Genomic DNA, 113,835 nt, shown 5'->3' with positions numbered 1-113,835 from the left:
GGCAACTCCGGCTTCATGATCGCAGCCGCACGGCGATCCGAACAGACGTACTGTCCGCGACGCCCCGCTCAGGGCTCTTCCGCGGTCACCGCGCTCTTCTCCCGCCCGCCGGGGTGCCGGTGCCGCCACACCCAGAAGACGGTGCAGGACAGCAATGCCCACCCGCCCAGTACCAGGAAGGGGAACACGTGCTGGTGACCCTGGAAGTACACCGCCGTGTGCTGGGCGTTGACCGAGCCACCGGGCGGCAGCCACCGGCCGATCAGCCCCAGCGGGGACGGCAGCAGCGGCCAGGAGACCGCGCCGCCGGACGAGGGGTTGCCGATGATGACCATCAGGCCCCAGGTCGGCAGCATCGCCCAGCGGCCGAACAGGGTGTTGAACATGGTGAAGACCATGCCGGACACGAACATGGTGAGCGCCAGGATCGACCACGACTCGGCGAAGGGCAGGTCCAGCGCGCCCAGCAGCCAGTCCACGGTGGCGGCGATGGCGAACCCGCCGAGCAGCGCGTAGGCCGCCGTGAACAGGATGCGTTCGACCGGGGTGAGCGACCGCGCGTGCACGCTCAGCTGGATCGCCCCGACGAAGCCGATGATCACCGCGGCCAGCGAGACGTAGAAGATCGCCAGCCCGCGCGGGTCGCCCTCCTGCAACGGGTTGACGTCGTGGACCGTGACGTGGACGCCGAGCTTCTCGCCCACGGCCGGTGCCGTCTTGGTGAGCAGCTCGGCGACCGAGGCCCCCGAGGCACCGGACACGTCCAGAACGGCGTTCCGCCCGTCGTCGCGCAGCTCGAAGACCGCGAAGACCTCCTGCTGTTCGATCGCCTCGTGCGCCGCGGTCCGGGTCCGGTAGGGGTGCACCCTCACCGACGTGTCCAGCGCCTTCTCAAGACCGGCGAGGAAGGCCCGGCCGCGGTCCTGCTCGTACTGGCCGACCACGGCCGTGGGGATCAGCCGGGGCGTCGGATTCGCCATCGAGTAGGTGTACGAGCCCGCGAAGAGCCCCGCCGCGGCGGCGAGGATCAGCATCAGGACGGTGGCCGGCCAGAACGGCGTCTGCCGGAAGGCCGCCCACCGGTGCCCGCGGGGCGGAGGGCCCGCTCCGGCGTCGTCCTCGGACAGGTGAGCCATGTCCGACGGGTCAGGCGTGCACGAGCGGAGTGTCCACCAGGTGCTCCGCCACGAACCAGGCCTGCAGCTCGTTGGTCCGCACGACCTCCGAGACCAGCAGGTCGTTGGTGCCGTCGTCACCGAGTTCCTGGGTGCGGGCCGCGGCGTCGTGGCACTCGGTGAGGATCAGCTCGTGCGCCTCCAGCAGCCGCGAGAGCATGGACGGCACCTCCTCCACCCCGTCCGGCGGACGCGGCACGGTGGTGATCTCGGCGACGTGCCGGGGGTCGCCGACCGCGACACCGCCCAGCGTCTGGACGCGCTCGGCGATGGTGTCGATCAGCTCCAGCTGTTCGCCCGCGTGCTTGTCGAGCAGCAGGTGCAGTTGGTAGAACGTCGCTCCGCGCATGAGCCAGTGGTACTTCTTGTACAGGTCGTGCAGGATGCGGGTGTCCGCCAGGACCTTGTTGAGCCGCTGTCCGGAGTAGAGACGGGTCTCCATGGACAGCGCCACGGGGAACTGCTTGACCGTGCCGAACTCCTGGATGATCCGGCCCTGCTGGTGCAGCCAGGGCTGGCTGCCGTCGGAGCTGTGCTGCGCGGACGAGGACGACTTCGGGGAACTCACGCCGGGACTCCTTCCGGAGGGGTCGAGAAGAGTGGGCCGGCGCGATGCCACCGGCTTCGGCTCCCCCCGCGACAGTCGACCAGCCGCGAGCCGGGCCCGCAAACGCTGGCGGGTGTCCGGGCGACCGGACCCGAGAAGACCGCAGCCGCGCTGCCGGGGACGGTACGGGGGTGTACTGCGGGGCCGCGCGCGGGCCGGCAGTGCACCCGGTGCCGCGCACGCGGGCCGGCAGCGCACCCGGGTGCCGCTATCCGCGTCGCTTCACCCCGCGTGCCGCTGAGGGCGGCGTCCCGGCCGCCGCGTACACCGAGCGCACGCCCGGCACCGGAGCGGCCGCCGCTGCCGCCAGCGCGGCGGCCGCACTGGCGATGCCCAGGACGGCGCCGGCGGCCACGTCGCCCGGATAGTGCACGCCGGTGTGGACCCGGGCGTAGCCCACGGCGCCCGCCAGCGCGCCGAGCGGGACGGCGGTGGCGGGCAGGACGACGCCGACGGCCGTGGCGAAGGCGACCGCCGAGGCCGTGTGCCCCGACGGGAAGGAGGCCGACGTGGGCATGGGCACCAACCGGCCCACCGTCACCCGTGCCGCCTCCCGGTCCGGCCGCGCCCGGCGCACCAGCCGCTTGGCCAGCAGGTTCGCCGAGGCCGAGGCCACGGCGGCCGCGCCGAGACCGGCGAGGGCCGCCCGGCGGGCCCGGGCGCCGCCGAGGGCGAGGACGCCGGCGACGCCGAACGAGATCTTGGAATGGTCCGCGGCACGGGACAGGCGCCGCAGCGCCCGGTCGAGCGTCGGTGTGGAGGTGGCGGCCACCGCGGCGTACAACGCGCCGTCCACGGCGCGCAGCTCACCGAGCACGGTGCCACCGGACCGCTCCCGCGCACGTCGCGGGCCGTCGGTGTCCGGGGCGGGCTCGGGAGCCGCGTCGGTCGGTTCGGTCATCGGCCCCTGCTCGGTCATCGGCCCCTGCTCGGTCGACGTGGCGGACGCTGACGGGTGCCGGGCGCGATCGCGCCGTGCGCCCCGGCGCCGCACCATTCTGGTCCGGCCCGGCGGGCACGGCGCGTCGGCGGGACCGTACGGAGGACGGGCGCGCGGGAGGCACGCCGGGGTCCGCTCGGGCCGGTGCCCGACAGCCACGGATACGGGCGGTGGCGACGAGGCGTGTTCGTGGTCCGCGCGGGACCTTCGTGGTCCGCGCGGGATCGGGGGCTTCACGGGGACGGGGCTTTACGCGGACGGGTCGTGGGGCCCGGCGCCCCGGAGCTCGACCCGGCCGGGTGCCCCGCCGGCCACGGTTCCGGGTGGCGGCGGCAGCCGGTCGCACCGACGGCGCCGTGGCGGACGTACGCGTCCTGCTGCCCGCCGTCAGGCCGTGACGACCCGGACCCCCGCCTCCTCGAACCGCTCCACCAGCTCCGGATCGACCGCAGTGTCCGTGACCAGCGTGTCCACCGACGCGGTCGCGCAGATGCGGGCGAAGGCCCGCCGGCCGAGCTTGCTGGAGTCCGCGGCCACGACCACCCGCTCGGCGCGCTCGCACAGCACCCGGTTGATCGCGGCCTCGGCCTCGTCGTGGGCCGCCGCTCCGTGTTCCGCGTCGAAGGCGACGACGCCCAGCACCGCCACGTCCAGCGTCACCTGGCCGAGCACACCGTCCGCGAGGGGCCCGATCAGCTCGTAGGACTGCGCCCGGGCCACCCCGCCGGTCACCACGATCTTGAACTGCGGCCGGACGGCCAGCTCGTTGGCGATGTTGAGCGCGTTGGTGACCACGGTCAGCGCGGGCGTTCCGGAGGCCAGGTCGGCGCGCACGGCCAGCGCGCGCGCCACTTCCGTGGTCGTCGTGCCCCCGGTCAGCCCCACCGCCTCGCCGGGCGCCACCAGGGCGGCGACCGCGTGGGCGACCCGCTGCTTCTCCGAGACGCGGCGGGCCGTCTTGTAACGCAGCGGCAGTTCGTAGGACACCCCGTGGACGACCGCGCCACCGCGCGTCCGCACGAGCATCTGCTGTTCGGCGAGCCGGTCGAAGTCGCGGCGGATGGTCGCGGCCGAGACCTCCAGCTCGGTCGCCGCCTCCTCGACGTCCAGCCGGCCGCGCTCCACGAGCAGCTCCAGCAGCGCCTTCCAGCGGGCGTCGCGCGACATCCGCGCCTCCGTTCCTCGATCTTCGCCGACCCTAGCGCACCGTACTGTTCACCTGATTGCTTGATTGTGCTCGAAAGCTCGCTATATCTTGCAGGAACAATCAGATCGGTTGGCCGGCGGAACACGTCCGACGGCTGGCCGACACGGCCCAGTGACCGGGAGAACGCGGCATGACCCACGTCCAGGACGAACTCAAGAGCCAGCCCGAGTGCTGGAACCGCGCCGCCGTCGAGGCGGCGGGGCACAAGGCGGCGCTTCCGGCGGCGGGGGAGCGGGTGGCGATCGTCGGATGCGGCACCTCCTACTTCATGGCCCAGTCGGCGGCGGCGCTGCGCGAGGGAGCGGGCCTGGGCGAGACGGACGCGTTCGCCGCCTCCGAGTTCCCGCGGAACCGCGCCTACGACCGGGTCGTCGCCCTCACCCGCTCCGGCACCACCACCGAGGTACTGGAGCTGCTCACGGAGCTGAAGGGCCGGGTCCGCACCGTCGCGCTCACCGCCGACCCCGAGACGCCGGTCATGGCCGCCGCCGACGACATGGTCGTCCTCGACTACGCCGACGAACGGTCCGTCGTGCAGACGCGGTTCGCGACCACCGCGCTCACCCTGCTCCGCGCCCACCTGGGCCTGCACACCGACGCGGTCGTCGCCGACGCCCGCACCGCACTCTCCACCGAGCTGCCCGACGGACTGGTGGAGCGCACCCAGTTCACCTTCCTCGGCCGCGGCTGGACCGTCGGCCTGGCCAACGAGGCCGGCCTGAAGATGCGCGAGGCCTCCCTGTCCTGGACCGAGGCCTACCCGGCGATGGAGTACAGGCACGGCCCCATCAGCATCAGCACCGGGGGCACGGCCACCTGGATGTTCGGCGAGGCCCCCGAAGGGCTGGCCGAGCAGGTCCGCGAGACCGGCGCCATGTGGGTGCCCGGCGGTCTCGACCCGCTTGCCGAACTGGTCCGCGCCCAGCGGCTCGCCGTCGCCGTCGCGGCCGCCCGCGGCCTCGACCCGGACCGCCCCCGCCACCTCACCCGCTCGGTGATCCTCGCCCCCTGACGCCCGCCCTCAGACGCCCGGGAAGGAAGAGACCTTGCCCCTCGCCACCACCGGCGACCTGGTCGGCCGCGCCGCGGCCGACCGCTCCGCCGTCGCCGCCTTCAACGTCATCACCCTGGAACACGTCGAGGCGGTGATCGCGGGCGCCGAGTCCGTGCACGCACCCGTCGTCCTCCAGATCAGCGAGAACGCCGTGAAGTACCGCCGCGGCCGCCTGCTGCCCCTCGCCCGCGCGGCCGTCGCCGCCGCCGAGGAGGCGGCCGTGCCCGTCGCCCTGCACCTGGACCACGTCCAGAGCGACGGCCTGCTGCGCCGGGCCGCGGACGCCGGGTTCAGCTCCGTGATGTACGACGCCGCGCGGCTGCCGTACGCCGACAACCTCGCGGCGACCCGGGCCGCCGCCGACTGGGCGCACGCCCAGGGCCTGTGGATCGAGGCCGAGCTGGGCGAGGTCGGCGGCAAGGACGGCGCGCCGCCGCTCGACGCCCACGCGCCCGGAGCGCGCACCGACCCGGCCGAGGCCCGCGCCTATGTCGCCGACTCCGGCGTGGACGCCCTCGCCGTCGCCGTCGGCAGCTCCCACGCCATGACCACGCGCACCGCCGCCCTCGACCACGACCTGCTCAGGGAACTGTCCGGAGCGCTGGGCGTGCCCCTCGTCCTGCACGGCTCCTCGGGCGTCCCGGACAGCGAACTCGCCGCCGCGGTCGCGGGCGGCATCGCCAAGGTCAACGTCGGCACCGCGCTCAACATCGCCATGACCGGCGCGATCAGGGAGCACCTCACCGCCCGCCCCGAGGCGGTGGACGCCCGCGGCTACCTCGCCGCCGGCCGGGACGCCATGGCCGCGACGGTGGCGACGGTCCTGCGGGTGGTCGCCCGGAGCGCGCAGGCCGTTCCGCCTGCTACTTCCTGACCGCCTTCAGCACCACGAACTTCCGGTCGCCCGCCACCACCCGGCTGTTGCCGAACAGGCGCCGCAGCTTCACGTGGTACTCCAGGTGCCGGTTGCCCACGACCCACAGCTCACCACCGGGGCGCAGCACGCGCCGCGCCCCGGTGAACATCCGCCACGCCGTGGCATCGGTCGTCGCCTGGTGGGAGTGGAAGGGCGGGTTGTTGAGCACCAGGTCGACACTGGCGTCCGGTACCCCGGCCAGCCCGTCACCGACCCGGAACTCGGCGTGCCCCGCCGCCCCGTTGACCCGGTACGTCTCCTGCGCCGAGGCCACCGCCTGGAACGACTCGTCGGTGAACAGCACCTCGGCACCGGGGTCGGCCAGTGCCACCGCCGTGCCGACCACACCGTTGCCGCACCCCAGGTCCACCACCCGCCGGGCGCCGGCGTCCGGCAGGTGCCCGAGGAAGAACCGGGTGCCCACGTCGAGCCGGTCGGCGCAGAACACACCGGCGTGATTGACGACCGTACGGCCGGACAGCCGACCCACGTCGTCGGGGAGCCGGTAGGCCAGCGGCCAGGGACTGGCGGGCCGCCGCAGCGCGAGGTCGGGCTCCGCGAAGATCAACCGGGCCTTCTTCACGGCCAGTGAGGTCCGCGTCGGGCCCACGATCCGCTCGAACAGCCGCAGCGTCGAGGTGTGGATCTCCTTCACCATCCCGGTGCCGACGACGACCGTGCCCTCGTGCAGCGCCGGCGCCAGCCGCAGCAGCTGGTCCTCCAGCAGCGCCAGGCTCTTGGGCACCCGTACCAGCAGCACGTCGACCCGCTCCGGCGGCTGGTCCTGCGTGGTGAGCAGCCGCACCGAGCCGGGCTCGACGCCGGCGCGTTCCAGGTTGGCGCGCGTCGCCTCCTGCGCGAGGTGGGAGTCGGTGATCTGCACCGGCCGGTGCGCCGCCAGCGCCGTCACCAGCGCTCCCCAGCGGTCGCCGACGACCACGACCGTGCCGGACAGCGGGATCTCCCGCTCCGCAAGGTGGCCGAGGAGGTACTCGTCGGAGGCGTCCCAGGCCCGGAGCCGGTCGCGCGGGTCCTCGGGGAAGCGGGTCAGTACGTGCTCGCCCCAGGGGGTCTTCATGCGGTCGTCGCGGTCGTTCATCGTGTGCCCAGGCTAGCCGAGCGGCGACCCGCCCCCGGCCGCGCGAAGCGGGGCACGGTCCGGGGCGGTATCCGGGGGGCGGGAGACCCGGCGCGGGGGAGACGGGAGACGGGGAGGGCTGAGCCGGGAAGAGGCGCGACGGGGAGAGGCGAGACGGGGAGAGGGAGGATGGGGGCATGGACGCCGAGCTGTTCCCCAGGAGCCGTGGCGAGACCGCGCCCGGTGCCGTCCACGTGCCCGACTGGCTGGAGCCCGCACGCCAGAGTGAGCTGCTGCACGCCTGCCGTGAGTGGGCCCGCCCGCCGGCCGGACTGCGCACGGTCCGCACCCCCGGCGGCGGCACCATGACCGCCCGGCAGGTCTGCCTCGGCCGGCACTGGTACCCGTACGGCTACGCGCCCACCGCCGTCGACGGCGACGGCGCCCCGGTGAAGCCCTTCCCGGCCCGGCTCGGGCACCTCGCCCGCCGCGCGGTGACCGACGCGCTCGGCGCGGAGGCGGTGCCGGCGGAGCCCTACGACATCGCGCTGATCAACTTCTACGACGCCGACGCCCGCATGGGCATGCACCGCGACGCCGACGAGCGTTCCGACGCGCCCGTGGTCTCCCTGAGCCTCGGCGACACCTGCCTCTTCCGCTTCGGCAACCCCCGCACCCGCACCCGCCCCCACACCGACGTCGAGCTGCGCAGCGGCGACCTGTTCGTCTTCGGCGGGCCGTCGCGCCTCGCGTACCACGGGGTGCCGAAGGTCCACCCGGGCACCGCACCGCCGGAGTTGGGGCTCGCCGGACGGCTGAACATCACGCTCCGGGTCAGCGGCCTCTAGCCGCCCGCCGTGCACGGACCATGGGAGACTCCCCCTCATGAGTGGCAAGGCGGACCCCCGGGCGGCGGGGGAAGGGACCACCTCGAGGACGCGGCTGGACCGGGGGCGCGGTGCGCTCGGACCCGCGTTGGAGCTCGTGCACACCGGACGCGCCCCCACCCGGGCCGTCCTCACCGCGGAACTCGGCGTCACCCGGGCCACGGCCGGCGCGGTCGCCGCCGAACTGGAGGCGCTCGGCCTGATCCGGGTGGACGCCCGGCCGGGTGCCGCGGCCGGCTCCCAGGGCCGCCCCTCGCACCGCCTCGCCGTCGCCGAGGACGGACCCGTCGCCCTCGCCGCCCAGATCCACGCCGACGGCTTCCGCGCGGCCCTGGTGGGACTCGGCGGCCGGATCGTCGCCACCGCGCCCGGCTGCGAGGTCGTCGACGAGGACCCGGCGAAGGTGCTCGGCTCCGTCGTCGAGGCGGGCGCGGCGCTCCTCGCCGAGACGGGCCGGCGCTGCGTCGGCGCGGGACTCGCCGTGCCGTCCGCCGTCGCGGAGCCCGAGGGCCTGGCCCTGAACCCGCTGCACCTGGCCTGGCCCGCCGGTGCTCCCGTGCGGCGGATCTTCGCGGAGCAGGTGCGTGCCGCGGGCATCGAGGGACCCGCGTTCGCCGCGAACGACATCAACCTCGCGGCCCTGGCCGAGCACCGGCACGGCGCCGGCCGCGGCGCGCGGGACCTGCTGTGCGTGGCCACCGGCCATCGCGGCGTCGGCGGCGCCCTGGTCCTCGACGGCCGCCTGCACACGGGCAGTTCGGGCCTCGCCCTGGAGGTCGGCCACCTCGCCGTCAACCCCGACGGCCGCCCCTGCCACTGCGGGGGCCGCGGCTGTCTGGACGTGGAGACCGACCCGCTGGCCTTCCTCACCGCGGCCGGACGCGAGCAGGGTCCCGAGGCACCCCCGCTCCAGCAGTCCTACGACCTCATCCGCGACCACTACGGCGACCCGGCCGTCCGCACCGCCACCGAGACCCTCGTCGACCGCCTGGGCCTCGGCCTCGCCGGACTGGTGAACATCCTCAACCCGGACCGCATCATCCTCGGCGGCCTCCACCGCGCGCTGCTGGAGGCCGCCCCGGAACGGCTGCGCGCGGTCGTCGCCGGGCGCAGCCTGTGGGGCCAGAGCGGCGGCGTCCCCATCCTGGCGTGCGGCCTGGACCACAACAGCCTGGTGGGCGCCGCCGAACTGGCCTGGCAGCCGGTCCTGGACGACCCGCTGGGCGTACCGGCGTAGGGACGTCGTCGTCCCGTTCCGGCCGGCTCAGGCCCCCGGCGTGTCCCCGCCTCCGCTCGGTGCGTGGCTGAGATCGACGACGCAGAAGATGTTGCCGTCCGGGTCCGCCAGCACGACGAAGTCCGGGTCGGGCGGGTAGAGGTCCCACTCGACGGCCCGCGCCCCCAGCCCGGTCAGCCGCCGCACCTCCGCCCGCTGCTCCTCGGCGGAGTCCGTGAAGAGGTCCAGGTGCAGACGGGGACGGGGCTCGGGCGGCGACTCGCTGCGCAGCAGCCCGAGGGCGCGCCCGGAGCCGTCGGCGTGGGACAGGGTGCGCCACGTGTCGCTCGCCCACTCGCCGGTGTCGACCAGATCGAGCGCCGCCGTCCAGAACGCCACCGCGCGGGGCACGTCCGTCACACCGATGACCGGAATACCAAGTCTCAACATTCGCCCGACCCTACGCACCGGGTGCCCCCGCCGCCCAGCGACCGGTCGGCGGAGAGCAGTTCAGGTGACGGTGCGCGTGGAGAGCGGGCGGGAGCGGCCCGCGTACTCCGCGAGGGGTACGCGGGGTGCCGCCGGCCGTACGACGACCGGGACCCGCCTCGGGAGCGAGGCTCGGAAGCGAGACATCCGGACATCGCGACCGAGGAGTTGGACGACATGCAGACCCTGGCACACTTCGCCGACGGCGGACCCGGCCCCTGGATCCTGCTCTTCCCGCTGGTCTGGGCCCTGGTGATCGGCGCGGGCGTCGCGCTGCTGCGCCGCACCGTGTGGCGAGGACGCGTCGGCCCCGGCCGGCCGCGCACCGTCGACGGGAACTCGCCCATCGCCGTACTCGGCCACCGTTTCGCCTCCGGCGAGATCGACGAGGACGAGTACTGGCGCCGGCTGTCCGTGCTGGACGACCAGTTCGGCCGGGCGGGCAGGGGCGGCCCGGCATGACCGCGACGGCCGTGCCCCGGCGCGCCGCCGGCGCCGTCGACGCACGTCTGTCGTACGGGTGCGTCGCGCACGCCCCCGCGCACCGCGCACCGCGCACCGCGCCCCACGGCCCGGGGCCGGCCGGTTTCGGGGCCGGCCGAAGCACCGCCGCCGTGGGGCGGCGCGGGCTCAGGGGCTCACCCGGTCCGCCCGGTCCGCTCGGCTCGCCCGGTCCGCCTGGCCCGGCGCCGCCGACACGAGCCCGGGGCACGGGCCCCGCACGCGTGCGCCGTCGCGCGGCGCGCCACCTCCCGGCGCGCCACCTCCCGGTGCGCCACCGCGCGGTGCGGCACCTCGCCCCGCCGCCCGGCCGTCGCACCACCGCCCGCGGCGGCGACGGGTCACCGCCCGGTCAGCCGGCAACGGCCGACCGGGCGGGAGCGGGTTGCGGGCTGCCCAGGTCGACCCCGTTCCCGACCTCCGCGAAGGCGGCGGCCGGCACCTCCTCGACCAGACGGCGCGGCGGCCGGGTGGCGAGGGGAGGTGCGGTGGGCGGGGCGGCCGAGAGTGTCGTCGGGAGCGTGAACCAGACGACCTTGCCGGACTCGTCGTCCGGCCGGACGCCCCAGCTCTCGCTCATCGCCGCCACCATGGCGAGCCCCCGCCCGCACGTGGCGAGCGGCGCGGCGTCGTCCACCACGGGCAGCCGCGGATCGCGGTCGTGCACCGAGACCGTGAGCCGGTCCAGGAGCAGTTCCATCGCCACGGTGCACGTCTTGTCGCGCCGGGCATGCAGGTGGACATTGGTCAGCAACTCCGTCACGCCGAGCGCCGCCCGGTCGATCAGGAGATCCATATGCCAGTAGCGCAATTGCGCAGATACGATTCTGCGGACCTGGCCGATCCGCGACGGCAGGGCTTGCAGCTCCACCGTGCAATGTCTGCTTGGGTGACTGATCACGGCTGCGACTCCCCGACATAGAGGTCCGGAAGAACACGGAGTTCGGATCCAGCGGGACGCACGTGGCACGCGCCGCCCGCTGTCATGGCCGGCGGGCTGGTTCGCAGCGTTATCGCCGGTAAACCCAGAGTGACGTGAGACCAGCGTGACGCAAGGGGTTCGGCACCGCAACTTACGGACATCTCACGCGTGCTGCCCGGCCGCCCTGCGCACCGCCTCGATGAAACGACGGGCCGCCGGCGGCCCAGGTTCGCCCGGGGCGGGGTCCCGCTCGCCGAGGGTCAGCAGGTACCGCGTGCCGTTGAGGTCGGCCAGCGCCCGGTCCTGCGGGCCGAACCACGGACGGGAGGCGCGCACCGCCTGCACCGGCGCGCTGTCTATCTCGCTGCCGTAGCTGGTGAGCAACTCGACCCTGCCGCCGCTGATCCGCACCGTGCCGGCCCGGGTGAGTGAGCGCAGCCGCCTGCCGATCCGCACCCCCGTGGCCCTGAACTCCGGCTCCGCCATGCCGTCGCCCCCTCGCGCGCCTCGGTTCCCGGACCGTGCACCGCGGAGTGCCCGGTACCGGCGTGTGCCGTGCTCCCGTGTGCGCCCGCGGCGGGAACCGGTCCCGTCCGCTGGCAGTCTGCCCGCACCGCGCGCGGAGCACCAGTGCGCGCCGGTCCTTTCCGGGGGCGGCCGGAGCACTCGGGCGAGTGCGCCCCCACCGTGCCGCATTCCGCGACCCAGGGGTGCCTTTGAGGCTCTCAAAGGTGTGTTTATGCAGGTGAGAAGCGTGTGGAAGGTGTCTATGATCGAGGCGTCGGCCGCACGACACGCCGTCGGCGCGCAGCGTAAGGAGCCCCGTCGTGAGCACCATCCGGCAGTCCCGCACCGGCGCCACCCTCGACGTCGACCACAGTGACACCGCGTACCGCGCCTGGCTGAAAGAGGCCGTCCGCAAGGTCCAGGCCGACGCCAACCGCTCGGCCGACACCCACCTGCTCCTGTTCCCGCTCCCGGAACACTGGGGCATCGACCTGTACCTCAAGGACGAGTCGACCCACCCGACGGGCAGCCTCAAGCACCGGCTCGCCCGCTCCCTCTTCCTCTACGGTCTGTGCAACGGCTGGATCCGGCCGGACCGCCCGGTGATCGAGGCGTCCAGCGGCTCGACGGCCGTCTCCGAGGCGTACTTCGCCAAGCTCGTCGGCGTACCGTTCATCGCCGTCATGCCCCGCACCACCAGCACCGAGAAGATCCGGCTCATCGAGTTCCACGGCGGACGGTGCCACTTCGTGGACGACTCCCGGCGGATGTACGAGGAGTCGGCCCGCCTCGCGGCGGAGACCGGCGGCCACTACATGGACCAGTTCACCTACGCCGAACGCGCCACCGACTGGCGCGGCAACAACAACATCGCCGAGTCGATCTTCCGCCAGCTGCGGCTGGAGCGGTACCCCGAGCCGTCCTGGATCGTCGCCACCGCCGGTACCGGCGGCACCTCGGCGACCCTCGCGCGCTACGTGCACTACATGCAGTACGACACCCGGGTCTGCGTGGCCGACCCGGAGAACTCCTGCTTCTTCGAGGGCTGGACGACCGGCGACCCCGGCGTGGCCTGCGAGCGCGGTTCCCGGATCGAGGGCATCGGCCGGCCCCGGATGGAGCCGAGCTTCGTGCCCGGCGCGATCGACCGCATGATGAAGGTGCCCGACGCGGCGAGCGTCGCGGCCGTCCGCTCGCTGGAGCGGGTCATCGGCCGCAAGGCGGGCGGCTCCACCGGTACCGGGCTGTGGAGCGCGCTGAAGATCGTCGCCGAGATGGTGGCCGCGGGGGAGCGGGGCAGCGTCGTGACGATGCTGTGCGACCCGGGGGACCGGTACCTCGACAAGTACTACTCGGACGCCTGGCTCGCCGAACAGGGCCTCGACATCGAGCCGTACACGGCGGCCATCGACTCCCTGCTGCACACGGGCGCCTGGCCCGGCTGACCGGCCCCGGGCCGCGGTCCTACGCGTGCGCCAGGCGCCGGTCCAGCGACGTGACCGAGGTGCGGAAGGTCCGGCCGAAACCCGGACGCGCCCGGTCGAGCACGAAGCGGAACGGCGCCGTGCCGTCGGCCGCGAAGGTCCACCGCAGCCGCGTGCCGGTCGCGGTCGGCGTCAGCCGCCACTCCTCCAGCAGGGCCCGCGCACCCGGCGCGTTGGTGACGTCGACGCGATAGGCGTACACCTCGGGACGCTCGGCCGCCAGCACCGTCTCCACGAAGCGCGTACCGCCCCGGAGCCGGATCTCGCGGCCGGCGCCGTCACCGATGGGGCGGGCGGACGTCACCGCCGAGAACCACGCGGTCCACCCCGGCACATCTTCGGCGAGCGCGCGGAAGACCGCGTCCGGCGGCGCGGCCAGCTCCCGCGCGAAGACGAGGCGCACCGGAGCCGTCTCGACGAAGTCGAGACCGACCGGACGCAGACGGCGAGCCATGGACAACCCCCTCGCGGGCAGCCGCGCGCACGGACGGCGCGCGGACGATCGGCCGGGTGGCGCCACGATAGCCCGGGGCGCGTCGGGTGTCAGCGGGGCACGGGGCGAAGACGACCCGGTGCCGTGGCGGTCGCGGCGCACACCGGCCCACCGGGTCAGTCGGAGGCCGCCTCCGGCTCGCCCGCCACGACCAGCCCGAGGTGTTCGGCGACCTCCGCACGGGCCCCGGCCGGCAGGCCCGCGTCGGTCACCAGCGTGTCCACCTGCTCCAGCCCGGCGAACGAACTCAGCCCCACGACGCCCCACTTGGTGTGGTCCGCGACCACCACGACACGCCGCGCCGACTGCACGAGACGCCGGTTCGTCTCCGCCTCCGCGAGGTTCGGCGTGGACAGGCCGGCCTCGGCCGATATCCCGTGCACACCGAGGAACAGCATGTCGAAGTGGAGCGTCGCGATCGACTGGTCGGCGACCGGGCCCACCAGGGAGTCGGAAGGCGTGCGCACGCCTCCGGTGAGCACCACCGTCGCCGTGCCCTGCCGCGCCCCGGAGGTGCGCTGGGCCACATGGAACACGTCGGCCACCCGCACCGAGTTGGTGACCACGGTCAGGTCCGCCACGTCCACCAGCCGGTGCGCCAGCGCGTACGTCGTCGTACCGCCCGACAGCGCGATCGCGGCGCCCGGCGCGACCAGCTCCGCGGCGGCCCGGGCGATGTCCTCCTTGGCGGTCGGCTCCAGACCCGACTTGGCCTCGAACCCCGGCTCGTGCGTGCTGGCCTCGGCCACCGGAACCGCTCCGCCGTGCACCTTCTCCAGCACGCCCTGCCGGGACAGCGCGTCGAGGTCGCGGCGGACCGTCATGTCCGACACACCGAGCTTGCGGGTCAGCTCGTTGACCCGGACCCCGCCCCGGCGGCGCACCTCGTCGAGGATCAGGGCGCGTCGCTGCTCCGCGAGGAGGTTCGGATTCTCACTCACGTACGCTCCGGTCCTTTCGCCGCACACCGTCCGACACGCCGCCGCACTCGCTCCGATGAGGACTTCTCCCCGCACCCGTGCGCGGACGTCCATCCTCCCACGCCCCGCCGTCGCCCGCGCCACCGCTCCCCGCGCCCCTCCGGCGGCCTCCCGCCCGCCCTCACCGGTCACCCGGTTCGGGGAGATTCCGTGCCGAGGGGTGCACGACCGGCGCCGAACGGAGATCCTTGTGCCCGCACGGACAGAGCCGACGGGGCGTCACGGGGGAGTGCGGACACGTGGAGCAGGAGCAGAAGCAAGACCGGGAGCGGACCGGAGCGGGCGGACGGAAGACCCCGGGACCACGAGAGGGAACGGACGGGCGGACCGGTACCGCACTGGAACTCCTGGTGCACGGAGTCGGCGGCACCACGCCCGCGGAGATGCTGGACGACCCGCGCACCGTACGGATCACCGGCGACCACGTCGCGGCCGTCTACCGGCGCACCGAGGACGCCGACGCCGAGTCGCGCCCCGAGGACTACCGGGGCCGGCCGGTGCCCGAGGCCTACGTCTGGTGCAACCTCACGTCCGGCAACGGCACGCGCGCCCTGTGGCTGCTGCTCCTGCCCTTCATGGTGGTCAACCTCGCCCACTGGATGCGGCCCTCGGTCGACGGCCGGATCCGCACGGTCCGGCTCTACGGGCTGCTGCTGCGGCTCGCGGGCCTCAGCCTGACGGTGCTGCTGGTCGCCGCGGCCTGCGAGGTCGCGCTCGACCTCGTCGCCTGGCAGTGCGCGGGCACGCGTGCGTGCGCCGAGCGGCACTCCTGGCTGGGCTTCCTGTCGCCGGCCGGTCCGGACGGCGGCTGGTGGAGCCCGCCCGGCCGCAGACTCGCCCTCGCGGCCGCGGTGCCGGCCGCGCTCACCGGCCTGCTGTGGTACCTGTCGCTGCGCACCTGGCGGGCGTACGAGTCCCAGCAGCCGATGGGCCGCGAGCGCGACACCGAGGTGGACTCCGGCCGCACCGCGGCCCTCGGCCGGCCCGGATTCTGGTACGGGCGCCGACTGGTGGCCCGGCTGCGCGCGGCGCACACCGCAGCGGGCCTGCTGACCGTCGCCGCGGCCGTCGGCGTCCCCGCCGCCCGCTTCGACCGGCGGCCGGGCGGACCCGCGCCGCTCGACACGCTCGGCTGGGTCCTGCAGGGCGCGCTCGTCGCTGGGGCCGTCGCCGTGGTGGCTGTGACCTGCCGCCGGGGGCGCAGCGAGAACCGCCTCGACCGGGAACTCGACGAGCGCCTCGTACGACGGCTGCCGCTGGCCGCCCTCCTGCTGTTCGTCCTCGCCCTGCTGTACGGCGGCTGGACCCGTCCGGGCTGGACCTCGGCCGGGCGGCTGACCGGGGACACGACCTTCGGCGCCCTCGCCCTGGCGCAGGGCCTGCTGGTCGTCGTGCTCGCCGTGGTCGCCCACCTGCTCCACCGCAGCCGTCCCGACTCCCGCGCCGCGATCCGCGGCCTCGGCGGCCCGGCCGTCGCCCTGCTGGCCTGCGCCCTCGGCGGGGTGATGTCCGGCGGCGTCGCCCAGCGCGTGGGGGACTGGATGGACGGCACCGGCGCCCTCATCGACGGTCCGCCCGTCCTGCTCACCTGGCAGGCATCCGTCATCCCGCCGCTGCTCGTCGTCGTCCTGCTGCTGTGCGCCGCGCTCACCCGGCACACCCTGCGCCTGGCCCGCGCCGAACGGGACACCGTGGAGCGCGACCACCCCGGGGAGACCGGCGACACCGGACGCACCCGCCGCATCGCGTTCACCCGCGCCATGGCCACCCTCACCGACCGCGTGCCCGTCCTCGTCGCCATCGTCTCCGCCGCCACCCTGCTTCTCGGCGCCGGCGCCCTCGTGGGCGCCCTGACGACCGGTCAGGTCCCTGCCGAGGCCGCGCGCGGGACGTACGCCGTCGTCCACGGCGCCGCGCAGACCGCCCAGGCGCTGGGCTCCTGGCTGATCGGCCTCGGCTTCATACTGTTCGTCACGTGGGGCAGGCGCGCCTACAAGGACCCCTCCGCGCGGCGCAGCATCGGCATCCTGTGGGACGTCGGCACCTTCTGGCCGCGGGCCGCCCACCCCTTCGCGCCGCCCTGCTACGCCGAGCGCGCGGTGCCGGACCTCACCTGGCGGATGGCGACGTGGACCCGCGCCACCGGTGGGCGGCTGGTCATCTCCGGGCACTCGCAGGGCAGCGTCCTCGCCGCCGCGGCGTCCTGGCAGCTGGAGCCGGCGGCCCGCAAGAGAGTCGCCCTGCTCACCTACGGCTCCCCGCTGGAGCGGCTGTACGGCCGCTGGTTCCCGGCCCACTTCGGGCCCGAGGCGCTCGCCTCGCTGCACGAGGAGGTCGACTGCTGGCGCAACCTCCACCGGCGCACCGACCCCATCGGCGGCCCGATGCGGCTGCCGGGCGACGCGGGCCCCGCCGTGGACCGCACACCCCTCAAGGACCCGCTGACGTACGGCCGCACCGAACTCCACCCGCTGCCGGCGCCCATCCTCGGCCACTCCGACTACCAGGCCGACCCGGTCTTCGCCGAGGAACGCGCGCGCCTGCTGGCCCGGCTGCGCCCCGAGGTCCCGGCGCCCCGCCACACCGACGGCGCGACGCCACCCGTCCCGGCGGCGGACGACACGGTCGGGGACTGCTGACGGCCCGGGAGCGCCGGGGCGGTCACGGCAGTTCGGGCAGGTCGTCCGGGTACAGCAGGGTCAGGTCGTCCGTGCTGGAGTCGGCCAGCTGGGCGACCCGGCTCGCGTGGCGCTCGACCATCGCCTCGAAGGTCTGGCGGGCCGTGCGGCCGTTGCCGAAGGCCGGGCCCTTGGGGAGCGCGGTGAAGTACTCGGCCAGCGCCCCGGCCGTGCCCGGCGCCAGCCGGTACTCGTGTTCGTCGGCCTGCTGCTCCACGATCCGCAGCAGCTCCTCCGGGCCGTAGTCGCCGAAGGTGATGGTCCGGGAGAACCGGGACGCCACCCCCGGGTTGACGGACAGGAAGCGCTCCATCTCGGCGGTGTAGCCCGCGACGATCACGACGACCGCGTCCCGCTGGTCCTCCATCAGCTTGACCAGCGTGTCGATGGCCTCCTTGCCGAAGTCGCGGCCCGCGTCCTCGGGGGAGAGAGCGTACGCCTCGTCGATGAACAGCACGCCGCCGTGCGCCCGTTGGAACGCCTCCTGGGTGCGGATGGCCGTGGAGCCGATGTGCTCGCCCACCAGGTCCACCCGGGAGACCTCGACGAGGTGCCCCTTGTCCAGCACCCCGAGGGAGGCGAGTATCTCGCCGTACAGCCGGGCGACCGTCGTCTTGCCGGTGCCGGGGGAGCCGGTGAAGACCAGGTGCCGCTTGACCGAAGCGGCCTTCAGGCCCGCCTGCTGCCGGCGCCGGCCCACCTCGATCATGTCCGTCAGGGCCCGCACCTCGCGCTTGACGCTGTCCAGGCCGACCAGCGCGTCCAGTTCGCCGAGCACGGCCTTCGAGTCGCGCGCCGGCTGCGGCGGTGCGGCGGCCGCGACGAGGGGTTCCTGCTCGGTGGTGCGCTGCCCGGGGATGGAGCCGAGCAGGCCGGGGGAGTGCGCCAGCGTCTGCACCACCGGCTCCGGCGCGGACGGCGCCGTCAGGCCGGTGCTCTCGTCGCCGGTGCAGTCCTCGACGAGCGGACCGGAGTCGTGCGTCGTGTCCGGGCCGCCGTCCGCGAACTCGTAACCGCCGCGCGCGCACCGCTCCGTGCGGCACTTCCTGAGCGTCGTGCGGCAGCCGTCGATCACGTGGAAGCCGTAGCCGGCGCTGCCGGTCACCCGGCAGTTCAGGAAGCTGCCGCGGCCGCCCGCCGACACGTAGACACCCGCTTCGGAGGGCGAGTCGACCGTGCAGCGCTCGATGGTGGGGTCGGCGCCCTTGGTGACGATCACGCCGGTGCGGTTCCCGTCCAGGGTGCAGTTGTTCAGGGTGCCGCCGCTGCCGTGGTCGCGGAACCACGCGCCGGTGGCGGCGTCCCGGATGCGGCAGTCGTCGAGCTGCGCGGTGGCGCCGTCGCTCACCGACACGGCGGTGTTGCGGACCTGGGAGAGGTCGCTGTCGACGACGTCCGCGCGCGATCCGCGGTCCAGGACGAACAGGGCGTCCGGCACGTCGTGCACCCGGCAGGAGTCGAGCACGGCGGTGGCGCCGTCGCTGACCCAGACGGCCGGGTAGTCGCCGGTGCTGTCGAAGATCTCGCACTGGTTGGCGTCCACCCGGGTGCCCGGGTCCCACACCGACAGGCCGTTGCGCCCGAACTGGCGCACGCTGGTGCGGGTCAGGGTGAGGACCGAACGGGAACGCAGGTCGACCGCGTTCTCCGGGATGTCGTGGATGCGGCAGTCCGCGAGGGTGAGCACCGCGTCCGTGTCCAGGGTGACCCCGTCGCCGGTGGTGCGGTGCACGTCGCAGTCGGTCAGGTGCGCGGTGGCCCGGCCGGTCACGTGCACCCCGCTGCCCCGCACTTCGTAGACCTCGCAGCCGACGGCCTCCAGCGCGGAGCCCTCGCCCGTCGCCGTCAGTCCGGACCCCGCGGCGTGGTGGACGCGGCAGCGTTCGAGACGGGGGTGCGCGCCGGAGCGCACCGCGACGCCCGCCTGGCCGGCCGAGACGACCTCGCACTCCTCGAACACGCCGCCCCCGCCGTCCAGGACCGCGATGCCGACACCGGCCGGATTGTCGACGACGCAGCGCCGCACGGTCGGCCGCGCGCCGCCGCGCACCTCTATCCCGGACGCGGAACGCGCCACCACTCTCAGACCCAGCAGTTCCGGCGTGCCGTCCTCGACGAGCACCGCGGGCGCCGCCGCGTCCTGCGCCTCCACGTGCAGGTCCTGGACCACGGCCGAGGCGCGCACGGTCAGCGGGACCCCGTCGGCGGGCGCGATCCGTACCGAGCCCTGGGCCCCCTCGGGGCCGCGCAGGGTCACCGCCCGGCGGACGACGAGGTTCTCCCGGTAGGTCCCGGCGGCGACGGTGAGGACGTCCCCGTCCGCCGCGGCCTCCAGGGCTGCGGCGAGCGATGCGTACTCACCCGTGCGGCGCCGCCACCGCGAGGTGCCGGTGTGCGTCACCTGGACCGTGCCCTGTGCCATGGTGTTGCTCTGCCCCCACCTCGTCGTACGCGGGTCGTCGCCGATCGGTGTTCGGCCGGTCCACCGTAGCGTGCGCACAGGTGGTGGGTTGACCGGAGGCGGAAGCCGGTCAGCTGCCCGCGCCGGTCCTGCCCCAGTCCGGGCCCGCCCGCTCCCACTCCCGTTCCCAACGGGCGTACCGGCGGCGGACCATGCGCCACAGCGCGATCCGCCGGCCTGCCTCGACCAGGAGCGCCGTTGTGGCCGCGGTGCCGAAACCGGCCAGAACCGCGTGCGCGGTCGCGGTCTCGGGGTCGAGCGGACGGGCCACCGCACGGCCCTGCTCGTCCGTCCAGATCGCGAACCGGTCCCCGGCGCCCGGGTCGTCGAGCCCCACCAGCAACGGCCCTTCGTGCCGCGTGCCGTCCGGCGCGGTCCAGTCGGCGAGGACCCGGCTGCGCGGGTCACCGCCCGCGGCGCCCTCCGGGTCGGCCACGACCGGCGAACGGTCCAGGAGACGGACGACGGAGGCCGTCACCCGGTGCCGGGACTCGTGCTGAGCGCGCACCGACTGCTGCAGCGCGTCCTGCGCGACACCGCCCACGAGGACACCGGCCAGCGGCGCCACGGAGAGGATCAGCAGCAGACCGGCCAGCGCCGCCCACGCCTCGGCCAGATCGGTCGCACGGCACAGCGGGTTGCGCCGCCAGCGCCAGAGCCCCGCGATCGCCCGCACGTCCGCACCCCCTCCCGCTTCCCGCCACCCCCGGTCGGTTCCTCACGCATCCCCCACGAACCGCCCAACGAGCGGACCACCCACCGAATTCCCGGCCGCCGACCGGTGTCCGGAAATGATCGCAGGGCCGGTGGTGCCGGCCCTTTCGAGCCGTTGGGGGCACGTCGTCTGCGTTGTTCCAGTCAGTCGAGTCAGGCGGGTCGGTCGAGTCAGGCGGGTCAGGCGGGTCGTTCAGTCAGTCGGGCCGGTCGAGGATCCGCACCGGGTCGCCCACCCGGACGGTGCCGCGGCCGAGCGGGACCAGGTTCTGTCCGAAGACCAGCCCGCCGTCGACGCGCCGGTGACGCCCGAGGCTGTGCAGCGGCTCCGCGCCGCGCCGGGCGGTGTCGCGGTCGGTGGTCGTCACGACGCAGCGCCCGCACGGTTTGGCGACGCGGAAGGAGACCTCCCCGACGGCGACGCGCGACCAGCCGTCCTCCGCCCACGGCTCGGTGCCGGAGACGACCAGGTTCGGCCGGAACCTGTTCATCGGCACGGGACCCTCGTCCGCGTGGCCACCCCGCGCGATCAGGGAGTTGAGGGCGTCGAGCGACGCCGTAGTCGTGAGCAGCAGCGGGAAGCCGTCGGCGAGGGAAACGGTTTCGCCCGGCCGCCCGTACCGCGGGTCCACGGGCCGGCGCGTGGCGGGATCGTCCAGGTGCGCCAGCCGTACGTCCGCCCCGAGCAGGGCGCTGCACCAGGCGTGGGCCGCCTCGTCGTCCGCGGGGACCACCTCGACCTTGTCCCGGAAGAGCCGGACCGCAACCGTGCCCACCCCGCGCGGCACCGGCACCGTGAGCGGCCGCGTCCCGGGCGCGGACAGCCGGACGCCGCCGCCGGGCAGCAACTCGGCGGTGGCCAGGGCGAGGTGTGGCCGGCCGCGTTGTGTGACGACCTTTCCCCCGTCGTCGACCAGCATCCAGCGTCGGTCTCCGGCCGGCCCCCAGGGCTCCACCACGACCTCCCGGAGTGGCAGACTCCGGAACGCCTTGACCGGATGGATGTGAACCGACTGAAGCCGAGCGTTCCCCATGGGGTCATGGTGCCAGGCGGCACCGACGACTCCGGGGAGGGCTCAGTAACCCCGGTACTGCTGCTGGCCGTACGGGTCCTGGTACGGCGCGGGGGCCGGACGGGGAGCCGCCGGGCGCATCGCCTCGTACCCCGCGGGGCCGGGCGGGGCCGGCCGGGCCTGCTGCGGCTGCTGGGGCCCGGGGTAGCCGCGCGGCACGCCCGCCTGCTGCGGGATGTACGCGGCGGGGGCCTGCTGCAGCGGGGCGGGCTGCGGGGCCTGCTGCGGATAGCCGTAGGAGGGCTGCGAGGGGCCCGCCGGGAGCGCGGGCAGGGCGGACGGCAGCGCGGGCAGGTGGCTGCTGCTCGGCATGTCGTACGCGGCGGGGACCCGGATCGGGGCGATCTGCGGTGTGCCCCGTTCGGCCACGAGCGAGTCGTAGATCGGGGTGTCCGGGAAGGAGGCGGAGTAGTAGCCGCCGCCATAAGTGGAGCGGGGGGAGGTCATGGCCATAAGTTAAGCCCACGATGTGCTGGTTGGGGAGACCGATAAGAAGGTTGTTTTCCGTGTCCTCGGTGACCTGGAGCCCTCAATGCGAGCGAACTTGGGAAAATAGGGCGTCACATCGTGCATTTTTGAGGTAAAGGCCGAGTTCCGGGCGGGTTACCGGCGGTTGACCGCGCGTTCCGGGGTGCTCCTCGCGAGAGACGGGCGCCCGGGGGAATAGGTTGGGTGGCAGGAACTCGACGACGCGCCGGGACGCGGCCCGGCCAGGTGACACGTGATGGGGGCGGACATGTCAATGTCGAAAGGATCGAACACCCCGGTGCCCACGACGGCGCTGCGGGTGGAACTGGGCTGGCGGTCCGGCCCCGGCGTGCCCGACGCGGACGCCTCCGCCCTCCTCCTGGTGAACGGAAAAGTCCGTTCCGACGGGGACTTCGTCTTCTACAACCAGCCCTCGCACTCCTCCGGCGCGGTCCGGCACGAGGGGAAGCAGGACGCGGGCGGGCGGGTGACCGACAGCCTGCTCGTCGACCTCGCGCGCGTGGAGCCCGCGATCGAGACCGTGATCCTCGCCGCGTCCTCGGACGGCGGGCGGTTCGGGCAGGTGCCCGATCTCTGCATCGAGGTCCGCGACGCGGCGCAGAACACCGTGGTGGCCCGCTTCGACAACCCGGGAGCGACCGTCGAGACGGCCTTCGTGCTCGGCGAGTTCTACCGCCGCCAGGGTGCCTGGAAGTTCCGCGCCGTCGGCCAGGGGTACGACACCGGACTCGAGGGTCTGGCCACGGACTACGGCATCTCCGTGGACGAGCCGCAGCAGGCGGCCCCGGCCGCAGCTCCGCCGGCGACCCCACCCGCACCGGCACCCCCGCCCGCGCCGCCGGTCGCGCCGCCGCCCCCGCCGGCAGCCGCAGCACCCGCGGCCCCGCCCGCCCACTCCGCTCCGCCCGCCTCTCCCGCTCCGCCCGTCGGACAGCCGGCCGCCGCGCCGGTCCGGCTGACCAAGGTCACGCTCACCAAGGCGGCGCCGTCCGTCTCGCTGACCAAGCAGGGCGGCACCTCCGGCGCCATGCGCGTCAACCTCAACTGGCAGACGCGCAAGCAGTTCTCCGGCTGGGCCCGCAAGCTGGGCCGCTCGGTCGCCACGCACGACGACCTCGACCTCGACCTGTGCTGCCTGTACGAACTGAGCGACGGCAGCAAAGGCGTCGTCCAGGCGCTCGGCAACGCCTTCGGCGCCCTGCACCAGCCGCCGTTCATCCACCTCGACGGCGACGACCGCACCGGCGCCGTGGCGGCCGGCGAGAACCTCACCATCAGCCTCGACCACCAGCGGTACTTCCGGCGCATCCTCGTCTTCGTGACCATCTACCAGGGCGCCCGCTCCTTCGCCGACCTGCACGCCACCGTCACCCTCGAGCCGCAGTACGGCGCGCCGGTCGACTTCTCGCTGGACGAGTGCACCGTGCCCTCGACGGTGTGCGCCCTCGCCCTGATCACCAACACCGGGAGCGACCTCGTGGTCCAGCGCGAGGCCCGCTACCTGGTGCCCGAACGCGGGGTGAGCCCGCAGCGCACCGTCGACCACGCCTACGGCTGGGGCATGAACTGGACCCCCGGCCGGAAGTGACCGGCGGCGCCCCGCCCGGTGCTCAGCCCTCCTCGGGGACGACGCCGGGACGCGCGTAGGTGCGGCCCTTCCAGGCCGCGCCGCGTCCCCGGTAGTGCCGCACCGCCGAGTCGACCGTCATCAGCAGGTACAGGAACGCGGTGAACGGCAGCAGCGGAGCCAGCCACAGCGGCTGCCGGTAGTAGCGCAGCATCGGCGTGTACGTGCCCGCCATCACCAGCCAGGCGGCGGCCCCGGACACGCCGGTCGCCGCACTCGCCGTCACCGCGCCCACCACCACCGACACCGGCGGCACCAGGTACACCAGCGCGAGACCGACGACCGTCCCGGCCAGCACCAGAGGGTTGTGCCGCAGCTGGGCGTACGCGCTGCGCGCGACCATCCCCCACAGGTCGTGCAGCCGGGGATACGGACGCACGCTGTCCACCCCGTCCGCCAGCCCCAGCCAGACCCGGCCGCCCACGCCCCTGACCGCCCGGGCCAGGGCCACGTCGTCGATGACCGCGTCCCGGATCGCGTCGGGGATCCGGGCCCGCTCGGCGGCCTCCGCGCGCAGGAGCACGCAGCCGCCCGCGGCCGCCGCCGTCCGCGTCGCCCGCTTCGCGGCGCGCCCACCGCCGATCCACCGGAACGGATACAGCTGGGCGAAGAAGTACACGAAGGCCGGCACCACCAGCCGCTCCCACCCGCTCTCCACCCGGAGCCGGGCCATCTGGGACACGACGTCGAAACCGCCCGCCCCGGCCGCCGACACCAGCGAGCGCAGACTGTCCGGGGCGTGCGCGATGTCCGCGTCCGTCAGCAGCAGGTACTCGGGCCCACGCGCGCGTGCCAGACCCATCCCGTGCCGCACCGCCCACAGCTTGCCCGTCCAGCCGGCGGGCGGTTCCCCGGGCGAGGCCACGGTCAGCGGCAGCCCCGCGTGCCGCCGGGCCAGCTCGCAGGCCAGCGCTCCCGTGCCGTCCGTACTGCCGTCGTCGATCAGGAACACCTCGGCCCGCCCCGGATAGTCCTGCGCCAGCAGCGAGGGCAGGCTCGCGGGCAGGACCGCCGCCTCGTCGCGCGCGGGGACGACGACGCACACCGGGGGCCAGGCACCGGGCTCCTCCCGCGCGGGGAGTCTGACGTCCGTGCGCCAGAAGAACCCCCGGGCGAACAGCAGCCACAGCCAGGCGGCGAGGGAGAGGGCGGATACGACGGTCACGACGGAGGTCCACACATCGGCGCTCACGAGCGCAGTCTGCCCCACGACCCCGGTCCGCGGCGGCTCATCGACTATGGTTGCCGGGTGAAGATCGCGCTCATGGACTCCGGAATCGGTCTGCTCGCGGCCACCGCCGCGGTACGGCGCCTGCGGCCGGACGCCGATCTCATCCTCTCCCTGGACCCCGACGGCATGCCCTGGGGCCCGCGCACCCCCGAGGACCTGACCCGGCGGGCCCTCGCCGTGGCCGAGGCCGCCGCCGCGCACCGCCCGGACGCGCTCATCGTCGGCTGCAACACCGCCACCGTCCACGCGCTGCCCGCGCTGCGCGCCCGGTTCGAACCGGTGCTGCCCGTCATCGGCACCGTACCGGCGATCAAGCCCGCCGCGGCCGGGGGCGGGCCCGTGGCCATCTGGGCGACACCCGCCACCACGGGCAGCGCCTACCAGCGCGGGCTCATCGAGGAGTTCGGCGGCGACGCCGGCGTCACGGAGGTCCCGTGCCCGGGGCTCGCCGACGCCGTCGAGCACGCGGACGAGGCGGCGATCGACGCCGCGGTCGACGCCGCGGCGGAGCTCACCCCCGACGGGGTGACGACCGTGGTCCTGGGCTGCACCCACTACGAGCTGGTCGCCGAGCGCATCCGCGCGGCCGTGCAGCGCCCCGGCGCCCCGCGCCTCGTCCTGCACGGCTCCGCCGGTGCGGTCGCCGCCCAGGCGCTGCGCCGCATCGGGGCCCGGCCCGACCCCGGCGCCCCGGCGCAGGGCACCCTCACCGTGCTGCTCAGCGGACGTGCGGGGGTGCTGCCCGCGCCCGCGTCGGCCTACGAGGAGGGCCGGCTCCTGCGCGCGGTCGCGCCGGCCCGCTGACCGGCGGGTCCGCCCGGTCGGCCCAGTCACGCTGCGCGACGAGGTACCGGCGCAGCGAATTCTGAGTAACCTCATATCCATGAGGCATCGCCACGGCGAGACCACCCCCCAGTCGAACGTCTGGACCGGACGTGCCACCAGCCGGGTCCAGTGGTTCCTCGCACTCATCGGCGCCGCCTGCCTGGCGTTCGGCATCGCTCTGGCCGTCGAGTCGGCCTGGGAGTCCGGTGTCGCCCCGCTGGCCATGGCGGTCGTCGGCTGCATCGCGGCGGGGCTGCTGGCCCTCTTCGGCACCCTCGCGTTCGTGCACGTCGCGCTGAGAGTCGACGAGGACTGCCTGGAGGTGCGCTGCGGCCACATCGGTCTGCCGAGGCGCCGCATCCCCCTCTCGCACGTCGCGGGCGCCGAGTTCGCCCCGCACGTCACCCCGCGCCACTGGGGCGGCTGGGGCTACCGCTGGCGGCCGGAGATGGGCACGGCCGTGGTCGTGCGGCGCGGGGAGGGCCTGGTCCTGCGGCTGTGGGACGGCCACACCTTCACGGTCACCGTGGACGACGCGGAAGCGGCCGTCCAGGTCATCAAGGGCCGCCTCCGCCCGAAGGCACCGGGCCCCGCCCACTGACACGCCCCGCCCACCGACACGCCCCGCCCACTGACACGCCCCGCCCACCGACCGCCGGACGCCGGGGCCGCGTGCCGACGCGGCAGCACCGGGCCCGCCCCATCGGACGGAGCGGCCGCACGGGCCGGACACGGTCGGCACGGACGCGCCGGACCCGGCCGCGCCGCCCGGCCCTGCGGGTGCCGCGGACCGTCCTGTCCGCCGCGCCGGCACCCGCCGTACACTCCGGTGGGTGACAGCCACCGCAACCTCCGTCGGCGAGCCGGACCGGACAGAGCCGCAGACCAGCCCCGCCTCCCGGGCCGCCGAGCGGCTCACGCGTCTGGCCCCGGCCGCGGCCGCCGCGCTCTCGGGGGTGCTGCTCTACGTCAGCTTCCCGCCCCGCACCCTGTGGTGGCTGGCCGTGCCCGCCTTCGCCGTCCTCGGGTGGGTGCTGCGCGGCCGCGGCTGGAGGGCGGGGCTCGGCCTCGGCTACCTCTTCGGCCTCGGCTTCCTGCTGCCCCTGCTGGTGTGGACCGGCGTGGAGGTCGGCCCCGGCCCGTGGCTCGCCCTGGCCGCGATCGAGGCGCTCTTCGTCGCGGCGGCCGGCGTGGGCGTCGCCGCGGTGTCGCGCCTGCCGGGGGCGCCGGTCTGGGCCGCGGCGATCTGGGTCGCGGGGGAGGCCGCACGCGCGCGGGTGCCGTTCGAGGGCTTCCCCTGGGGCAAGGTCGCGTTCGGCCAGGCGGACGGCGTGTTCCTGCCGCTCGCCGCGGTCGGCGGCACACCGGTACTCGGCTTCGCGGTCGTCCTGTGCGGGTTCGGCCTCCACGAGGCCGTGCGCCTGGCCGTCCGGGCCCGCCGCGGCGGCGGGGTACGGCGCGGAGCCGCCGCGGTCGCCCTGCTCGGCGTGGCCGTGCCCGTCGGCGGCGCCGTGGCCGCCCGGCCGCTGGTCAGCGACGCGGCGGAGGAGGGGACCGCGACCGTCGCGGTGGTCCAGGGCAACGTGCCGCGCGCGGGCCTCGGTTTCAACGCGCAGCGCCGGGCCGTACTCGACTACCACGCGCGGGAGACGGAACGCCTGGCCGCCGAGGTGAAGGAGGGGAAGGCGGAGCGCCCCGACTTCGTCCTCTGGCCGGAGAACTCCTCGGACATCGACCCCTTCGCCAACGCCGACGCCCGCGCGGTCATCGACCGGGCCGCCGACGCGATCGGCGTGCCCATCTCGGTCGGCGGCGTCGTCGACCGCGACGGCAGGCTGCTCAACGAGCAGATCCTGTGGGACCCGGACAAGGGCCCCGTCGACACCTACGACAAGCGGCAGATCCAGCCCTTCGGCGAGTACCTGCCGCTGCGCTCGCTGATCGGGGCGATCAACGACACCTGGACCACCATGGTCGCCCGGGACTTCAGCCGGGGCAGCGAGCCCGGCGTGTTCACCATGGCCGGCACCGAGGTCGGCCTGGTCACCTGCTACGAGGCGGCCTTCGACTGGGCCGTGCGCTCCGAGGTCACCGACGGCGCGCAGATGATCTCCGTGCCCAGCAACAACGCGACCTTCGACCGCAGCGAGATGACCTACCAGCAGCTCGCCATGTCCCGGGTCCGCGCGGTGGAGCACAGCCGGACCGTGACGGTCCCGGTGACCAGCGGCGTCAGCGCGATCATCATGCCGGACGGCAGGATCACCCAGAAGACCGGCATGTTCGTGGCGGACTCCCTGGTTCAGGAGGTGCCGCTGCGCTCCACCGAGACGCCGGCCACCCGGCTGGGAGTGGTGCCCGAGATCGCTCTGGTGCTGGTCGCGGCCGGCGGGATCGGCTGGGCGGTCGGCGCGGGCGTGCGCGGCCGGCGCGCCCGTTAGGGTCGTTCGCATGGCTACTCCCGACTTCATCCGTGATCTGCGCGTCACCGCCGGACACCAGCTGCTCTGGCTCCCCGGTGTCACCGCCGTCGTCTTCGACGACGAGGGCAGAGTGCTGCTCGGCCGGCGGTCCGACAACGGGCGCTGGTCACTCGTCGGAGGCATCACGGAGCCGGGCGAGCAGCCTGCCGCCTGCGCGATGCGGGAGGTCGAGGAGGAGACCGCCGTCCGGTGCGTCGTCGAGCGGCTGGTGCTCGTCCAGGCGCTCGACCCGGTCACGTACGACAACGGGGACGTCTGCCAGTTCATGGACATCACGTTCCGCTGCCGCGCCGTCGGCGGCGAGGCCCGGGTCAACGACGACGAGTCGCTGGAGGTGGGCTGGTTCGCCGTGGACGCGCTGCCGGACCTCAACGAGTTCGGGCGGTTCCGGATCAAGCAGGCCCTGTCCGACGCCCCCGCGTGGTTCGATCCCACCGGTCCCCTCTGAGTCCCGACCGCCCCCGGGGCCGCACGCCGCCGTGGGGCAAGCACGCGTCCAGGAGCCGTCCGTCCGGACGCGTGATCACCCCGGGGGAGAGGCCGCCGTGCTCTGCCGTACCACCAGCCGGGTCGCCAGTTCGATGCGCCGGGCCGCCCGGCCCGGGGTGCGCGGGCCGAAGAGCATGCGGGTGGCCTCCTCCGCCATGTGCCGCAGCGGCTGGTGGACGGTGGTCAGGGGCGGGCTCGACCACTGGGCCAGCGGTACGTCGTCGTAGCCGACCACCGAGAGGTCCTGCGGCACCCTCAGCTCCCTGACCCGCGCCGCCTCCAGTACGCCGAGCGCCTGGAGGTCGCTGCCCGCGAAGACCGCCGTGGGCCTGCCGGGACCGGCGAGCAGATCCATGCCGTGCTCGAAGCCGCTCCGCACGCTGTAGTCGCCGTGCCGGACCAGTCGCGGGTCGGCCGGCAGGCCCGCCATGGCCATGGCCGAGCGATAGCCGTCGAGGCGGGCCAGCGAGCACAGCATGTCCTCGAACCCCGTGACGATCGCGACGCGTCGGTGCCCGTGGCCGGTGAGGTGGCGGGTGGCCGCCAGGCCCCCGGCCCAGTTGGCGGCGCCCACCGACGGGACGTCGGGGTCGGGGGCGCCGGTCGGGTCGACGATGACGAAGGGGATGTTCCAGGACCTCAGCCGGTGCTTCACCTCCGCCGGCAGGGAGGAGAACACCAGCACGACACCGCGCGGTCTGCGCCGGAGCACCCCCTCGATCCAGTCCGGCCCGGGCGCGTGCCGGGTGCCGCTGCGGGTGAGCACCACGTCGGCCCGGTTGGCCCGGGCCACCGCCTCCACGCCCCGGACGAGTTCCATCGCCCAGACGCTGTCCAGCTCGTGGAAGACGAGTTCGACGAGCTGGGAGCGCGGCGGGCTCGGGATGCGGCGGCGGTAGCCGTGCAGGGTCAGCAGCCGCTCGACCCGGGCCCGGGTGCGACTGGAGACATCCGAACGACCGTTGAGAACTTTCGAAACTGTCGAAGGGGAGACCCCGGCCTCCGTCGCCACCTCGGCCAGCGTGATCCGCGCTCCCACCTCAACTCCCTCTTGCATCCGGGCAGGATAGGCCATGCCGTCGATAACGTTTTGAGCCGGCAGTTGCACGGCCATTGACCAGAAATCCTGTCTGACTCTACTGTCCGACCAGCATGGACTTTCGGTGATGGTGCCGAAACTTTCGAAAGGCGAACGATGACTACACGTGCGCTCATGCCCAGACTGGTCGCGACCGGCGCGACGCTCGCCCTGGCGCTGAGCCTGTCGGCCTGCGGAGACGGGAACGGCGGGGGGTCGTCCGACGACGACAAGATCCATGTCCTGGTCTACGGGGACGCCAGCAACAAGGTCGAACAGCAGATCGTCGACACCTTCAACAAGACCTCCGACGTCAAGGCGGTCCTCGACACCATCCCCGGGGCCGATTACCAGAAGAAGCTTCAGACGATCATCAACACCCCGCAGGCCCCGGACGTCTTCTACAACTGGGGCGGCGGCAGCATCAAGCCGTTCGTCAAGGCGGATCTGCTGCTGCCGCTCGACGACTTCATCAAGAAGGACCCGGACCTGGAGAAGAAGTTCCTGCCGGCCGTCTTCGACAACGCCGTCATCGACGGCAAGCCCTACGGCGTCCCGATGCGCGGCACCCAGCCGGTCCTCCTCTTCCACAACAAGGAGGTCCTCGACAAGGCGGGCGTCCAGCCGCCGAAGACCTGGGACGAACTCCTCGACGCCGTCGGCAAGCTGAAGGACGCGGGCGTCACGCCGATCGCGCTCGGCGGCGGCGACGTGTGGCCGACGCAGATGTGGTTCCAGTACCTCTACGACCGCATAGCCGGCCCCGAGCTGTTCGCGAAGGCCATCGGGGGCGACAAGAGCGCCTGGGAGAGCGCGGACAGCAAGAAGGCCCTGGGCATGATCCGGGAGCTCGTCGACGCCGGCGCCTTCGGCAAGAACTACGACTCCGTCAAGTACACCAACGGCGGCTCGGTCCAGCTGGTGGCCTCGGGCAAGGCAGGCTTCGAGCTGATGGGCTCCTGGTACTTCTCCCAGCAGCTGACGGACCACAAGGAGTTCGCCGAGAAGGGGCTCGGCTACACCACCTTCCCGGCCGTCCCCGGCGGCAAGGGCGACCCGGCGGACGTCGCCGGCAACCCCAACAACTACTACTCCGTGATGAAGAAGACCAAGCACCCCGAGGCCGTCGCCGAGTTCCTCAAGCTCATGTACTCCGACGAGTTCGTCAAGGCGCACCTGGAGATCGGCAACCTGCCGACCACGACCAACACCGACCAGTTCATCGACACCTCGGGCACCCCCGAGTACTCGCACTTCCAGTACGACCTCGTCGCCGACGCGCCCTCGTTCCAGCTCTCCTGGGACCAGGCGTACCCGCAGAAGGCGAGCTCGGACATGTACAAGGCCATCCAGCAGTTCTTCAGTGGAACGCTCGACACGGACGGCTTCATCAAGGCCATGCAGGCCCTCCCCACCGAGTGACGAACGGCTGATGACCACAGACCTCACGAGCGCCCCGCCCGCCGCCGGACACCGCAAGGAGTCCCGGCGGCGGCCGCCCGCCTCGTCCGCGACGAAGGTGGGCCGCCCCGGTTTCGGCTGGGCGCTGCCCGCCGCACTGTTCTTCGCCCTCTTCGCGATCGTCCCGCTGATCATGGTGGCGGTGCTGTCCTTCATGGCCTGGGACGGCATCAGTTCGCCCGAGTTCGTCGGCATGGACAACTGGTCGCGCCTGATGGACGACCCGGTGATGCTGGAGAGCATCTGGCTGACCCTGCTGCTGACCACGCTCGGCGTGGTCCTGCAGACCCCGCTGAGCATCCTGCTCGGCGTCTGGGCCGCCGGCCACCAGCGCAACCGTGCCGTCCTGTCGGTGATCTACTTCATTCCGCTGCTGCTGTCCGCGACGGCCGTCTCCGTGCTGTGGCGGGCGCTGCTCGACCCCAACTTCGGCATCCCGGCCGACGCCGCCTGGCTGTTCGGCGACGGCAACCTGTTCGGTGAACAGGCCAGTGCCGTCGGAGTGCTGGCGTTCGTCAGCACCTGGCAGTTCACCCCGTTCCACACCCTGATCTACCAGGGTGCCGCCCGCGCGGTCCCGCAAGTGCTGTACCAGGCGGCGGAGATCGACGGGGCGGGCCGCTACCGGCAGTTCTTCCACATCACGCTGCCGCAGCTGCGCACCTCCATGATCACCTCGATGATCCTGATGATCGTCGGCGGTCTGACCACGTTCGAGACGGTCCTGATCCTGACCCAGGGCGGTCCCGGCACCGACACCACGATCAGCGCCTACTACATGTACGACAAGGCCTTCAAGAGCTTCGACTACGGCACCGGTTCCGCGATCGCGCTGGCCCTGGTCGTCGCGGCCACGATCATCTCCCTGGTCGTCGTCCGGGTCTCCGGATACGACAAGATGCGCAGCTCCATGGAAGGTGTGTCATGAGGCGCCGACCGAACTACCTGGCCGGCGCCGGCTCGCTCGTCTGGCTCTTCCTGGTCGGGCTGCCGCTGTACGTGCTGCTCGCCGCGACGCTGCGCACCCGCGAGGACTACGCCGAGAACGGCCCCGTATCGATACCGGACAGCTTCACGCTGGACAACTTCACCGGCGCCTTCGACTCGGGCTTCGGCCGGTACTTCTTCAACACGCTCGTCGTCACCGCCTGCGTGATCGGCATCGTGCTGCTGCTGGTCCCGCCGCTCGCCTACGCGATCGTCCGCAGCCGCGGCCGGACCACGTCGGCGATCTTCCGGCTGTTCCTGCTCGGCCTCGCCATCCCGGCGCAGGCCGTCATCGTGCCGATGTTCTACCTGATCAGCGAAGCCGGGCTGTACGACAACCTGTTGGGTGTCATCCTGCCCACGGCCGCGTTCTGCCTGCCGATGTCCGCGCTGATCCTCAGCGGCGCGATGCGTGACATCTCGCCCGAACTGTACGAGGCCATGGCCATGGACGGCGCCAATCCGCGGCGCATGTTCTTCCAGCTCGTGCTGCCGCTGTCCCGCGGGGGACTGTCCACGATCGTGGTGTTCTCCGCGCTCCAGGCATGGAACGGCTTCCTGTTCCCGCTCGTGCTGACCCAGTCCGAGTCCACCAAGGTGGTCACCCTGGGCCTGTACAACTTCCAGACCGCGCACGGGATAGACATCCCGGGTCTGCTGGGAGCCGTGGTGCTGTCCATGGTGCCCATCCTGCTCGTCTACCTGTTCGCCCGTCGCGCCCTGGTCCGGGGCCTGATGGGTGTCGGAGGAAAGTGACCGCCAACGTGGCCGAAGAGAAGACCCCCGCAGTCCCCGTCTGGAACGACCCCGCCCAGTCCCTCACCGTCCGGGTGTCCGCGCTGATCGAGGCGATGACGCCCCAGGAGAAGATCGCCCAGCTGTACGGCGTGTGGGTCGGCGCGTCCAACGAGGGCGGAGACGTCGCCCCCCATCAGCACGACATGGAGGAGGCCGTCGACCTCGACGCGCTTCTGCCCGCCGGCCTCGGCGAGCTCACCCGCCCCTTCGGCACCGCCCCCGTCGACCCGGCACTCGGCGCGCTCTCGCTCATGCGCACCCAGGCCCGCATCGCCGCCGAGAACCGCTTCGGCATTCCCGCCCTCGCGCACGAGGAGTGCCTGGCCGGTTTCGCCGCCTGGGGCGCGACCGCCTACCCTGTCCCGCTCTCCTGGGGCGCCACCTTCGATCCGGTCCTGGTGCGGCGGATGGCCGCCGCCATCGGCCGTGACATGCGGTCCGTCGGCGTCCACCAGGGGCTCGCGCCCGTCCTTGACGTGGTGCGCGACGCCCGCTGGGGCCGGGTCGAGGAGACCATCGGCGAGGACCCGTACCTCGTCGGCACCGTCGGCACCGCCTACGTGCAGGGGCTGGAGGAGGCCGGCGTCGTCGCCACCCTGAAGCACTTCGTCGGCTACTCGGCCTCCCGCGCCGGACGCAATCTCGCGCCCTCCTCCGTCGGCCCGCGTGAGCGCGCCGACGTCCTGCTGCCCCCCTTCGAGATGGCCGTCCGTGAGGGCGGCGCCCGCTCGGTCATGCACGCCTACACCGACATGGACGGCATCCCCGCGGCGGCCGACGAGGAACTTCTCACCGGGCTGCTCCGCGACGCGTGGGGTTTTGACGGCACCGTCGTCGCGGACTACTTCGGCATCGCCTTCCTCAAGACGCTGCACGGCATCGCCGGCGACTGGGCGGACGCCGCCGGAGCCGCCCTGCGGGCGGGCGTCGATGTCGAGCTGCCCACCGTCAAGACGTTCGGCGCCCCCCTGGTCGAGGCCGTCGCCGACGGCCGCGTGCCCGAAGCGCTGATCGACCGCGCCCTGCGCCGGGTACTGGCCCAGAAGGCGGCGCTCGGGCTGCTCGACCCGGACTGGGACCCGGCGCCGCCCGCGCTCCACGGCGCCGGCCTCGACGACCCCGACGCCCTGCGCGGCAGCATCGACCTGGACGGTCCCGGCAACCGCGAACTGGCCCGCACGGTCGCCGAGGAGGCGGTCGTGCTGCTCAGCAACGACGGCACCCTCCCGCTCGCTGGGCCCCGCCGCATCGCCCTGCTCGGTCCCAACGCCGACGAACCCACCGCCGTACTGGGCTGCTACTCCTTTCCCCAGCACATCGGCGTGCACCACCCCGACAGCCCGGTCGGCATCGAACTGCCCACCCTGCGCGACACCCTGGCCGCCGAGTTCCCCGACGCGGAGTTCAGGGCCGTGCGGGGCACCGGCGTCGACGACGGCGACCTCTCCGGCATTTCCGAGGCCGTGCGCGCGGCGCGGGACGCCGACGTCGCCGTGGCCGTACTGGGTGACCGGGCCGGGCTGTTCGGACGCGGCACCAGCGGCGAGGGCTGCGACGTCGAGTCACTGACCCTGCCCGGCGCCCAGCAGCAGCTCCTCGACGCCCTCCTGGACACCGGCACCCCGGTCGTGACGGTGCTGCTCGCGGGCCGGCCCTACGCCCTGGGCCGCGCCGCGACCGAATCCGCCGCCATCGTCCAGGCCTTCTTCCCCGGCGAGGAAGGCACCCACGCCATCGCCGGGATACTCAGCGGACGCCTCAACCCCTCCGGGCGCCTCCCCGTCAGCGTGCCCCGCACACCCGGGGCCCAGCCCACCACCTACCTCGGCCCACGCCTCGCCCACGCCAACGACGTGTCCAACATCGACCCGACACCCGCCTTCCCCTTCGGACACGGCCTGACCTACACCACGTTCGACTGGACGAACCTGATCGTGGACTCCCAAGAGGCGTCCACCGACGGCGAGTTCAGCCTCGCCCTCACCGTCCGCAACACCGGCCGGCGCCCCGGCACCGAGATCGTCCAGCTCTACCTCCACGACCCCGTCGCCTCCGTCGTCCAGCCGGTACAGCGCCTCATCGGCTACACCCGCCTCGACCTGGACCCCGGCCAGGCCCGACGCCTGCACGTCACCGTCCCCGCCGACCTCGCCGCCTTCACCGGACGCGACGGACAACGCATCATCGAACCCGGCACCCTCGAACTGCGATTCGCCACCTCCAGCACCCAACCCCGCCTTACCGCCCGCGTCACCCTCACCGGCCCGCAACGCCACGTCGACCACACCCGACGCCTGCACGCCGTGCTCGCACCGGACGCCTGAGCCCCTCGGAAAGGGGGACGCCGAGCGGGGCTCACCGGCCCCGTCCGGCGTGCGGGTGCGTCCGCAGGGCGTCGAGGGCCTGGAGAGCCACATGGAGTTCGGTGCGCTGCTCGCCGGACTCCAGGTCGCGCTCCAGCAGGCGCTCGATGGTGTGCAGCCGCTGGTAGACGGTCTCCCGGGACAGACCGGCCGAGCGGGCGGCGGCGGTCTTGTTGCCGGCGGCGTCCAGGTAGCCGCGCAGTGTGGCCACGAGGCCGGTGCCGTGCCGGGCGTCGTGGTCGAGGAGCGGGCCCAGCTGCCGTTCCGCGTAGTCCTGGACGCGCGGGTCGTCGCGGAGCGCGAACAGCAGTCGGCGCAGGCCGATGTCGGACCGCTCGTGGAAGGAACGGCCGGGCGGAAGGAGGCAGCCGCGACCGGTCGCCTCGGCCACCCGGGCCGCCTCGCGGAACGAGCGGGCCACGTCGGCGAGGCCGTCGGCCGGCGCGCCGACGCACACGGTCGCACCCGGAGCCGCGTCCAGGGCGGCGCGGCTCAGCCGTTCGGCCGCCTCGCGCCACGGCAGGGACGGACGCAGCGCCAGCAGCACGCCGACGCGGACCGCGGAGAGCAGCCCGACCAGGGCCCGCGCTCCCGTCGCGCCCAGTTCCTCGGAGAGCCGGGCCTCGGCGTCCGTCGTGTCCGCGTCGGGCGGCAGGTCCACGAGGACGGCGACGAACCGGGCGTCCTCGGCGGGCAGTCCCAGGGCCGCGACCCGGGCCCGCGCGTCCGCGGGGGAGCGGTGCCGCTGTTCGGCCAGGTCGCGCAGGGCGTTCCGGTGGGCGGTGCGTTCCCAGGGCGTGGGGCCGGTGAGGCGGGCGATGGTGAGGGCCATCGCGGTCCGCTCAAGGACCGTCACGTCCTCCGGTCCGAAGCCCCGGTTCGTCGCCGCGGTCCCGGAGGGCCCGTCGGCGAGCATGACCACCCGCCCCCAGCGCTCCCCCTGGTACTCCACCGGGGCCACGAGCCACCCCTCGGAACCCGAAGGCCCGGCGCGGTCGGTGCCGGGCGTCGTGCGCGAGCGCCGTTCCCAGTCGGTGAGGGACGCCTGAGCGGCGCCGGGCTCGCAGACCAGCGCCCGGTGCACCAGGTTCTCCAGCACGACCGTGCGGCCGGTCATCTCCGCCGCGGCGCGCAGCACCTCCTCGGGTCCCGCGCCGCGCAGGGTGAGGGCGGTGAACGCCTCGTGGACGCGCTGGGTCCGGCGCATCGCGTCCGCCTGGTGGCCGAGGATCAGCGTGTGGACGACCTGGGTGACCTCGAGGAAGTTGACGTCCTTGGCGAGCGCGACGAGGGGGAGACCGCGCGCGGCGCAGGCCTGGACCAGGGCGTCGGGCGGCCGGTGGTAGCGGCGCACCAGCTCGATGACCAGGGCGGCGGCGCCCACGTCGGCCAGTTCGTCGACGTAGCGGCGGATCCCGGCGGGGTCGCCGGGCAGGGGCATGCCGGTGGTGAGGACGAGTTCACCGCCCTTGAGGAAGGAGGCGGGGTCGGTCAGCTCGGTGATGTGCACCCAGCGGACCGGGCGGTCGACGGACTCCTCGCCCGTCACCACCCGCGGATCGCCCCCGGCCAGCACGGGCAGGGCCAGTACGTCGGCCACGGTGGGCGACCGGCCCGCCGGGCCCGCCTGCGGGTCCTCCCTCACGGCGCCTCCCTGTGCACCCTGGGCCTGCTGGTGCACCCTGGTCACTCTGACAAGCCCCGTTGACCTGTGCAAGGGCGCTCGGAGCGCGGCAGGGGCGCGGGCGGGCCGGTCCGGGTGCGCCGAACGGCTGACACAACGTCCGGATACGGCGCCCGGGCCGGACAGATCACGCGTTGGCGGGCCCGCCGGGGCGGGAAGGCTCGGGGCGACGCAGGAGACCGACGAGCAGGCCGGGAGACGAGCATGACCGCACTGTCGCCGCACCTTCGCCAGGCCACCCCCGTGGTGGCGGTCCGGGGCGAGGGCGTCCACCTCCACGGTGAGGACGGCCGCCGCTATCTGGACTTCACCGCCGGCATCGGCGTCACCAGCACCGGCCACTGCCACCCCAGGGTCGTGGCCGCCGCCCAGGAGCAGGTCGCCACCCTGGTCCACGGCCAGTACACGACCGTCATGCACCAGCCGCTGCGGCGCCTGGTCGACAAGCTCGGCGAGGTGCTGCCCGCAGGTCTGGACAGCCTGTTCTTCACCAACTCCGGCAGCGAGGCGGTCGAGGCCGCGCTGCGGCTGGCCCGCCAGGCCACCGGCCGTCCCAACGTGCTGGTCTGCCACGGGGGTTTCCACGGCCGGACCGTGGCCGCCGCCTCCATGACCACCTCCGGCACCCGCTTCCGGTCCGGGTTCTCGCCGCTGATGAGCGGCGTGGTCGTCACTCCCTTCCCCACGGCCTTCCGCTACGGCTGGGACGAGGAGACCGCCACCCGCTTCGCCCTCAAGGAGCTCGACTACACCCTCCAGACGATCTCCTCGCCCGCCGACACCGCCGCCGTGATCGTCGAACCGGTCCTCGGCGAGGGCGGATACGTGCCCGCGAACCGCGCCTTCGTCGAGGGGCTGCGGGAGCGGGCCGACCGGCACGGCTTCCTGCTGATCCTCGACGAGGTGCAGACCGGCGTGGGCCGCACCGGACGGTTCTGGGGCCACGAGCACTTCGGTGTCGCGCCCGACATCCTGGTCACCGCCAAGGGGCTGGCCAGCGGCTTCCCGCTGTCCGCCATCGCCGCTTCCGAGGAGCTGATGCGCAAGGCGTGGGCGGGCTCCCAGGGCGGCACGTACGGAGCCAACGCGGTCGCGTGCGCGGCGGCCTGCGCCACGCTCGACGTCGTACGCGACGAGAAGCTCGTCGAGAACGCCGAGACGATGGGCGCCCGGCTGCGCCAGGGCCTGGAGGCGGTCGCGGCCGGTACGCCGGCCATCGGCGACGTACGGGGCATGGGACTGATGCTGGCGAGCGAGTTCGTCACCGAGGACGGCGAGCCGGACCCCGAGACCGCCGCCCGCGTGCAGCGGGCCGCCGTCGACGAGGGCCTGCTGCTCCTGCTCTGCGGGGCCTGGAACCAGGTGGTGCGGATGATCCCGGCCCTGGTGATCGACGAGGCGGCCGTGGACGAGGGGCTGCGGGCCTGGTCCGCCGCGGTCGAGGCCGGCACGGCGCGAGCGGGCCGGTGACGGCGTTGACGTCCGGCCGGGTACCGGCGAGGGCCGACGCGCGTCGCCGCCGTACCGTCCGTACCGCACCCACCGCACACCGGCGACCAGGAGGGACCTCATGACCGACACCCCCACCCAGCTCTTCGTCGGGGGCACCTGGACGGATGCCGCGGACGGCGCCGTCATGCCCGTGGACGACCCCGCGACCGGCGAGATCCTCGCCCACGTCGCCGACGCCGGACCCAAGGACGCCCGGCTCGCCGAGGAGGCGGCGGTGCAGGCGCAGGAGGAGTGGGCACGTACGGCTCCGAGGGCGCGCAGTGAGATCCTGCGCCGGGCGTACGAGATCATCCTGGAGCGCACGGACGGGCTCGCGCGCCTGATGACCTCCGAGATGGGCAAGCCACTGGCCGAGGCCCGGGGCGAGGTCGCCTATGCCGCGGAGTTCTTCCGCTGGTTCTCCGAGGAGGCGGTCCGGATCGACGGCGGCCACGGAGTGCTGCCCGACGGACGCAACCGGATGCTGCTCTCCCGGCGCCCGGTCGGCCCCTGCCTGCTGATCACCCCGTGGAACTTCCCACTCGCCATGGGCACCCGCAAGATCGGCCCGGCGATCGCGGCCGGCTGCACGATGGTGCTGAAACCGGCCCCGCAGACCCCGCTCTCCAGCCTGGCCCTCGCCGCGATCCTCAAGGAGGCCGGACTGCCGGACGGCGTGCTGAACGTCGTCACCACCTCGAGGGCGGGCGAGGTCTGCGAACCGCTCCTGCGCGGTGGACGCATCCGCAAGCTGTCCTTCACCGGTTCGACGGCCGTCGGGCGGCTGCTCCTCGCGCAGTGCGCGGACACCGTCGTGCGGACCTCGATGGAGCTGGGCGGCAACGCGCCCTTCATCGTCTTCGACGACGCCGACCTGGACACGGCCGTGGACGGCGCGATGGTCGCCAAGATGCGCAACATGGGCGAGGCCTGCACCGCCGCCAACCGCTTCTTCGTGCACCGCTCGGTGGCCGAGGAGTTCGCCGACCGGCTCGCCCGGCGCATGGGCGCGCTCGTCGTGGGCCCCGGCACCGGGGACGGCGTCGACGTCGGCCCGCTCATCGACGCCGCGGGACGCGCCAAGGTCGAGGAACTGGTCGCGGACGCGGTCGGGCGCGGCGCCCGGGTGCTGGTCGGCGGCAGCACCCCCGAAGGCCCCGGCTGCTTCTACCCGCCCACGGTGCTCACCGACGTCTCCCCGGACAGCCGCCTGATGGGGACGGAGATCTTCGGCCCCGTCGCGGCGGTGCTCACCTTCGACGACGAGGACGAGGCCGTCCGCCGTGCCAACGACACCCCCTGGGGCCTCGTCGGCTACGTCTTCACCGAGGGGCTGGACCGCGCCCTGCGGGTCAGTGAGCGCCTGGAGGTCGGCATGGTCGGGCTCAACACCGGCCTGGTCTCCAACCCCGCCGCGCCCTTCGGCGGCGTCAAGCAGTCGGGCCTCGGCCGGGAGGGCGGCAGGGTCGGGATCGAGGAGTTCCTGGAGTACCAGTACGTGGCGCTGCCGGCCCGGTGAGGGGAGGCGGCGGCGGGTCCGCGACGCGGGAGGCGTCGCGGACCCGTGCGGGAGAGGGCGTTCGGATCCGCCGAGGGAGACGTTCGGGCCCGTGACGAGGAGGCTTTGCATGGTCATGCGTAATCATGCATACTCTTCCTATGTCCAAGGTCCTCACCTCCCTCCCCACCGGCGAGCGCGTCGGTATCGCCTTCTCGGGCGGCCTCGACACCTCGGTCGCGGTCGCGTGGATGCGTGACAAGGGCGCCGTGCCCTGCACGTACACCGCCGACATCGGCCAGTACGACGAGCCCGACATCGCCTCGGTGCCCGACCGCGCGAAGGCCTACGGCGCCGAGATCGCGCGCCTGGTCGACTGCCGCGCGGCGCTGGTCGAGGAAGGGCTGGCCGCGCTCACCTGCGGGGCGTTCCACATCCGTTCCGGCGGGCGGGCCTACTTCAACACCACGCCGCTCGGCCGCGCCGTCACGGGCACGCTGCTCGTGCGGGCGATGCTGGAGGACGACGTCCAGATCTGGGGCGACGGTTCCACGTTCAAGGGCAACGACATCGAGCGGTTCTACCGCTACGGCCTGCTCGCCAACCCGCAGCTCAGGATCTACAAGCCGTGGCTGGACGCGGACTTCGTGACCGAGCTGGGCGGCCGCAAGGAGATGTCCGAGTGGCTGGTCGCCCACGACCTGCCCTACCGGGACTCCGCGGAGAAGGCGTACTCCACCGACGCCAACATCTGGGGCGCCACCCACGAGGCCAAGACGCTGGAGCACCTGGACACCGGCGTGGAGACCGTGGAGCCCATCATGGGCGTGCGGTTCTGGGACCCGTCGGTCGAGATCGCGCCGGAGGACGTGACGATCGGCTTCGACCAGGGCCGCCCGGTCACGGTCAACGGCAAGGAGTTCGCCTCCCCGGTCGACCTCGTGATGGAGGCCAACGCCATCGGCGGCCGGCACGGCATGGGCATGTCCGACCAGATCGAGAACCGGATCATCGAGGCCAAGAGCCGCGGCATCTACGAGGCGCCCGGCATGGCGCTCCTGCACGCCGCCTACGAGCGCCTGGTCAACGCCATCCACAACGAGGACACCCTCGCCCAGTACCACACCGAGGGACGGCGCCTGGGCCGGCTGATGTACGAGGGCCGCTGGCTCGACCCGCAGTCCCTGATGATCCGGGAATCGCTGCAGCGCTGGGTCGGTTCGGCCGTCACCGGCGAGGTCACCCTGCGGCTGCGGCGGGGCGAGGACTACTCGATCCTCGACACCACGGGCCCGGCGTTCAGCTACCACCCGGACAAGCTGTCCATGGAGCGCACCGAGGACTCGGCCTTCGGACCGGTCGACCGGATCGGCCAGCTGACCATGCGCAACCTCGACATCGCCGACTCCCGCGCCAAGCTGGAGCAGTACGCCGGGCTCGGCCTGATCGGCACCGCCAACCCCGCCATCGGTGCCGCCCAGGCCGCCGCGACCGGGCTGATCGGAGCCATGCCCGAGGGCGGCGCCCAGGCGATCGCCTCCCGCGGTGAGGTGTCCGGCGAGGACGAGTGGCTGGACCGCGCCGCGATGGAGTCCGGCACGGACTGATCCCGTCCCCCAGGGGACCCCGCACCGGCAAGGGCCGGCCCGACGCCACCAGGCGTCGGGCCGGCCCTTCGCTTTGCTTCACTCCACTTTGCTTCACTCCGCCCACCGCTTGCGTGCCTTGCGTGCCGCCCGCCGTCCGTCCTGTTCCCCATGAACGTCGAGGCGCAGCTCATGTGCCGCGCAAGCGCTCAGCAAGCCGCGCAAGTCATTTGCGTGTCAACTCCCGCCTCAGTCGCGACCGTTGACAAACCGGTGACGCGCTAGAAACCTGATGACGCGCTTTCCGCAAGGAATCGACTGCTCTGCTCAATTGGCGCGCATATTCGGTGTTCCCCTCAACGTGCCGGACCGTCGCGCCCGCTCCCCGACTCCCCACGGAACAGAGGACCCCATGAGACGGAGATCTCTCGGCCGGCGGACACTCACGGGCGCCGTCGTCGCCGGGCTGATGACGGCCGGTCTGCTGCCCCTGCCCCTCGCCGCCGGCGCGCAGGCGGCGACGGGACCGAAGACGGCCGCCGCGGACGTCAACCTGGCCCTCGGCCGCCCGGCCAGGGCGGGCGGCTCGCACACCGCGTACCCGGCGGGCAACGCCACCGACGGACAGCAGGCCACCTACTGGGAGGGTCCGGCGGGCACCTTCCCCGAGTGGCTGCAGGTCGACCTCGGCACCGCACGCGACGTCGACCGGGTGGTCCTCAAACTGCCCGCCGGCTGGGAGGGCCGCGACCAGGCCCTCTCCCTGCGGGGCAGCACCGACGGGTCCACGTTCCGTACCCTCGACGCCGCCGGCGCACGGACCTTCGGACCCGCGCGGGCGGGCGCCGTCGCCATCGACCTCGCCTCCCCGGCCGAGGTCCGCTACGTCCGCGTCGACATCACCGGCAACACCGGCTGGAACGCCGCGCAACTGGCCGAACTGGAGGTCTACGGCGACGAGACCGGCACCGGTGAGCCGCCCACCGGCACCAACCTCGCCCGCAACAAGCCGGCCGAGGCCACCTCCACCACGCAGAACTACATCGCCGCCAACGCCACCGACGACTCCACGTCCACGTACTGGGAGGCCGCCGACCACCCGGCCGACCTCACCGTCAAGCTCGGCTCCGACGCGGACGTCGGCGGGGTCGTGGTCAAGCTCAACCCGGACCCGGCCTGGTCCACCCGCACCCAGAGCATCCAGGTGTTCGGCCGCGCGCAGGGCGAGAGCGACTTCACCGCGCTGAGCGAGCGCGCCGACCACGCCTTCAGCCCCGCCCGGGACAACACCGTCACCATCCCGGTCAGCGGCCGGGCGGCCGACGTACGGCTGCGGTTCTTCTCCAACACCGGCGCACCCGGCGGCCAGGTCGCCGAGTTCCAGGTGCTCGGCACCGCCGCGCCCGCGCCCGACCTCACGGTCACCGGACTCGACTGGTCGCCCGCCGAGCCGGACGAGCGCGACGAGGTCACCGTGAACACCACGGTCCGCAACGCCGGCACCGCGCCCTCCGCCGCGACGACCACCGAGGTCACCGTGGAGGGCACCACGGCCGGCAGCGCCCCCGTCCCCGCACTCGGACCCGGCGAGTCCGCCGAGGTCGCCGTCGCCACCGGCGCCCACCCGGCCGGGAGTTACGCGGTCACCGCGGTGGCCGACCCGAACGACACCGTCGCCGAACTCGACGACACCAACAACAGCCGCGCCGCCACCGACCGGCTGGTCGTCGACCGGGCCCCCGGACCCGACCTGGAGGTGCGCTCGATCACCACCAGCCCCGCCAACCCGGCGGTGGGCGCGAAGGTCTCCTTCACCGTCGCCGTGCACAACCGCGGCACCGGCGCCGCCGAGGCGGGGTCGGTGACCCGCGTCCGGGCGGGATCCACCACGCTGGACGGCGACACCGGCGCCGTCGCGGCGGGTGCCACGGTGGACGTGCCGGTCGGCGGTACCTGGACGGCGACCGGCGGCGGGGTCACCCTCTCCGCCACCGCCGACGCCACCGACGCCGTCGCCGAGACCAACGAGAACAACAACGTCCTCGCCAAGTCCCTCGTCGTCGGGCGCGGAGCCGCCGTGCCGTACACCGAGTACGAGGCGGAGGACGGCCGTTACGACGGGACCCTGCTCACCACCGACGCCGAGCGCACCTTCGGGCACACCAACTTCGGCACCGAGTCCTCGGGCCGCGCGTCCGTCCGGCTCGACTCCACCGGCGAGTACGTCGGGTTCACCTCGACCACACCCACCAACTCCGTCGTGGTGCGCAACTCCATCCCCGACGCCCCCGGCGGCGGGGGGACCGAGGCCACCCTCAGCCTCTACGCCGACGGCGAGTTCGTGCAGAAACTGACCCTGACCTCCAAGCACAGCTGGCTGTACGGCAGCACCGACGACCCCGAGGGGCTCACCAACCGGCCCGGTGGCGACGCGCGAAGGCTCTTCGACGAGTCCCACGCGCTGCTCGACCGCACCTTCCCGCAGGGCACCGAGTTCCGGCTCCAGCGCGACGCGGGCGACTCGGCCGACTTCTACGTCATCGACCTGATCGACCTGGAGCAGGTCGCGCCGCCCAAGGAGAAGCCGGCCGAGTGCACCTCCATCACCGAGTACGGCGCCGTCCCCGGTGACGGACTCGACGACACCGACGCCATCCAGCGCGCCGTCACCGACGACCAGAACGGCAGGATCGACTGCGTGTGGATCCCGGCCGGGCAGTGGCGCCAGGAGCAGAAGATCCTCACCGACGACCCGCAGGACCGCGGCCAGTACAACCAGGTCGGCATCAGCGACGTGACCGTCCGGGGCGCCGGGATGTGGCACTCCCAGCTCTACACCCTGACCCCGCCGCACGAGGCGGGGGGCATCAACCACCCGCACGAGGGCAACTTCGGCTTCGACATCGACGACAACACCCGGATCTCCGACCTCGCCATCTTCGGCTCGGGCACCATCCGCGGCGGCGACGGCAACCAGGAGGGCGGCGTCGGGCTCAACGGCCGCTTCGGCAAGGACACCGAGATCAGCAACGTGTGGATCGAGCACGCCAACGTCGGCGTCTGGGTCGGCCGCGACTACTCGAACATCCCCGAACTGTGGGGACCCGGTGACGGCCTGGAGTTCACCGGCATGCGCGTCCGCGACACCTACGCCGACGGCATCAACTTCTCCAACGGCACCCGCAACTCCACGGTCTACGACTCCTCGTTCCGGACCACCGGCGACGACTCGCTCGCCGTCTGGGCCAACAAGTACGTGAAGGACACCTCCGTGGACGTCGGCCACGACAACCGCTTCCGCAACAACACCATCCAGCTGCCCTGGCGCGCCAACGGCATCGCGGTGTACGGCGGTTACGGCAACACCGTCGAGAACAACGTCGTCTCCGACACCATGAACTACCCCGGCATCATGCTCGCCACCGACCACGACCCGCTGCCCTTCTCCGGGCAGACGCTCATCGCGGGCAACGCCCTGCACCGCACGGGCGGCGCGTTCTGGGGCGAGGCCCAGGAGTTCGGAGCCATCACCCTCTTCGCCCAGGGCCAGGACATCCCGGGCGTGACCATCAGGGACACCGAGATCCTCGACTCGACCTACGACGGCATCCAGTTCAAGACGGGAGGCGGCGCGATGCCGGGCGTGAAGATCGACAACGTCCGCATCGACAAGTCGAACAACGGCTCCGGCATCCTCGCGATGGGCGGTGCCCGCGGCAGCGCGACACTCACCGACGTCACGATCACCGACTCGGCCGAGGAGGACATCCGGATCGAGCCGGGCTCCCAGTTCACCATCGACCGGTAGCGGCCGACCGGTAGCGGAGAGCCGGCCGGAAGGCAGCCGACGAGGAGTCGGTCAGCCGGGAGGCAGCCGACCGGGAGAGAGCCGGCCGGAACCCGCCCGGCGGCGCGGAGCACCACCGCGTCGCCGGGCGTCCGCGCCGCCGAGCCGGTCCGGCGACCGTTCGACGGGAACGCGGGTGTCGTCCCGGAGCCGCTCGGCGTTCAGCTCGTCCACCGCGCCGAGCGCGTCACCGATCGTCGCGTAGTCCACCGCGACGAAGTTGACCGGTCTGCCGCGCTGCCGCTCGCAGTTGTGCGCCCGTTCCAGCACCCGCTGCCGGGAGTTGACGACCCCGGCGTCGAGGCGCAGTCCGCCGCCGGCCGTGACGAAGTGGTTGAGCAGGAACAGCCGCTTGTCCGAGCCGCCCCGGTTGGGCAGGCAGGACATCTCGTCGGGACTGCGGAAGGCGAAGGGCGTCTCCATGCCGTACCGGTAGAGGTTGCGGTACCAGGGCGCCGGGCCGTCCGCCTTCTCGGCGAAGACGACCAGCCGCCGGCCACCGTCGACCATGTCCCCGAGCTTCGGCCACGGGCGGTCCGGGTCCCGGTCCGGCTCGTACAGCAGGTCGGAGAGTCCGGCCTGCCGGAAGGCGTTCTGGGTCGTCACCGCGTCCACGCCGTCCTGCAGGACCAGGGTGACGATCTCCGTGGGGTTGTCGCGCAGCCACTCACCGATCTGCCGCAGCGTCGGCGTCAGTTCCAGCGCCCCGGCGCCGCACACCGAGTGGCACAGCCACAGCCCCGGGTGCGGCGGGTTGACCCGCTTCAGGATCCCGGTGAGCCGCCGGCGCTCGGCCGCGGAGAAGTCCGAGGTGTTCAGCCGCTCCGCGACCTCCTCGGGCCGCTCCCAGCGGTGCGTGTCCAGAAGCAGCACCCGCACCCCGGCGTCCAGTTGGCCGACGATGTCCGGGTCCTGCAGCGGCCCGATGAACCGGTCCGCCGTCGTGGCCATCGCGTTGTGCGAGGCGAGCTGGGCGATCTCGTCGTAGCGGGCGTCGCACAACTCGGCGCCGCCCTGGCAGATGCGGGGCGAGGAGCCGGTGATCGCCACCGGCGCCAGCATCGTCCCGACCAGGGCGCAGGCGGTCACGGTGAAGGTCAGTGCGGGAACGTGCCGCGGGTCGGTGAGGACCGGCACGCTGGGCCGCGTCTGCCGGGCCCAGCCGACGGTGATGAGCAGGGCACCCGCGGCGAGCAGGATGACCGCGACGACGACCGCGGTGGTCAGCAGCCGGTCGAGCGCGGCGGTCTGCACGTCGGCGAGCAGCCCCGACGCCGCCGGGGGCCACGACTCGGGCGGGACGAACAGGGCGTCGCCCAGCGTCAGGCGCAGCACGAGCACCGTCAGCGCCAGTAACGCGGCGGCCGCCGCCGGCACCCAGCCCAGCGGCATCAGCCGCCGTCCGGCGGGCGAGGGCGTGGAGAGCCACAGCAGGGTGAGCGCGGCGGCGCAGAGCACCGCGGCCGCCGGTTCCACCACGTCCTGGAAGAGCCGGGTCACGTTGCGGGCGCGGTTCAGCGGCGCCAGCGCCTCGGCCGACGGGTCCACGTCGACCGTCACGACCCACGTGCCCCGCTCGGCCTCCCGCAGCAGCTCACCGGCGGCCTCGCGGACCTGGTCCGTCAGGGCGACCGGCGCGAGCGCGGCCAGCGCCGAGGCCACGTCACCCCGGTCCAGCGCAGTCCGCACGGTGTCCTCGATGCCGTCCCGGGCCGCGTCGCCCGGCACCAGGCGCATCAACGCGTCCGTGGCCGCGACCGCCTGGCCGTGCGACAGCGGCAGCGTCGGCAGCTCGTCCAGCGGCGCCTCACCGGCCACCACCTGCGCGACGAGGTCCGACAGCCGCTGCACGAAGGCCTGGAAGTCGGGCTCGGACCGCTTCTGCAGGGCGGCGACGGCGTCACCGAAGTACGCCTGGCTGAGCCGCTCGACGTTGGCGACGACGGGCTCCAGGTCGACGGTGATCCGCAGCCGGTCGCGCTCGCCCTCCAGGTAGTGGACCACCTCGGTGATCTGCCCCTCGCCCATGGCCCGCAGCGTCTCCGGCGGGATCACCACCTTGAGGTTCGAGGTGATGGTCGACTGCGGCACGGGCAGCCGGTCGAGCAGCTCACTGGTCAGCGGCGTACTGCCGGGATCCACCAGTACCTCGTCGTAGAAGCGCTGGTAGGCGTGCTCGTCCTCCAGCGCCTGGCCGTAGAAGCCGGGATCGAGCACCGTGCTGCGTACGACGGCCGCCGCGGCCAGCACCGTCAGGCTCAGCACCGCCACGCACCAGGCCAGCGCCCCCACCCAGGGCGAGCGCCGAACCAGTGTGTCCATGGAGCCATTCTCGTCTCGGCCGGCCGCCGCGCGGGGCACCCGGGCCGGGCGCCACCACACGCATGCCCCGGCCCGGGCCGGCCGATACCCGTCACTTCGCGCTCGTGGCCTCCCGCGGGACGCCGCTCTCCCGAGGATGGACGCAGTGCCACCGGTGCCCGCCGGGCCCCTCGGCCGCCGCCGGGAACGCGGTGGCGCAGGCGTCGTCCGCCTTCCAGCAGCGGGTCCGGAACGGGCAGCCGGAGGGCGGGTTGGTCGCCGAGGGCACCGGGCCGTGCAGCACGATCCGCTCGGGCCGCTCCAGCAGGCTCGGCGTCGCCGAGAGCAGCGCCTCGGTGTACGGGTGGCGGGAGGCGCCCAGGACCTCGGCGGCCCCGCCCTCCTCGACCACGCGGCCCAGGTACAGCACCGCGACACGGTCGGCCAGATGGCGCACCGTCTGCACGTCGTGCGAGATGAACACCATCCCGAGGCCGAGCCGGGCGCGCAGGTCCACCAGCAGGTTGAGGATCTGGGCACGCACCGACACGTCCAGGGCGCTGGTGGGTTCGTCGGCGACGATCAGCTCCGGTTCCAGCGCCAGGGCACGGGCGATGGCCACGCGCTGGCGCTGACCGCCGGACAGCTGGCCGGGCAGCGCCTGAAGGGTGTGGCCGGGCAGTCCGACCAGGTCGAGCAGTTCCTCGACCCGCTCCTCGCGCTCCGCCCGGGTGCCGCGGTCGTGCACGTCCAGCGGGTCGCGCAGGATCCGGCGCACGGGCAGCCGCGGGTTCAGCGCCGTGGAGGCGTCCTGGAAGACCACGCCGACCGCGGCACCGAACCCGGTACGGCGTTCGGCGGCGCCCATCGTCCACAGATCCCGTCCCCGGAAGGAGACTCGGCCCTCGGTCGGCCGCTGCAACCCGGTGACCACGCGGGCCAGTGTGGACTTGCCGCAGCCCGACTCACCGACCAGGCCGAGTATCTCGCCGCGCCGCACCTCCAGGCCGACGTCGGTGAGCGCGTGCACGGAGTCCCGGCGCAGAAGTCCGCCGCTGCGGGCCCGGTGCCTGACGTGGACGCCGTCGAGCCGGACGAGAGGGTCCATGGTGCTGTCCTTCGGTGGGGTCATCGGGCACGCTCCAGCGACGTCGCCGACGGGCCGCCGGAAGCCGGTCCGTCCCCGGAAGCCGGCGTCTTCCCGGCAGCCGGCCGGTCCGCCGAGGGCGGCCGGAGCGCGGACGCCGGGTGGTGGCAGGCGAAGAGGTGGTCGAGGCCGGCTTCGCGGTCGGTGGCGGGCGGCGGGGTGGTGGCGCACAGCTCGGTCGCCGCGGCGCAGCGGGACGCGAACCGGCAGCCCGCGCCGAACGCCTTCGGGGCCGGTACGACACCGCGGATCTGGTGCAGGCGCTCCGCCCCCGACTCCAGGGAGACCACCGAGCCGAGCAGCCCCCGGCTGTAGTGGTGCGCCGGATCGGTGAGCAGCGCGCGGGTCTCGCCGGTCTCGGCGACCTGACCGGCGTACATGACCGCGACCCGGTGGGCGAGGTCGCCGACCAGGGCCAGGTCGTGGGAGACGAGCACCATCGCGAAGCCGAGTTCGTCGCGCAGCCGGACCAGCAGCTCGACGACCTGGGCCTGCACGGTGACGTCGAGGGCGGTGGTCGGCTCGTCGGCGATGAGCAGGCGCGGGCCGCGGGACAGGGCCATCGCGATCAGCACGCGCTGGCGCTGCCCGCCGGACAGCTCGTGCGGATAGCTGCGCAGGGTGCGCTCGGGGGAGAGGCCGACCAGTTCGAGCAGCTCGGCGGGGGTGCGGGTGCCGCCGCGGGAGGTGAGCCACTTGAGCTGGGTGCCGATCAGCACCGACGGGTTCAGGGACGACATGGCGTCCTGGTAGACCATCGCGATCTCCGGGCCCATCAGCGCCCGGCGCTCCTTCGGCGTCAGCTTCAGCAGGTCGCGGCCCCGGTAGCGGATCTCGCCCGCTGCCTCGGCGTTGCGGGCCAGCAGGCCCATGACGGCCAGGCTGGTGACGGACTTGCCGCAGCCCGACTCGCCGACCAGGCCGAGGGTCTCGCCCTCGCGGACGGTGAAGGAGATGCCGTCGACGACGCGGGTGTCGCCGTAGCGGTCCGGGAAGCGGATGGACAGGTCGCGCACGACGAGCAGGTCGGCCGCGTCGGCGGCGAGCGGCGGCACGGCGGGCTCCGTCGCCCGCAGGCGGGACGCCAGTTCGGCGAGCGCGGCGTCCACCTCGGCTCCGTCGGCCCTTTCGGCCGCGGGCGCGGTGGCGGCGGTGGCGTCGGGGTCGGCGCCGCCGGTGCGGGACGTGTCCGGGGAGGCTGCGGCGTCGGTCATGCCCTCGGACAGCACGTTCAGCGCGAGTACCGTGACCAGCACGCACAGGCCGGGGAAGAGGGTCGCCCACCAGCCGCCCGACAGCAGGATCTGCCGGCCGTAGGCCAGTACGCTGCCCCAGCTCGGGTCGGGGTCCTGCACCCCGGCGCCGATGAAGGACAGGCTCGCCTCGAAGATGATGGAGTCGGCCACCATCACCGTCGCGAACACCAGCACCGGCGCGGCGCAGTTGATCGCGACGTGCCGGACCACGATGTGGCCGCGGCGGGCGCCGACGACGCGCTCGGCGGCGACGTAGTCCTCGCCGTACTGATCCAGCACGTTGGCCCGCACCACGCGGGCGAGCGAGGGCGAGTAGACGAACGCGATGGTGAAGATGATGACCGGCACGCTGGGCCCGAAGACCGCGACGAGCACGGCGGCCAGCGCGATCGGCGGGAAGGACATGACGACGTCGAGGGTGCGCATCACCGACTCGTCGGCGAGCCTGCGCGAGGTGGCCGCCAGCGCGCCCAGGGCGGAGCCGAGCACCAGGGCGGCCAGGGTCGCGCCGAGGCCGATGACGAGGGAGTAGCGGGCGCCGTGCACGACCCGGGCGAACACGTCGCGCCCGGCCCGGTCGGTGCCGAACCAGTGGTCGGCGCCCGGAGCCCGGGCGGGGATGCCGGTGCCGAGCGGGTCCTGGGTGAGCAGCGGGGCGAACACCGCGCCCAGCACCACCACGAGGAGGACGCCGAGGGCGATCCGTGAGGTCACCGGCAGTCGGCGCAGGCGGGTGCCGGGCCGGGCGAGACGCCCGGCGAGGGAGCGTGGAGCGAACATCACACCGTCCTGATGCGCGGGTTGACGAGCAGGTACAGCAGGTCGACGACGACGTTGACCACCAGGAAGGCGATCGCGATGGTGAGCACGGTGCCCTGGACCAGTCCGACGTCGCCTCCGTTGACCCCTTCGAGGATCAGCTTGCCCATGCCGGGCAGGTCGAAGATCGCCTCGATGACGACGGCGCCGCTGAGCATGTAGCCGACCTTGACGCCCAGCACGGTCAGCGGGGTGACCAGGGCGTTGCGCAGCACCGACCGGATGATCAGGAACGGCGGCAGACCGCTGCCCCTGGCGGTGCGCACGTAGTCGCGGTCGAGTTCGGTGACCATCGAGGTGCGGATCAGCCGGGCCAGCGACGAGGCGACCGGCAGGGAGAGGGAGACCGCGGGCAGCGTCATGCTCTCCAGCCAGCCGCCGAAGGAGTCGGCCGGGTTGACGTAGCCGCCGGTCGGCAGCAGCGGCATGTTCAGCGCGAACTGCTGGATGAGCAGCACGCCGAGCCAGAACGAGGGCAGGGCGATGCCGGCCATCGACACGACCCGGAAGACCTGGTCCGGCCATCGGTCCCGGTGGACGGCGCTGACGACGCCGAAGACCAGCGCCAGCACGACGGCCAGCGCGAGGCCGAGCAGGGTCAGCTGCAGGGTGAGCGGGAACGCGGTGGCGATCCGGTCGGTGACGGGCTGGCTGGGCGACATGGTGACGCCGAGGTCTCCCCGCAGCAGATCGCCCAGGAAGGCGAAGTAGCGGACGGGCAGGGGGTCGTCGAGTCCGTTCGCCTCGGCGAACGCCGCTCGCGCCTCGGGGCTCGCCGACTCGCCCAGCGCGTTGTACGCGGGGTCGGTCGGCGAGAACTGGAGGACCACGAAGACCAGCAGCGCTATGCCGAGGACCATCACCGGCATCATCGCGACGCGGCGCAGCGCGAGCCGGAGAAATGCAACCATCGTGAGGTTCCTAGTGATTGGGGCGGGCGCCGCCGTGTCCGGCGACGGGGACGCGGCGGCCCGGCGTACGGGTCAGGCCCGGCCGACGTCGAGGAAGGAGAGCCCGGTGGTGGGCAGCGGCTCGAAGCCGGTGAGCGTCCCCTCCCGCCAGGCCGTGGGCAGCTTGCGGTGCAGCACCGGGTACAGCGCGGCCTCGTCGGCGACCAGGTCGGTGACCCGGCCCCACAGCTCCTTGCGCCGGGCCTCGTCGCCCTCGGAGGCGGCCTTGTCGAGCAGCGACCTGGTCTGCTTGTAGGCCTTGCTGCCCTGCCAGCCGTAACGCTTCTCCGGCCAGAAGCCGTAGTAGAACCAGCGCAGCAGCAGGTCGGCGTCGTTGCCGAAGACGGACGGGTCGCCGGGCGCGGCCAGGGCGTCGAAGTCGCCCTGGTCGATCTTGGCGTACTGGGCGGGGGACTGCTGGATGTCGAGCGCCGCGTCCACACCGACGGCGGCCCAGCTCTCCTTCATCAGGGGCGCGATGTCCTTGACCCAGCCGTTGTCGGTGAGCAGCAGCGTGAAGGAGAGCTTGCCCACGCCTGCCTCGGCGAGCAGCTTCCTGGCCCTCGCGGGATCGTGCCCGTAGACGGTGGCGGCCCGGTGGTGGTCCGGGTGCGAGGCGGGGACGTACCCGGTGGCGGCCTCGGCGTTGCCCAGCAGCGCGGTGGAGATGATCTTCTCCGTGTCGAGCGCGTAGTGCAGGGCCTGCCGCACCCGCTTGTCCTTGAAGCGCGGGTCGGCGCAGTTGAACATCAGGAAGAGCAGCCCGAAGGACTGGACCGACTCCACCTCGTCCTTGCCGGTGAAGCCCGCGACGTCGATGTACGGCACGTCCTCGATGGCCTGCACCCGGCCCGACTTGAGCGCGCTGACCCGTGCGGAAGGGTCGGAGATCAGGCGCCAGACCAGTTTCCCCGCCTTGGCCGGGTGCGGCCCGTTGTACTTGTCGTACGCCTCCATGACGATCTTGTCCTCGCGGACGGCGGACACGAACCGGTACGGTCCCGAGCCGACCGGCCTGGAGTCGAAGGACTTGGCGTCGGCGCCGGCGATCTTCTCGGGCACGATGCGGACCACGGAGATGCGGGACGGGAAGAGCGCGAACGGGTACTTCAGCTTGAACTCGACCGTCGACCGGTCGACCGCGGTGACCTTGTCGACGAACGGGACGAACTGCGCCATCAGCGAGGCGTTCCCCTCGTCCAGGACGCGCTCGAAGCTGAACACCACGTCGTCCGCGGTGACCGGGGAGCCGTCGTGGAAGGTGGCGCCCTCCCGCAGGACGGCCCGGTAGGTCGTCGCGTTGATCTTCTGCGGCATCCCGGTGGCCAGCGCGGGCCGTGCCACGAGCGTCGCCGGATCGAGGTCGACCAGGCCCTCGAAGATGTGCATGTTGGCGGCGTACGGAGTCGCCCCCGAGGTGATCATCGGATCGAAGCCGGTGGAGAGCGGGTAGGAGATGCCGGCCTCGACGGTGTCGCCGCCCCCGCCCGCGCCGCCGGCACCGCCTCCGGTGGAGGCCGGGCCCCCGCAGGCCGTCAGACCCGTGGCCGTCGCGGTCACCACACCGATGGCGCCGGTGTATCTCATGAACGTGCGGCGATCGACGCCGGCTGCACTGCGCGCGGACAAAGGAGTCCTCCAGGCGGGAGACGAGAGAGGTCGAGCGGGATGGAGGCGAGTTGGCCGGCGCCTCACCGACGGTGCATCAGACGTCTGATGTCTGATGTCTGATGCTTGATAATGTGGGAACGTAGCCGGGCAAATGAAAGGGGTCAAGAGGTGGCGGTGGGGCAAAGGGCGGTTCGGCACTCGGTGCCGGAGCCCAAGACGGCACGACAACCATTGCGGCAGGAGGTCGTGGACGGCATCAAGTCCTACATCCTGCGCAACGAACTGCGCCCCGGGGACCCCCTGCCGACCGAGCCCGCCCTGTGCGAGGCGCTCGGCGCGAGCCGGTCGAGTGTGCGCGAGGCGATCAGGATCCTGACCGCGCTCGACATCGTCGAGGTGCGGCACGGCCACGGGACCTATGTCGGACGACTGAGCCTGTCCGCACTGGTGGAGAGCCTGACCTTCCGTGGTCTGCTCAGTCCCGACGACGACTTCCAGGTGATGAGCGACCTCATCGAGGTGCGCGAGCTGTTCGAGCGGGGCATGGCCGAACGCCTCGTCTCCTCCCTGGACGAGGAGCAGATCGACCGCCTGGCGGCCCACGTCGACGAAATGCGCCGGGCGGGCGCGGGGGAGGGGCACGGTTTCGTCGAGGCGGACCGGGCCTTCCACACCCTGCTCCTCGCCCCGCTCGGCAACGACCTCATCGGCCAGCTGTCCACGGCCTTCTGGGACGTCTACGTCATCGTCGCGCCGCACCTGGACGTGTTCACCAGCGAGCACGAGGCCGCCACCATCACCAACCACCAGCGGATCGTGGACGCCGTGCGCGACCGCGACCCGGCCGAGTTCGCCGCGGCCCTGGCCGAGCACTACGCGCCGGTGCGCCGGCGGATCGAGGAGGCCCGCGCGCGCCGCTGACCGCGGCCCGTCCGGCGGCAGAGGCGCCCCCGCCGGGGGCGCCTCTGCCGTTTCCGGCGCGCGGCCCGGCCCGCTCCCCTCCTCCGCCCCGGGCACTTGACGGCCGTCGTCCCGGTCTCTAAGGTCCTCGAACAGCAGACATCAGACGTCTGCTGTCACTGTCGCCGGACTCGGTTCCGCCGGGCCGACCCGTTCCCCCGCGCTGCGCCGCCCGCACGCCTCACCCACCGGGGCCCCTCCATGCCACTGACGGACCTCACCCTCGCCGAGTGCCTCGCACTGCGGCCCGACCTCCACGAGCCCGCCGACCTCGACGCCTTCTGGGACCGCACCCTGCGCGAGGCCCGCGCAGGCGGTGGCACGCCCCGCTTCGCCCCGGTGGACACCGGTCTGACCGAGGTGGCGACGTACGACGTCACGGTGCCGGGCTTCGCCGGTGAGCCCGTCCGGGGCTGGCTGCACCTGCCCGTCCGGGCGAGCGGACCACTCGCCTGCGTCGTGGAGTTCCTCGGCTACGGCCGCGGCCGCGGCCTGGCGCACGAACAGGTGCTCTGGGCGACCGCGGGCCACGCCCACCTCGTCATGGACACCCGCGGTCAGGGCTGGTCCACCGCCGGCGGCGACACCCCCGACACCGCCGCCCTGAACGGCACCGTCCCCGGCTTCCTCACCCGCGGCGTCGAGAGCCCCCACGACCACTACTACCGCCGGGTGTTCACCGACGCCGTGCGTTTCACCGAGGCCGCCCGCGCCCACCCGGCCGTCGACGCGGACCGGGTCGTCGTCACCGGCGTCAGCCAGGGCGGCGGCATCGCCCTCGCGGTCGCCGGGCTCCTGCCGGGCCTGGCCGGAGCGATGCCCGACGTCCCCTTCCTCTGCGACATCCGGCGCGGGGCGACGATCGCGGCCCGGCCGCCCTACACCGAGGTCGCCGAGTACCTGCGCCTGCACCGCGACCGCACCGAGACCGTCTTCACCACCCTGTCCTACGTCGACGCCGCCCTGCTGGCCGCGCGTGCCACGGCACCCTCGCTCTTCTCCGTCGCGATGATGGACGAGGTCTGCCCGCCCTCGACGGGCTTCGCGGCCTACCACCGCTACGGCGGCCCCAAGGACCTGCGCGTCTACGAGTTCAACGGCCACGAGGGCGGCGGCGGCCACCACCGCCGCGAACAACTCGCCTGGCTCGGCGAGCTGTTCGCCACCCCGGACCGCGCCACCCCGGACCGCGCCACCCCGGACCGCGCCACCCCCACCGCTGTCCCAGCCCCGCACGTTCCGCGACTCGCCTGATCCCTCACTCGAGAAGAGGCCCGTTCATGCAGCGAAGAGCCCCCCTCGCCGTCGGCACGGCGGCCCTGGCCGTCCTGGCCGCCGGCGTCCCCGCCGCCCACGGTGCTCCCGCCACCGCCACCGGCACCCTCACCTCGCAGGACCTCGCGACCGCGGGCACCGGCTCCCCCCACTACCGCATCCCCGCCCTGACCCGGACCACCGAGGGCACGCTCCTCGCCGCCTACGACGCCCGCCCCACCCTCGCCGACCTGCCGGGCAACATCGGCGTCGTCCTCAGGCGCAGCACCGACGGCGGCGCCACATGGCAGGCGCAGCAGGTCGTACGCAAGGACGCCGCTCCCCAGGGCTACGGCGACCCCAGCCTCCTCGTCGACCGCGAGACCGGCCGCGTCTTCCTCTTCTACTCGGCCACCGTGAACCAGGGCTTCTTCGGCTCGGCGACCGGCAACGACGAGAACGACCCGGACGTCCAGCAGACCGACTACAGCTACTCCGACGACGACGGCGCGACCTGGAAGCACGAGCGGATCACCGCCGAGATCAAGGACCCGGTCTGGGCCGGCATGTTCGCCGCGTCCGGCGAGGGCATCCAGCTGCGCCACGGCACCCACAAGGGGCGCCTGATCCAGCAGTACGCCGTCCGCCGCGACGGCGCCAACTACGCGGTCAGCGTCTACAGCGACGACCACGGCGCCACCTGGAGGGCGGGCACCCCGGTCGGTCCCGGCGGCGACGAGAACAAGACGGTGGAGCTGTCCGACGGCCGCGTCATGCTCAACAACCGCTCCGCGCCGTACCGCACGGTCGCGTACTCCACCGACGGCGGCATCACCTACACCCCCTTCCAGCAGGACACCGAGCTGCCGGACCCCGGCAACAACGGCTCCGTCACCCGCTTCGCGCCGGACGTCGCCGCCACCCACCCGCGGGCCTCCTGGCTGATGTTCAGCAACACGGCGACGACCGGCGGCCGCACGCACCTGGCCGTCCGCCTCTCCTGCGACAACGGGGAGACCTGGCCGATGCGCAGGACCGTCGAGTCCGGCGCGGCCGCCTACTCGACGCTGACCCCGCTCGGCGACGGCACTGGCGCCAACCCGGGCACGGGGCTGCTGTGGGAGCGGGGCGGCGTCGACCACATCACCTACTCCTCCTTCGACCTGCGGTGGCTCGGCGGAGTCTGCGCGCCGGTCACCGTCACCCCGCCCGCCTCCCTGCCCGCGGGGCGGACCACAGCCGTCACCGTCCGCGTCGTCAGCCAGAACGACGTGCCGCTCCCCGCCGGCAAGGTCTCGCTCGACCTGCCGGACGGCTGGAGCGCCCCGGAGACCGCCGTACCCGCGCTCGACCCCGGCCAGGGCGCGAACATGAAGATCCCCGTCACGGTCCCCGCGAACGCCACCGCGGGCAGCGTGCGGGCCACCGCCGCCTACGAGGTCCGCGACAGCCGGCACTCCTACGGCGACACGGCGTTCACCGTCACCCGGCCCTGAGGGGCGGTCCGGATCCTGCCGGTCGCGGGGTCCGGCACGCACCTCTGCGGCGCGGTCGTCGGTTGCCGGGGCTTCGCCCGGTCGCCCTCCTCCGCCGCGCAGTCGCACGCACCGGATCCCGCCCAAGCCGACTGACCGGCGCCGTCGCCCGGAGCCGGCCCGGTCCGGACGACCCGCCGAGCCGGCCACGACCCGCCGAGCCGGCCACATGCCGCCCGGCGGCCCGCTTCCGCCCGTTCCACCACTCGCACAGCCCAGGAGAACAACACCATGTCCCCGTCCCAGCCCCTGCGCGGCGTCGTGCCGCCCGTCTGCACTCCGCTGGACGAGACGGGCGAGGTCGACACCGCCTCGCTCGCCCGTCTCGTCGAACACCTCGTCGGCGGGGGAGTGCACGGGCTGTTCGCCCTGGGCTCCAGCAGCGAGGTCGCCTTCCTCACCGACCGGCAGCGGGCCCTCGTCCTGGACACCGTCGTCGAGGCGGTGGCGGGCCGCGTGCCCGTCCTCGCCGGGGTCATCGACATGACCACCCCCCGGGTGCTCGTCCACGCCGAGGCCGCCCGCAAAGCGGGCGCCGACGCCCTGGTGGCCACGGCCGGCTTCTACGCCCGCACCCACCCGCGCGAGACCGCCGCACACTTCCGTGCGATCCGTTCCGCCGTGGACCTCCCCCTGTATGCCTACGACCTCCCCGTCTCCGTGCACAGCAAGCTCCCCGCCGCCCTCGTGCGCGAACTCGCCGAGGACGGCACGCTGGCCGGCCTCAAGGACAGCAGCGGCGACGAGGGCGGCCTGCGCCGGCTCCTCGTCGAACTCGGCGGGCGCCACGGCCGCGCCGACGGCCCCGCCCCCTCCTTCAGCATCCTCACCGGTTCCGAACTGACCGTGGACGCCGCCCTGCTGGCCGGCGCCGACGGCGTCGTACCCGGACTCGGCAACGTCGACCCCGCCGGGTACGTCCGCCTCTACGACGCCGTGCGCGGCGGCGACCCGGACGGCGCCGGCAAGGAACAGGAGCGGCTCGTCGAACTGTTCGGCCTCGTCGACGCCGGCCCCGAGAGCGAGATGGGCCGCAACTCGTCGGCCATCGGCGCCTTCAAGCACGCCCTGCGGCTGCTCGGCGTCTTCTCCCACGGCACCACCGCCGCCCCGCAGATCCAGCTGGGCGAGGCCTCGGTCGCCCACGTCGAACGACACCTGCGCGGCGCCGGGCTGCTGCCGGTCCGATGACCGGACGGCACCCGGACGCGCCGGTGATCGGCCTCGACCTGGGCGGTACGAAGATCGCCGCCGCCCTGGTCGGGGCCGGCGGCGCCGTGCTGGCCCGGTACACCCGGCCCACCCCTGCGACACGGGGGGCCGGGGCGGTGCTGGACGCGCTGGCCGAGGCCGTCCGCGCAGTGCGGGCACCCGGCACCGCCGCGGTCGGCGTCGCCGCGGCCGGCGTGATCGACCCGGTCTCCGGCACGGTCACCAGCGCCACCGACACCATCCGCGGCTGGGCCGGCACCCGGCTCGCCGCCGGTCTCGCCACGCGCACCGGGACCCCCGTGGCCTGCGACAACGACGTCCGTGCCGCCGCCGCCACCGAACTCGCCCGCCTCGGCGACGACGGAACGCTGATCTACGCCGCCGTCGGCACCGGAGTCGGCGGCGCCGTCGCCGCGGGCGGGCGCATGCTGCACGGCGCCGCCGGAATCGCCGGGCACCTCGGGCATCTGCCCAGCCCCGAGGCGGACGGGCTCCCCTGCACCTGCGGAGCCACCGGCCACCTGGAGGCGATCGCGGCGGGACCCGCCATCACCGCGCACTACGCCCGGCTCGGCGGCGACGGGGCGGACCGCCTGCAGACCGTCGCCGAACGCGCAGCCCGCGGCGACCGGCACGCCACCGCCGCCATCACGCTCGGCGCCCGCGCGACCGGTCGGGCCCTGGGCGGCCTCGCCAACGCGCTCGGCCCGCACCGCGTCGTCGTCACCGGCGGCGTCCTCGGCATCGGCGCCCCGTACCGGGACGCGCTGGACGAGGCCTTCGCCGCGGAACTCATGCCTCCACTGCGGTCGCTGCGCCTCGCCGCACCGCACGGCGGTGCCGACGCCGCGGTCCTCGGAGCGGCCGCGCTGACCCGCACCCTGCCACTGCACCGTCCCCACCCCACCGGAGCACCGTCATGACCCCGCCCCAGCCCTCACCTCCGACCGCCTCCCCGGCAGAAGCCCTCAGGGGCCGCCTGATCGTGTCCTGCCAGGCACCGCCCGGTGACCCGATGCGTGACACCGGCACCCTGGTCCGCATGGCCCTCGCGGCGCGGTCCGGCGGCGCGGCGGCCGTGCGCGTCAACGACCCCGAGGTCGTCGCGGCCACCGTCGCGGCCGTCGACTGCCCGGTGATCGGCCTGTGGAAGGACGGCGACACCGGCGTCTTCATCACCCCGACCGTGCGCCACGCGCTCGCGCTGGTGGAGGCGGGCGCCGCGGTCGTCGCCGCCGACGCCACCGCGCGCCCGCGCCCCGACGGCAGCACCTTCGCCGACCTCGTCGCGGCCGTCCACCGGGCGGGCGCCCGGGTCATGGCCGACGTGTCGACCCTCGGCGAGGGCCGCGCCGCCGCCGACCAGGGAGCCGACCTCGTCGGCACCACCCTGTCCGGCTATGTGCCCGGCTCCCCGGTGCAGACCGGCCCGGACCTGGCACTCGTGACCGACCTGGCCGGCGCGCTGGACGTTCCGGTGATCGCCGAGGGCCGCGTCGCGACGCCCGAGCAGGCCGCGCGGGCCCTCGCGGCCGGCGCGCACAGCGTCGTCGTCGGCACCGCCATCACGGCGCCGACCGCGCTGACCCGGCTGTTCGTCGCGGGCCTCACGTCCTGACACGGCGGACGCGCCAGGGGCGGCGGGAGACACCCCGCCGCCCCTCACCGCCGACCGCCGCGCCCCGGATCAGGCCTCCGGCGCCGGGTATGTCGGGTACTCCACCCCGGAGACGTGCTGGACGACGCGGACGACCTGGCAGGAGTAGCCGAACTCGTTGTCGTACCAGAGGTAGAGGATCGCGTTGTCGTCCTCGACCTTCAGCGCGCCGGCGTCCACGATCGAGGCGTGGCGCGATCCGATGAAGTCGCTGGAGACGGCGTCCGGGGCGCTGATGAAGTCGATCTGGCGCTTGAGCGGCGAGGTCAGCGACACCTCGCGCAAGTGGTCGAGCACGTCCTCGCGGGTCGTCTCGCGCGCGAGCTGGAGGTTGAGGATCGCGATCGACACGTCCGGCACCGGCACCCGCACCGAGCTGCCGGTGATCCGCGCCCTCAGGTCGGGCAGCGCCTTCGAGACGGCGGAGGCGGCGCCCGTCTCCGTGATGACCATGTTCAGCGGCGCGCTGCGGCCCCGCCGCTCGGACTTGTGGTAATTGTCCAGCAGGTTCTGGTCGTTGGTGAACGAGTGGACCGTCTCCACGTGGCCGCGCAGGACGCCGTACTCGTCGGCCATCGCCTTCAGCGGCGGCACGATCGCGTTGGTGGTGCAGGACGCGCAGGACAGGATCCGCTCGTCCGGCTTGATGGTGTCGTGGTTGACGCCGTGCACGATGTTCGGGACGTCGCCCTTGCCGGGCGCGGTCAGCACCACCTTGTCGATGCCCGGCCGCAGGTGCGTCGACAGCCCCTCGCGGTCGCGCCACTTGCCGGTGTTGTCGATCAGGATGGCGTCCTTGATGCCGTACGCCGTGTAGTCGACCTGTGTCGGGTCGTCGGCGTAGATCACCCTGACGGCGTTGCCGTTGGCGAGGATCGTGCTGTTCTCCTCGTCGACGGTGATCGTGCCCTGGAACTGGCCGTGCACGGAGTCGCGGCGCAGCAGCGAGGCGCGCTTCACGAGGTCCCGCTCCCCGCCTCCGCGGACGACGACGGCGCGCAGCCGCAGCCCGTTGCCCGAGCCGGCCTTCTCGATGAGCAGGCGGGCCACGAGCCGCCCGATGCGGCCGAAGCCGTAGAGGACGACGTCGCGGGGCTCGCGGCGGTCGATCTTGTTGGCGCCCGTGGCACCCGCCACGGCCTCGGCGGTGAACTCCGCCACCGTCAGCCCCCGGTCGTCGGCCCGGTGGGTCGCGGCGAGCATGCCGATGTCGATCTGGGAGGGCCCGAGGTCGAGGGCGGTCAGGGCCCGCAGGAAGGGCATCGTCTCGGTGACCGACAGCTCGGCGCCGGCGATCTGGCGGGCGAAGCGGTGGGTCTTGAGGATGCTGACCACCGACTTGTTCACCAGGGAACGGCTGTGCAGCAGGATCGTGACGTCCTGCTCCCGGTGCAGCTTCCCGATCATCGGGATCATCGATTCCGCGATCTCCTCGCGGTTCTTCCAGTTGGTGAACGAGTCGTCGTTGACAGTCACGTCTCTTATCTTTCGAGCTAGGAGGCGCTCATATGCTAACCCCACCGCCCGATGGAGCGATCAAGTGGGCCCCGGGCCGATCATCTGAGTGCGTCCGCGCCGGAGTCGAACATGATTGCGCCGTGGTCGATCGGGTACGCGAGGCTGGACCGCCCCCGCGCCGCTCGTCCGCGCGGGCCCACCACCGCCGCTACCAGGGAATACGCCATGGACACACCCGCGAACGACCACCACCCCGCCACGCCCGCCGGGCGCGCGTTGGACACGCTGGCCGAGAACACGGAGGACACGGCGGCGCTCGACACGCTCGCGAGCAGCGACGTCCTCGTCCCGGTGCCCGACGACGCGAACGACCAGGACTCCGCCGACCCCGGCATGCTGGCCCTTCCGGTACTGGAACAGCAGGGCGGCCGGCAGGTGGTGCCCGTGTTCACCTCGGAAGTGGAGATGGCCGACCTGCTGCCCTACGTCTCCCGCTACCGGATGGTGCCGCTGGGCGCGCTCGCGTCGCAGTGGCCGGCCCAGTACGCCGGTCGACGCCCGGCACGCCGAGAGCACGCACCTGACGCCGCCAGGCCCGCCCTTCGGGCGGACGACGGGAATGTGACGACAGACCCTAGGGCTGTCCTAGGACAGCGCGCCCTCGTCGTCGCCGAGCATGCGGGCCAGCGCGGCCCGCTGCAGCGGCAGCACCTGCGAGTGCAGGTCGCGGCCCCTGCGGGTCAGCGCGACGTACACACCGCGCCGGTCCTCCGCGCACATCGAGCGCTCCACCAGGCCGTCCTTCTCCAGCCGGGCGATGAGCCGGGAGAGGGCGCTCTGGCTGAGGTGGACTCGGCCGACCAGGTTCTGCACCCGGCACTGGGCGCCGTCCTCGGGCCCCTCGGTCACCAGGAGGTCCAGCACCTCGAAGTCACTCGCGCCCAGACCGTGCGGATGCAGCACACGGTCGATCTCGCACATCGTGCGCGCGTGCACCGAGAGGATGCCCCGCCACCGTTCGTCGAGCCGTGCCCCGGCCGTCCTGGCTGCCATACCCGAACGGTAGCACCGGGACCCTTCTTCCTTGAGCGTGCAACTAGTGCACGCTCAAGGCCCCGTACGGCCGGACAGGAGTCCCGGCGGTCCCGCGCCGGCCGGGTCCGGAGATGACCGGCGCGCGCCCCGGCGTTACGCTTGCCCACAGCCGTGCTCCTGACGGGCGCACGGCGCGGCGGTGGGGCCCGCCGTACCCGAACCGCGGCACGACCGCCGCCAACGGTCCCTACTTGCGCAGCGGAGGCATCTCCCTGCCCGGCGAGTAGGAGACGTACGCCCATGACAGTTCCGCGCACCGAGCACCTCGGCGGTGTCCGGCCGTCCGCCCCCGCACGGCCCCCGTGGCGTTCCCAGGCACCCGTCGTCGCCGTCGTGGCGCTCGGGGGCGGTGCCGGCGCCGCCGCCCGCTACGCGGCCTCCCTGGGGTGGCCCACGCCGACCGGCGGCTTTCCGTGGACGACCCTGTGCGTCAACGCCGCCGGCTGCGCCGTGATCGGCGTGTTCATGGTCGTCATCACCGAGGCGCGCCCCGTCCACCGCCTGGTCCGTCCCTTCTTCGGCACCGGCGTACTCGGCGGCTTCACCACCTTCTCGACCTACGCGGTCGACACTCGGTACCTGTTCGCCGACGGCCGGGCCCGCACGGGCCTGGCGTACCTCGCCGCGACCCCGCTCGCGGCACTCACGGCGGTGTGCCTCGCCGCATGGGCGGCCCGCCGCGTCCTGAAGCGGAGGCAGCGATGACGAGGCTGACCGGCAGAGCCCTGCGGCTGACCGTGCTCGTCGGCGAGAACGACACCTGGCACCACCGGCCCCTGTACTCCGAGATCGTCCACCGCGCCCACGCCGCCGGACTCGCGGGCGCCAGCGTCTTCCGCGGCGTGGAGGGCTTCGGCGCCTCGTCCCTGATCCACACCACCCGGCTGCTGTCCCTGAGCGAGGACCTGCCGGTGGCCGTCGTCGTCGTGGACACCGAGGAGCGCGTACGGGCCTTTCTGCCGCTCCTCGACGAACTCGTCACCGACGGCCTGGTCGTCCTCGACGACTGCGAGGTCGTCCGGTACGAGGGTGGGAGGCCGTCGTGAACTGGCTGCTGGTCGTCGCGGGCGGCATGATCGGCGCCCCGCTGCGCTATCTCACCGACCGCGCGGTGCAGTCGCGGCACGACTCGGTCTTCCCCTGGGGCACCTTCACGGTGAACGTGGCCGGCAGCCTGGTCCTCGGCGTGCTGACCGGTGCCGCCCTGGCCGGAGCGGCCGGCTCCGAGCTGCGGCTGCTCCTGGGGACCGGATTGTGCGGCGCCCTCACCACGTACTCGACCTTCTCCTACGAGACCCTCCGGCTGACCGAGACGGGCGCCCGGCTCCAGGCCGCCGCGAACGTGGCGGGCAGCGTGGCGGCCGGCCTCGCGGCGGCGTTCGCGGGGGTGACACTCGCCGACGCGCTCTGGACATGAGGCGGGGCAGTCACCCGCGTGTAGTAGGAACTGGATGCCATGAGCGCCATCAGCATCGGTCAGGCCGTCGTCCTCGGAGCCGTCGAGGGGGTGACCGAATTCCTCCCCGTCTCCTCCACCGGACACCTCAAGATCGTCGAGGGGCTGATGGGCATCCCGGTCGACGACGACGCCGTCATCGGTTTCTCGGCGGTGATCCAGGTCGGCGCGATCGCCGCCGTGCTCGTCTACTTCTCCAAGGACATCGCACGGATCCTTGCCGCCTGGGCGCGCGGCCTGCGCGACCCGCAGGAGCGGTACCACCACGACTACCGGTTCGCCTGGTGGGTCGTCTTCGCCACCGTGCCGATCGTGCTCGTCGGCCTGGCGGCCAAGCCCCTCATCAAGGGTCCCCTCGCCTCGCTGTGGGTGGTGGCCGGGTCGCTGATCGTGGGCAGCGGCGTGATGTGGTGGGCGGACCGGACCGGCCGGCACAAGCGCGGTGAGGACGACACGTCCCTCAAGGACGCGATGCTGGTCGGCGGCTCCCAGATCCTCGCCCTGCTCTTCCCGGGCTTCTCCCGCTCCGGCGCCACCATGTCCACGGCCCTGCTGCTCGACCTCGACCGGGTCGCCGCCACCCGGCTCTCCTTCTTCCTCGGCATTCCGGCCCTCACCGGTGCCGGCCTCTACGAACTGAAGGACGCCCTCGGTACCGGAGCGGGTGCCGCGCCGCTCGCGGCCGGCACCCTCGTCTCCTTCGTGGTGGCCTACGCCTCCATCGCCTGGCTGCTGAGGTTCGTCGCCAAGCACTCCTTCAACGCCTTCGTCGTCTACCGGATCGCGGTCGGCGTCCTGCTCTTCGGACTGCTCGGCACGGGCGCGCTGCACAGCTGACCGCCCGGCCGACCGCTCAGCCGGCGTTGCGCAGCGGCTCCCCGACGCTCCTCATGTGCCGCAGTGCCTCGCGGTGCGAGGCGAGCAGCCCCGTCTGGTGGTACGGGACGCCCAGTTCGGCGCAGTAGGCCTCGGTGATGACCTGCGCCCTGCCGAGGGCGGGTGTCGGCATGCTGGGGAAAAGGTGGTGCTCTATCTGGTAGTTGAGGCCGCCCATGAAGGCGTCGATGAGGAAACCGCCGCGCACGTTGCGCGAGGTGAGGACCTGCCGGCGCAGGAAGTCCAGCGGCGTGCCCTCCTCGATCATCGGCATGCCCTTGTGGTTGGGGGCGAAGACCGAGCCCAGGTAGATCCCGAACAGTGCCTGGTGCACGACGATGAAGGCGAGCGCCCTGCCGGGGGAGAGCACCGTGAACAGGCCGCCGAAGTACAGCACGAAGTGCGCGACGAGCAGCGTCCCCTCCACGACCGGCCGCTTCATCGACGGGCTGCGCAGCGCCTTGAAGCTGTTGAAGCTGAGATTGAGCCCCTCCAGCGTCAACAGCGGGAAGAACAGGGCGGCTTGATGCTTGCCGATGAAGCGCGGCAGGCCCTTCGCCCTGCTCGCCTGCCCCCGCGACCACACCAGGATGTCGGGGGAGACGTCCGGGTCCTTCTCCTCGTGGTTCGGGTTGGCGTGGTGGCGGGTGTGCTTGTTCATCCACCAGCCGTAGCTCATGCCCAGCAACAGGTTCGCCACCAGCAGGCCCCCGGCCTCGCTGGGCCGCCGGCCCGAGAAGACCTGCCGGTGGGCGAGGTCGTGGGCGGCGAGTCCCAGCTGGCCGAAGACCACCGCCAGTGCCACCGCGACGAACAGCTGGCTCCAGCTGTCGCCGAGCACCAGGAAGGCGGCGACACCGCCCGCGAGCGCGAGGGCGACGGTGCCGAAGCGCACCGTGTAGTAGAGCGGGCGCCGCCGCAGCAGCCCCGCGTCGGCTATGCGCCGGGAGAGTTCGGAGAAGTCACTGCCCTTTCGGCGTCCCTCTCGCTGTGCGCATGGTTCCGCTGCGCGGGCGGGCGAGCTCTCGGGGAGCACCGTGGAATTGGCCATGCGCCACAGTATGTTGCCGGGCACGCGGCAACCTAAATGGCGTCCGCCCCCGAAGCGGGGGTGTGGCCAGCACCACCCCCGGCCTGTGGTTCTCCCCTCGGCCGGTTCCGGGTGGCTCAGCGTCCGTCGTCGCGCACGAGCCGCAGCCGCAGGCCCAGTGCCGTGACGCCCGCGCCGAGTGCGGCGACGCCGAGGATCGTCCCGGTCCCGGGCCAGCCGGACTGGTCCCCGGACGGCCTCGCCACCGCCGCCGCGGGAGCGGCCTGCGGTCCCTGCCGCGGCGGCGCCCCTCCGGCGGGGAGCGAGCCCACGGGGTCGACCCGGCCGGCCGCCTCGAAGCCCCAGTCGAGCAGCGAGCGGGCCTCCTCGTAGACGGCGTGGCCGCCGCCCTCCTGCGGGTTCATCACGGTGACCACCAGGCTGCGCCCGTCGCGGCGGGCGGCCGCGATCAGCGTGTTGCCGGCGTTGCTGGTGTAACCGTTCTTGACGCCGATCAGCCCCGGGTACGGCTCCACGCCGTCCGCCCCGGTGAGCAGCCGGTTCGTGTTCATGATCCCGTACGCGTCCCCGTTCCGGCCGGGGAACATCGCGTCCACCCGGGAGCAGTACCGCGCGAAGTCGGGACGGCGCAGCCCGGCCATGCCGAAGACGGCGAGGTCGTACGCCGACGACACCTGACCCGGCGCGTCGTACCCGTCGGGTGAGCGCACATGGGTGTCGCGGGCGCCGAGGGCACGGGCCTCGGCCTGCATGCGCGAGGCGGTGGCGCTCCAGCCGCCGGCGAGGGAGGCGAGGACGTGCACGGCGTCGTTGCCGGAGTTGAGGAAGACGCCGTTCCACAGGTCGGAGACGCGATACGTCTGGCCCTCGACGACACCGACCAGGCTGCTGCCGGGACCGATGCCGGCCAGGTCGTCCGCGCTCACCTCGTGCCGGATCCCGCCGGGCAGCACCGGCAGCACGGTGAGGGCGAACAGTGTCTTGAGGGTGCTGGCCGGAGGCAGTTCGCGGTGCGCGTCGTGGGCCGCCAGCACCTCGCCCGTGCCGGCGTCGGCGACCACCCACGACAGCGCGGAGACGCCGGGCACCCCGGGTACACCGTGACGGAGCCGGACCTGTGTCCCGGAGCGGTACAGCGGCGACGACTGCTCCACCGCCCGCTGTCCGCCGGGCGGGCCCGGGTCCGGGCGCCCCGCGCGGGCGGCCGCGGCGGCGGGCATGAGCGTCAGCAGCCCGGCCACGCAGAGGACGCAGGTCGATCGAACCGCCCGGGATGAGAATCCGATAGTCATACCGCAAACGTAGGAACGGACCCCCGAGCCACCGCGCTCCCCGGGCCGAGTCGCGTCCCCAAGCACCCGGATGCCGTAGCGCACGGAGACCGCCGAGCCGGCGACGGCCGTCTTCCCGGTCCGCGCCCGCGCCCGGCGTCAGCCGGTGAGAAGGGTCGGCAGCACCTGCCGCAGGAACGTCGCGTTGTCCGGCGTCCGCCGCATCCGCTCCAGCAGCGTCTCCATGCCGGAGTAGTGCCCGTCCCGGTTCTGCAGCGCCCGCCGCAGCCCGTGCGCGGCGGCCGTCTCGGCGGCGGGCAGCAGCAGTTCCTCGCGGCGGGTCCCCGAACCCACCAGGTCCACGGCGGGGAAGACCCGGCGGGTGGCGAGGTCCCGGCTGAGCCGCAGCTCCATGTTGCCGGTGCTCTTGAGCTCCTCGAAGTAGAAGTCGTCGGCGCGCGAACCGGTCTCCACCAGGGCGGTGGCCAGGATGGTGAGCGAACCGCCCTCCTCCGCCTGGCGGGCGGCGCCGAAGAACCGCTTCGGACCCAGCAGCGCCCCGGCGTCGACGCCGCCGCTGAGGGTGCGGCCGCCGGAGGACGCGGCGTTGTTGTGTGCCCTGCACAGCCGGGTGAGGGAGTCGAGCAGGACGACGACGTCCTCTCCCGCCTCGACGAGCCGCTTGGCCCGCTCGATCACGAGTTCGGCGAGCGCGATGTGCTGCTTGGCGCTCCGGTCGAAGGTCGAGGCGTACACCTCGCCCTCCACGGAACGCCGCATCTCGGTGACCTCCTCGGGGCGCTCGTCGAGCAGCACCACCATCAGCCGGGCCTCGGGATGGTTGCCCGCCACGGCGGCGGCGATCTGCCGCAGGAGGACCGTCTTGCCGGTCTTCGGCGGGGCCACGATCAGGCCGCGCTGGCCCTTGCCGACCGGGGTGAGGAGATCGGCGACCCGCCCGGTCAGGCCGGCCGCCGGATGTTCGAGCCGCAGCCGCTCGTGCGGGTGCAGCGGAGTCAGGTCGCGGAAGTGCCGCCGGCCCCGCGGGTCCGGCGTGCGGCCGCCCACCCGGACGACGTCGGTCAGACCGCGCCGTTCACCGCGCACCGCCTCGACCAGGTCGCCCTTGCGCAGCCCGTGGCGGCGGATCAGCGCGGGGGACAGGACGGGGTCGGAGGGCTCGGGATGGAGGCTCTTGCCGCGCAGATGTCCCTTCCCGCCCGCGTCGATGTCGAGGACACCGCTCGCGATCTCGGCCGGGGACTGCTGCACAGGGGGGTGTTCGAGTGTGGTGGTCATGGTGGACGGTCCTTTCGAGGACACGGGCACGGAACATGCGGAAGGAAGGGGGTGAGGCCGAGCGAGGGGTCGTACGCGACGACACGCTCGTGCCCGGCGGCAACAGCACCTCGCCGGGAGCGGGGGAGACCCCGCTCACGAGGTTGCGCTGAGAAGCGGATACCGGTCGCACCGGGACCGGTGGGTCCGCGAACCGAAGGGAACTGGCACCGGCGCCCCAACAGGGCGTACACAAGTGCTGCCCGTACCGTACCACGGGACGTGGAGCGAGTGCGGCGGGGCGGGACGGGCCGACCGTCGCCCGGTCCACCCCGCACAACGCCGCCGGTGTGCCTTCTGTTCCGGTGCGCGCCGCCCGCCCTCCCTCCCTCTGTCTTTCTCCGTCTGTCTTCCGTCCGGACCGGCCGAGTCAGCCGGCCGAGGGCGTCCGGTCCTCCCGCGGCTCCTCGGTGACCCGGTCGAACTGCGCGGCCATGGCCGCCTGGAGCGCCTGCGCCCCCGACAACGGACGCACCATGACCGTCAGTTCGTCGATGCGCCCGTCCTCGTCGAGATGGAGGAAGTCGCAGCCGCCGAGCTCGCGGTCGCCCACCCGGGCCGTGAAGACCAGCGCGTGGTCACGGCCGTCCGGGTCGCCGATGGCGCGTTCGTAGCGGAAGTCCTCGAAGACCCGCTCGACCGCGCGCAGAATCGCCGCGGTGACCGCCCTGCCCCGGTACGGCTTGAACACGACGGGGCTGGTGAAGACCACGTCCTCGGCCAGCAGCGCCTCGACGGCGTCCATGTCATGGGCCTCGACCGCCGCACGGAATGCCCGCATCGCATCTTCCTTCCACTGAGCCGCAGAGCTTCTGGCTACTGAACTATTTGAATAAGTGTGGAGTAGAGTACTGGCGGCTTGTTAGCGTGTCGACATGTCTCTCAAGTACGCCGTCCTGGCCGCTCTGCTGGAGGGCGAGGCCTCCGGCTACGAGCTGTCCAAGGTGTTCGACGTGTCGCTCGCCAACTTCTGGCCCGCCACGCCGCAGCAGCTCTACCGGGAGCTGGAGCGCCTCGCCGGCGACGGCCTGATCGAGGCCCGGACGGTGCCGCAGGAACGCAGGCCCACCAAGCGGATGTTCTCGCTCACCGCGGCCGGCCGGGAACAGCTGGCCGCCTTCGCCGCCGAGCCGACCCGGCGCCCCACCGCCGTCCGCGACGAGTTCCTGATCAAGATGCAGGCCATGGACGGCGTCGACCCGCGAGCCGTCCGCGCACTGGTCGAGGAGCGCCGGGCCTGGGCCCTGGGTAAGCTGGCCCGCTACGAACGGGTCCGCGAACGCCTCCTGGACGGCCGCACCGAGGAGGAGTACCTGCGCGACGCCGACCGGGTTGGGCCCTACCTCACCCTGCTCGCCGGGATCACCTTCGAGCGGGACAACGCCCGTTGGTGCGAGCGCGTGCTGACCGTGCTGGGCGAACGGCGCGCTGCCGCCGGGCCTGCGGGACCTGCTGCCCTAGGCTGACCCGATGTTCAGCCCCGAAGGCCCCACCCTGCGCGAACTCGCCGCCCAGGCACTGTCGTCGGTCGAGCGCGGGTACGACCTGCTCGCCCCCAAGTTCGACCGCACCCCGTACCGCACGCCGGACCGGGTGCTCGACTCCGTGGCCGCCGCGCTGGCGCCACTGGGGCCGTTCGACGCCGGACTCGACCTGTGCTGCGGCACCGGCGCCGGCGTGGACGTACTGACCCGGATGTGCCGCCGGACGGTGACCGGGGTCGACTTCAGTGCGGGCATGCTGGACGTCGCCCGTGAGCGCGCCCCGTCGCCGGGCCCCGAGGTCTCCTGGGTGCGCGCGGACGCCCGTGCGCTGCCGTTCGGCGCGGAGTTCGACCTCGTGGTGAGCTTCGGGGCGTTCGGGCACTTCCTGCCCCGCGAACTGCCGGGCCTGTTCACCCAGGTGCGCTCCGTCCTGCGGCCGGGCGGCAGCTTCGCCTTCCCCGTGGCCGCGCCGCCGCGCCCCGGCTCCCGCGGCTACTGGGCGCTGCTCGGCTTCGACGCCGCGATGCGCGTGCGCAACGCCCTGTGGCGGCCGCCCTTCGTCATGTACTACCGGACGTTCCGGCTCGGGGACGTGGGCCGCGAGCTGTCGCGCGCCGGGTTCCGGGCGGACCTGCACGCCCTGCCGGAGTTCGGGTACAGGCCCGACGGCAGCCCGCGGGTCCGGATGGTCGTGGCCCGGGCGGCCGGGGGCGGCGCGGGGGTCAGCCGGCCGCCGGCAGCGTGAACTCGTAGACCAGGGCGTCCTGTCGGGTGTCCACGAGGAGGTCGGTGATCTCCAGCGGCCGTGCGTACTGGTCGTGCACCCGCCGCACGACCCGGACCGACGCCGTGTCCGTGGGGCGGGTGATGGTGTCCCGGTGGTGCAGTGCCAGGCCGGCCCTGCGCATCCAGTCGTAGGTGCGCCGCAACTGCGCCGCGGCGGAGCCGTCGGCCCGGTCGCGGTAGCGGGCCAGCTCCTCGACCTCGGCCAGTGCCACGGCCGAGAAGGAGGTCACCGCCGACCGGCGCCCGCCGGTGCCGGCGGACGGCGACCGGTACCGGTGGACCAGGGTCGGCCGGCCCGGTGCCAGGCCCAGCGCGACGGCGTGCTCGGCCGGGGGTGCCTCCCACGCCACGGTGGCACGGGCACCGGTGCGGGGCTCGTCCGCGAGGGTGCCGACCGGGAAGGCGAGGGGCGCCGGGCTCCCGGCGGGCGATCCGGGCAGGGCGACATGACTGCCCCGCCGGTCGGTGCTGAGCATGCCGTCCCGGCGCAGCACGTCCAGTGCCTGCCGCACGGTCTCCCGGCTCACGCCGAAGTGCTCGGCCAGCCGGCGCTCGCCCGGCAGCCGTTCCCCCGGCGGGACGCTCCCGTCGTGCAGCTCGCCGAGCAACTGGTCGGCGACCTGCCGGTACAGGGGCCGGGGGTCGGCGAGAGGGTGGTCGTGCGGGGTGGTGCGGGCCATGCCGCGCCCTCCAGTCGGTGACGTACGGTAGCCGCTCGGGCTCGGTGGGCCACCAGGAGTACCACTGGTCTAAACCAGCAGGGAAGGCCGGTCCGCCGGTTAGGCCGAAACACCACCCACCGGGTCAGGCGCGGGTGCGCAGCCAGCGCAGCTTGGCCGCCTCCTGGAACGGGCCCCCGCCCTCGTGGTCGTTGAAGTCGTACACCTCGATCGCCTTGTCCTCGTGCGCCCAGGCGTTGAAGGCGGCGAACACGGTCGACGGCGGGCAGGTCTGGTCCTCCAGGGCGGCCGAGAACAGGGCGGGCGCCCGGCCCCGCGCGGCGAAGTGCACCCCGTCGAAGTAGGACAGCGTCCGCAGCGCGTCCCCGGTCCGGCCGCGGTGCGTCTTGAGGTACAGGCCCACCTCGCGGTAGGGGTGCCGGTCCGTGAGCGTGGTGGCGCGCGGGAAGTCGCACAGGAACGGCACGTCCGGCGCGACGGCGACCAGGTCCGGCACCAGGCCGCCGACCGCGAGCGTGATGCCGCCGCCCTGGCTCGCGCCCAGCGCGACCGTGCGGTCCGGGTCGGCCAGCGGGTGCGAACGGGCCGCCTCGACGGCACGCACGGCGTCGGTGAAGACACGGCGGTAGTAGTAGTTCTCCGGGGCGTCCAGACCGCGGGTCATGAAGCCCGGGTACGCGGGCGCGCCGCCCACGGGGTCCGCGGTCCCGCCACCGCCGCCCCAGCCGCTGCCCTGGCCGCGGGTGTCCATCACGAAGTGCGCCCGGCCCGTGGACGCCCACAGCAGGTGCTCGTGCGGCAGCCCCCGTCCGCCGCCGTATCCGAGGAACTGCACGACCAGCGGCAACGGCTCCGCCGCGGCGGCGGGCAGGGTCAGCCAGCCCTTCACCGGGTGGCCGCCGAACCCGGCGAACGTCACGTCGTACACCCGCACCGTGGACAGTCCCGTGTCGACCGGCTCGAAGCGCACGTCCAGATCGTGTGCGCGGGCCTGCGCGAGTGTCCCGCTCCAGAACGCGTCGAAGTCGTCGGGCTCCTCGGACGTGCTCCGGTACGCGCGCAGTTCGTCGAGCGGTAGGTCGAACAGGGCCATCAAGAACCGCCTTCGCCAGGGGACACGCCGGACCGTACGGGTGATCACACCGTACGTGAGCGGCCGGAGGCCTGGCCAGATCCCGCCTGCGCCGCCCACGCTGCCCCGGCGCCGCCGGTGCGCGGCGGCCTCAGGCCCGGCGGTGCGTCCACCGCGGCTCGGTGCGCGCCCAGTCGCGGTCCCACTCCGCCATCCGGCGCCGGTGGGCCACGCCGCGCACGGCCCGGTGCGCGAGGAGCACCGCGAGCCCCGTACCGATGGCGGTGAAGGAGCCGACGGTGGCGCTGTGCTGCCACACCTCGGCTCCGCTGGGAGGCGCCGGCACGCTCCGGCCGTGCGAGTCCAGCCACACGTCGACCCGGTCGCCGTGCCGGGTCTCGGACGGAACCCGCGCGGTGGTGGTCTTCTCCGCGCCGTCCGGCGCGGTCCAGCGGACGGTCGCGCGGTACGTGTGCTGCCCGCCGAGTTGCGTCGACGGCAGGGTGCCGGAGGCCGCGCCGACCACGGCGGCCCGGACGTGCTGCCGGTCCGCCCGCTGCTGGGCGACGATCCGCTGGGCCTGGTCGTATCCCCACCAGGCGGTGACGGTGCCGAGCAGTGGCGCGCCCACGCACAGCAGGAGGGCGACGAGGAGGACGGTCCATCCCTCGACGACGTCGCACCGGCGCCGCAGCGGATTGTGCCGCCAGCGCCAGCCGCGTACCCGGGTTCGCATGGTCGACCTCCCCGTGATCACCGCGACCGGAGGGTCCGACGGACGGCCGTACGCGTGCACAGGGCCGTCGCGCCATTGGGTCGCGTCACGTCTGCGAGTGCCCGCACAGGTCTGGTACCCACTCCGGCAGGTGTCGCCCACCACCCGGGCAGGGCGGATCGCGAGCGGGGGGAGAGAAGGGGAGCCGGTGCATACCGGCGGGCGGGCGTGGCCGGAAGGCCGGTGGGGCCCGGGTGCGCGTCAGCCGAAGCGTTCGATCCTGATCCGCTCCACCGGCTGCCCCGCGGCCACCAGCAGCCGTGAGGCGTGCTCCGCGAAGGAGTTCGAGCCGCACACGTAGGCCTCCCAGCCGCCCGCGGGCGGGTCGGCCAGGAATGGCCTCAGGTGCTCGGCACCCAGCCGGCCCGCCCGTGTCCCGGCCGGCGCCCTCCGGGTGAACACGGGTGTCGTCTCCGCGCCGAGCTCACGGGCGTAGATCAGCTCCTCGGGGCCGCGCGCGGACACCAGCATCCGCAGGGGCACGGTCAGTCCCCGCGCCCGGTGGTGCCGCACCATCGACATCAGCGGGACCACGCCGGACCCCGCGCCGAGGAGCAGGGCGGGCCGGTCGCCCGGCCAGGCGAAGAAGCCGCTCAGCGGACCGCGGACCTCGATCCGGTCGCCCGGCCGCGCCACCTCGTGGAACCAGCCGGACACCTCGCCGTCCCGCACGTGGTCGAGGGTCAGCTCGATGTGCCCGGAGCCGTCCGGCGCGGACGCCAGCGAATAGTGCCGCTGGGCCGTGTACCCGTCCGGGGCGGTCAGCCGCAGCATCAGGTGCTGGCCGGGCACATGACCGGCCCAGCCGGGCACGGCGAGGCGAAAGGTGGACGCGCGGGGCGTCTCGCGCCGGATCTCCGCGAGCGTGGCCGTCTGCCAGGTCCCGGCGACCAGGCCGTCGACCTCGATGCGCCCGGGCACCGCGAAGCGCGTCGGGGGAGCGAAGGCACCGGTCGGGTGCGTGGCCGTCTCAGTCACCGGAGTACCGCTGCTCCTCCCAGGGGTTGCCGCGCGCGTGGTAGCCGTTCTGCTCCCAGAAGCCCGGCTCGTCGTGGTCGAGGAGTTCCAGGCCCGCCACCCACTTGACGCTCTTCCAGAAGTACAGGTGGGGCACCACCAACCGCGCGGGACCGCCGTGCTCGGGGGAGAGCGGCTGCCCCTCGTAGTCCCACGCGATCCAGGCCCGCCCGCCCGTGAGGTCGGCGAGCGGCAGGTTGGCCGCGTAGCCGGTGTGCGAGTACGCGACGGCGTGCGTGGCGGACGGCAGCGGGCGCGCCGCGTCCAGGAAGGCGTCCAGGGACACGCCCCCGAACCGCACACCGAACTTCGACCAGCCGGTCACGCAGTGGATGTCGCCCGTGTACGCCGAGGCGGGCAGCGTCCGGGCCCCGGCCAGGTCCCAGGTGCGGGGCTCGGCCACCAGCCCGCCCACGCGGAAGGTCCAGTCGGCGGCCGCGACTTCCGGCGTGACCTCGGCGGACAGCACGGGCCAGTCGTCGCCCGCGTCGTACTGACCGGGCGGCAGCCCCGGCCGGGCGGCGCGTGTGCGCCCGGTGAAGCCTCGGGTGGTGTTCATGCGGTGGTGCCTTTCGGACCGGCGGGGCGTTCCGCCCCGGCCGGCGTGATCAGTGCGTACGCCTCAACCGTACGTCCTCGGCGGGGCCCCTCGGACCAGCCCTCGACCCACCCTTCGGTCCATTGCTCGGCCCACCCTTCGGTCCGTTCCTCATCCCACCCTTCGGTCCATTCCGCGGCCCGGCCGCCAGTCCACTCTCCAGCCCGGTCCTCGGACCGGTTCTCGCCCCGGCCCTCAGCCCGCGCCCTCGTCGCCGCCCGTGTCCGGCCGCGCGTTGTACCGCTCCAGGTACGCCGCGAAGCGGACCAGGTCCCCTTCCTCCCAGTCCGCGAGCCGCTCCCTGAACGCCGCGCGGCGCCGCCGCGTGACCTGCGCCAGGATCTGCCGTCCGGCCTCCGTCAGGTGCAGGACCTGGACGCGCTGGTCGTCCGGGTCGGGCCGCCGCTCGACCAGCCCGGCGCGCTCCAGCGCGGACACCTGGCGGCTGACCGTGGACTTGTCGAGCGCGTAGTGGGCGGCCAGGTCGGTGGCCCGGCAGCCGTCCCGCTCCTCCAGGTGGCCGAGCAGCGTGTACGACACGAGCGACAGCTCCGGATGCATGCGCCCGGCCGACGCGCGGGCGCGGCGGGCGAAGGCCGTCATCTCCCGCTGAATGGTCTCCACGGCCACGTCGGCGGGGCCGCCCCCCGGTTCGCCGTGCGCTCCGCCGCCGCGTGCGTCGACGGGATCGTCGGGGGTCTCGGCAGCCGTCACGGGTCCTCCTCGGCAGGGCGGGCTCCGGTTGCAGAATACAACTTCCGGCTCTCGCGGCCGTGTGCACCGTCGGAAGGGGGCGGTGAGGAAGTGCGGCCGGTGGCGGTGACGCGCAGGGCGCCGGGCCCGGGTTGGTCTGTACATGACCTCGTCGGCGGGCCAGACTGTGCGCCGAACGCCCATGCCCCGGCCTGTGCCGCCCCCACCGAGGAGCCCCATGCCTCTCACCCGTCCCGAGCGTCCCGCGTCCCCGCGCGCCCGGCAACGTTGTCACGCCGTCCTCACCGGAATCGCCGCTCTCGCCCTCGCCCTGACCGGAAGTACGGCGTCGGCCGCGCCCGCCGCCGACACCTGGAACGAGGTCGGCTCCGACCGCGCCGACCCGCTGACCGAGAGCCAGGGGCTGGCCTCGGTCGAGGTGCCGGCGGGCAGCCCCAACCGCTACACCGGGATCGGCACCATCCCGATCGGCCTCAGCACCCGGGGCTGGAACCACGTCGGCGACCCCGACGCCTCCTACGACGGCCACTACGTCGAGCCGTACCAGCGCGACGACGGGAACACCAAGATGTTCCGCGTGCAGGCGCCGGACGGCAGCTGGTCGGAGTACGTGCACGAACTCGGCGACGGCGAGGCGCTGAACAACTCCTGGTCAGCGATCTCCCCGGACGGCCGGTGGATGCTCTCGGGGGAGTGGGGCACCATGGACCGGCTCCTGGTCTTCCCCACGCCGGGAGTCAACCCGGACACCTCGCCCTCCGCCGACCTCCCCCTGGCGGCCACGGTCCACCTGGACCACGCCGTGCGCGACGTGCAGGGGTGCGACTTCACGGACGCGACCACGCTGCTGTGCTCCTCCGACGACCCGGCCGGCACCCTTTTCGGCATCACCAAACCGCTGCTGCAGATCGACCTGGCCGCCGCTCCCGACGGCACGGACGTCACCGGCCACGTCACCGCCCTGCGGCAGCTGCCCCTGCGCAGCGCGTGCTCCGGCGACTTCGAGGCGGAGGGCATCGACTACGACCGCCGTACCGGCACCCTGCGCGTGATCGTCGTGTCGCCGGGCTTCTGCGTGCTGACGGACAGCGTGACCTACCGGTTCACGCGCGGCTGAGCGCGCCTGCCGCCGCGGTGTCCGCCGCGGCGGTAGTGCCCGGCTGCGGGAGGTGCTTTTCTGGAGGTATGCGCCACAGTCGGCCGTATCTGCCGCGGTCGGCCGCATGCGCCCCTGCCGGCGGTACGAGCCGCAGCGGGTGGTGCGCGCCACGAGAGGAGCGATCACGATGGACGGTGAGCGACTGCATCCGGAATCCGTCTCGGTGGAGCTGAGCGGGTGCGGCAAGGAGGACGCCCGCACCGTGTTCGACGCCCTGTGCGCGTGCTTCTCCTCCGACCGGCACGCGGGCGACGTGACCCGGGAGTACCACGAGGTGCGCCCGACCGTGTGGCTCGGCACCTTCGACGTGGCCGAGGACCTGCGCGGCGAGTGCGGCCCGGCCCGCCTCGGGGCGTCGGTGGACGCCGACGTGCAGGGCGGCTACTGGGCGATCGACCGCTTCCGCACCACCCTCGACTCCCTGTTCACCGTGCACGACCTGAGCACGGCCTCCGGGGACCAGGAGCGGGAGCTGCACGTACGGCTGGAGAGCCGCTGACGCCGGGCCCCGCGGGCGTCGGTGTGGTGTGCGCCGCGATTTTGTGCAACTAGTTGCACAAAATCGCGGCGGTCCTCTACAACAGAGGCACCACACCGCGCACGGAGGGCCCGATGAGCCGTTACCCCCACCTGCTGAGCCCGCTGGACCTGGGCTTCACCACGCTGCCCAACCGGGTCCTCATGGGCTCCATGCACGTCGGCCTGGAGGAGGCCGAGCGCGGCTTCGAGCGGATGGCCGCCTTCTACGCCGCGCGGGCCCGCGGGGGAGTGGGCCTCATCGTCACCGGCGGCATCGCCCCCAACGACGAGGGCCGGCCCTATCCGGGCGGCGCCAGACTCACCACCCCGGACGAGGCCGAGCGGCACCGGGTCGTCACCGACGCCGTGCACCGCGAGGGCGGACGCATCGCCCTCCAGATCCTGCACTTCGGCCGCTACGCCTACCACCCCGACCTGGTCGCGCCGAGCCCGCTGCAGGCCCCGATCAGCCCGCACGTGCCCCGCGAGCTGACCGACGCGGAGGTCGAGCGCACCGTCGACGACTACGTCCGCACCGCACGGCTCGCCCGCGGGGCCGGGTACGACGGCGTCGAGATCATGGGCTCCGAGGGGTACCTGATCAACGAGTTCGTCGCGGCGCGGACCAACCACCGCACCGACCGCTGGGGCGGCTCGTACGAGAACCGCATCCGCTTCCCCGTCGAGATCGTGCGCCGGGTGCGCGAAGCGGTCGGTGAGGACTTCATCGTCGTCTACCGCCTGTCCATGCTCGACCTCGTCCCCGGCGGCTCCACGCTCGACGAGGTGATCGCCCTCGCCAGGGCCGTCGAGGCGGCCGGAGCGACCCTCATCAACACCGGCATCGGCTGGCACGAGGCCCGCATCCCCACCATCGCCACCTCTGTGCCGCGCGGCGCCTACACCTGGGTCACCAAACGGCTGATGGGCGAGGTCTCGGTGCCGCTCGTCACCACCAACCGCATCAACACCCCGGAACTGGCCGAGCAGTTGCTCGCCGAGGGCGCGGCCGACATGGTCTCGATGGCCCGCCCGATGCTCGCCGACCCCGACTTCGTCGCCAAGGCCGCGGCCGGCCGCCCCGAGGCGATCAACACCTGCATCGGCTGCAACCAGGCCTGCCTGGACCACACCTTCAGCGGGCAGATCACCTCCTGCCTGGTCAACCCGCGCGCGTGCCACGAGACCGAGCTGGTCCTCTCCCCGACCCGGCGGCGCAAGCGCGTCGCCGTCGTCGGAGCCGGACCCGCCGGACTGGCCTGCGCGGTGAGCGCCGCCGAACGCGGCCACGAGGTCACCCTGTTCGACGCCGCGGCCGAGATCGGCGGCCAGTTGAACGTCGCCCGCAGGGTCCCCGGCAAGCAGGAGTTCGACGAGACGCTGCGCTACTTCCGCAACCGGCTCGCCGCGCACGGCGTCGGCGTACGGCTCAACACGCGGGTCGCCGCGGACGGCCTCGCGGGCTACGACGAGGTGGTCGTCGCCACCGGCGTCACCCCGCGCACCCCGGACATCCCCGGCGTCGACCACCCGTCCGTCCTGGGCTACCTCGACGTCCTGCGCGACGGCGCACCCGTCGGCGACCGCGTCGCGATCCTCGGCGCCGGCGGCATCGGCTTCGACGTCGCCGAGTACCTCACCGACGGCGGCGACAAGGCGCACGAGGACCCCGGGGCCTACTTCCGCCGCTGGGGCGTCGACACCGGCTACCGCGCTCCCGGCGGCCTCGCCGCGCCCGAGCGTCCCGCGCCCCCGCGCACGGTCCACCTGCTCCAGCGCAGGACCACCAAGGTCGGCGCCGGGCTCGGCCGGACCACCGGCTGGATCCACCGCGCCGAGCTGAGGCACCGGGGCGTCACCATGGTCCCGGGGGTGCGCTACGACCGGATCGACGACGCCGGACTGCACTTCACGGTCGGCGACGTGTCCACGGTCCTCGAGGTGGACACGGTCGTCCTGTGCACCGGCCAGGAGCCGAGCCGCGGCCTGTACGACGAACTGGTCGCCGCCGGCCGCAGCGCCCACCTCGTCGGCGGCGCCGACGCCGCCGCCGAACTGGACGCCGAGCGCGCCGTCAAGCAGGGCACAGAACTGGCCGCGGCGCTGTAGGAAGCCGACGTGAGGGGGCGGTCGCGGGCCGTCCCTAGGATGGCCCCATGTCACTCCCGCACGCGATTCTCACCGCCCTGGTCGAAAAGCCGTCGTCGGGCCTGGAGCTGACCCGCCGGTTCGACAAGTCGATCGCCTACTTCTGGTCGGCGACGCACCAGCAGATCTATCGCGAGCTGGGAAAACTGGAGGCGGACGGCCTGATCCGCGCGCTGCCCGGCGAGCAGCCGGCCCGCGGGCAGAAGAAGTCCTACGAGGTGCTGCCCGCGGGCCGCGAGGAACTCGCCCGCTGGACCGCCGCCGCACAGGACCCGAAGCCGCTGCGGGACGCGATGCTGCTGCGGCTGCGCGCCGCGGCGGTCGTCGGCACCACCGGCATCGAGGCGGACCTTCGTCGCCATCTGGAGCTGCACGAGCGGCAGTTGGCCGAGTACGAGGAGATCGAGAAGCGGGACTTCCCGCCCGGCCGGGACAGCCCCGAGGACCGGCTGCGGCACCTGGTGCTGCGGGCCGGCCTGGACCTGGAGGCCTTCTGGACCCGCTGGCTCGAACACGCGCTGGCGGAGTTCGCCGAGCTGCCCGGCGACGGGCCGGCCCGGGACACCCGCTCCTCCTCGCCGGCCCGCCCACTCAGAACCGGTACGGCTTCGAGCGGCGGCGCAGGAACCAGGCAGCGGCGATGACACCGGCGCCCACCAGCGCGCCGCCCGCCACCAGAGTGGCCGTGCCGTAGTCCTGGACGGCACCGCCCAGGCCGCCCATGACCCCGCGGGGCGACGCCGACGGCGAGGGGGAGGGAGTGGCGGAGCGGCTGGGCGACGGCGAGGGGGAGGGCGCCGCGGAGACGATGACCGTCTGGGTGCCCGCGGTGCTGTTGTTCGAGCACATGACGATCACCGTGTACGTCCCCGGCGCGATCCCCGACCAGGCCGCCGACTGGCCGGAACCGCTGCCGGACAGTGCCACCTGCCGGCCCTGGGCGAAGTCCCGCTGAGCGCCGCTGAGCAGCGAGGCGGTGCCCCAACTGCCGTTCAGCTGGGCGCAGGCCGTGGTGGTGACCGACACCGTGGTGCCGGTGGTGCTCACCGAGATGCCCGGCCCGGCGGCGGCCGGAGCGGCGGCCAGGGCGACGGGCAGCGCGGCGGCGGCTGCCGCGGTCAGGCCGGAGCGGAGAAGAGGCGAAGTGTTGCGCATGTGGACTGCCCTCCGGCGGCACGGTCGGCGGTACATCCCTTGCGCCGCCGGGATCGGGAACGCCCGTGCCCCCTCAGGCAGCCAACAGCCCGGGGGCCCGCCCCGCATGCCGAGCGCGACCGCCCAGGTGACGACGGGCCCCGGCCCGCACCGGGACGGGGCCCGTCGTCACCCGGCCGGGCCCGTCGTCACCTTCTGCTCGGCCGAGAAACCGCCCCAGGTGCCGTCGGCGAGCCTGACCCGGATCCGCACCCGGTGCGTGACCCCCGCCTCCCGTCCGGCGTAGAAGCTGTACTCGGCCTTCTCGCGCGGCGCTTCGGCGCCGTACACGAGGGAGGTCGCCGCGCGGCCGTCCAGGTGGATCTGGTACTCGGTCACCGGGCCGTCCGTGTGCGGCGGGACCCAGGTGAGGTCCAGGTAGTAGCCGCCGTCGGCGCCGTGGGAGGCGGCGCGCAGGCCGGTGGGCGCGGTGGCGCGGCCGTCGTCGGAGCCGGGGGTGGTGAGCCGTACGGCGGTGCTCGCCGGGGAGACGTTGTCAGCGGCGTCCCGGGCCCGGACCGTGAAGGAGTACCGCGTGCCGGGACGCAGGCCGGTGACCACGGCAGCGGTCCGGCCGCCGTCGACGCTGTGGACCTTCGCGTCGCCCTGGTAGACGTCGTACGACACCACCTCGTGGTCGTCCTTCGCCGCCGACCAGGTGAGTCTCGCCGACCGGCTGCCCGCCGCCCGGCCTCCGGCGTTCCCGGGACGCGTCGGCGCGGTGCCGTCCTCGGCGACGGCGGCCGGAGTCGTCGCCCGCACCTCCCGGCTGCGCGGCCCCAGCCGCCCCTCGGCGTCCCGGGCCCGCACGGTGAAGGCGTACGCCGTGCCGGGCCGCAGCCGGGTGACGTCCACCATGCGCCTGGACGCCGGCACCTCCTTCACCAGCTCGCCACCCCGGTGGACCTCGTAGGCCTCGACGCCGTCGACCGCGTGCCACATGACGTGCACGCTGGTGGCGCTGCCCGCGGTGGCGGTCACCCCCATGGGGGCTCCGGGCAGCCCGCCGCCCCCGGCATCGCCGTCGCCCGGGCCCCAACCGCAGGACGCCAGCAGGGCGATCCCCGTGCACAGCAGGGCGCAGCCGCGCAGGGCGGCGGTGTGACGAGGGGGAACGCGGACGTCTCGCACGGCTCTGCCTCCCGAGGGGCGTCGGCTCGACTCGCGGAATGGTCCGGACCAATATGACTCCTGTGGTGCGGCTTCATCAAGAGCGCCGTCCGTGACAGTCACCCCTGAGCGTTACGTATGCTGAGTCGTCCCGGAGCCGAACTCTCCACGTCCAACAGCGAGTTCGGCACGGTGGCGCGGGCCGCTGTCGTCGCTGATCCCGCGCCGGCGCGGGCGGCCGGACGGACCGGGAGCCGAATCGGCTCCGGTCCGTCCGCCCCCAGTCGCCGCTCTCCCGGCATCCCGGGCTGCACCGTCTGGCCCTGCAAAAGGTGCCCGGACGCGCGATCCGGGGACAGATGGGGCCGAGTGACCGCCCATGCCCCCCCAGGAGAGGCCACATCGTGCGTGTCCAGTCGCTGACACTGGTCGCGGCCAGTGCCGCCCTGCTCGCTCCCACGACACCGCCCGGTGCCGCCCCCGGGCCGCCTCCCGACCCTCCGCCGCGGTTCGTGGCCGGAGACCGGTCCCGCCCCGCGCCCCTGCGCGCGGGGCGCTCCGGGGTCCGGGTCGGACCGGCACCCCACTTCCGGGCCACCCCGTCCACGGGCCCGTCCGGTGCCCGGACGGAGGACCGGGGGCACGGGAAGGCCCGGCCCGTCGGCGCCGCCGACCTGCTGGCCAAGGTACGGGACTGTGACCCCGTGTCGCGCGGGAGCTACCGCAGCGACGCCGGAGCGCCGGCGGACATCCCGGTCTGCGGCACACCGGACGCCGTGTTCTGGAAGGCCGACCTGGACATCGACTGCGACGGCCGGCCCGGCGACCGGTGCAACGGCCGTACGGACCCGCACTTCAGCCCCGGCACCGCCTTCACCGGTGCCGACGGCAGCCCACTGGACGCCGAACGCCTGCCCTACGTCGTCGTGCCCGGGCCCAGCGACATCTGGGACCACCGCGCGGACAACGTCCGCGCCGGGTCGCTCGCGGCCCTCGTCCACGGGGACCGGGTGCGCTACGCGGTCGTCGGCGACGTCGGCCCGCGCGACCTCATCGGCGAGGCGTCCTACGCCGCCGCACGTTCCCTCGGCATCCCGGCCGACCCGGCCGGCGGCGGCGTCTCCTCCGGGGTGACGTACATCGTCTTCAAGGGGAGCGAAGCCCGGCCCCTGGAGGACACGGCCGCCGCCGAGAAGGCGGGGGAGCGGCTGGCGCGGCAATTCGTGGACGCCGACTGAGCCCTGCGAGCAGAACCCGCTCCCCTCAGACCCCGCTTCCCTCAGGTCTTCCGCCGGAACCCGCCCCCTCAGGTCTTCCGGTAGGAGTACGCCTCCTCCGCCGCCGCCTCCACGGCCGCCAGGTCGGCGCCGGTCGAGGCCGTGACGACCGCGGCCACCGCGCCCTCGACGAACGGCGCGTCCACCAGACGGGTGCGCTCGGGCAGCTCGTCGCCCTCGGCGAGCAGCGCCTTGACGGTCAGTACCGCACTGCCCAGGTCGGTCAGGACCGCGACACCCGCACCCCGGTCCACGGACGCCGCGGCGGCCGAGACCAGTTCGGCGCTGGTGCCGAACCCACCGGACGCCGTCCCGCCCGCCGGGGCGACGGGCACCGCCCCGCCCCCGCCCGACAGCGCCTTGGCCAGCTCCGCCACGGACGCGGCGACCTCGGCGCTGTGCGACACCAGCACGATCCCGACCAGTTCCCCGTCACTCACCGGCCGCCTCCTCCAGCGCCGCGACAAGCAGGGCCGCCGAGGTGGCTCCGGGGTCCCGGTGTCCGATGCTGCGCTCGCCGAGATAGCTCGCCCTGCCCTTGCGGGCCCGCAGCGGGGTGGTCGCCGCGGCTCCCTCCTCGGCCGCCGCACGCGCCGCGGCGAAGGACTCGCCGAGCGCGTCCACGGCCGGTACGAGGGCGTCGATCATCGTCTTGTCGCCAGGAGCCGCCCCGCCGAGCGTCCGGACGGCGTCCACTCCCGTCCGCAACGCCTCGGCCAGCTGCTCCGTACTCACCTCGGCACCGTCGCCGAGCGCCTTGCCGGTACGGCGCAGGAGCGTCCCGTACAACGGCCCCGAGGCACCGCCCACCGTCGAGATGAGCTGCCGCCCGGCGAGGGCCAGGACCGCGCCGGGGGTGCCCGGTGCCTCCTTCTCCAGCGCGGCGGCCACGGCGGCGAACCCGCGCCGGAGGTTGCTGCCGTGGTCGGCGTCGCCGATCGGCGAGTCGAGGGCGGTGAGCCGGTCCGCCTCGCGGTCGACCGACGCGGCGGCCGCCGTCATCCAGCGGCGGAAGAATTCGGCGTCGAGCACAGGATCTCCTTGCCTGGTAGGTGTGTGGCGTTCCCTTCCCCGTCCGCCGTCACATGCCCCACCGCAGCCCCGGCGTCCGGACCGGCGCGTCCCAGAGGCCGAGCAGGTCCTCGTCGATCTCGCAGAGGGTGACCGAGGCGCCCGCCATGTCCAGCGAGGTGACGTAGTTGCCGACGAGGGTGCGGGCGACGGCGACACCGCGCTCGCCCAGCACACGCTGCACCTCGGCGTTGAAGCCGTACAGCTCCAGGAGCGGCGTCGCGCCCATGCCGTTGACCAGGACCAGCACCGGATTGCGCGGGGTGAGATCCGTCAGGACGGCGTCCACGGCCGCCTCGGCGATCTCGCCGGAGGTCATCATGGGCCGGCGCTCGCGGCCGGGCTCGCCGTGGATGCCGATGCCCAGTTCCAGCTCCCCGGCCGGCAGGTCGAAGGTGGGGCTGCCCTTGGCGGGCGTGGTGACGGCGCTGAGCGCGACGCCGAAACTGCGGGAGCCCTCGTTGACCCGGCGGGCGAGCGCCTCCACCTGCTCCAGCGGGCGGCCCTCCTGTGCGGCGGCTCCGGCGATCTTCTCGACGAACAGCGTCGCGCCCGTCCCGCGCCGCCCTGCGGTGTAGAGGCTGTCGGTCACCGCAACGTCGTCGTTGACCAGGACCTTGGCCACCTGGATGCCCTCGTCCTCGGCCAGTTCGGCGGCCATGTCGAAGTTGAGCACGTCACCGGTGTAGTTCTTGACGACGAACAGCACCCCGGCCCCGCTGTCCACGGCCGCCGCCGCTCGCACCATCTGGTCCGGCACCGGAGAGGTGAAGACCTCACCGGGACAGGCCGCCGACAGCATTCCTGGCCCCACGAACCCGCCGTGCAGCGGCTCGTGCCCGGAACCGCCCCCCGACACCAGGGCCACCTGCCCCGCCACGGGAGCGTCCCGCCGCACGACGACCCTGTTCTCGACGTCCACCGCCAGCTCGGGGTGTGCGGCGGCCATCCCTCGCAGCGCGTCCGCGACCACGGTTTCGGGGACGTTGATCAGCATCCTCAAGGGTATCTCCTAGGTGACTGGGCAGACGGGCCTGCGACCTGTGTTCTCGCTGGTCGGACTGGTGCGGGCAGTTGATGTTCTTGAGGGTCCGTGACGGTCGGCCGCGCACCGGCAGGGTCCTACAGGGGCAGTATCGGCCTTGCGGACGTGAAGGTCACGCCGGGCAGCGTCGGGAGAGGGGTGGCGGGCGGTCTCATCGGTGTCCGCCGGTGCGGCCGTCGCCGCGCGGCCGGCGTTGCAGGAGCGCGAGGGCCGCCAGCGACGGCGCGTCCACGAACCGGCCGTCCGCCACCATCTCGTCCAGTGTTCCGGCGTCCACCCAGCGCTGCGCCATGTCGGCCTCGGTGGCCTCCCGGCACGGCTCGCCGTGGGTCAGGTGCTCGGCGAGGAAGACCTGACAGCCCTGTGAGGAGTAGCCGTGGGCCACGTGGATCCGGCCCAGCCAGGTGAGGGAGTCGGCCACCAGGCCGGTCTCCTCACGCAGTTCGGCCCGGGCGAGTGCCACCGCGTCCGGCGAAGGGCCCCCGGTGCCCGCGGCGCCGTCCGGGTCGCCGCCCGCGGCGGAGGTCTTCGCCGGTTCGGGCCACGAGCCCTGGGGGAACTCCCAGAACCGGCCGCCCACCGGATAGCGGTACTGCTCCACCAGGTGGAACCCGTCCCGTTCGCGGGGCACGATCAGGACGAAGTCCGGCTTGTCCACCACCCCGTACAGGCCGTCGGAGCCGTCGGGGCGGCGCAGACTGTCCTCGCGGACCGTCATCCACGGGTTGCGGTAGGCGAGCCGGGACTCCAGGAGTTCGGGGGCTCCGACCGGACCGCCGGGCGCCGTCATCGACGTACCGTCCCGGCGCGGCCCGGAGCCGTGAGACGCGCGGGGCGTTCCGCCCACGCCTGCGGGGGCGCGGTCCGCTGCCCGGCGGGTTCCGCGCGGCGGGGGCGCGGCCGGACCACCGTCGGCCGTGGTGCCTCGTACGCGTGGTGCACCTTCGGTACCTCCGGCTCCGACGGGTTTCGATGCCGCCGTCCCGCTCGCTCTGTCCGGGGCGCACCCCCTGGGCCGGCGAAGCGTCCGTGGATCACGGCGGGCGGAATCCTACCCGGACGGCTCCGGCCGGGGGAGGCGGACGACCATGTGGTCCGGTACACCGGACGCGGGGATTCCATACGGCGGGGACATGTATCGGCCAGACCTGCACGGGGCCCATGCGCTGCAGGATCTCCGGAAAGGCGGAGAAAGAATATGGTCGTGTTCCGATTCGCATCCCCGAATCCCCGGTCGTTCTGACCGGATCACGACGGTACCGTTCTTGACTCTCCACTCACGTTCCGTCTTCAATGAGTCGGTCCTAAGATCCACCGCCATTTTCATGATCGGCCGATCTTCTTCGTGCGGATCATGAGCAGGTCGACGTCAGCGGAGAACCGCTGTCGCGGGCGGCTTTCGGAGAAACGGATCTGCGGCGTGGCGGATCAACGTTCGATCACTTTCCCCGGACTTTCCGGCAGCTCGGCGGCGATCACCGACGAGCACCGCAGTCCCGTCATCCACCGAAGAGGCGAAGTGGCGAGATTTCTGCTGATGGTCCGCACCCGTCCGCTGGCGGGGCGGGAGGCCGAATACCACCGTTGGTACGACGATTTCCACCTCGCCGAGGTGCTGCGCGTCCCCGGGTTCGTCACCGCGGAACGGTGCGCCCCGCCGAGCGGCGAGGACGCGGAGTTCGCCGGGGACGGTACCCATCTCGCCCTGTTCACCGTCGAGTCGGACGACTTCGAAGCGACCGTCGCGGCGTTTCGCGAGGCCCAGGCGTCCATGGAGCAGCCCTCCTGCCTGGCTCCGGAGAGCGTCTCCCTCACATGGTGGCGTTCCCTCGGAAGCCGTACGACGGCGTCGTCCCACGGCTAGGGGGTGTCGTTCGGATCTGGGCGGGGGTCGCGGGGCCCGGCACGCACATCTGCGGAGTTGTCGTCGGATGCCAACGCTCCGCGTTGTCGCCCTCCTCCGCCTCGCAGCTGTACGCACCCGACCCCGCCCGGGTCGGCAACAAGGCGCCGTTGCCTGGAACCGACCAGATCCGAACGACACCCCCTGGCACCGTTCACCGGTCAGCCGACACCTCGCGGGATCTCACGACCGCCGCTCGCCGTGGAGCGGCGAGTGCCGTGGCCAACCCCCGGCGCTTCCAGGCCGGTTCCGGGGTGCCCTGGTGCAAACGAGAGGCGTGACGACATGACAGCCCAGTCCGATTCCCCGTTACAGACCGTGCTGCCCGGCTCCGCGGCCCCTGCCGCGCACAGGTGGCGGGTGAGTACGAGCAAGGAAGTCAGCTACGAGGTGCGGCTGAGCCCGGGCCTCCTCGATCCGGACAACCCGGCCCTGGCCATGGCCGGGCTGCCCGGGACGACCGGCCCCGGGCGCCGGCTGGTCGTGGTCGACGCCACCGTGTACGGCCTGTACGGGACGCGCCTGCGTGAGTACTTCGAGAAGCAGGACGTCGAGTACGGGCTGTGCGTCATCGACGCCCACGAGTCCGTCAAGAGCATGCAGACCGTCTTCGAGATCGTCTCCTCGATGGACGCCTTCGGTGTCTCCCGGCGCCGTGAACCCGTCATCGCCATCGGGGGCGGCGTCCTGACCGATCTGGTCGGCCTCGCCGCCAGTCTCTACCGCCGTTCCACCCCCTACGTCCGGGTCCCCACCACCCTGATCTGCATGGTCGACGCCGCCATCGGGGCCAAGACGGGGGTCAACTTCCACGAGCACAAGAACCGGCTGGGCACCTACCACCCCTCCGCCGTCACCCTCGTCGACCGGGAGTTCCTCGGCACGCTCAGCACCCGCCACGTGTGCAACGGCCTCGCCGAGATCCTCAAGATGGCCATGGTGAAGGACGCCGAGCTGTTCGAGCATCTCGCGGCCCACGGCCCGTACCTGGTCCGGAACGGGATGCGGGCCGGCGCCGGGCCGGCCGGCGACGAGGTCGCCACCGAGGTGATGCGGCTGGCCATCCACGGCATGCTCGAGGAGCTGGAGCCCAACCTCTGGGAGCACGACCTGCGGCGCCCGGTCGACTTCGGCCACTCCTTCTCGCCGGCGATCGAGATGCAGGCCCTGCCCCAACTCCTGCACGGGGAAGCGGTCTGCATCGACATGGCGCTCAGCTCCGTCCTCGCCCACCGGCGCGGCCTGCTCGACGAGAGCCAACTGCACCGCGTCCTCGACGTCATGGCCGCTCTCGGCCTGCCCACCTGGCACCCGGTGTGCACCTCCGAGCTGATCGCCCGCGGCCTCGGCGACACCGTGCGCCACCGCGACGGCCAGCAACTCCTGCCCCTGCCCGACTGCATCGGGCACGTCCGCTTCGTCAACGACGTGACCCAGGACGAACTGGACGCCGCGCTGCGGGTGCTGCGCGGCATCGGCACCGCCTCGGCGGCGTCGGCCCTGTCCGCGGCCCGGGAGGTCTGAATGGACGGCGTACGCGCGGTGCTGCTGGCCGGCGGAGAGGGCCGCCGGATGGGACCGCTGGGCCGGGGGAGGCTCAAGCCCCTGGTCCCGTTCGGCGGCACCAGCCGGCTCATCGACTTCAGTCTCGCCAACACCCGTGACTCCGGCTTCCGCGAGGTGCTGCTGCTGTCGCAGTACGAGGAACGCCGTCTCATGGACGACCTCCACACGGTGTGGAACCGCACCGGCCCCGGCTTCCGGGTGCACTTCGGGCCGTACGACGCCGCCTACCGCGAGGCCACCGGGCCGCTCCCGCTCGCCCTGCCCGAACGGACCTGGCCGGGCGAGCGCGGCACCGCCGACGCCCTGATCCGCAAGGCGCCCCACGTCTTCGGCCCGGACACCTCCGAGGTGATGGTGCTGCACGCCGATCACGTCTACCGCTTCGACTACGGCGACATGATCCGCCGGCACCGCGCCGACGGAGCCGCCCTGACCGTCTCCTACCAGCGCATCGAACGACGCTGGGTGCATCTGTTCGGCATGGTCGACTTCGACCCGGCCGGCAACCTGACGGACTTCGCGGAGAAACCCGAACAGCCCACGAGCGACCTGGTCTTCGCCGCGTTCTGCGTCTTCGACGCCGCCGTCCTGCACCGCTACCTCGAACACCTCGACGGCACGGACTGGCAGCACGACATCAGTCGCGACGTGATCCCCGCCATGCTGGCCGGCGGCGAACGCATCCGGGGCTACGAGGTCACCGGCTACTGGGAGGACATCGGCACCGTCGAGCGCTACCACCGCGCCCACCGGGGCCTGCTCACCGACCCGCCCACCCTCGCGCTGGCCGACCTGCCGCGCACGGTCGCTCCCGGCGTCCCCCGCCGCCGCGTCGACCACGAGGACGGCGTGCACCGCAGCATCGTCGCCACCGACCTGGTCAACGAGGGCCGGGTCGAGCACAGCGTGGTCTACCCCGGCGTGCGGATCGGCGCCGGTGCCCGGGTCGGCGACTGCGTCCTGCTGCCCGGCACCCGCGTACCCGCCGGCGCCGAACTGTCGTCCTCCATCGTGCTGGAGGACGGCTCCGTCCAGCCCTGCGAACCCGCACCGGCCGTCGGAGGTGTCGCCCCATGACCACCACGCCCCTGAGCGCGGGCGGCCCGCGTGTCTCGGTCGTCGCCGACCTCGGCGGCACCACGCTGCGTCTGGGCCGCGTCGCCGGCGGTGTCCTGGACGCCGCCTCCGTGCGCCGGATTCCCACCGAGGGCATCGGCCGGCACCGCACCCTGCCCGCCCAGGTACTCCAGGACCAGGTCGTCGAACAGCTCGCCGGGGAACTGCAGGCGTACCTGCGCTCCCCGTACGGTGCCGGCGCGGACTCCGTCGGCGTCTCCTTCGCAGGCCCGCTCAGCAAGGACGGCACGGTCCTCGCCGGTCCCACGCTGTGGGGCGGCACCGCCGCCCCCCTGCCCGTCACCGACATCCTCGCCCGCCGGCTCCCCGTCCCCGTCGTCGTTGCCAACGACATCACCGCCGCGGCCTGGCGCTACGCCGCCACCGAGACCGTCCCCTTCTGCCTCATCACCGTCAGCTCCGGCATCGGCAACAAGGTCTTCCGGCACGGCGAGGTCCTGATCGACGAGGCGGGGCACGGTGGGGAGATCGGCCACTGGCGGGTCGACCCGCGTCCGGACGCCATGCCCTGCGAGTGCGGCGGCCGGGGCCATCTCGGGGGTATCGCCTCCGGCCGGGGAGTGCTGCTCGCCGCCCGCGGTGCGGCCGCCGACGACCCGGCCGGTTTCGCCGCCTCCGCGCTCGCCGGACCCGCGGGCCACCGCCCCGACGGCATCACCAACCAGTCGCTCGCCCTCGCCGTCCGCGCGGGTGACCCCTTCGCCACCACCGTGCTCAGCGACTGCCTGCTGCCCCTCGCGCAGGCCGTCGACTGCCTGTTCACCGCCATCGGCATCCGCCGATACCTCTTCATCGGAGGATTCGCGGTGGCCGTCGGCACTCCCTTCCTCCGCCTCCTCGGCGACCAACTGGCCGGCCTCGGCTGCTTCGGTCTCGACGAACGGCAGATCCGCGACATGCTCGCCCTGGGGGCCGCCGACGACGACCACAGCCTGATCGGCATGGCCCGGATGGTGGCCCACACGCTGCCCGCGCCGACCGCCGCCGGGGGCCGCCGGTGAAGACCCTCGTCGTCGGCAGCGGCTTCGTCGGCCGCGCCATCGCCCGCCATCTCCTCGACCACGGCGACGAAGCCGTACTGGCCTCGCGGACCCCGCCCTTCGCCGACGGCGCCCCCGTGACACCCGACTGGGTCCCGCTGGACGTCGCCGTACCCGGCGCCTTCGCCGAGACCCTGCACCGCACCGCCGCCGACACCGTGGTCCTCGTGCACGGCCCCTCCGACGTCACCTGGTGCGAGAGCCACCCCGAGGAGGCGATGGCCGGCCACGCCGGCGCGGCGCGCATGGTCGCCGAGGCGGCCGGCGACCGCCGCGTCGTGTTCATCTCCACCGACAACGTCTTCGACGGCACCGCCGTCACCTCCTCCGAGTCCACCCCCACCCACCCCGCCAACGCATACGGACGCGCCAAGCGCGCGGCCGAGGACGTCCTCTCCGCGCTGCCCGGCGCCGTCCTGCTGCGAGTCAGCCTCATCTACGGCTGGGAGACCGCCGACACCCCCAAGTGGCTCAACTTCTTCGCCTCCTGCGTGCACCGGCTGCGGGCCGGCGAGACCGTGGCCGCCCCCTACGACCAGTGGACCACCCCCGTCCTGATCGACGACGTCGCCGAGGCCACCCGCGCCCTGGTCACCACCGCCACCGCCCCGAAGCTGCTGCACCTGGGCGGCCCGGACCGCATCTCCCGCGCCGACTGGGCCGCGGGGATCGCCGCCGCCCTCGGTGTGCCGCGCGAACGCGTCACCGCCGAGCCCCGCGCCCACGGCCGCTACGCCCACCGTCCCGCGTCCACCTGCCTGTCCAGCGAGCTGTTCGCCACCCACCCGGCGACCGCGGCCCTGCGCCCGCGCCCGGTCCAGGAGGCGACCCGCCTGCTGCTCGGCCGGCACCTGCCCCCGACGGTGAGGAGCACCGCATGACGACCGATGCCGACCCGGAGACCGTCCGTCCGGCAAGGGGCGTGCCCACCGCCCGCCGGATCGACCATTTCGCCCTCACGGTGCCCTCTCTGGACGCCGCAGTCGGCTACGCGGTCGACGTGCTGGGCGGGGAACTCGTCTACCGTCTGCCCCCGCTCACCCACGACGACGAGTGGATGCGCGAGCACCTCGACGTGCATCCCCGGGCCGCCGCCGAGATCGCCCTGGTGCGCCTGGGCCCGGACACCAACCTGGAGTTGTTCGAGTACAGGGCTCCCGGTCACGTCGCCCGGCCGCCCCGCCCGCACGACCCCGGCACCCTGCACTTCGGGCTGTACGCCGACGACGTCGACGCGGCGCTCGCCGCGCTGCGCGCCCGCGGCCACGGCCGGGCTCTCGGCCCGGTCCGCACGATGGCCGCGTCCGGTGTCCGCTGGGTCCGCGTGCGCACCCCTCTGGGAGTCCCCCTCGAACTGCGGTCGGCACCGCCGGACGCACCCGCCGCCGGACGCCATGTCCCCGCCGGCCCGTGGACCAACCGGGACGACGGCACCGCCGCGCCCGGCGCCCTGCCCACCGTCCGCGGACTGGACCACCTCGCCTACGGGGTGCCCGACCTGGACGCGGCCGAGGACTTCTTCGTCCGGGTACTGGGCGCCGAGCCCCTGGAACGCACCGTCCACGACCTCGCCGACCCGGCTCTCGCCGCCGCCCTCGGCGTGCCACCCGGCGGTGTCCTGCACCGCTCGGCCCTGCGCGCCGGCCCCACCGACAACGTCGAACTCGACTGCTATCAGGGCTCGCCGGGTGCCCGCGTCGACCGCCCCCGCAACAGCGACGTGGGCGGCAGTCACCTCGCGCTGTACGTCGACGACGTCGACGCCGCCGCGGAGTACCTCGCCGCGGTGCCGGGCTGCGAGGTGCTGGGCGCCCCCGAGACCATCGACGAGGGCCCCCTGACCGGCGACCGCTGGGTCTATGTGCGCACCGGTGTCGGCCTGTACGTCGAGGTGGTACGCATGCCCGACGGCGAACTGCCCTACGAGCGCGGCACCGCGGCCCGGCGCCGCGCCGCCCACGGGCTGCGGTGGCGGGACCGGTGACCGCGCCCGGCCGACCGACGGAAGGACGCCCGTGAACTCCCTGACCCCGACCGATCCGGAGACCCTGGCCTCGGCCGTCGTCACCACACTCGCCGTGGACGCCGACCCCCAGGCCCGCGAGGCCAGCATCTTCTACTGGGAACGCGGCCTGGACCATCGCCGGGCGGTGGTCCAGGCCGCCGGGCGGACCGGGGACGAGGCCCTCGGCCGGCTCGTCGCCGACCTGCGGGAGCGGCCCGCCGACCCGATGCTGCACCACGCCTTGACCCGGCAGCTCGTCAAGGCCGCAGAGCAGGGCGCCTCCCCGGCCCTTACGACCCTCTTCGAACGGGGCTGGCGGGCCGAGGCCAACTCCCGCCTCGGATATCACCTGGGCCGCGACTACACCGCGGTCGGCCGGGACTCCCATACCCACCAGCAACTGGGCACACGGCCGCCCGGTTCGCGGCTGCGGAAGGCCGACAGGCCCGAGGTCCTGGTGGTGATCCCGTTCCGCGACCGCGGCCCCGGACGGCGCCTGCGCAATCTCCTGGCCTGTCTCCAGGCGCTGCGCGACCAGTCAGTGCCGCGCGACTTCTACCACGTCGCGGTCGTGGAGACCGACGAGACGCCGCGGTGGCGTGAGGCCGTGCTGCCGTACACCGACCACCACCTCTTCGCGTACAAGGCGGACACCTTCAACAAGTCCTGGGCGGTCAACGTGGGCGTCGTCAACGCCCCCGGCCGCGCGGAGATCGTGTGCATCCTGGACGCCGACGCCCTCGTCGACCGGGACTTCGTCGCCCGCAACGCCGCCCGCTTCCAGCGCCCCGGGGTGATGGGCCACCTCAGCTACCGCGACATGTGGTGCCTGGACGAGACGTCGACCTCCTGGGCCATCGACCAGCGACTGTGGCGGGGAGCCGGCCAGGTGGCCCCGGACGGTCTGCGCGCCTTCGTGCTGCGCCGGCCGCCGGGTTGCTGCGTCTGGGTACGCACCAGTGCCTTCCACCGCATCGGCGGCATGGACGAACGCTTCGAGGGCTGGGGCGGCGAGGACAACGACTTCGCCTACCGCATGGACACCCATTCCGCGTTCGACCACTACCACGATCCGCTGTTGCACATGTACCACCCGTCCTCCGCCGTGCTGCGTCAGGACGGCGAACTGGTCAACGCCCATATTCCGGCGCTGAGCTGGGGCCCCTCGGCCACCCCGGTCGGTGACCCCGACCGGTTCGCGCCGCGGACCGACTGAACCCGCCGTGCCCGTCGAGCCGGGCGCACGCGGTCATCCCGACGACGAAGGGCAGACGCATGTCACGTCACATTCCCGTTCTGGACCTGTCCGAGTGGCGCACGGCAGGCGCCGACCGGCGAGGGGAGATCACGGCCGAACTCGACGCCTCCCTGCGGGAGACCGGCCTGTTCCTGCTGCGGGGCCACGGTGTGCCGCCGGAGCTGACCGACCGGATGCGCACCGAGGGCCGCGCCTTCTTCGCGCTGCCCGCCGAGACCAAGCGGCGGTACGCCGTCGCCCGTCCCTACGACAACGGCTGGCGGGGCCTGGGCGCGCTCGACGTGGGCGCCGTGGACGGCATGGCAGGCACCCACGACCTGCACGAGGCCTACCACATGGGGCCCGACCACCGCACCGGCGACGCCGCTTTCGACGCCGCGTACTACCCGGCCAACAAGTGGCCCGACGAGCGGCCCGGTCTGAAGGCGACCGCATTGGAGTACACCGGGCACATGACCCGGGTCGCGCACGAGGTGCTGGAGATCCTCGCCCGGGTGCTGGACCTTCCCGAGGACTTCTTCACCGCCAAGTCGCAACGCGCCACCTGGACCCAGAACGTTAACTGGTATCCCTCCCTGCGCGCCGTAGGCGGCGTGCAGGAGGGCCAGATGCGGGTCGGGCCGCACACCGACTTCGGCACCCTGAGCCTGCTCGACCGCCAGCAGGGCGTCGGCGGCCTCGAGGTGTGGAACGAGGAGGAGGGCTGGTTCAAGCCGCCGTTCGAGGCCGGGGCCCTGGTGGTCAACCTCGGGGACCTGATGAACCTGTGGACGGACGGCCGCTGGTGCTCACTGCGGCACCGTGTCCTCGCGCCCAGCGACAGCGCCCCGGACGAGGAACTCGTCTCGCTCGTCTGCTTCTTCGAAACCGACCCCGACACCGAGGTGGTGCCGCTGGCCGTCCCGGCCGGCGGCGGGCGGGGCATGAGTGCCGTGGTGGCCGGCGAGTCCATCCTGGAGAAGGTCGGCGCCACCGTCACCCTCGGCTGAGGGGATGCGCCCGGCGGGCGCATCCCCGTGCCGGCGCCGCTCAGCCGGCGTCGCCGACGGGAAGTTCCGACCACGCGGTGCGTCCGTCCGCGCCCGTCACCAGGACGACCAGGACGGCGTCCTCGGGCATCGGCACCCACCCGGTGAAGCCGGCGCCGTCCCGGTCCAGGGCGATCACCTCCGGGCCGGGCGCGGGCGGCACGATCTCCACCCGCCGCGCGTCCCGCCCGGTCCAGCGGACCCGCACCCCGTCGGTCTCCCGGACGGCCCGTCCGTCGCCCGCCTCGAACGGTTTCGCCGGGCCGGCCCCGGCCCGCAGCGCGTCCCCCACCGACGGCACCGCGTCAGCCGGCCGGGTTCCGGCCCGGCACGCCTCGAACACCGCCAGGAAGCGCCGTGCCACCGCCTGCCAGGTGAAGCCGCGCGCCACCGCCACCGAGCGAGCGCGCAGCGTCGCCATCCGGTCGGGCTCCTCGTGCCACACGCGGAGCATCCGTTCCAGGCCGGCACGGACCGCCTCGGCCAGCAGCGGGTCGTCCACGCGGAACGAACGAGGCAGTGCCAGCCCGGTGGCGCCCGGCGCGTCGAGGTCGGCGGCGTGCCCGAAGTGCCGCATGCCGCGCTGGGCGGTGGCCACCGGGACCGATCCGGCGGCCATCGCCTCGCCCATCGCCATCAGGAAGGTGTCCATCTCGAACTTGGAGGGGAACACGCAGAAGTCGCTGGCGACCGCCCAGTCCCTGATGGCGGCGTTGCTCATCGGGCCGGTGACGGCGCGCACCAGGTCCCCGTGGTCCCCGACGAGGGCGGCGAGGTCCTCGTCGTCCGGGGGCTGTGACGCGAGGCAGTGCAGCAGCACGTTGCAGCGCCGGCCCTCGTCGAGCAGCGACCGGATGCCCCGGAACAGTTCTCTCTGGCCCTTGTGCTGCACCGAGTAGCGGGCGTTGTGGAACAGCGTGGGCAGGGCGGGGTCCAGGCCGAGCCCGGTCAGTGTCCGTTCGCGGATCCCGTCGTCCCGCCGCACGTCCAGCCACTCGTCCCCGATCGCGCAGCCGCCGACGACGAGCAGGTCCTGGCGGGCGTGGAGTTCACGGCGGACCGCGAGCCGCCGGAACAGCTCCTCGAAGGGCGTCTCCGCCTGGGTCAGGGCGTGGTCGAGCTGTCCCGCGGACAGGAAGTCCATGGCGGCCACCGACCTCGCCACCAGGCCCAGCATGGTGATGTAGTCGTGTCCTTCGCGTTCCGGGTAGTCCCGGTAGAGCAGGGTGCGCGGCAGGAAGCCCCTCATGGCCCGCTCCGTCCGCGAGTCCAGCGGCGGGTCCGCCAATCCGTCGGCGACCGACGGGTCCGCGTCCATGTGCTCCAGCACGGCGCGTACCTGAGGACCGTAGACCTTGGTGTTGACGGCCAGGTTGGTCTGCACGGTGGAGACGACGTGGAAGCCGTGCCCGGTGAGCAGAGCGGGCAGGAGGTAGTGGTGGATCGGCTCGTGCAGGTGCACCACCGTGCCCGGGGCGACCTGTTCGCGCAGGTAGCGCGCCGCCATGACCTGGAAGACCAGCGGCTTGAGGAAGTCCAGGCTCCGCCCCTCGAGTTCGCGCGGCGGGTGGAAGCTGTCGGTGAAGGCGTCCAGCACCCCGCCGCTCAGCAGGACGATGTCGATGCCGTCCACCGTGACACGGTGGGCTCGGGCGGTGACGTCGAGCGTGACCGTGGGCGGAAACCCGGGCCATTCCAGGGGGTCGAGCGGGACCGGAATCCGCTCACGGGCGCTCCAGCCGAGGTCGGTGACCTCGTGCTGTTCGGCGATGACCGGCAGCAGCCCGTGGGCGGCGGTCACCGCGCCCGCCCGGTGTCCCGCGTCGCGGAAGTGCTGGACCAGGTTCCACAGGTAGACGGACGTGCCGGCCTTGACGAGGTGGTCGTCGAATCCGCTGAACTCGAGGTGACATTCGATGATGCGCAATGCTCATCCCTGTTCTCTGGCCGGACGGGGCGGTGGCGGGCGGACGGGCACTTCGCTGCTCGTGCTGTCGGAGGGGGACCGGTTCAGTCGCCCGCGCCCGGGCGGGAGGTGGAGGGGGCTCCGGAATGGTCGCCGGACGGCGGTGGGCCGAGGGGCCGGGAGGCGTCCTCCTCGGCCTGGCCCTCCGCCTCGTCTGCGCGGGGGCGCAGGGCGGAGGCGCCGAGGGCCACGAAGAGCACCAGCAGCACGGGCACCCCCAGGGCCGTGGGCAGCCCGGTCACCGTACTCACCGAGCCGACCACGATGGGCCCGACCAGGAAGCCGGTGTAGCCGAGGCTGACCACCAGGGAGAGTGCCGCCCCGGCCCGTGCCGGGTTGCGCCGGCCCGCCGCCGAGTAGACCTGCGGGGCGATGCACGCCATGCCCGCGCCCAGGCAGGCGAAGCCGACGAGTCCGGCGGCCGGGTGGCCGATGAGCAGGGCCGCGAGCATGCCCACCGATGCCAGCACGCCGCTCGCGCGCACCAGCCGGACCGGGCCGAACCGGGCCGCCAACCGGTCGCCGAGCAGGCGGCCCGCCGTCATCGCCACGGAGAAGGCGGCGAACGCGGCGGCCGCGGTACCCGCCGAGCTGCCGAGGCTCTCGTGCATGTACACCGCGCTCCAGTCGGCCGCGGTGCCCTCTCCGACCAGCGCGCACATGGCGAGCAGGCCGAGGAAGACCAGGTCGAGGGAGACGACCGAGTCCTTGCCACGCGCTTCGGTGGGCCCGCCGGCCGGGGGGATCCGCTCCGGCCGGGTCTCGGGCAGCGCCCACAGCCCGGCCCACCCGGCGAGCACCAGCACGCCCGTGCCCACGGTGATGAAGGTGGCACCGGGGCCGACGTCCTGGCGGGCGAGGACGCCGCCGACAGCGGCGCCGAGGAAGCCGCCGATGCTGTACACGGCGTGGAAGGACGACATGATCGGCCGCCCGTACGCCTCCTGCACGTGTACGGCGTTGGCGTTCATGGCGATGTTCAGGGTGCCGTGGGTCAGACCGAACAGGAACAGCGCGGTGGCCAGTCCGGCCAGCGAGCCGACGTAGGCGGGCGGGACGAGCAGGACGCCTTCCAGCAGGGCGGTCGGCACCATCACCAGAGTGCTGCCGAAGCGGTCCGCGAGCCGGCCCAGGAGCAGCATGCCGACGATCGAGCCCACCGCGAACGCCAGCAGCGCCAGGCTCAGCAGACCGTCGCTGAGGCCGAGATGGCCCTTCACCGCGGGGATGCGGCTGGTCCACGTTCCCAACGCGGTGCCGAACAGCAGGAACAGCAACGACGTCGCGGTGCGGCCCCTCACGAGGGTGCGGTGGTCGTGCTCGGCCTTCACGTCATGCCTCCCTGTTGGCGGACGCCGGCGTTGCGCCTCCGACACGGAGATCGCCGACCGGCCGCCCCGCGCAGTCAACGACAGCCCCCAGATCGCGTCAAGGACCCTTTCGGCGCGCATATCCGAGTAGCAGGAAACGCGCAAGGTATTGGGTCCGGCCATGTCCTCCGCCCGCATTCGCGGGCCTTGTTGCCTTTGCCCGGGAAGCGCTCTCGACCCGGAGTCACATCGGCGTGGCAGCCACTCCGGCCGAAGGCGTGATGCCCCCTTTGGCGGGGTCTCCGCCCTGAGAGCCGTGCACGCCGAGTGGTCTTCCCGGTTGGCGTGATCCCTCCGGTGGCTCTGCCTTCTTCCGAAGAGTCGCCCTAGAATCCGTTTCCGCGTTGCTCCTCCGACGACGCCGCTGTCCGGCCGGCAATTGTCGGGGCGGGCCGGCCATTTGATTTCCGGCTGATTCCACACGCCGTCTTTCAGCGCCTTTGCGGCTCGACCGTCATGCCGGGACTGCCCGGACCCCGCACGAACGCGTACCGAGAGGTGTCACGTCATGGAACACCGCACGATCTGCGGAACCGAGGTACCGCCGCTGGGCATGGGGTGCTGGGCCATCGGCGGGCCGTTCTGGGAAGGGAGCCAGCCGCTGGGCTGGGGAGTCGTGGACGACGAGGAGTCGACGGCCGCACTGCGCCGCGCCGTCGACCTGGGTGTGGTCCTGTTCGACACCGCCGACGTGTACGGCGCCGGGCACAGCGAGCGGGTCATCGCCAAGGCGATCGGCAAGTACCGCGACGAGATCCTGATCGCCACCAAGTGGGGGAACGTCTTCGACGAGCCGACGCGGCGGATCACTGCCCAGGACGCCGGACCCGACCATCTCCGGCGCGCGGTGGAGGCGTCCCTCCGCCGCCTGGACACCGACCGGATCGATCTGTACCAGCTGCACCTGGCCGAAGCGAGCAGGCAGGAGGCCATGGCGCTGCGCGAGGTGCTGGAGGAGCTGGTGGCCGAGGGCAAGATCCGCTCCTACGGCTGGAGCACCGACGACCCGGACCGCCCCACGGCCATGGCCGGACCGCACTACGGCGCCGTGCAGCACGAGGTGAACGTCCTGAGCGACGCACCGGGCATGTTCGCCGTGGTCGAGGAGCACGGATGGGCCAGCCTCAACCGCGGTCCGCTCGCGATGGGTCTGCTCAGCGCCAAGTACACCGCCGACACCCGGATCGGCGGTGAGGACGTCCGGGGTGAAGCCCCCGTGTGGGTGAAGTACTTCAGGGACGGGCGGCCCGACAGCACGTGGCTGGAGCGCCGCGACGCGGTGCGGGACATCCTCACCTCCGGCGGTCGTACCCTCGCCCAGGGAGCGCTGGCGTGGCTGTGGGCGCGCAGTCCGCGCACCGTGCCGATCCCCGGCTTCCGCACCGTCGCCCAGGTCGAGGAGAACGCCGGCGCGCTGGCGCACGGGCCGCTCACCGCGGCCCAGGTCCACGAGATGGACACCGTTCTCGGCCGCGCACGCTGACCCGGGGCCACCGGCGTCGCCGGCACCGGCCGCCCGCGTCTCCTGACTCAAGCCGGGAGTCGGCCGGCCAAGGGCACCTCCGGGCATGGGCCTCCGAGCGTGGGCCTGACATGCGGCACCGGCATCGGCCCCGGCACGGACCGGAGTTCAGTCCGCGAACGCGGCCACGTACGACGCCACGCACGCCTGCGGGGTGGCCAGTGACGTGACGACGTGGCCGTCGACGGTCGCGGCCGGTTCGAGCGGCACCGGGAGCAGCCGCTCGGAGCGGGACTCGTCGAGTTGCTCGGCCGGCACCAGCGTCCAGCCCTCGGGGTCCCGGCCCACCTCGAACAGCACGTTGAGCATGTCCCCGGCGGGTGGACGCAGCGGGGCCACGGGCAGGGCGGCGAGGATCGCGTCGTGCAACGGCGGGTCGTTCTCGCGGGCGGGAAGCCGCAGACCGCGCGGGTCGAGGTCGTGCAGGCCGACCGCGGGCTTCCCGGCGGCGGGGTGTCCGTGCGCGAGGATCGCGTACAGCGGCTCGGACCAGGCGCGCACCACCGTCACCGCCGCACTGGTGAACGCGCCCCGCACCAGCGCCAGGTCCAGCTCGCCGTCGCGGACGGCGTCGAGCCGGGCGGCCACGGGGAGGTCGACCAGTTTCGGCTCGGCGGGGCGTTCCCCGTGGCTCAGACGGCCCACCGCCCGGTCGAGCCGGCGGGTGACGCAGGACGCCACCCCGATCCGCAGGACGGCCGCCGGTTCCCCGGCCGCCACCCGCACCCGGGCCGCCGCGGCCAACGTCCTACGGGCCGCGGCGAGGACTCGCTCGCCGGCGGGGGTGAGCCGCACCCGGCGCGAGGTGCGGTCGAGCAGGCGCACGCCGAGTTCGCGTTCCAGCCGGGCGATCTGCTGGCTCACCGCCGGCTGCACGATGTCCAGGCGCCGCGCCGCGCGCCCGAAGTGCAACTCCTCGGCGACGGTGACGAAGTACTGCAGCGCTCTCAGTTCCATCCGTCTGATCTATCACTGCATGTGATCGCTGGCGAGCGCTTTTGGTCATTGTTCGCACAGGTCACTCCCGCTGTGATGGGTACGAGCCCGCCGGAGCGGTACCACCCGCCGGATGCCGCGACGCGGGGAGACGTGAACGGAGAAGAAGTGAGCACACCAACCCTCGGCGTCATCGGCACCGGCATGGTCGGCCGCGAGGTCGCCCGCCGCGCCGTCGACGCCGGCCTGGACGTCGTTCTGAGCAACTCGCGCGGCCCCGGGTCGCTGGCCGGTCTCGTCGCCGAGCTCGGCGCGCGGGCCCGCGCGGCCACCGCGGCCGAGGCGGCAGGCGCCGGTTCCCTGGTCGTCGCGTCCGTGCCGCTGGCGGCCCGCGGACAACTGCCCCGGGCCGAGCTTTCCGGCAAGACCGTGATCGACCCGATGAACTACGCGCCGCACTCCGGCTTCGCGATACCGGAACTCGACAGCGACGAGCTGACCTCCAGCGAACTGGTGCAGCGTCATCTCGCGAACGCCCGGGTGGTGAAGGCGTTGCACAACATCGGCCCGAAGCAGCTGACAGAGCTGTTCCGCCCGGCCGGAGCCCCCGACCGCACCGCGCTGCCGCTGTCCGGCGACGACCCGGACGCCAAGAAGGAGGTGGCCGATCTGCTGGACGTCCTCGGCTTCGACACGGTGGATCTCGGAACCCTGGCCGACAGCTGGCGCAGCGAGCCCAACACCCCTCTGTACGCCGCCCCGTACGTGGGGCGGCCGCCGTCCGGTCTGACGGCCGGGGAGTATGTGGCCTGGGTCCAGCAGGCGCCCGGCGTGCCGGTGCCCGCCGCCCGGATCGCGGAGCTGTCCGCCGCGGCGGTGCGGGGGCCCGCGGGCTTCCGGATGTAGCAGCGGCAGCCTTCCGGGGTGAGTTAGGTTAGGCTCACCTAACTCTACTGACTCCGGGAGGGCGCCGGATGCGTCGTACCCCCTCGCGCGCCGGCGCGCCGACAGCCGCCGAACGCGCCCGCTCGATCCTGGCCGCCGCCCACTCGATGACCGTGGTCACCGACGGCCGGCACACCGAGGTCCAGCACCTCGACGGCGCCGGGGTGATGGGACACGTCCATCTGCACGCCCCGTTCGAGGGCCCCGGCGCCCCGCCGGCCGGGCGGGTGCCGATCCGGCTGGAACTCACCGACATCGCCCCCACCCCCGTCCGCGACCGCCTGCGCGCCCGCGTCACCCTCACCGGGCTGCTGGCCGCGCCCTACGACCCCGGCTCCGCCGAGAGCACCTGCATGGAGTTCGGCCAGTGCGTCCTGGAGGATTCCCCGGCGCGCACCTACGTCTCCCTCGCGGACCTGGAGGCGGCCGACCCCGACCCCCTGGCGACCAGCGAGGCGGGCCTGCTCACCCACCTCGTCGACGACCACCCCGAACTCGTCCCCCTGCTCCTGCGCCTGGTGCGTCCCCTGCCGGACGGGGACGTGCGGCGGGTGGTCCCGGTGGGCATCGACCGCTACGGACTGACCCTGCGGCTCGAACACGCGCGGGGCCACCGCGACGTCCGGCTGCCCTTCCACCGGACCGTGCGGCACATCGACCACGTAGGCCCGCAGCTCCACGCCCTGCTGGCCGCGTCCCGCCGCCTCTCCCACACGCGTCACCTGCCGACCTGATCCGAGGGGGCCGCGACCGCCTCCCGGTGCGACCGCCTCCCGGCGCGGCCGGTCGGCGGGCAGCACCTCGTCCACGGTGCCGCGCCGCACGCACCGTCCGGCCTCGCACAGCACCGCCTCGTCCCTCGGGCGGCCCGCGCCGACGGTGCGCGACGGCCGACCGCGGGGGAGGGCCGCCCCGGCGACCACCGCATTGAGAAGATCGTCAGTGACCTGTGTGCCCACCGGTACCGGAAGGAACGAACGAGACCATGCGCGTCATCGCGGCCCGCGGACTGACGGAGGCGTTCCGATGAACGACGTCCTGTTCCGCACGGGCGGCCACGCCGCCCGCATCACCCTCAACCGCCCGAGGGCCCTGAACTCCCTCACCCACGACATGGTGCTCCGCATCGACGCGAAGCTCACGGAGTGGGAGCACGACCCGGCCGTCGGGACCGTCGTCATCACCGGGGAGGGGGAGCGCGGCCTGTGCGCCGGCGGCGACATCCGCGCCATCCACGACGACGCCCGCGACGGCGACGGCCGGGCCTCGGCCGCCTTCTGGCGCGACGAGTACCGCCTCAACGCCCGCATCGCCCACTACCCGAAGCCGTACGTCGCCGTCATGGACGGAATCGTCATGGGCGGCGGCGTCGGTGTCTCCGCGCACGGCAGCGTCCGTGTCGTCACCGAGCGGTCGGCGATCGCCATGCCGGAGACCGGCATCGGCTTCGTCCCGGACGTCGGCGGCACCCACCTGCTGGCCCGGGCGCCCGGAGAGCTGGGCACCCGGCTCGCGCTGACCGGTGCACGGATCGGCGCCGCCGACGCGATCCTGTGCGGACTCGCCGACCACTACGTGCCGTCCGCCGCGCTCGGGGACTTCGTCGCCGACCTCGCCGAGTGGCCCGTGCGCGAGGCCCTCGCACGGCACGTGCGGCAGGCGCCGCCGGGAGTCCTGGCGGGCCGGCGGGAATGGATCGACTCCTGCTTCGCGGCCGACACCGTCGAGGACATCGTCCAGCGGCTCCTCGACCACGGCGGTCCCGAGGCCCGGGAGACCGCAGAGACGCTGCTCACCAGGTCCCCGACCGCGGTGAAGGTCACCCTGGCGGCCGTGCGCCGCGCCCGCGGGCTCGGCGCGCTGGAGCGGGTGCTCGACCAGGAGTACCGCGTCTCCTGCGCCTGCCTGGGCAGCCCCGACCTGGTGGAGGGCATCCGGGCCCAGGTCGTCGACAAGGACCGTGCTCCGCGCTGGTCGCCGGCGACGCTCGGTGAGGTCGCCGACGCGGACGTCGAGCGGTTCTTCACGCCCCTCGGCGACCGCGAACTCGGCCTCGCCGGCGACGGCCCGCTCACCGCCCCCGGCACCGCGGGGCCGGGAGCCGGGCGATGAGGAGGGACGCGCCCGACCCGCGCCGGACGTGACCGTGACCGCTTCTCATGCGCCGGGCTCCCGGGCGTCCCGCCGCCGTGCTTCGGTCTCGATGGCCGCGGGACGCAGTTGGGCCCGGCGGATGGGCGCGATGTCGAACTTGTGCGACCGGTCGAACCCGAATATCCCGTTCTGTTCCTGGAAGACGTCGGTCAACTGCGTGTAGCAGTAGCCGAACATGTCCGGGTGGTCGAGCAGCGCGCCGACGAGCCCTTCGAAACGGGTGTGGAACTCCTGCACACTGCGCACCCGTTCGCCGTACCCCCAGGACCCGGTGGCCGACTGCGGCCGGCCGGCCTCGGCGGGATTCCACCAGATGCCGCCGAACTCGCTGACGAAGAAGGGCTGCCCCCGGTAGCCGATGGACCAGGACGATCCGGTGGTGTCGGACCGGTTCACGTACGGGTCGCCGTCGCTGAGCGGACGGTGGTTCGCCGCGAAGGCCGCCGGGTCCTGTTCGTAGTCGTGGCTGTCGAACACATCGGACTCGGGGACCCGGTGCGCGTAGCCGGACGTGTCGAGCACCGGGCGCGAGGTGTCATGGGCCTTGGTGGCCAGGAACATCCCGCGCATCACGTCGTCGAGCGCGGTGATCCGGTCGCCGTAGTCCTGCCAGGTCTCGTTCATCGGGCACCACCCGATGATCGACGGGTGCGAGTGGTCCCGTTCCAGGACCTCCAGCCACTCCTGTACGTACGAGGCGTCCGGCTGCTGGTTGGTGGACTGGCCCTGCTCCGTGTTGCAGCCCCAGTCGCCGAACTCGCCCCAGACCAGGTAGCCGAGGCGGTCGGCATGGTAGAGGTAACGCTCCTCGAAGACCTTCTGGTGCAGACGTGCGCCGTTGAAGCCGGCCGCCAGACCGAGTTCGATGTCCCGGACCAGGTCGGCGTCGCCGGGCGCGGTCATCAGCCCGTCGGGGTAGTAGCCCTGGTCGAGGACCAGCCGCTGGAAGACGACGTCGCCGTTGATCCGGATCTGCTTGCCGGTGACGGCGACGCCGCGGAGACCGGCGTACGACTCGACGCGGTCGACGAGCTGCCCGCCCGCGTCGCGCAGCTCGAAATCGACGTCGTACAGGTGCGGGTCGCGGGGCGACCACAGCCGGATCCGGTCCGGCGGCAGCACCAGGCTCAGCCGCGGGGCGAGGTCGAGGTCGGCGCGGACGGTGCCGTCGATCACGTCCCCGGAGGCGTCGCGGACCCGGACGTGCACGACGCCGCCGGGCAGGTTCGCGGAGAGCGGCACCTCCACGTCGAACGCCCCGGCCGCGACGTTCGGTGTGATGCGGGGGCGGCGCAGCGCGGCGGCCGCCGGGACCGGCTCCATCCACACCGTCTGCCAGATGCCGGTCGTGCGGCTGTACTTGGCGGCGCGGGGCGCGAACGCCACCGACTGCTTCCCCCTGGCCTGCGGCGCCGTGGGCTCGTCGCGGGCCCGCACCACCAGGGGCACCGGTACGCCGGCGGGGGCGGCACCGGTGATGTCCACGGTGAAGCCGGTGAACCCGCCCCGGTGCCGGCCGACCTCCGTCCCGTTCACCCACACGGTGGCGTCGTGGTCGACCGCTCCGAAGTGCAGCAACAGCCGGTCTCCGTCCCACTCCCGCGGGACGGTGATCGTGCGGCGGTACCAGACCGACCGCAGGAAGTCCTGCTCCCCGACTCCGGAGAGCCGGGCCTCGGGGGCGAAGGGCACCGTGATCGCGCCGGCCAGCTCGCGCTCGACGAGCCCGCGTTCGAGGCCCGTGTCGGACCGGTCGATCTCGAACTCCCACTGTCCGTTGAGATTCAGCCAGCGCGCCCGGCGGAACTGCGGGCGCGGATACTCCGGCCTGGGGAGTTCCTCGTGGTCGACCGACATGGAGTCACCTTTCGTCGGGCTCTCTCGGGACAGGGCACCTGGGCCCAGGGGCCCAGGGGGACAGGGGGCCGGTCAGGCCGCCGGGTCGCGGAAGCGGAGCGTGAGCAGTTCGAACGGGCGCAGTTCGACCTCGACCTCGCTCCCGGGCGTCGCCGCGCGGACCGCCGTGCTGTCCGTGGCGCGCTCCAGCAGGTCGGTGGCCTCGGCCGCACGCCAGGAGAAGCGGGTCCGCACGGCCGCACGGGAGCGATCGCCGTGCGCCTCGTACAGGCGTACGACGAGGTCTCCGGAGCGGTCCTCGGCCAGCTTGACACTCTCCACGACGACCGCCGGGTCCGTGACCTCGAGGAGCGGCTCCGCCGCGGCTCCCGGCGCGGTCCGCAGCGGGAGGTGCTGGGCGTACCCGTCCACGACGGCGTCGGGAATCGAGCCGGGGCGCAGGCTCACGGTGAAGTCGTGCCGCCCCTGGTCCGCGTGCGGGTCGGGGTAGCGCGGCGCCCGCAGCAGGGACAGCCGGGCCGTCGTCATCGGCCGGCCGTCCGGGGCCTGCCCGGTGCGGATGTCGTGGCCGTAGACCACGTCGTTGGCGACGGCGACCCCGTAGCCGGGCTCGCCGACATGGATCCACCGGTGGGCGACGGTCTCGAAGCGGGCGGCGTCCCAGGAGGTGTTCTGGTGGACCGGCCGGTGCAGATGACCGAACTGGATCTCCGAGGTGGCGCGGTCCGCCCGGACGTCCAGCGGGAAGGCGAGCTTGAGCAGCTTCTGCGACTCGTGCCAGTCGATGTCGAAGGCGTAGTCGATCTTCCCGTCCGCCAGCCGGACGGTCATGTCGATCGCCGTGTCCCCGCGCTCGTGCCGTACGACGACCGCGTCGTCCACGATGCCGATCGACGCCGGCTCGACGAGCTCGTGGCAGCTCCGCTTGTCCTCCTCGTTGATGTCCCACGCGTCCCACTCCCGCGGTGTGTCGCGGAAGAGCTGGAGGACGCCCCCGGCGACACCGCGCGGCAGCAACTCCCGGTCGGCGGCCAGGTCCACCACCGAGACGAGCGTGCCACGCCGGTCGATCTCGACGTGCAGCCGCCCGTCGTCGAGGACGAGCCGGTCGTCCGCCCACCGCGGTACGGCCGCCGCCGGCGCGGTCACCGGGCCGATCCCCATCGCCGGTACGCCGTGCCGCGGGTAGGGCCCGGCGTTGGCGGCCACCGGGGGCCCCGCCCCGTCCCCACCGAGCGCGTCGAGCGCGTCGGTGACGAGATCCGTCAGCTCCCGGGCCACGCGGTCGTAGTCCCGCTCGGCGTCCTCGTGGACCCACGCGATCGACGTGCCCGGCAGGATGTCGTGGAACTGCAGCAGCAGCACCGTCTCCCAGATCTGGCGCAGCGCGTCGTACGGATACGGAGTGCCGCGGCGGACGGCGGCGGTGGCCGCCCACAGTTCGGCCTCCCGGAGCAGGGCCTCGCTGCGCCGGTTGCCCCGCTTGCCGCGGTGCTGGGAGGTGAGCGTGCCGCGGTGCAGCTCGAGATACATCTCGCCGACCCACACCGGCGGTGAGGCCAACTCCGCCTCGGCGGCGCGGAAGAAGCTGTCCGGGTCCGTCAGCCGCACCCGCGGCGATCCGTCCAGGTCCCGCTTGCGCTCGGCGGCGGCCAGCATCTCCCGGGTGGGGCCGCCGCCACCGTCGCCCCATCCGTACAGGCCGAGGACGTTCCGGGCCTTCCCCTTCTGCCGGAACGTCCGCTCGGTGCGCGCGAGATCCGCGGCGCCCAGGTCGGAGTTGTACGTCTCCGCCGGCGGGAAGTGGGTGAACACCCGGGAGCCGTCGATGCCTTCCCACTGGAAGCTGGAGTGCGGCATCGGGTTGGTCTCGTTCCAGGACGGCTTCTGGGTGAGGAAGTAGCGGGCGCCCGCCGCCCGCGCGATCTGCGGCATCGCCGCGGTGTAGCCGAAGGAGTCGGGCAGCCACACCTCGTCGCTGTCCACCCCGAACTCCTCCAGGAAGAAGCGCTTGCCGAGCACGAACTGGCGGGCCAGCGCCTCACCGCCGGGCATGTTGGTGTCGGACTCGACCCACATGCCGCCCACCGGTCGTACGACACCGTCGGCCACGGCCGTCCTGACCCGCTCGAACAGGCCCGGCTGGGTCTCCTTGAGCCACGCGTACTGCTGCGCCGACGAGGCGGCGAACACGAAGTCGGGGTGCCGGTCGCTGAGGTCCAGCACGTTGGCGAAGGTCCGCGCCACCTTCCGTACGGTCTCCCGGGTCGGCCAGAGCCAGGCGCAGTCGATGTGGGCGTGCCCGACCGCCGACACGACCAGGGCGCTGTCCGCCGCGCGGCCGGCCAGGACCGGTGCGAGCACCTCCCGCCCGCGGGCCGCCGTACCGGCCACGTCCTCGGGATCCATGACGTCGACCATCCGCTCCAGGGCGTGCACGATCTCCGCGCGCCGGGCCCCCTCGGCCGGCAGGGCGTCGGTCAGTCCGTCGAGGGCGGCCACGTCCTGCAGCAGCTCCCACACCTGCCGGTCGCGGCGGGCGACCGACAGGTCGGCGAGCCGGTACAGAGGCTGGTCGCCCGCGGTTGCCTTGTGGCCCATCGCCGTGGGCTCGTACTCGTAGGGCACCTGGACGATGGGGTTCGCGGCCGCCTCGACCAGCAGCCGGAAGGGGCCGGGATCGGGCATCGGAATCCAGGAGTTGTACGGCTCGATCGCCTTGACGACCTCTCCGTCCGGCCGGTACACCAGCGCCTCGGCCTGGAACCCCGGCTGGTCGCCGGTGAAGCCCAGATCCACGACGAGCTCGGCCTCTCCCGCCCCGGCCCAGTCGGCGGGTACCTCACCTCGGACGTCGAACCAGGTGGTGTCCCAGGGGCGCCCCCACTCGCGGCCGACGGCGAAGGGTTCGAACCGCCTCGTCACGGCATCGGCGAACGGCACCGGTTCTCCGCCGACCGTCCATGCGGAGATCTGCGTCGGACGGCTGTCCCGGTAGACGGCGGGCGCGATCCGGAACTTGGTGAACCGGCGGACCCGGAGCATCGCCAGTGCGGTGGCATCGAGTTGCACGCGTCCGTGGGGATTGTCGTCAACCAAGAGAGGGTCTCCTCGTACTCACTGTGGGGTGGTTCTGGCAGGGCACACGGGGATCTCGCCGACCGCGGCAGGGATGAGACGCCTCAGCCCTTCAGGGCGCCGCCGAGGCTGGAACGCATCAAGTGACGGCGGAGGAAGAGGTAGAGCACGGCCGGTGGCGCCATGTAGACGACGGCACTCGCGGCGAGCACTCCCCAGTCGACCTGGTTGAAGGCCGTGAACGAGCGGAACAGGCCGATCGAGAGCGGATAGAGGTCCGGCGACTGCAGCAGTACCAGCGGGGTGAGGAAGTCGCCCCACACCGCCATGAACGTCAGCATCGCGGCGGCGCCGAGACCCGGCCCGACCAGCGGCAGGACGACCCGGCGGATCGCGCCGAACCGGGTGTTCCCGTCCAGCCAGGCAGCCTCCTCCAGCTCGAAGGGAACGGCGTCGATGGTCCCCTTCAGCAGCCACAGCGTGATGGGCAGTGCCGCCGCGGCCTCGACCAGGATCAGTCCGAGGTAGCCGTCGTCCAGGTGCATCTTCACCATCAGCAGGTACAGGGCCACGATCGTCGCCGGCGGCGGGACCACCCGGATCAGCAGGATCGCGAACATGAAGGTCGTCCGCCCGCGGAACCGGTAGCGGGACAGCCCGTAGGCACCGAAGACGCCGCAGGCCAGGTTCAGCGCGGTCGCCGAGAACGACACGATGACACTGTTCAGAAGCAGTCGCGGGGTACCGCCGTCGGTGAAGAAGCGTACGAAGTTGTCCAGGGTCGGTGTCGGGAGGGCGACGGAGGGTCCCCCGTCCGCGTCCACCGCGGTCAGCACGACCCAGGCGAACGGCGCGACGCAGAACAGCGCGAGCAGCACCATCAGGAAGTACTGCAGGGCCCGTTGCACGAGCTTCCACCCCGGCGTGCGCCTGCGCCGGCCGGCGGGGGCCTGGGGTTCCACGGGTGCCGTGGTCGCGTGCGTCATCAGACCTTCACCTTCGCCAGTCGGGCGTACGTCAGACCCAGGACCATCAGAAGGACGAGCAGGATCACCGAGGCGGCGCTGCCCATGCCGATCTGCGAGTACTGGAAGGCGCGCTGGAAGATGTAGATGGAGGACAGCTCCGTGTCCTGTCCGGGGCCGCCCTGGGTCAGGAAGTAGACCAGTCCGAAGACGCCGACCGTGGTGATGGTGGTGAGCAGCAGGTAGAGGAAGACCGGACCGCGGATCAGCGGCAGCGTGACGTACCGGAACACCTGCAGGGCGCCTGCGCCGTCCATCCGCGAGGCCTCGATCAGCTCGTCGGGTACGTCCTCCAGCGCGGCCTGGAACATGATCATGGCGAGTGCGATGCCCCGCCAGACGTTGATGATGATCACCGACAGCATCGGTGAGTCCTGCAGTGGGGCCGCCGCCCCGGAGCCGAACATCGCCAGGAGCCGGTTGAAGGTGCCGCTGTCGTCGGAGGAGAGCACGCTCGCCCAGGTCAGCGACGCGACCACCTCGGGAACCACCATCGGCAGCAGCACCAGCGAGCCGAACAGGCCCTTGCCGCGCAGCCACTTCGCGCGCAGCAGGAGCGCGGCGAGCATGCCGAGCAGGGTCTGTCCGACGATCGCCGACCAGAACACGAACTGGCCGGTGCGCCCGAGGGACGCGAGGAAGTCCTCGGAGCCGAGCAGGTGCCGGAAGTTCTCCAGGCCGACGAACTGCGGGTCGCGCGCGGCCCAGCCGGTCAACTGCGTGTCGGTGAAGGCGAGGTAGACGCCGTAGCAGGCGGGGGCGATCACGAAGACCGCGATGAGGAGGACGGACGGTCCGAGCAGCAGCGACAGGGCGCCGCGCTCCCGCCACCGCGGGCTCAGCCGGCCCGGGGCCGTCTTGGGGGCGGTCACTTCGCCACCCGGGGGCGGCCGAGCAGTTCCTCGGCCTCTTCCGCGAAGTCGTCGGCGGCCTCGCCGCCGTCCGCGTCGCCGGACACCAACTCCCCCGTCGCGCCCTGGACCGCCTGGGACACCTGGTCCTGGCCGTCACCCAGCAGCGGCTGCACGGTGCCGGGCAGCTTGCGCTCCGCCTCCAGCAGCGTCGGCTCGTCCTTGTAGGGCGCGGTACCGGAGAGGTCCTTGCGCGGCGAGACCGCGCCCACCGCGGTCAGCTGCTTCGCCAGGGGCACCCCGGAACTCAGCCACTTCACCAGCTCGGCCGCGGCGTCGGGGTGCCCCGACTCGGCGCTGACGCTGTAACCGTAGCCGCCACCGCTGACCGAGTACGGCTCCGTGCCCGGCACCAGGGCCGGGTAGTCCCAGACGCCGACCTTCTCGCGCACGTTCTCGATCGGTGCCGCGCCTTCCGGACCCCAGTCGTACTTCCACCCCCAGCTGCCCTGGGCCGCCACCGTGATCGTGCCCTCGGGGAACTTCTGGTACTTCGTCGGCTCCCACGGGTTCGGGTTCTGCAGATCCCGGACCGGGAGCAGTCCGTCCTCGATCAGCTCGGCGTACAGGTCGAAGGCGGCCGACAGTCCCTCGCTCTCGAGCGTCCACTTCCGGGACTCGGCGTCGTAGAGGGTGCTGCCGGTGCCGGCGACGATCGGCAGCAGGCCCTCCGACCACGAACCGGCACCCCACGCGGTTCCCGCGGGGAGGACCATGGGGGCCTCCCCGGTCTCCGCCCTGACCTGCTTCATCCTTCCGATCAACTCGTCCCAGGTGCGCGGCTGGGACGTGTCGACACCCAGGCGCTCCAGTACGTCCTTGCGGTAGAAGAGGCTCTGCACGCTCGCCTCGTGCGGGAGCGAGTAGTACCCGCCGTCCGGCTGCCGCACACCGTCCTTCACCGACGCGTAGTACTGGTCCCAGCCGTCCCAGCCGTTCAGGTACTCGTCGAGTTTCAGCAGGTAGCCCGCGCCGGCCAGACCGGTCACGTTGGTGCCGCCCATGTCGATGACGTCCGGTGCGGAACCGGAGTGGAGCTGCTGCGTGATCTTGGTGCGGAACTGGTCGTCGGTGAGGGTGTCGGCGATCAGCTCGACCTTGACCTCCTGTCCCCGCCGGGCCATCGCCCGCTCGAACTCCGGTATGAGGGGTTCGATGACGTCCGCGCGGGCCTTCTGGTACTCCAGCAGCTTGATGGTCACCGAACCGTCGTCGTCGCCGGAGCCCGAGCAGGCCGTGAGTGCACCTGCGAGCAGAGCTCCGGCGGCGGCAGCCGCACGGACACGATTGCGGCTCATCGCGTCACCTCTCCCCGGCGGGGGCCGCCGGATGCTTTTATCCAGCGGATCGGATAAAGTTCAGCGATCGTAGGGAGGTCTTTTGCGCCTCGTCAAGAGTCGCCGCGGGGTTGTCGCGGGGTCGTCGGTGCAGCCTTTCAAGGAGCTGGTGGCCTGGCGGGATCGCGGAGATATTCCATTCGATGGATGAAAAGTCTCCACCGATTGACGAAGTGCCGGATGGCCCCGGACGATCGCCGGTCGTGGGCAGAGACTGAACTCAAGAGCACGGAACGAGTACAAGGGGGACGTGCATGCGCCGCGGCAGCAACCAGCTCCGGCTGGCGGACTACAACCAGGCGGTGGTGCTGGAACTGGTCCGGAGGTCACGCGGCGTCAGCCGGGCCGACCTCCAGCGCGAGTCCGGGCTGAGCTCCCAGACCATCTCCAACATCACCCGCCGGCTGATCGACGAGCAGCTGATCCGCGAGAGCACGCCGGGCGGCAGCGCACGCGGCCGTCCGAGCATCCCCCTGGTCACCGACCCCGACGGGGCCTACTCGGTCGGCGTGCACATCGACCCCGCGCGGCTGACCGTCGTACTCCTGGACCTCGCCGGCGAGGTCCGCCTCGGACGCCAGGAGCACACCCCGCAGGTCACCGATCCGTCGGAGGTGACCGCCTTCATCGCGGACACCGTCCACGGCCTGATCACCGAGGCCGGCGTCGACCGGGCCCGGGTGCTCGGACTGGGCATCGCCGCCCCGGGCCCGCTCGACGCCGACGCCGGCGTCCTCCTCGATCCGCCTCAGCTGCCCAACTGGCGCGACGTCAGGCTCGGCGCGGACCTCCGCGAGGCGACCGGGCTGCCCGTCCTCCTCGGCAAGGACGTCACCGCCGCCGCCACGGCGGAGCTCCGGGCCTCGCAGGAGACGTCGAACACGTTCGTCTTCCTCTACCTGGGCTCCGGTGTGGGCGCCTCGGTCGTACTGGACAACCAGGTCGTACGCGGGACCACGAACAACATCGGCGAGGTCGGCGACCTGCTCGTCGACTCCGACGCCGAGCAACTGGAGTGGAGCGGACGCCGAGGGGGCCTGGCGGCGGCCTGCGTCCCGGAGGCCCTCGTCCTCCAGGCCGCCCGGGTGGGCCTGATGCCCCTGCCCGACCTGAACGACTACGTCGCCGTGGACGACGCCTGCTCCGCGCTGTGCGCTCGCGCGGCCGAGGGCGACGCGGTCGCCGCGCGCCTCCTGCGTCGCGCCGCACACCGGGTCGCCGTCGGCCTGGGCGTGCTGGTGAACCTGCTCGACGTGCCACGGGTGGTGATCGGGGGACCGCTGTGGGACAGGCTGAGCCCGGCGTTCCTTCCCGTCATGGGTGACCTGGTCGCTCGCGAACTGGTGGCGGCGCGCGGGGTGGAGGTCCAGGGGTCCGCGGTGGGTGACCGGGTGGCGGCGCAGGGCGCCGCCGAACTGGTCCTCGACCAATTCCTCGCGCCTCGCGCGTCCGCGCTGATGGTGGGCCGGCCCGCCCGCGGCGACGGGTAGCGCAGGGAGCGGGCCGGGGCGCGCCTTTGGGCGCCCGCGCCTGCCGCTACGCTCTCGGCGTGACACAGCGACCCGCCCCGGACCAGCGACGG

The 113,835-nt window shown here is 73.3% G+C and carries 100 protein-coding genes and 1 pseudogene (1 of these 101 running past the window's edge); 52 read left to right on the top strand and 49 right to left on the bottom strand.

The genetic code is table 11. The features are described from left to right. Window positions 1-68: 68 nt before the first annotated feature. From IG94_RS0101035 to IG94_RS0101020, 4 genes are all read right to left on the bottom strand, one after another. Window positions 69-1,136: an ABC-2 transporter permease gene (locus IG94_RS0101035; protein ID WP_031029452.1), complete on the bottom strand. Its 1,068-nt coding sequence runs from the start codon at window positions 1,134-1,136 to the stop codon at window positions 69-71. A 10-nt stretch (window positions 1,137-1,146) separates the two neighbouring features. After that, window positions 1,147-1,743, bottom strand: coding sequence for a Dps family protein (locus IG94_RS0101030; protein ID WP_031029450.1), 597 nt, complete (start codon window positions 1,741-1,743; stop codon window positions 1,147-1,149). A gap of 247 nt (window positions 1,744-1,990) precedes the next feature. Continuing rightward, a complete protein-coding gene (locus IG94_RS0101025) occupies window positions 1,991-2,683 on the bottom strand; it encodes a phosphatase PAP2 family protein (protein WP_052410536.1) in 693 nt (230 codons plus the stop codon). A 426-nt stretch (window positions 2,684-3,109) separates the two neighbouring features. Then, complete coding sequence (locus tag IG94_RS0101020; protein ID WP_031029447.1) at window positions 3,110-3,889, bottom strand: DeoR/GlpR family DNA-binding transcription regulator; 780 nt, start codon at window positions 3,887-3,889, stop codon at window positions 3,110-3,112. A gap of 170 nt (window positions 3,890-4,059) precedes the next feature. Between IG94_RS0101020 and IG94_RS0101015 the strand changes: the two genes are divergently transcribed. After that, on the top strand, window positions 4,060-4,941 hold the full coding sequence (locus IG94_RS0101015; RefSeq protein ID WP_031029446.1) for an SIS domain-containing protein: 882 nt from the start codon (window positions 4,060-4,062) through the stop codon (window positions 4,939-4,941). A gap of 34 nt (window positions 4,942-4,975) precedes the next feature. Beyond that, window positions 4,976-5,857, top strand: coding sequence for a class II fructose-bisphosphate aldolase (locus tag IG94_RS0101010; RefSeq protein ID WP_031029444.1), 882 nt, complete (start codon window positions 4,976-4,978; stop codon window positions 5,855-5,857). Here the strand turns inward: IG94_RS0101010 and IG94_RS0101005 are convergent. After that, window positions 5,847-6,998, bottom strand: coding sequence for a methyltransferase (locus tag IG94_RS0101005; RefSeq protein ID WP_224326210.1), 1,152 nt, complete (start codon window positions 6,996-6,998; stop codon window positions 5,847-5,849). The genes IG94_RS0101010 and IG94_RS0101005 overlap by 11 nt on opposite strands. Before the next feature lie 176 nt (window positions 6,999-7,174). On the opposite strand from IG94_RS0101005, the gene IG94_RS0101000 reads away from it, so the two are divergent. Then, a complete protein-coding gene (locus IG94_RS0101000; RefSeq protein WP_031029438.1) occupies window positions 7,175-7,825 on the top strand; it encodes an alpha-ketoglutarate-dependent dioxygenase AlkB family protein in 651 nt (216 codons plus the stop codon). A gap of 37 nt (window positions 7,826-7,862) precedes the next feature. After that, a complete protein-coding gene (locus IG94_RS0100995; RefSeq protein WP_031029437.1) occupies window positions 7,863-9,101 on the top strand; it encodes an ROK family protein in 1,239 nt (412 codons plus the stop codon). 27 nt (window positions 9,102-9,128) lie between these two features. Here IG94_RS0100995 and IG94_RS0100990 read toward each other — a convergent pair whose 3' ends face one another. Continuing rightward, window positions 9,129-9,530, bottom strand: a complete 402-nt coding sequence (locus IG94_RS0100990; RefSeq protein WP_031029434.1) for a VOC family protein — start codon at window positions 9,528-9,530, stop codon at window positions 9,129-9,131. Between the two features lie 216 nt (window positions 9,531-9,746). On the opposite strand from IG94_RS0100990, the gene IG94_RS0100985 reads away from it, so the two are divergent. Further along, window positions 9,747-10,031: an SHOCT domain-containing protein gene (locus IG94_RS0100985; protein WP_031029431.1), complete on the top strand. Its 285-nt coding sequence runs from the start codon at window positions 9,747-9,749 to the stop codon at window positions 10,029-10,031. 391 nt (window positions 10,032-10,422) lie between these two features. On the opposite strand, the gene IG94_RS0100980 is transcribed toward IG94_RS0100985, so the two are convergent. Further along, a complete protein-coding gene (locus IG94_RS0100980; protein ID WP_211269643.1) occupies window positions 10,423-10,971 on the bottom strand; it encodes an ATP-binding protein in 549 nt (182 codons plus the stop codon). A gap of 183 nt (window positions 10,972-11,154) precedes the next feature. Then, on the bottom strand, window positions 11,155-11,478 hold the full coding sequence (locus tag IG94_RS0100975) for a hypothetical protein (RefSeq protein WP_031029426.1): 324 nt from the start codon (window positions 11,476-11,478) through the stop codon (window positions 11,155-11,157). A 341-nt stretch (window positions 11,479-11,819) separates the two neighbouring features. On the opposite strand from IG94_RS0100975, the gene cds1 reads away from it, so the two are divergent. Then, window positions 11,820-12,944: an L-cysteine desulfhydrase Cds1 gene (gene cds1 / locus IG94_RS0100970; protein ID WP_031029423.1), complete on the top strand. Its 1,125-nt coding sequence runs from the start codon at window positions 11,820-11,822 to the stop codon at window positions 12,942-12,944. Between the two features lie 19 nt (window positions 12,945-12,963). Here the strand turns inward: cds1 and IG94_RS0100965 are convergent, their stop codons facing one another. Continuing rightward, on the bottom strand, window positions 12,964-13,437 hold the full coding sequence (locus IG94_RS0100965; RefSeq protein ID WP_031029420.1) for an SRPBCC family protein: 474 nt from the start codon (window positions 13,435-13,437) through the stop codon (window positions 12,964-12,966). 155 nt (window positions 13,438-13,592) lie between these two features. Next, on the bottom strand, window positions 13,593-14,417 hold the full coding sequence (locus tag IG94_RS0100960) for a DeoR/GlpR family DNA-binding transcription regulator (protein WP_031029417.1): 825 nt from the start codon (window positions 14,415-14,417) through the stop codon (window positions 13,593-13,595). 422 nt (window positions 14,418-14,839) lie between these two features. Between IG94_RS0100960 and IG94_RS0100955 the strand changes: the two genes are divergently transcribed. Continuing rightward, on the top strand, window positions 14,840-17,095 hold the full coding sequence (locus IG94_RS0100955) for a hypothetical protein (protein WP_224326240.1): 2,256 nt from the start codon (window positions 14,840-14,842) through the stop codon (window positions 17,093-17,095). 22 nt (window positions 17,096-17,117) lie between these two features. Here the strand turns inward: IG94_RS0100955 and IG94_RS0100950 are convergent, their stop codons facing one another. The 4 genes from IG94_RS0100950 to IG94_RS0100935 all read right to left on the bottom strand — a co-directional run bounded on the left by IG94_RS0100950 (window position 17,118) and on the right by IG94_RS0100935 (window position 21,829). Continuing rightward, window positions 17,118-19,556, bottom strand: coding sequence for a right-handed parallel beta-helix repeat-containing protein (locus IG94_RS0100950; RefSeq protein WP_031029410.1), 2,439 nt, complete (start codon window positions 19,554-19,556; stop codon window positions 17,118-17,120). 109 nt (window positions 19,557-19,665) lie between these two features. Next, window positions 19,666-20,271 (bottom strand): Rv1733c family protein, encoded by a 606-nt coding sequence (locus IG94_RS0100945; RefSeq protein ID WP_031029407.1) that lies wholly within the window; start codon window positions 20,269-20,271, stop codon window positions 19,666-19,668. Between the two features lie 235 nt (window positions 20,272-20,506). Continuing rightward, window positions 20,507-21,343: an MOSC domain-containing protein gene (locus IG94_RS0100940; protein WP_031029405.1), complete on the bottom strand. Its 837-nt coding sequence runs from the start codon at window positions 21,341-21,343 to the stop codon at window positions 20,507-20,509. Window positions 21,344-21,385: 42 nt separating this feature from the next. Continuing rightward, window positions 21,386-21,829 carry a DUF6643 family protein gene (locus IG94_RS0100935; RefSeq protein ID WP_031029402.1) on the bottom strand — a complete coding sequence of 148 codons (444 nt, stop codon included), beginning with the start codon at window positions 21,827-21,829 and terminating at the stop codon, window positions 21,386-21,388. A gap of 295 nt (window positions 21,830-22,124) precedes the next feature. Between IG94_RS0100935 and IG94_RS0100930 the strand changes: the two genes are divergently transcribed. Beyond that, complete coding sequence (locus IG94_RS0100930) at window positions 22,125-23,459, top strand: TerD family protein (protein ID WP_031029401.1); 1,335 nt, start codon at window positions 22,125-22,127, stop codon at window positions 23,457-23,459. A 22-nt stretch (window positions 23,460-23,481) separates the two neighbouring features. On the opposite strand, the gene IG94_RS0100925 is transcribed toward IG94_RS0100930, so the two are convergent. Then, the gene (locus IG94_RS0100925; RefSeq protein ID WP_043482725.1) at window positions 23,482-24,708 is read right to left on the bottom strand and encodes a glycosyltransferase; all 1,227 of its coding nucleotides are present in this window, start codon (window positions 24,706-24,708) and stop codon (window positions 23,482-23,484) included. A gap of 39 nt (window positions 24,709-24,747) precedes the next feature. On the opposite strand from IG94_RS0100925, the gene IG94_RS0100920 reads away from it, so the two are divergent. The 4 genes from IG94_RS0100920 (at window position 24,748) to IG94_RS0100905 (ending at window position 28,485) form a co-directional block, all read left to right on the top strand. Further along, entirely contained in the window at window positions 24,748-25,533 is a 786-nt protein-coding gene (locus tag IG94_RS0100920; protein WP_031029396.1) for a glutamate racemase, read from the top strand. A gap of 79 nt (window positions 25,534-25,612) precedes the next feature. After that, window positions 25,613-26,155: a hypothetical protein gene (locus IG94_RS0100915; protein WP_031029394.1), complete on the top strand. Its 543-nt coding sequence runs from the start codon at window positions 25,613-25,615 to the stop codon at window positions 26,153-26,155. Window positions 26,156-26,387: 232 nt separating this feature from the next. Then, complete coding sequence (gene lnt / locus IG94_RS0100910) at window positions 26,388-27,995, top strand: apolipoprotein N-acyltransferase (protein WP_031029391.1); 1,608 nt, start codon at window positions 26,388-26,390, stop codon at window positions 27,993-27,995. Window positions 27,996-28,005: 10 nt separating this feature from the next. Next, a complete protein-coding gene (locus IG94_RS0100905) occupies window positions 28,006-28,485 on the top strand; it encodes an NUDIX hydrolase (protein ID WP_031029389.1) in 480 nt (159 codons plus the stop codon). Between the two features lie 75 nt (window positions 28,486-28,560). Here IG94_RS0100905 and IG94_RS0100900 read toward each other — a convergent pair whose 3' ends face one another. Then, a complete protein-coding gene (locus IG94_RS0100900; RefSeq protein ID WP_211269642.1) occupies window positions 28,561-29,583 on the bottom strand; it encodes a LacI family DNA-binding transcriptional regulator in 1,023 nt (340 codons plus the stop codon). 138 nt (window positions 29,584-29,721) lie between these two features. On the opposite strand from IG94_RS0100900, the gene IG94_RS0100895 reads away from it, so the two are divergent. From IG94_RS0100895 to IG94_RS0100880, 4 genes are read left to right on the top strand one after another with little or no spacing between them, the layout of a single operon-like run. After that, window positions 29,722-31,026 (top strand): ABC transporter substrate-binding protein, encoded by a 1,305-nt coding sequence (locus tag IG94_RS0100895; RefSeq protein WP_031029382.1) that lies wholly within the window; start codon window positions 29,722-29,724, stop codon window positions 31,024-31,026. A 10-nt stretch (window positions 31,027-31,036) separates the two neighbouring features. After that, entirely contained in the window at window positions 31,037-31,993 is a 957-nt protein-coding gene (locus IG94_RS0100890; protein ID WP_031029380.1) for a carbohydrate ABC transporter permease, read from the top strand. Continuing rightward, window positions 31,990-32,808, top strand: a complete 819-nt coding sequence (locus IG94_RS0100885) for a carbohydrate ABC transporter permease (RefSeq protein WP_031029377.1) — start codon at window positions 31,990-31,992, stop codon at window positions 32,806-32,808. Before IG94_RS0100890 ends, IG94_RS0100885 begins: the two co-directional genes overlap by 4 nt. Further along, window positions 32,805-35,174, top strand: a complete 2,370-nt coding sequence (locus tag IG94_RS0100880) for a beta-xylosidase/alpha-l-arabinosidase (RefSeq protein ID WP_031029375.1) — start codon at window positions 32,805-32,807, stop codon at window positions 35,172-35,174. The genes IG94_RS0100885 and IG94_RS0100880 overlap by 4 nt, the downstream gene beginning before the upstream one ends. Window positions 35,175-35,205: 31 nt before the next feature. Here IG94_RS0100880 and IG94_RS0100875 read toward each other — a convergent pair whose 3' ends face one another. Then, entirely contained in the window at window positions 35,206-36,858 is a 1,653-nt protein-coding gene (locus IG94_RS0100875; protein WP_043482722.1) for a PucR family transcriptional regulator, read from the bottom strand. A gap of 243 nt (window positions 36,859-37,101) precedes the next feature. Here IG94_RS0100875 and IG94_RS0100870 point away from each other — a divergent pair, with 243 nt between their 5' ends. From IG94_RS0100870 to IG94_RS0100855, 4 genes are all read left to right on the top strand, one after another. Beyond that, window positions 37,102-38,367, top strand: a complete 1,266-nt coding sequence (locus IG94_RS0100870) for an aspartate aminotransferase family protein (RefSeq protein ID WP_031029370.1) — start codon at window positions 37,102-37,104, stop codon at window positions 38,365-38,367. Window positions 38,368-38,467: 100 nt separating this feature from the next. After that, window positions 38,468-39,907 (top strand): NAD-dependent succinate-semialdehyde dehydrogenase, encoded by a 1,440-nt coding sequence (locus tag IG94_RS0100865; protein ID WP_031029368.1) that lies wholly within the window; start codon window positions 38,468-38,470, stop codon window positions 39,905-39,907. A 140-nt stretch (window positions 39,908-40,047) separates the two neighbouring features. Continuing rightward, window positions 40,048-41,493 (top strand): argininosuccinate synthase, encoded by a 1,446-nt coding sequence (gene argG, locus IG94_RS0100860; RefSeq protein ID WP_031029365.1) that lies wholly within the window; start codon window positions 40,048-40,050, stop codon window positions 41,491-41,493. 391 nt (window positions 41,494-41,884) lie between these two features. Next, on the top strand, window positions 41,885-45,280 hold the full coding sequence (locus tag IG94_RS0100855; RefSeq protein ID WP_031029363.1) for a CARDB domain-containing protein: 3,396 nt from the start codon (window positions 41,885-41,887) through the stop codon (window positions 45,278-45,280). 51 nt (window positions 45,281-45,331) lie between these two features. Here the strand turns inward: IG94_RS0100855 and IG94_RS0100850 are convergent, their stop codons facing one another. From IG94_RS0100850 to IG94_RS0100830, 5 genes are all read right to left on the bottom strand, one after another. Then, window positions 45,332-47,641 carry a PI-PLC domain-containing protein gene (locus IG94_RS0100850; RefSeq protein ID WP_052410502.1) on the bottom strand — a complete coding sequence of 770 codons (2,310 nt, stop codon included), beginning with the start codon at window positions 47,639-47,641 and terminating at the stop codon, window positions 45,332-45,334. A gap of 91 nt (window positions 47,642-47,732) precedes the next feature. Beyond that, window positions 47,733-48,752, bottom strand: a complete 1,020-nt coding sequence (locus IG94_RS0100845; protein ID WP_031029358.1) for an oligopeptide/dipeptide ABC transporter ATP-binding protein — start codon at window positions 48,750-48,752, stop codon at window positions 47,733-47,735. After that, window positions 48,749-50,803 carry a dipeptide/oligopeptide/nickel ABC transporter permease/ATP-binding protein gene (locus tag IG94_RS0100840; RefSeq protein WP_043482720.1) on the bottom strand — a complete coding sequence of 685 codons (2,055 nt, stop codon included), beginning with the start codon at window positions 50,801-50,803 and terminating at the stop codon, window positions 48,749-48,751. Before IG94_RS0100840 ends, IG94_RS0100845 begins: the two co-directional genes overlap by 4 nt. After that, window positions 50,803-51,753: an ABC transporter permease gene (locus IG94_RS0100835; protein ID WP_031029354.1), complete on the bottom strand. Its 951-nt coding sequence runs from the start codon at window positions 51,751-51,753 to the stop codon at window positions 50,803-50,805. The genes IG94_RS0100840 and IG94_RS0100835 overlap by 1 nt, the downstream gene beginning before the upstream one ends. A 72-nt stretch (window positions 51,754-51,825) precedes the next feature. Beyond that, window positions 51,826-53,379 (bottom strand): ABC transporter substrate-binding protein, encoded by a 1,554-nt coding sequence (locus IG94_RS0100830; protein ID WP_052410535.1) that lies wholly within the window; start codon window positions 53,377-53,379, stop codon window positions 51,826-51,828. Between the two features lie 192 nt (window positions 53,380-53,571). Between IG94_RS0100830 and IG94_RS0100825 the strand changes: the two genes are divergently transcribed. The 6 genes from IG94_RS0100825 to IG94_RS0100800 all read left to right on the top strand — a co-directional run bounded on the left by IG94_RS0100825 (window position 53,572) and on the right by IG94_RS0100800 (window position 59,982). Then, window positions 53,572-54,324: a FadR/GntR family transcriptional regulator gene (locus IG94_RS0100825; protein ID WP_043482718.1), complete on the top strand. Its 753-nt coding sequence runs from the start codon at window positions 53,572-53,574 to the stop codon at window positions 54,322-54,324. 240 nt (window positions 54,325-54,564) lie between these two features. Next, window positions 54,565-55,617 (top strand): acetylxylan esterase, encoded by a 1,053-nt coding sequence (locus IG94_RS0100820; RefSeq protein ID WP_052410501.1) that lies wholly within the window; start codon window positions 54,565-54,567, stop codon window positions 55,615-55,617. A 26-nt stretch (window positions 55,618-55,643) separates the two neighbouring features. Next, window positions 55,644-57,113 (top strand): exo-alpha-sialidase, encoded by a 1,470-nt coding sequence (locus IG94_RS0100815; protein ID WP_031029346.1) that lies wholly within the window; start codon window positions 55,644-55,646, stop codon window positions 57,111-57,113. A gap of 270 nt (window positions 57,114-57,383) precedes the next feature. Next, window positions 57,384-58,343, top strand: coding sequence for a dihydrodipicolinate synthase family protein (locus tag IG94_RS0100810; protein WP_031029345.1), 960 nt, complete (start codon window positions 57,384-57,386; stop codon window positions 58,341-58,343). Continuing rightward, complete coding sequence (locus IG94_RS0100805; RefSeq protein ID WP_031029343.1) at window positions 58,340-59,287, top strand: ROK family protein; 948 nt, start codon at window positions 58,340-58,342, stop codon at window positions 59,285-59,287. The genes IG94_RS0100810 and IG94_RS0100805 overlap by 4 nt, the downstream gene beginning before the upstream one ends. Further along, window positions 59,284-59,982, top strand: a complete 699-nt coding sequence (locus tag IG94_RS0100800; RefSeq protein WP_031029341.1) for an N-acetylmannosamine-6-phosphate 2-epimerase — start codon at window positions 59,284-59,286, stop codon at window positions 59,980-59,982. The genes IG94_RS0100805 and IG94_RS0100800 overlap by 4 nt, the downstream gene beginning before the upstream one ends. A gap of 69 nt (window positions 59,983-60,051) precedes the next feature. On the opposite strand, the gene IG94_RS0100795 is transcribed toward IG94_RS0100800, so the two are convergent. Beyond that, a complete protein-coding gene (locus IG94_RS0100795; protein WP_031029339.1) occupies window positions 60,052-61,497 on the bottom strand; it encodes a glyceraldehyde-3-phosphate dehydrogenase in 1,446 nt (481 codons plus the stop codon). 80 nt (window positions 61,498-61,577) lie between these two features. Beyond that, entirely contained in the window at window positions 61,578-61,874 is a 297-nt protein-coding gene (locus tag IG94_RS43255) for a hypothetical protein (RefSeq protein WP_031029337.1), read from the bottom strand. Between IG94_RS43255 and IG94_RS40080 the strand changes: the two are divergent. Continuing rightward, window positions 61,756-62,019: pseudogene (locus IG94_RS40080) on the top strand (SseB family protein); the annotation flags it as partial. The gene IG94_RS43255 and the pseudogene IG94_RS40080 sit on opposite strands and share 119 nt — an antisense overlap. Window positions 62,020-62,124: 105 nt before the next feature. On the opposite strand, the gene IG94_RS0100785 reads toward IG94_RS40080, so the two are convergent. Beyond that, window positions 62,125-62,532: a MarR family transcriptional regulator gene (locus IG94_RS0100785; RefSeq protein ID WP_031029335.1), complete on the bottom strand. Its 408-nt coding sequence runs from the start codon at window positions 62,530-62,532 to the stop codon at window positions 62,125-62,127. A 282-nt stretch (window positions 62,533-62,814) separates the two neighbouring features. Here IG94_RS0100785 and crcB (IG94_RS0100780) point away from each other — a divergent pair, with 282 nt between their 5' ends. The 4 genes from crcB (IG94_RS0100780) to IG94_RS0100765 are packed head-to-tail and all read left to right on the top strand — an operon-like array spanning window position 62,815 to window position 64,867. After that, window positions 62,815-63,279, top strand: a complete 465-nt coding sequence (gene crcB / locus IG94_RS0100780) for a fluoride efflux transporter CrcB (RefSeq protein ID WP_031029333.1) — start codon at window positions 62,815-62,817, stop codon at window positions 63,277-63,279. Further along, complete coding sequence (locus tag IG94_RS0100775) at window positions 63,276-63,620, top strand: DUF190 domain-containing protein (RefSeq protein ID WP_031029331.1); 345 nt, start codon at window positions 63,276-63,278, stop codon at window positions 63,618-63,620. Before crcB (IG94_RS0100780) ends, IG94_RS0100775 begins: the two co-directional genes overlap by 4 nt. Then, window positions 63,617-63,991 (top strand): fluoride efflux transporter CrcB, encoded by a 375-nt coding sequence (gene crcB / locus IG94_RS0100770; protein ID WP_031029329.1) that lies wholly within the window; start codon window positions 63,617-63,619, stop codon window positions 63,989-63,991. Before IG94_RS0100775 ends, crcB (IG94_RS0100770) begins: the two co-directional genes overlap by 4 nt. Before the next feature lie 39 nt (window positions 63,992-64,030). Then, entirely contained in the window at window positions 64,031-64,867 is an 837-nt protein-coding gene (locus IG94_RS0100765; protein ID WP_031029327.1) for an undecaprenyl-diphosphate phosphatase, read from the top strand. A gap of 16 nt (window positions 64,868-64,883) precedes the next feature. Here IG94_RS0100765 and IG94_RS0100760 read toward each other — a convergent pair whose 3' ends face one another. The 4 genes from IG94_RS0100760 to IG94_RS0100745 all read right to left on the bottom strand — a co-directional run bounded on the left by IG94_RS0100760 (window position 64,884) and on the right by IG94_RS0100745 (window position 69,347). Further along, window positions 64,884-65,957: a fatty acid desaturase family protein gene (locus tag IG94_RS0100760; protein WP_031029324.1), complete on the bottom strand. Its 1,074-nt coding sequence runs from the start codon at window positions 65,955-65,957 to the stop codon at window positions 64,884-64,886. 116 nt (window positions 65,958-66,073) lie between these two features. Continuing rightward, window positions 66,074-67,249: a D-alanyl-D-alanine carboxypeptidase family protein gene (locus IG94_RS0100755; RefSeq protein WP_043482715.1), complete on the bottom strand. Its 1,176-nt coding sequence runs from the start codon at window positions 67,247-67,249 to the stop codon at window positions 66,074-66,076. Window positions 67,250-67,387: 138 nt separating this feature from the next. Beyond that, window positions 67,388-68,527 (bottom strand): transcription termination factor Rho, encoded by a 1,140-nt coding sequence (rho, locus tag IG94_RS0100750; RefSeq protein WP_031029318.1) that lies wholly within the window; start codon window positions 68,525-68,527, stop codon window positions 67,388-67,390. Between the two features lie 409 nt (window positions 68,528-68,936). Further along, window positions 68,937-69,347, bottom strand: a complete 411-nt coding sequence (locus IG94_RS0100745; RefSeq protein WP_031029314.1) for a nuclear transport factor 2 family protein — start codon at window positions 69,345-69,347, stop codon at window positions 68,937-68,939. A 94-nt stretch (window positions 69,348-69,441) separates the two neighbouring features. On the opposite strand from IG94_RS0100745, the gene IG94_RS0100740 reads away from it, so the two are divergent. Together IG94_RS0100740 and IG94_RS0100735 are read left to right on the top strand one after the other, a co-directional pair. Then, window positions 69,442-70,032, top strand: coding sequence for a PadR family transcriptional regulator (locus IG94_RS0100740; protein ID WP_031029311.1), 591 nt, complete (start codon window positions 69,442-69,444; stop codon window positions 70,030-70,032). 4 nt (window positions 70,033-70,036) lie between these two features. Then, window positions 70,037-70,795, top strand: coding sequence for a class I SAM-dependent methyltransferase (locus IG94_RS0100735; RefSeq protein WP_052410500.1), 759 nt, complete (start codon window positions 70,037-70,039; stop codon window positions 70,793-70,795). On the opposite strand, the gene IG94_RS0100730 is transcribed toward IG94_RS0100735, so the two are convergent. From IG94_RS0100730 to IG94_RS0100705, 6 genes are all read right to left on the bottom strand, one after another. After that, window positions 70,773-71,516, bottom strand: a complete 744-nt coding sequence (locus IG94_RS0100730) for a GntR family transcriptional regulator (RefSeq protein ID WP_031029307.1) — start codon at window positions 71,514-71,516, stop codon at window positions 70,773-70,775. The two genes, IG94_RS0100735 and IG94_RS0100730, sit on opposite strands and share 23 nt — an antisense overlap. A 124-nt stretch (window positions 71,517-71,640) precedes the next feature. After that, window positions 71,641-72,609, bottom strand: a complete 969-nt coding sequence (locus tag IG94_RS0100725; RefSeq protein ID WP_031029305.1) for an acetylxylan esterase — start codon at window positions 72,607-72,609, stop codon at window positions 71,641-71,643. Window positions 72,610-72,739: 130 nt separating this feature from the next. After that, a complete protein-coding gene (locus IG94_RS0100720) occupies window positions 72,740-73,324 on the bottom strand; it encodes an Rv1733c family protein (protein WP_031029304.1) in 585 nt (194 codons plus the stop codon). A 240-nt stretch (window positions 73,325-73,564) separates the two neighbouring features. Next, window positions 73,565-74,341: a ferredoxin reductase gene (locus IG94_RS0100715; RefSeq protein WP_031029302.1), complete on the bottom strand. Its 777-nt coding sequence runs from the start codon at window positions 74,339-74,341 to the stop codon at window positions 73,565-73,567. Continuing rightward, entirely contained in the window at window positions 74,334-74,939 is a 606-nt protein-coding gene (locus IG94_RS0100710; RefSeq protein WP_031029300.1) for a sulfite oxidase-like oxidoreductase, read from the bottom strand. Before IG94_RS0100710 ends, IG94_RS0100715 begins: the two co-directional genes overlap by 8 nt. A 234-nt stretch (window positions 74,940-75,173) precedes the next feature. Continuing rightward, a complete protein-coding gene (locus IG94_RS0100705; RefSeq protein ID WP_052410499.1) occupies window positions 75,174-75,692 on the bottom strand; it encodes a MarR family winged helix-turn-helix transcriptional regulator in 519 nt (172 codons plus the stop codon). A 217-nt stretch (window positions 75,693-75,909) separates the two neighbouring features. Here IG94_RS0100705 and IG94_RS0100700 point away from each other — a divergent pair, with 217 nt between their 5' ends. The 4 genes from IG94_RS0100700 to IG94_RS0100685 all read left to right on the top strand — a co-directional run bounded on the left by IG94_RS0100700 (window position 75,910) and on the right by IG94_RS0100685 (window position 80,162). After that, window positions 75,910-76,809 (top strand): hypothetical protein, encoded by a 900-nt coding sequence (locus IG94_RS0100700; RefSeq protein WP_031029294.1) that lies wholly within the window; start codon window positions 75,910-75,912, stop codon window positions 76,807-76,809. Between the two features lie 169 nt (window positions 76,810-76,978). After that, window positions 76,979-77,350: a hypothetical protein gene (locus IG94_RS0100695; protein ID WP_031029291.1), complete on the top strand. Its 372-nt coding sequence runs from the start codon at window positions 76,979-76,981 to the stop codon at window positions 77,348-77,350. Between the two features lie 113 nt (window positions 77,351-77,463). Then, window positions 77,464-79,479 (top strand): NADPH-dependent 2,4-dienoyl-CoA reductase, encoded by a 2,016-nt coding sequence (locus IG94_RS0100690; RefSeq protein WP_031029289.1) that lies wholly within the window; start codon window positions 77,464-77,466, stop codon window positions 79,477-79,479. A 47-nt stretch (window positions 79,480-79,526) separates the two neighbouring features. Further along, on the top strand, window positions 79,527-80,162 hold the full coding sequence (locus IG94_RS0100685) for a PadR family transcriptional regulator (RefSeq protein WP_224227904.1): 636 nt from the start codon (window positions 79,527-79,529) through the stop codon (window positions 80,160-80,162). On the opposite strand, the gene IG94_RS0100680 is transcribed toward IG94_RS0100685, so the two are convergent. Together IG94_RS0100680 and IG94_RS0100675 are read right to left on the bottom strand one after the other, a co-directional pair. Next, a complete protein-coding gene (locus IG94_RS0100680) occupies window positions 80,110-80,673 on the bottom strand; it encodes a hypothetical protein (protein ID WP_031029281.1) in 564 nt (187 codons plus the stop codon). The two genes, IG94_RS0100685 and IG94_RS0100680, sit on opposite strands and share 53 nt — an antisense overlap. A gap of 168 nt (window positions 80,674-80,841) precedes the next feature. Further along, a complete protein-coding gene (locus IG94_RS0100675) occupies window positions 80,842-81,843 on the bottom strand; it encodes a fibronectin type III domain-containing protein (RefSeq protein ID WP_031029278.1) in 1,002 nt (333 codons plus the stop codon). Between the two features lie 383 nt (window positions 81,844-82,226). On the opposite strand from IG94_RS0100675, the gene IG94_RS0100670 reads away from it, so the two are divergent. Continuing rightward, window positions 82,227-83,060: a glycoside hydrolase family 75 protein gene (locus IG94_RS0100670; RefSeq protein WP_031029275.1), complete on the top strand. Its 834-nt coding sequence runs from the start codon at window positions 82,227-82,229 to the stop codon at window positions 83,058-83,060. 68 nt (window positions 83,061-83,128) lie between these two features. Here the strand turns inward: IG94_RS0100670 and IG94_RS0100665 are convergent, their stop codons facing one another. From IG94_RS0100665 to IG94_RS0100650, 4 genes are all read right to left on the bottom strand, one after another. Beyond that, window positions 83,129-83,539, bottom strand: a complete 411-nt coding sequence (locus IG94_RS0100665; RefSeq protein WP_031029272.1) for a PTS-dependent dihydroxyacetone kinase phosphotransferase subunit DhaM — start codon at window positions 83,537-83,539, stop codon at window positions 83,129-83,131. Further along, window positions 83,532-84,131, bottom strand: a complete 600-nt coding sequence (gene dhaL / locus IG94_RS0100660; protein ID WP_031029269.1) for a dihydroxyacetone kinase subunit DhaL — start codon at window positions 84,129-84,131, stop codon at window positions 83,532-83,534. Before dhaL ends, IG94_RS0100665 begins: the two co-directional genes overlap by 8 nt. Window positions 84,132-84,180: 49 nt before the next feature. After that, a complete protein-coding gene (dhaK, locus tag IG94_RS0100655; protein ID WP_031029267.1) occupies window positions 84,181-85,173 on the bottom strand; it encodes a dihydroxyacetone kinase subunit DhaK in 993 nt (330 codons plus the stop codon). Between the two features lie 193 nt (window positions 85,174-85,366). After that, window positions 85,367-86,005 carry an NUDIX hydrolase gene (locus IG94_RS0100650; protein ID WP_043482711.1) on the bottom strand — a complete coding sequence of 213 codons (639 nt, stop codon included), beginning with the start codon at window positions 86,003-86,005 and terminating at the stop codon, window positions 85,367-85,369. Window positions 86,006-86,734: 729 nt separating this feature from the next. Between IG94_RS0100650 and IG94_RS0100645 the strand changes: the two genes are divergently transcribed. The 8 genes from IG94_RS0100645 to IG94_RS0100610 all read left to right on the top strand — a co-directional run bounded on the left by IG94_RS0100645 (window position 86,735) and on the right by IG94_RS0100610 (window position 95,113). Next, window positions 86,735-87,079: a hypothetical protein gene (locus IG94_RS0100645; protein ID WP_051159466.1), complete on the top strand. Its 345-nt coding sequence runs from the start codon at window positions 86,735-86,737 to the stop codon at window positions 87,077-87,079. A 399-nt stretch (window positions 87,080-87,478) separates the two neighbouring features. Next, a complete protein-coding gene (locus IG94_RS0100640) occupies window positions 87,479-88,642 on the top strand; it encodes a sedoheptulose 7-phosphate cyclase (protein ID WP_224286943.1) in 1,164 nt (387 codons plus the stop codon). Further along, on the top strand, window positions 88,643-89,761 hold the full coding sequence (locus IG94_RS0100635) for a sugar phosphate nucleotidyltransferase (RefSeq protein ID WP_031029255.1): 1,119 nt from the start codon (window positions 88,643-88,645) through the stop codon (window positions 89,759-89,761). Further along, the gene (locus IG94_RS0100630; protein WP_031029253.1) at window positions 89,758-90,822 is read left to right on the top strand and encodes an ROK family protein; all 1,065 of its coding nucleotides are present in this window, start codon (window positions 89,758-89,760) and stop codon (window positions 90,820-90,822) included. The genes IG94_RS0100635 and IG94_RS0100630 overlap by 4 nt, the downstream gene beginning before the upstream one ends. After that, window positions 90,819-91,742 (top strand): SDR family oxidoreductase, encoded by a 924-nt coding sequence (locus tag IG94_RS0100625; protein ID WP_052410497.1) that lies wholly within the window; start codon window positions 90,819-90,821, stop codon window positions 91,740-91,742. The genes IG94_RS0100630 and IG94_RS0100625 overlap by 4 nt, the downstream gene beginning before the upstream one ends. Then, window positions 91,739-92,845, top strand: coding sequence for a VOC family protein (locus IG94_RS39915; protein WP_063763366.1), 1,107 nt, complete (start codon window positions 91,739-91,741; stop codon window positions 92,843-92,845). The genes IG94_RS0100625 and IG94_RS39915 overlap by 4 nt, the downstream gene beginning before the upstream one ends. A 31-nt stretch (window positions 92,846-92,876) precedes the next feature. Next, window positions 92,877-94,082: a glycosyltransferase family 2 protein gene (locus IG94_RS0100615; protein WP_031029247.1), complete on the top strand. Its 1,206-nt coding sequence runs from the start codon at window positions 92,877-92,879 to the stop codon at window positions 94,080-94,082. A gap of 59 nt (window positions 94,083-94,141) precedes the next feature. Continuing rightward, the gene (locus IG94_RS0100610; protein ID WP_031029244.1) at window positions 94,142-95,113 is read left to right on the top strand and encodes an isopenicillin N synthase family dioxygenase; all 972 of its coding nucleotides are present in this window, start codon (window positions 94,142-94,144) and stop codon (window positions 95,111-95,113) included. Between the two features lie 40 nt (window positions 95,114-95,153). Here IG94_RS0100610 and IG94_RS0100605 read toward each other — a convergent pair whose 3' ends face one another. Next, entirely contained in the window at window positions 95,154-97,079 is a 1,926-nt protein-coding gene (locus IG94_RS0100605) for a glycosyltransferase (protein WP_052410496.1), read from the bottom strand. An 83-nt stretch (window positions 97,080-97,162) separates the two neighbouring features. Next, window positions 97,163-98,449, bottom strand: a complete 1,287-nt coding sequence (locus IG94_RS0100600; RefSeq protein WP_063763365.1) for an MFS transporter — start codon at window positions 98,447-98,449, stop codon at window positions 97,163-97,165. Window positions 98,450-98,996: 547 nt separating this feature from the next. On the opposite strand from IG94_RS0100600, the gene IG94_RS0100595 reads away from it, so the two are divergent. Further along, on the top strand, window positions 98,997-99,971 hold the full coding sequence (locus IG94_RS0100595) for an aldo/keto reductase (protein WP_031029236.1): 975 nt from the start codon (window positions 98,997-98,999) through the stop codon (window positions 99,969-99,971). 147 nt (window positions 99,972-100,118) lie between these two features. Here IG94_RS0100595 and IG94_RS0100590 read toward each other — a convergent pair whose 3' ends face one another. Beyond that, on the bottom strand, window positions 100,119-100,967 hold the full coding sequence (locus IG94_RS0100590) for a LysR family transcriptional regulator (protein WP_031029234.1): 849 nt from the start codon (window positions 100,965-100,967) through the stop codon (window positions 100,119-100,121). Between the two features lie 147 nt (window positions 100,968-101,114). Here IG94_RS0100590 and IG94_RS0100585 point away from each other — a divergent pair, with 147 nt between their 5' ends. From IG94_RS0100585 to IG94_RS0100575, 3 genes are all read left to right on the top strand, one after another. Continuing rightward, a complete protein-coding gene (locus IG94_RS0100585) occupies window positions 101,115-101,852 on the top strand; it encodes an NADPH-dependent F420 reductase (RefSeq protein ID WP_224326207.1) in 738 nt (245 codons plus the stop codon). A 68-nt stretch (window positions 101,853-101,920) separates the two neighbouring features. Then, window positions 101,921-102,625: a DUF2470 domain-containing protein gene (locus tag IG94_RS0100580; RefSeq protein ID WP_031029228.1), complete on the top strand. Its 705-nt coding sequence runs from the start codon at window positions 101,921-101,923 to the stop codon at window positions 102,623-102,625. Between the two features lie 292 nt (window positions 102,626-102,917). Beyond that, complete coding sequence (locus IG94_RS0100575) at window positions 102,918-104,003, top strand: enoyl-CoA hydratase/isomerase family protein (protein WP_031029226.1); 1,086 nt, start codon at window positions 102,918-102,920, stop codon at window positions 104,001-104,003. A 45-nt stretch (window positions 104,004-104,048) separates the two neighbouring features. On the opposite strand, the gene IG94_RS0100570 is transcribed toward IG94_RS0100575, so the two are convergent. The 5 genes from IG94_RS0100570 to IG94_RS0100550 all read right to left on the bottom strand — a co-directional run bounded on the left by IG94_RS0100570 (window position 104,049) and on the right by IG94_RS0100550 (window position 112,214). Then, on the bottom strand, window positions 104,049-105,902 hold the full coding sequence (locus IG94_RS0100570; RefSeq protein WP_031029223.1) for a glycoside hydrolase family 2 protein: 1,854 nt from the start codon (window positions 105,900-105,902) through the stop codon (window positions 104,049-104,051). 72 nt (window positions 105,903-105,974) lie between these two features. Then, a complete protein-coding gene (locus IG94_RS0100565) occupies window positions 105,975-108,947 on the bottom strand; it encodes an alpha-mannosidase (protein ID WP_031029220.1) in 2,973 nt (990 codons plus the stop codon). Window positions 108,948-109,084: 137 nt separating this feature from the next. Then, entirely contained in the window at window positions 109,085-109,966 is an 882-nt protein-coding gene (locus IG94_RS0100560) for a carbohydrate ABC transporter permease (RefSeq protein ID WP_031029217.1), read from the bottom strand. Beyond that, a complete protein-coding gene (locus tag IG94_RS0100555) occupies window positions 109,966-110,877 on the bottom strand; it encodes a carbohydrate ABC transporter permease (RefSeq protein WP_051159470.1) in 912 nt (303 codons plus the stop codon). Before IG94_RS0100555 ends, IG94_RS0100560 begins: the two co-directional genes overlap by 1 nt. Continuing rightward, the gene (locus IG94_RS0100550; RefSeq protein WP_031029210.1) at window positions 110,874-112,214 is read right to left on the bottom strand and encodes an ABC transporter substrate-binding protein; all 1,341 of its coding nucleotides are present in this window, start codon (window positions 112,212-112,214) and stop codon (window positions 110,874-110,876) included. Before IG94_RS0100550 ends, IG94_RS0100555 begins: the two co-directional genes overlap by 4 nt. A 293-nt stretch (window positions 112,215-112,507) precedes the next feature. Here IG94_RS0100550 and IG94_RS0100545 point away from each other — a divergent pair, with 293 nt between their 5' ends. Both IG94_RS0100545 and IG94_RS0100540 read left to right on the top strand, forming a co-directional pair. Next, the gene (locus IG94_RS0100545; RefSeq protein WP_031029208.1) at window positions 112,508-113,743 is read left to right on the top strand and encodes an ROK family transcriptional regulator; all 1,236 of its coding nucleotides are present in this window, start codon (window positions 112,508-112,510) and stop codon (window positions 113,741-113,743) included. Window positions 113,744-113,802: 59 nt separating this feature from the next. After that, on the top strand, window positions 113,803-113,835 hold the 5' end (the start) of the coding sequence (locus IG94_RS0100540) for a TetR/AcrR family transcriptional regulator (protein ID WP_031029206.1). Its footprint extends 582 nt past the window's final position; the window shows 33 of its 615 coding nt (coding positions 1-33); the start codon lies at window positions 113,803-113,805; the stop codon falls past the right edge of the window.

It is taken from the genome of Streptomyces olivaceus (assembly GCF_000721235.1).
In the GTDB taxonomy this organism is placed as follows: domain Bacteria; phylum Actinomycetota; class Actinomycetes; order Streptomycetales; family Streptomycetaceae; genus Streptomyces; species Streptomyces olivaceus.
The sequence above is the reverse complement of the archived record's forward strand: the minus strand, read 5'-3'. Positions and strand labels throughout refer to the sequence as shown.

What these genes read in the sequence shown, in the direction of transcription:
- IG94_RS0101035 (WP_031029452.1), bottom strand. Translation starts at nt 1,136, where the DNA reads ATGGCTCACCTGTCCGAGGACGACGCCGGAGCGGGCCCTCCGCCCCGC.
- IG94_RS0101025 (WP_052410536.1), bottom strand. Translation starts at nt 2,683, where the DNA reads ATGACCGAACCGACCGACGCGGCTCCCGAGCCCGCCCCGGACACCGAC.
- IG94_RS0101020 (WP_031029447.1), bottom strand. Translation starts at nt 3,889, where the DNA reads ATGTCGCGCGACGCCCGCTGGAAGGCGCTGCTGGAGCTGCTCGTGGAG.
- IG94_RS0101015 (WP_031029446.1), top strand. Translation starts at nt 4,060, where the DNA reads ATGACCCACGTCCAGGACGAACTCAAGAGCCAGCCCGAGTGCTGGAAC.
- IG94_RS0101005 (WP_224326210.1), bottom strand. Translation starts at nt 6,998, where the DNA reads ATGAACGACCGCGACGACCGCATGAAGACCCCCTGGGGCGAGCACGTA.
- IG94_RS0101000 (WP_031029438.1), top strand. Translation starts at nt 7,175, where the DNA reads ATGGACGCCGAGCTGTTCCCCAGGAGCCGTGGCGAGACCGCGCCCGGT.
- IG94_RS0100995 (WP_031029437.1), top strand. Translation starts at nt 7,863, where the DNA reads ATGAGTGGCAAGGCGGACCCCCGGGCGGCGGGGGAAGGGACCACCTCG.
- IG94_RS0100990 (WP_031029434.1), bottom strand. Translation starts at nt 9,530, where the DNA reads ATGTTGAGACTTGGTATTCCGGTCATCGGTGTGACGGACGTGCCCCGC.
- IG94_RS0100985 (WP_031029431.1), top strand. Translation starts at nt 9,747, where the DNA reads ATGCAGACCCTGGCACACTTCGCCGACGGCGGACCCGGCCCCTGGATC.
- IG94_RS0100975 (WP_031029426.1), bottom strand. Translation starts at nt 11,478, where the DNA reads ATGGCGGAGCCGGAGTTCAGGGCCACGGGGGTGCGGATCGGCAGGCGG.
- IG94_RS0100965 (WP_031029420.1), bottom strand. Translation starts at nt 13,437, where the DNA reads ATGGCTCGCCGTCTGCGTCCGGTCGGTCTCGACTTCGTCGAGACGGCT.
- IG94_RS0100955 (WP_224326240.1), top strand. Translation starts at nt 14,840, where the DNA reads ATGCTGGACGACCCGCGCACCGTACGGATCACCGGCGACCACGTCGCG.
- IG94_RS0100950 (WP_031029410.1), bottom strand. Translation starts at nt 19,556, where the DNA reads ATGGCACAGGGCACGGTCCAGGTGACGCACACCGGCACCTCGCGGTGG.
- IG94_RS0100940 (WP_031029405.1), bottom strand. Translation starts at nt 21,343, where the DNA reads ATGGGGAACGCTCGGCTTCAGTCGGTTCACATCCATCCGGTCAAGGCG.
- IG94_RS0100935 (WP_031029402.1), bottom strand. Translation starts at nt 21,829, where the DNA reads ATGACCTCCCCCCGCTCCACTTATGGCGGCGGCTACTACTCCGCCTCC.
- IG94_RS0100930 (WP_031029401.1), top strand. Translation starts at nt 22,125, where the DNA reads ATGTCGAAAGGATCGAACACCCCGGTGCCCACGACGGCGCTGCGGGTG.
- IG94_RS0100915 (WP_031029394.1), top strand. Translation starts at nt 25,613, where the DNA reads ATGAGGCATCGCCACGGCGAGACCACCCCCCAGTCGAACGTCTGGACC.
- IG94_RS0100905 (WP_031029389.1), top strand. Translation starts at nt 28,006, where the DNA reads ATGGCTACTCCCGACTTCATCCGTGATCTGCGCGTCACCGCCGGACAC.
- IG94_RS0100900 (WP_211269642.1), bottom strand. Translation starts at nt 29,583, where the DNA reads ATGCAAGAGGGAGTTGAGGTGGGAGCGCGGATCACGCTGGCCGAGGTG.
- IG94_RS0100895 (WP_031029382.1), top strand. Translation starts at nt 29,722, where the DNA reads ATGACTACACGTGCGCTCATGCCCAGACTGGTCGCGACCGGCGCGACG.
- IG94_RS0100890 (WP_031029380.1), top strand. Translation starts at nt 31,037, where the DNA reads ATGACCACAGACCTCACGAGCGCCCCGCCCGCCGCCGGACACCGCAAG.
- IG94_RS0100885 (WP_031029377.1), top strand. Translation starts at nt 31,990, where the DNA reads ATGAGGCGCCGACCGAACTACCTGGCCGGCGCCGGCTCGCTCGTCTGG.
- IG94_RS0100870 (WP_031029370.1), top strand. Translation starts at nt 37,102, where the DNA reads ATGACCGCACTGTCGCCGCACCTTCGCCAGGCCACCCCCGTGGTGGCG.
- IG94_RS0100865 (WP_031029368.1), top strand. Translation starts at nt 38,468, where the DNA reads ATGACCGACACCCCCACCCAGCTCTTCGTCGGGGGCACCTGGACGGAT.
- argG (WP_031029365.1), top strand. Translation starts at nt 40,048, where the DNA reads ATGTCCAAGGTCCTCACCTCCCTCCCCACCGGCGAGCGCGTCGGTATC.
- IG94_RS0100855 (WP_031029363.1), top strand. Translation starts at nt 41,885, where the DNA reads ATGAGACGGAGATCTCTCGGCCGGCGGACACTCACGGGCGCCGTCGTC.
- IG94_RS0100850 (WP_052410502.1), bottom strand. Translation starts at nt 47,641, where the DNA reads ATGGACACACTGGTTCGGCGCTCGCCCTGGGTGGGGGCGCTGGCCTGG.
- IG94_RS0100845 (WP_031029358.1), bottom strand. Translation starts at nt 48,752, where the DNA reads ATGACCCCACCGAAGGACAGCACCATGGACCCTCTCGTCCGGCTCGAC.
- IG94_RS0100840 (WP_043482720.1), bottom strand. Translation starts at nt 50,803, where the DNA reads ATGTTCGCTCCACGCTCCCTCGCCGGGCGTCTCGCCCGGCCCGGCACC.
- IG94_RS0100835 (WP_031029354.1), bottom strand. Translation starts at nt 51,753, where the DNA reads ATGGTTGCATTTCTCCGGCTCGCGCTGCGCCGCGTCGCGATGATGCCG.
- IG94_RS0100830 (WP_052410535.1), bottom strand. Translation starts at nt 53,379, where the DNA reads ATGAGATACACCGGCGCCATCGGTGTGGTGACCGCGACGGCCACGGGT.
- IG94_RS0100820 (WP_052410501.1), top strand. Translation starts at nt 54,565, where the DNA reads ATGCCACTGACGGACCTCACCCTCGCCGAGTGCCTCGCACTGCGGCCC.
- IG94_RS0100815 (WP_031029346.1), top strand. Translation starts at nt 55,644, where the DNA reads ATGCAGCGAAGAGCCCCCCTCGCCGTCGGCACGGCGGCCCTGGCCGTC.
- IG94_RS0100810 (WP_031029345.1), top strand. Translation starts at nt 57,384, where the DNA reads ATGTCCCCGTCCCAGCCCCTGCGCGGCGTCGTGCCGCCCGTCTGCACT.
- IG94_RS0100805 (WP_031029343.1), top strand. Translation starts at nt 58,340, where the DNA reads ATGACCGGACGGCACCCGGACGCGCCGGTGATCGGCCTCGACCTGGGC.
- IG94_RS0100800 (WP_031029341.1), top strand. Translation starts at nt 59,284, where the DNA reads ATGACCCCGCCCCAGCCCTCACCTCCGACCGCCTCCCCGGCAGAAGCC.
- IG94_RS43255 (WP_031029337.1), bottom strand. Translation starts at nt 61,874, where the DNA reads ATGCCGGGGTCGGCGGAGTCCTGGTCGTTCGCGTCGTCGGGCACCGGG.
- IG94_RS0100785 (WP_031029335.1), bottom strand. Translation starts at nt 62,532, where the DNA reads ATGGCAGCCAGGACGGCCGGGGCACGGCTCGACGAACGGTGGCGGGGC.
- crcB (WP_031029333.1), top strand. Translation starts at nt 62,815, where the DNA reads ATGACAGTTCCGCGCACCGAGCACCTCGGCGGTGTCCGGCCGTCCGCC.
- IG94_RS0100775 (WP_031029331.1), top strand. Translation starts at nt 63,276, where the DNA reads ATGACGAGGCTGACCGGCAGAGCCCTGCGGCTGACCGTGCTCGTCGGC.
- IG94_RS0100765 (WP_031029327.1), top strand. Translation starts at nt 64,031, where the DNA reads ATGAGCGCCATCAGCATCGGTCAGGCCGTCGTCCTCGGAGCCGTCGAG.
- IG94_RS0100760 (WP_031029324.1), bottom strand. Translation starts at nt 65,957, where the DNA reads ATGGCCAATTCCACGGTGCTCCCCGAGAGCTCGCCCGCCCGCGCAGCG.
- IG94_RS0100755 (WP_043482715.1), bottom strand. Translation starts at nt 67,249, where the DNA reads ATGACTATCGGATTCTCATCCCGGGCGGTTCGATCGACCTGCGTCCTC.
- rho (WP_031029318.1), bottom strand. Translation starts at nt 68,527, where the DNA reads ATGACCACCACACTCGAACACCCCCCTGTGCAGCAGTCCCCGGCCGAG.
- IG94_RS0100745 (WP_031029314.1), bottom strand. Translation starts at nt 69,347, where the DNA reads ATGCGGGCATTCCGTGCGGCGGTCGAGGCCCATGACATGGACGCCGTC.
- IG94_RS0100740 (WP_031029311.1), top strand. Translation starts at nt 69,442, where the DNA reads ATGTCTCTCAAGTACGCCGTCCTGGCCGCTCTGCTGGAGGGCGAGGCC.
- IG94_RS0100735 (WP_052410500.1), top strand. Translation starts at nt 70,037, where the DNA reads ATGTTCAGCCCCGAAGGCCCCACCCTGCGCGAACTCGCCGCCCAGGCA.
- IG94_RS0100730 (WP_031029307.1), bottom strand. Translation starts at nt 71,516, where the DNA reads ATGGCCCGCACCACCCCGCACGACCACCCTCTCGCCGACCCCCGGCCC.
- IG94_RS0100725 (WP_031029305.1), bottom strand. Translation starts at nt 72,609, where the DNA reads ATGGCCCTGTTCGACCTACCGCTCGACGAACTGCGCGCGTACCGGAGC.
- IG94_RS0100720 (WP_031029304.1), bottom strand. Translation starts at nt 73,324, where the DNA reads ATGCGAACCCGGGTACGCGGCTGGCGCTGGCGGCACAATCCGCTGCGG.
- IG94_RS0100710 (WP_031029300.1), bottom strand. Translation starts at nt 74,939, where the DNA reads ATGAACACCACCCGAGGCTTCACCGGGCGCACACGCGCCGCCCGGCCG.
- IG94_RS0100700 (WP_031029294.1), top strand. Translation starts at nt 75,910, where the DNA reads ATGCCTCTCACCCGTCCCGAGCGTCCCGCGTCCCCGCGCGCCCGGCAA.
- IG94_RS0100695 (WP_031029291.1), top strand. Translation starts at nt 76,979, where the DNA reads ATGGACGGTGAGCGACTGCATCCGGAATCCGTCTCGGTGGAGCTGAGC.
- IG94_RS0100690 (WP_031029289.1), top strand. Translation starts at nt 77,464, where the DNA reads ATGAGCCGTTACCCCCACCTGCTGAGCCCGCTGGACCTGGGCTTCACC.
- IG94_RS0100685 (WP_224227904.1), top strand. Translation starts at nt 79,527, where the DNA reads ATGTCACTCCCGCACGCGATTCTCACCGCCCTGGTCGAAAAGCCGTCG.
- IG94_RS0100680 (WP_031029281.1), bottom strand. Translation starts at nt 80,673, where the DNA reads ATGCGCAACACTTCGCCTCTTCTCCGCTCCGGCCTGACCGCGGCAGCC.
- IG94_RS0100650 (WP_043482711.1), bottom strand. Translation starts at nt 86,005, where the DNA reads ATGACGGCGCCCGGCGGTCCGGTCGGAGCCCCCGAACTCCTGGAGTCC.
- IG94_RS0100635 (WP_031029255.1), top strand. Translation starts at nt 88,643, where the DNA reads ATGGACGGCGTACGCGCGGTGCTGCTGGCCGGCGGAGAGGGCCGCCGG.
- IG94_RS0100630 (WP_031029253.1), top strand. Translation starts at nt 89,758, where the DNA reads ATGACCACCACGCCCCTGAGCGCGGGCGGCCCGCGTGTCTCGGTCGTC.
- IG94_RS39915 (WP_063763366.1), top strand. Translation starts at nt 91,739, where the DNA reads ATGACGACCGATGCCGACCCGGAGACCGTCCGTCCGGCAAGGGGCGTG.
- IG94_RS0100610 (WP_031029244.1), top strand. Translation starts at nt 94,142, where the DNA reads ATGTCACGTCACATTCCCGTTCTGGACCTGTCCGAGTGGCGCACGGCA.
- IG94_RS0100595 (WP_031029236.1), top strand. Translation starts at nt 98,997, where the DNA reads ATGGAACACCGCACGATCTGCGGAACCGAGGTACCGCCGCTGGGCATG.
- IG94_RS0100590 (WP_031029234.1), bottom strand. Translation starts at nt 100,967, where the DNA reads ATGGAACTGAGAGCGCTGCAGTACTTCGTCACCGTCGCCGAGGAGTTG.
- IG94_RS0100580 (WP_031029228.1), top strand. Translation starts at nt 101,921, where the DNA reads ATGCGTCGTACCCCCTCGCGCGCCGGCGCGCCGACAGCCGCCGAACGC.
- IG94_RS0100575 (WP_031029226.1), top strand. Translation starts at nt 102,918, where the DNA reads ATGAACGACGTCCTGTTCCGCACGGGCGGCCACGCCGCCCGCATCACC.
- IG94_RS0100570 (WP_031029223.1), bottom strand. Translation starts at nt 105,902, where the DNA reads ATGTCGGTCGACCACGAGGAACTCCCCAGGCCGGAGTATCCGCGCCCG.
- IG94_RS0100565 (WP_031029220.1), bottom strand. Translation starts at nt 108,947, where the DNA reads ATGCTCCGGGTCCGCCGGTTCACCAAGTTCCGGATCGCGCCCGCCGTC.
- IG94_RS0100560 (WP_031029217.1), bottom strand. Translation starts at nt 109,966, where the DNA reads ATGACGCACGCGACCACGGCACCCGTGGAACCCCAGGCCCCCGCCGGC.
- IG94_RS0100550 (WP_031029210.1), bottom strand. Translation starts at nt 112,214, where the DNA reads ATGAGCCGCAATCGTGTCCGTGCGGCTGCCGCCGCCGGAGCTCTGCTC.
- IG94_RS0100545 (WP_031029208.1), top strand. Translation starts at nt 112,508, where the DNA reads ATGCGCCGCGGCAGCAACCAGCTCCGGCTGGCGGACTACAACCAGGCG.